At 70.3% G+C, this 82,922-nt stretch carries 77 protein-coding genes, 1 tRNA gene and 1 pseudogene (1 of these 79 running past the window's edge); 33 read left to right on the top strand and 46 right to left on the bottom strand.

Annotated features, from left to right (window positions below):
* Positions 1-1,268: pseudogene (locus tag ACILR4_RS02820) on the bottom strand (class I tRNA ligase family protein); the annotation flags it as partial.
* Positions 1,269-1,457: 189 nt separating this feature from the next.
* Here ACILR4_RS02820 and ACILR4_RS02815 point away from each other — a divergent pair.
* A complete protein-coding gene (locus ACILR4_RS02815; protein ID WP_395699299.1) occupies positions 1,458-2,336 on the top strand; it encodes a MipA/OmpV family protein in 879 nt (292 codons plus the stop codon).
* 10 nt (positions 2,337-2,346) lie between these two features.
* Here ACILR4_RS02815 and ACILR4_RS02810 read toward each other — a convergent pair whose 3' ends face one another.
* The 4 genes from ACILR4_RS02810 to ACILR4_RS02795 are packed head-to-tail and all read right to left on the bottom strand — an operon-like array spanning position 2,347 to position 6,442.
* On the bottom strand, positions 2,347-3,306 hold the full coding sequence (locus tag ACILR4_RS02810) for a bifunctional riboflavin kinase/FAD synthetase (RefSeq protein ID WP_395699298.1): 960 nt from the start codon (positions 3,304-3,306) through the stop codon (positions 2,347-2,349).
* An 18-nt stretch (positions 3,307-3,324) separates the two neighbouring features.
* Entirely contained in the window at positions 3,325-4,047 is a 723-nt protein-coding gene (locus ACILR4_RS02805; protein ID WP_395699297.1) for a pseudouridine synthase, read from the bottom strand.
* On the bottom strand, positions 4,044-5,453 hold the full coding sequence (locus tag ACILR4_RS02800) for an alpha/beta fold hydrolase (RefSeq protein ID WP_395699296.1): 1,410 nt from the start codon (positions 5,451-5,453) through the stop codon (positions 4,044-4,046). The genes ACILR4_RS02805 and ACILR4_RS02800 overlap by 4 nt, the downstream gene beginning before the upstream one ends.
* The gene (locus tag ACILR4_RS02795; protein WP_395699295.1) at positions 5,453-6,442 is read right to left on the bottom strand and encodes a P1 family peptidase; all 990 of its coding nucleotides are present in this window, start codon (positions 6,440-6,442) and stop codon (positions 5,453-5,455) included. Before ACILR4_RS02795 ends, ACILR4_RS02800 begins: the two co-directional genes overlap by 1 nt.
* 148 nt (positions 6,443-6,590) lie before the next feature.
* On the opposite strand from ACILR4_RS02795, the gene ACILR4_RS02790 reads away from it, so the two are divergent.
* A complete protein-coding gene (locus ACILR4_RS02790) occupies positions 6,591-7,253 on the top strand; it encodes a hemerythrin domain-containing protein (protein ID WP_395699294.1) in 663 nt (220 codons plus the stop codon).
* 63 nt (positions 7,254-7,316) lie between these two features.
* On the opposite strand, the gene ACILR4_RS02785 is transcribed toward ACILR4_RS02790, so the two are convergent.
* From ACILR4_RS02785 to ACILR4_RS02770, 4 genes are read right to left on the bottom strand one after another with little or no spacing between them, the layout of a single operon-like run.
* On the bottom strand, positions 7,317-8,690 hold the full coding sequence (locus tag ACILR4_RS02785; RefSeq protein WP_395699293.1) for a GAF domain-containing protein: 1,374 nt from the start codon (positions 8,688-8,690) through the stop codon (positions 7,317-7,319).
* Positions 8,687-9,202: a hypothetical protein gene (locus ACILR4_RS02780; protein WP_395699292.1), complete on the bottom strand. Its 516-nt coding sequence runs from the start codon at positions 9,200-9,202 to the stop codon at positions 8,687-8,689. Before ACILR4_RS02780 ends, ACILR4_RS02785 begins: the two co-directional genes overlap by 4 nt.
* A gap of 9 nt (positions 9,203-9,211) precedes the next feature.
* Positions 9,212-9,640: a 4-oxalocrotonate tautomerase family protein gene (locus ACILR4_RS02775; protein ID WP_395699291.1), complete on the bottom strand. Its 429-nt coding sequence runs from the start codon at positions 9,638-9,640 to the stop codon at positions 9,212-9,214.
* A 3-nt stretch (positions 9,641-9,643) separates the two neighbouring features.
* Positions 9,644-9,847, bottom strand: a complete 204-nt coding sequence (locus ACILR4_RS02770) for a hypothetical protein (RefSeq protein ID WP_395699290.1) — start codon at positions 9,845-9,847, stop codon at positions 9,644-9,646.
* A gap of 141 nt (positions 9,848-9,988) precedes the next feature.
* Between ACILR4_RS02770 and ACILR4_RS02765 the strand changes: the two genes are divergently transcribed.
* Positions 9,989-10,894 (top strand): LysR substrate-binding domain-containing protein, encoded by a 906-nt coding sequence (locus tag ACILR4_RS02765; protein WP_395699289.1) that lies wholly within the window; start codon positions 9,989-9,991, stop codon positions 10,892-10,894.
* Position 10,895: 1 nt separating this feature from the next.
* Here ACILR4_RS02765 and ACILR4_RS02760 read toward each other — a convergent pair whose 3' ends face one another.
* Both ACILR4_RS02760 and ACILR4_RS02755 read right to left on the bottom strand, forming a co-directional pair.
* The gene (locus ACILR4_RS02760; protein ID WP_395699303.1) at positions 10,896-12,011 is read right to left on the bottom strand and encodes an acyl-CoA dehydrogenase family protein; all 1,116 of its coding nucleotides are present in this window, start codon (positions 12,009-12,011) and stop codon (positions 10,896-10,898) included.
* A 5-nt stretch (positions 12,012-12,016) separates the two neighbouring features.
* Complete coding sequence (locus tag ACILR4_RS02755) at positions 12,017-13,198, bottom strand: acyl-CoA dehydrogenase family protein (protein ID WP_395699288.1); 1,182 nt, start codon at positions 13,196-13,198, stop codon at positions 12,017-12,019.
* A gap of 105 nt (positions 13,199-13,303) precedes the next feature.
* Here ACILR4_RS02755 and ACILR4_RS02750 point away from each other — a divergent pair, with 105 nt between their 5' ends.
* A complete protein-coding gene (locus tag ACILR4_RS02750; protein WP_395699287.1) occupies positions 13,304-14,512 on the top strand; it encodes an MFS transporter in 1,209 nt (402 codons plus the stop codon).
* 4 nt (positions 14,513-14,516) lie between these two features.
* On the opposite strand, the gene ACILR4_RS02745 is transcribed toward ACILR4_RS02750, so the two are convergent.
* Both ACILR4_RS02745 and ACILR4_RS02740 read right to left on the bottom strand, forming a co-directional pair.
* A complete protein-coding gene (locus ACILR4_RS02745; RefSeq protein ID WP_395699286.1) occupies positions 14,517-15,158 on the bottom strand; it encodes a TIGR02281 family clan AA aspartic protease in 642 nt (213 codons plus the stop codon).
* Positions 15,159-15,168: 10 nt separating this feature from the next.
* Entirely contained in the window at positions 15,169-15,669 is a 501-nt protein-coding gene (locus ACILR4_RS02740) for a YajQ family cyclic di-GMP-binding protein (RefSeq protein WP_395699285.1), read from the bottom strand.
* 171 nt (positions 15,670-15,840) lie between these two features.
* Between ACILR4_RS02740 and murB the strand changes: the two genes are divergently transcribed.
* Positions 15,841-16,869 (top strand): UDP-N-acetylmuramate dehydrogenase, encoded by a 1,029-nt coding sequence (murB, locus tag ACILR4_RS02735; RefSeq protein ID WP_395699302.1) that lies wholly within the window; start codon positions 15,841-15,843, stop codon positions 16,867-16,869.
* 31 nt (positions 16,870-16,900) lie between these two features.
* On the opposite strand, the gene ACILR4_RS02730 is transcribed toward murB, so the two are convergent.
* Positions 16,901-19,135: an ATP-binding protein gene (locus tag ACILR4_RS02730; protein WP_395699284.1), complete on the bottom strand. Its 2,235-nt coding sequence runs from the start codon at positions 19,133-19,135 to the stop codon at positions 16,901-16,903.
* 31 nt (positions 19,136-19,166) lie between these two features.
* The gene (locus ACILR4_RS02725) at positions 19,167-19,679 is read right to left on the bottom strand and encodes a hypothetical protein (RefSeq protein ID WP_395699283.1); all 513 of its coding nucleotides are present in this window, start codon (positions 19,677-19,679) and stop codon (positions 19,167-19,169) included.
* 134 nt (positions 19,680-19,813) lie between these two features.
* Here ACILR4_RS02725 and ACILR4_RS02720 point away from each other — a divergent pair, with 134 nt between their 5' ends.
* From ACILR4_RS02720 to ACILR4_RS02710, 3 genes are all read left to right on the top strand, one after another.
* Positions 19,814-21,781: a protein kinase domain-containing protein gene (locus tag ACILR4_RS02720; RefSeq protein ID WP_395699282.1), complete on the top strand. Its 1,968-nt coding sequence runs from the start codon at positions 19,814-19,816 to the stop codon at positions 21,779-21,781.
* A gap of 117 nt (positions 21,782-21,898) precedes the next feature.
* Positions 21,899-23,599 carry a long-chain fatty acid--CoA ligase gene (locus tag ACILR4_RS02715; protein ID WP_395699281.1) on the top strand — a complete coding sequence of 567 codons (1,701 nt, stop codon included), beginning with the start codon at positions 21,899-21,901 and terminating at the stop codon, positions 23,597-23,599.
* Between the two features lie 98 nt (positions 23,600-23,697).
* Positions 23,698-23,949: a cysteine rich repeat-containing protein gene (locus ACILR4_RS02710; RefSeq protein ID WP_395699280.1), complete on the top strand. Its 252-nt coding sequence runs from the start codon at positions 23,698-23,700 to the stop codon at positions 23,947-23,949.
* A gap of 29 nt (positions 23,950-23,978) precedes the next feature.
* Here the strand turns inward: ACILR4_RS02710 and ACILR4_RS02705 are convergent, their stop codons facing one another.
* The 3 genes from ACILR4_RS02705 to ACILR4_RS02695 form a co-directional block, all read right to left on the bottom strand.
* Positions 23,979-24,446 (bottom strand): VOC family protein, encoded by a 468-nt coding sequence (locus tag ACILR4_RS02705; RefSeq protein WP_395699279.1) that lies wholly within the window; start codon positions 24,444-24,446, stop codon positions 23,979-23,981.
* Positions 24,447-24,518: 72 nt separating this feature from the next.
* Positions 24,519-25,355, bottom strand: a complete 837-nt coding sequence (locus ACILR4_RS02700) for a DUF6597 domain-containing transcriptional factor (RefSeq protein WP_395699278.1) — start codon at positions 25,353-25,355, stop codon at positions 24,519-24,521.
* A 16-nt stretch (positions 25,356-25,371) separates the two neighbouring features.
* A complete protein-coding gene (locus tag ACILR4_RS02695) occupies positions 25,372-25,962 on the bottom strand; it encodes a DUF924 family protein (protein WP_395699277.1) in 591 nt (196 codons plus the stop codon).
* A gap of 135 nt (positions 25,963-26,097) precedes the next feature.
* Between ACILR4_RS02695 and ACILR4_RS02690 the strand changes: the two genes are divergently transcribed.
* Complete coding sequence (locus tag ACILR4_RS02690; RefSeq protein ID WP_395699276.1) at positions 26,098-26,667, top strand: hypothetical protein; 570 nt, start codon at positions 26,098-26,100, stop codon at positions 26,665-26,667.
* Between the two features lie 18 nt (positions 26,668-26,685).
* Positions 26,686-27,279: a hypothetical protein gene (locus tag ACILR4_RS02685; RefSeq protein ID WP_395699275.1), complete on the top strand. Its 594-nt coding sequence runs from the start codon at positions 26,686-26,688 to the stop codon at positions 27,277-27,279.
* Here the strand turns inward: ACILR4_RS02685 and ACILR4_RS02680 are convergent.
* The 5 genes from ACILR4_RS02680 to ACILR4_RS02660 form a co-directional block, all read right to left on the bottom strand.
* On the bottom strand, positions 27,242-29,425 hold the full coding sequence (locus ACILR4_RS02680; protein ID WP_395699274.1) for a prolyl oligopeptidase family protein: 2,184 nt from the start codon (positions 29,423-29,425) through the stop codon (positions 27,242-27,244). The genes ACILR4_RS02685 and ACILR4_RS02680 overlap by 38 nt on opposite strands.
* A complete protein-coding gene (locus ACILR4_RS02675; RefSeq protein ID WP_395699273.1) occupies positions 29,422-31,542 on the bottom strand; it encodes a prolyl oligopeptidase family protein in 2,121 nt (706 codons plus the stop codon). Before ACILR4_RS02675 ends, ACILR4_RS02680 begins: the two co-directional genes overlap by 4 nt.
* A gap of 103 nt (positions 31,543-31,645) precedes the next feature.
* Positions 31,646-32,203, bottom strand: a complete 558-nt coding sequence (locus tag ACILR4_RS02670) for a YaeQ family protein (protein ID WP_395699272.1) — start codon at positions 32,201-32,203, stop codon at positions 31,646-31,648.
* Between the two features lie 18 nt (positions 32,204-32,221).
* Positions 32,222-33,034, bottom strand: coding sequence for a 2-oxo-tetronate isomerase (otnI, locus tag ACILR4_RS02665; RefSeq protein ID WP_395699271.1), 813 nt, complete (start codon positions 33,032-33,034; stop codon positions 32,222-32,224).
* A 19-nt stretch (positions 33,035-33,053) separates the two neighbouring features.
* The gene (locus tag ACILR4_RS02660; protein ID WP_395699270.1) at positions 33,054-33,950 is read right to left on the bottom strand and encodes a neutral zinc metallopeptidase; all 897 of its coding nucleotides are present in this window, start codon (positions 33,948-33,950) and stop codon (positions 33,054-33,056) included.
* Positions 33,951-34,104: 154 nt separating this feature from the next.
* Here ACILR4_RS02660 and ACILR4_RS02655 point away from each other — a divergent pair, with 154 nt between their 5' ends.
* On the top strand, positions 34,105-36,159 hold the full coding sequence (locus ACILR4_RS02655) for a M3 family metallopeptidase (RefSeq protein ID WP_395699269.1): 2,055 nt from the start codon (positions 34,105-34,107) through the stop codon (positions 36,157-36,159).
* Positions 36,160-36,207: 48 nt separating this feature from the next.
* Here the strand turns inward: ACILR4_RS02655 and ACILR4_RS02650 are convergent, their stop codons facing one another.
* Positions 36,208-39,222, bottom strand: coding sequence for a PAS domain-containing protein (locus ACILR4_RS02650; protein ID WP_395699268.1), 3,015 nt, complete (start codon positions 39,220-39,222; stop codon positions 36,208-36,210).
* 159 nt (positions 39,223-39,381) lie between these two features.
* The gene (locus ACILR4_RS02645; RefSeq protein ID WP_395699267.1) at positions 39,382-39,594 is read right to left on the bottom strand and encodes a hypothetical protein; all 213 of its coding nucleotides are present in this window, start codon (positions 39,592-39,594) and stop codon (positions 39,382-39,384) included.
* Positions 39,595-39,663: 69 nt separating this feature from the next.
* Between ACILR4_RS02645 and ACILR4_RS02640 the strand changes: the two genes are divergently transcribed.
* On the top strand, positions 39,664-40,422 hold the full coding sequence (locus tag ACILR4_RS02640) for a 2OG-Fe dioxygenase family protein (RefSeq protein WP_395699266.1): 759 nt from the start codon (positions 39,664-39,666) through the stop codon (positions 40,420-40,422).
* Positions 40,423-40,467: 45 nt separating this feature from the next.
* Positions 40,468-41,991 (top strand): S10 family peptidase, encoded by a 1,524-nt coding sequence (locus ACILR4_RS02635; RefSeq protein WP_395699265.1) that lies wholly within the window; start codon positions 40,468-40,470, stop codon positions 41,989-41,991.
* A 226-nt stretch (positions 41,992-42,217) separates the two neighbouring features.
* Here ACILR4_RS02635 and ACILR4_RS02630 read toward each other — a convergent pair whose 3' ends face one another.
* From ACILR4_RS02630 to ACILR4_RS02600, 7 genes are read right to left on the bottom strand one after another with little or no spacing between them, the layout of a single operon-like run.
* Positions 42,218-43,012: an enoyl-CoA hydratase gene (locus tag ACILR4_RS02630; protein WP_395699264.1), complete on the bottom strand. Its 795-nt coding sequence runs from the start codon at positions 43,010-43,012 to the stop codon at positions 42,218-42,220.
* Positions 43,009-44,100: a diguanylate cyclase domain-containing protein gene (locus ACILR4_RS02625; RefSeq protein WP_395699263.1), complete on the bottom strand. Its 1,092-nt coding sequence runs from the start codon at positions 44,098-44,100 to the stop codon at positions 43,009-43,011. Before ACILR4_RS02625 ends, ACILR4_RS02630 begins: the two co-directional genes overlap by 4 nt.
* Positions 44,101-44,128: 28 nt before the next feature.
* Positions 44,129-45,397: an MFS transporter gene (locus ACILR4_RS02620; protein ID WP_395699262.1), complete on the bottom strand. Its 1,269-nt coding sequence runs from the start codon at positions 45,395-45,397 to the stop codon at positions 44,129-44,131.
* Positions 45,394-47,247 carry an ABC transporter ATP-binding protein gene (locus ACILR4_RS02615; protein WP_395699261.1) on the bottom strand — a complete coding sequence of 618 codons (1,854 nt, stop codon included), beginning with the start codon at positions 47,245-47,247 and terminating at the stop codon, positions 45,394-45,396. The genes ACILR4_RS02620 and ACILR4_RS02615 overlap by 4 nt, the downstream gene beginning before the upstream one ends.
* 2 nt (positions 47,248-47,249) lie before the next feature.
* Complete coding sequence (locus tag ACILR4_RS02610; protein ID WP_395699260.1) at positions 47,250-48,992, bottom strand: ABC transporter ATP-binding protein; 1,743 nt, start codon at positions 48,990-48,992, stop codon at positions 47,250-47,252.
* A 32-nt stretch (positions 48,993-49,024) separates the two neighbouring features.
* Complete coding sequence (locus ACILR4_RS02605) at positions 49,025-49,783, bottom strand: SDR family NAD(P)-dependent oxidoreductase (protein ID WP_395699259.1); 759 nt, start codon at positions 49,781-49,783, stop codon at positions 49,025-49,027.
* 39 nt (positions 49,784-49,822) lie between these two features.
* The gene (locus ACILR4_RS02600) at positions 49,823-50,455 is read right to left on the bottom strand and encodes an RluA family pseudouridine synthase (RefSeq protein WP_395699258.1); all 633 of its coding nucleotides are present in this window, start codon (positions 50,453-50,455) and stop codon (positions 49,823-49,825) included.
* 121 nt (positions 50,456-50,576) lie between these two features.
* On the opposite strand from ACILR4_RS02600, the gene ACILR4_RS02595 reads away from it, so the two are divergent.
* From ACILR4_RS02595 to ACILR4_RS02585, 3 genes are all read left to right on the top strand, one after another.
* Complete coding sequence (locus ACILR4_RS02595) at positions 50,577-51,062, top strand: Spy/CpxP family protein refolding chaperone (protein WP_395699257.1); 486 nt, start codon at positions 50,577-50,579, stop codon at positions 51,060-51,062.
* A gap of 96 nt (positions 51,063-51,158) precedes the next feature.
* A complete protein-coding gene (locus tag ACILR4_RS02590; protein WP_395699256.1) occupies positions 51,159-51,848 on the top strand; it encodes a response regulator transcription factor in 690 nt (229 codons plus the stop codon).
* The gene (locus ACILR4_RS02585) at positions 51,841-53,118 is read left to right on the top strand and encodes an ATP-binding protein (protein WP_395699255.1); all 1,278 of its coding nucleotides are present in this window, start codon (positions 51,841-51,843) and stop codon (positions 53,116-53,118) included. Before ACILR4_RS02590 ends, ACILR4_RS02585 begins: the two co-directional genes overlap by 8 nt.
* Here ACILR4_RS02585 and ACILR4_RS02580 read toward each other — a convergent pair.
* On the bottom strand, positions 53,099-53,911 hold the full coding sequence (locus tag ACILR4_RS02580; protein ID WP_395699254.1) for a DUF3047 domain-containing protein: 813 nt from the start codon (positions 53,909-53,911) through the stop codon (positions 53,099-53,101). The two genes, ACILR4_RS02585 and ACILR4_RS02580, sit on opposite strands and share 20 nt — an antisense overlap.
* 160 nt (positions 53,912-54,071) lie before the next feature.
* Complete coding sequence (locus tag ACILR4_RS02575) at positions 54,072-54,323, bottom strand: hypothetical protein (protein WP_395699253.1); 252 nt, start codon at positions 54,321-54,323, stop codon at positions 54,072-54,074.
* A 496-nt stretch (positions 54,324-54,819) separates the two neighbouring features.
* Here ACILR4_RS02575 and rsgA point away from each other — a divergent pair, with 496 nt between their 5' ends.
* Together rsgA and ACILR4_RS02565 are read left to right on the top strand one after the other, a co-directional pair.
* A complete protein-coding gene (gene rsgA / locus ACILR4_RS02570) occupies positions 54,820-55,911 on the top strand; it encodes a ribosome small subunit-dependent GTPase A (RefSeq protein ID WP_395699252.1) in 1,092 nt (363 codons plus the stop codon).
* A 54-nt stretch (positions 55,912-55,965) separates the two neighbouring features.
* Positions 55,966-57,165, top strand: a complete 1,200-nt coding sequence (locus tag ACILR4_RS02565; protein WP_395699251.1) for a diguanylate cyclase — start codon at positions 55,966-55,968, stop codon at positions 57,163-57,165.
* On the opposite strand, the gene ACILR4_RS02560 is transcribed toward ACILR4_RS02565, so the two are convergent.
* Positions 57,159-58,352, bottom strand: coding sequence for a tryptophan--tRNA ligase (locus ACILR4_RS02560; protein ID WP_395699250.1), 1,194 nt, complete (start codon positions 58,350-58,352; stop codon positions 57,159-57,161). The genes ACILR4_RS02565 and ACILR4_RS02560 overlap by 7 nt on opposite strands.
* Before the next feature lie 71 nt (positions 58,353-58,423).
* Here ACILR4_RS02560 and purN point away from each other — a divergent pair, with 71 nt between their 5' ends.
* From purN to ACILR4_RS02545, 3 genes are all read left to right on the top strand, one after another.
* On the top strand, positions 58,424-59,053 hold the full coding sequence (gene purN, locus ACILR4_RS02555; protein WP_395699249.1) for a phosphoribosylglycinamide formyltransferase: 630 nt from the start codon (positions 58,424-58,426) through the stop codon (positions 59,051-59,053).
* A 45-nt stretch (positions 59,054-59,098) separates the two neighbouring features.
* On the top strand, positions 59,099-60,361 hold the full coding sequence (locus tag ACILR4_RS02550) for an RsmB/NOP family class I SAM-dependent RNA methyltransferase (protein WP_395699248.1): 1,263 nt from the start codon (positions 59,099-59,101) through the stop codon (positions 60,359-60,361).
* 158 nt (positions 60,362-60,519) lie between these two features.
* Entirely contained in the window at positions 60,520-61,749 is a 1,230-nt protein-coding gene (locus ACILR4_RS02545) for a fatty acid desaturase (protein ID WP_395699247.1), read from the top strand.
* A 125-nt stretch (positions 61,750-61,874) separates the two neighbouring features.
* Here ACILR4_RS02545 and rpmG read toward each other — a convergent pair whose 3' ends face one another.
* The 3 genes from rpmG to trxB form a co-directional block, all read right to left on the bottom strand.
* Positions 61,875-62,045 carry a 50S ribosomal protein L33 gene (gene rpmG, locus ACILR4_RS02540; RefSeq protein ID WP_374256390.1) on the bottom strand — a complete coding sequence of 57 codons (171 nt, stop codon included), beginning with the start codon at positions 62,043-62,045 and terminating at the stop codon, positions 61,875-61,877.
* Positions 62,046-62,072: 27 nt separating this feature from the next.
* Positions 62,073-62,306, bottom strand: coding sequence for a 50S ribosomal protein L28 (rpmB, locus tag ACILR4_RS02535; RefSeq protein ID WP_395699246.1), 234 nt, complete (start codon positions 62,304-62,306; stop codon positions 62,073-62,075).
* A gap of 177 nt (positions 62,307-62,483) precedes the next feature.
* Complete coding sequence (gene trxB / locus ACILR4_RS02530) at positions 62,484-63,440, bottom strand: thioredoxin-disulfide reductase (protein ID WP_395699245.1); 957 nt, start codon at positions 63,438-63,440, stop codon at positions 62,484-62,486.
* Between the two features lie 201 nt (positions 63,441-63,641).
* Between trxB and ACILR4_RS02525 the strand changes: the two genes are divergently transcribed.
* The 3 genes from ACILR4_RS02525 (at position 63,642) to lolA (ending at position 67,329) form a co-directional block, all read left to right on the top strand.
* Positions 63,642-64,310, top strand: coding sequence for a Crp/Fnr family transcriptional regulator (locus ACILR4_RS02525; RefSeq protein WP_395699244.1), 669 nt, complete (start codon positions 63,642-63,644; stop codon positions 64,308-64,310).
* Positions 64,311-64,375: 65 nt separating this feature from the next.
* Positions 64,376-66,712 (top strand): DNA translocase FtsK, encoded by a 2,337-nt coding sequence (locus ACILR4_RS02520; RefSeq protein ID WP_395699243.1) that lies wholly within the window; start codon positions 64,376-64,378, stop codon positions 66,710-66,712.
* Positions 66,709-67,329 (top strand): outer membrane lipoprotein chaperone LolA, encoded by a 621-nt coding sequence (gene lolA / locus ACILR4_RS02515; RefSeq protein ID WP_395699242.1) that lies wholly within the window; start codon positions 66,709-66,711, stop codon positions 67,327-67,329. The genes ACILR4_RS02520 and lolA overlap by 4 nt, the downstream gene beginning before the upstream one ends.
* 2 nt (positions 67,330-67,331) lie before the next feature.
* Here the strand turns inward: lolA and ACILR4_RS02510 are convergent, their stop codons facing one another.
* Entirely contained in the window at positions 67,332-67,868 is a 537-nt protein-coding gene (locus ACILR4_RS02510; protein WP_395699241.1) for a chemotaxis protein CheW, read from the bottom strand.
* Positions 67,869-68,017: 149 nt separating this feature from the next.
* On the opposite strand from ACILR4_RS02510, the gene ACILR4_RS02505 reads away from it, so the two are divergent.
* From ACILR4_RS02505 to ACILR4_RS02480, 6 genes are all read left to right on the top strand, one after another.
* Positions 68,018-69,367: a replication-associated recombination protein A gene (locus ACILR4_RS02505; protein ID WP_395699240.1), complete on the top strand. Its 1,350-nt coding sequence runs from the start codon at positions 68,018-68,020 to the stop codon at positions 69,365-69,367.
* A gap of 144 nt (positions 69,368-69,511) precedes the next feature.
* Positions 69,512-70,435: a branched-chain amino acid ABC transporter permease gene (locus tag ACILR4_RS02500; protein WP_395699239.1), complete on the top strand. Its 924-nt coding sequence runs from the start codon at positions 69,512-69,514 to the stop codon at positions 70,433-70,435.
* 18 nt (positions 70,436-70,453) lie between these two features.
* Positions 70,454-71,548 carry a branched-chain amino acid ABC transporter permease gene (locus tag ACILR4_RS02495; protein ID WP_395699238.1) on the top strand — a complete coding sequence of 365 codons (1,095 nt, stop codon included), beginning with the start codon at positions 70,454-70,456 and terminating at the stop codon, positions 71,546-71,548.
* 16 nt (positions 71,549-71,564) lie between these two features.
* Complete coding sequence (locus ACILR4_RS02490; protein ID WP_395699237.1) at positions 71,565-72,341, top strand: ABC transporter ATP-binding protein; 777 nt, start codon at positions 71,565-71,567, stop codon at positions 72,339-72,341.
* A gap of 2 nt (positions 72,342-72,343) precedes the next feature.
* Positions 72,344-73,060, top strand: a complete 717-nt coding sequence (locus ACILR4_RS02485; RefSeq protein WP_395699236.1) for an ABC transporter ATP-binding protein — start codon at positions 72,344-72,346, stop codon at positions 73,058-73,060.
* 173 nt (positions 73,061-73,233) lie between these two features.
* Positions 73,234-74,481, top strand: coding sequence for an ABC transporter substrate-binding protein (locus tag ACILR4_RS02480; protein ID WP_395699235.1), 1,248 nt, complete (start codon positions 73,234-73,236; stop codon positions 74,479-74,481).
* Here ACILR4_RS02480 and ACILR4_RS02475 read toward each other — a convergent pair.
* The 4 genes from ACILR4_RS02475 to ACILR4_RS02460 form a co-directional block, all read right to left on the bottom strand.
* Positions 74,456-75,661, bottom strand: a complete 1,206-nt coding sequence (locus ACILR4_RS02475; protein ID WP_395699301.1) for an acetylornithine transaminase — start codon at positions 75,659-75,661, stop codon at positions 74,456-74,458. The two genes, ACILR4_RS02480 and ACILR4_RS02475, sit on opposite strands and share 26 nt — an antisense overlap.
* Positions 75,662-75,929: 268 nt before the next feature.
* Entirely contained in the window at positions 75,930-76,934 is a 1,005-nt protein-coding gene (locus ACILR4_RS02470; RefSeq protein ID WP_395699234.1) for a Bug family tripartite tricarboxylate transporter substrate binding protein, read from the bottom strand.
* A gap of 51 nt (positions 76,935-76,985) precedes the next feature.
* Positions 76,986-77,702 carry a hypothetical protein gene (locus tag ACILR4_RS02465; protein WP_395699233.1) on the bottom strand — a complete coding sequence of 239 codons (717 nt, stop codon included), beginning with the start codon at positions 77,700-77,702 and terminating at the stop codon, positions 76,986-76,988.
* Between the two features lie 143 nt (positions 77,703-77,845).
* Positions 77,846-78,883 (bottom strand): CDP-6-deoxy-delta-3,4-glucoseen reductase, encoded by a 1,038-nt coding sequence (locus tag ACILR4_RS02460; protein ID WP_395699232.1) that lies wholly within the window; start codon positions 78,881-78,883, stop codon positions 77,846-77,848.
* Positions 78,884-78,947: 64 nt separating this feature from the next.
* Here ACILR4_RS02460 and ACILR4_RS02455 point away from each other — a divergent pair, with 64 nt between their 5' ends.
* Positions 78,948-79,862 (top strand): SDR family oxidoreductase, encoded by a 915-nt coding sequence (locus ACILR4_RS02455; RefSeq protein ID WP_395699231.1) that lies wholly within the window; start codon positions 78,948-78,950, stop codon positions 79,860-79,862.
* Here the strand turns inward: ACILR4_RS02455 and ACILR4_RS02450 are convergent.
* The 3 genes from ACILR4_RS02450 to ACILR4_RS02440 form a co-directional block, all read right to left on the bottom strand.
* Positions 79,840-80,871 carry a S1C family serine protease gene (locus tag ACILR4_RS02450; RefSeq protein WP_395699230.1) on the bottom strand — a complete coding sequence of 344 codons (1,032 nt, stop codon included), beginning with the start codon at positions 80,869-80,871 and terminating at the stop codon, positions 79,840-79,842. The two genes, ACILR4_RS02455 and ACILR4_RS02450, sit on opposite strands and share 23 nt — an antisense overlap.
* 108 nt (positions 80,872-80,979) lie before the next feature.
* On the bottom strand, positions 80,980-81,600 hold the full coding sequence (locus tag ACILR4_RS02445; RefSeq protein WP_395699229.1) for a rhomboid family intramembrane serine protease: 621 nt from the start codon (positions 81,598-81,600) through the stop codon (positions 80,980-80,982).
* A gap of 19 nt (positions 81,601-81,619) precedes the next feature.
* A tRNA-Leu gene (locus tag ACILR4_RS02440) sits at positions 81,620-81,704 on the bottom strand.
* A 104-nt stretch (positions 81,705-81,808) separates the two neighbouring features.
* Between ACILR4_RS02440 and cysM the strand changes: the two genes are divergently transcribed.
* Together cysM and ACILR4_RS02430 are read left to right on the top strand one after the other, a co-directional pair.
* The gene (gene cysM, locus ACILR4_RS02435) at positions 81,809-82,714 is read left to right on the top strand and encodes a cysteine synthase CysM (protein WP_395699228.1); all 906 of its coding nucleotides are present in this window, start codon (positions 81,809-81,811) and stop codon (positions 82,712-82,714) included.
* Between the two features lie 14 nt (positions 82,715-82,728).
* Positions 82,729-82,922 carry the 5' portion of an NUDIX domain-containing protein gene (locus tag ACILR4_RS02430; RefSeq protein ID WP_395699227.1) on the top strand. Its footprint extends 349 nt past the window's final position, so 194 of the gene's 543 nt are visible here — the first part of the coding sequence; its start codon is at positions 82,729-82,731; its stop codon lies beyond the right edge, outside the window.

Raw genomic sequence — 82,922 nt, 5'->3', positions numbered from 1 at the left:
CCATGCGCACGAACCACTGCGCCGCGGCGCGGTAGATCACCGGCGTCTTGTGGCGCCAGCAGTGCGGGTAGCTGTGCGTGATGGTCTGCGTGGCGAACAGGCGGCCGGCGTTCTTCAGCGCGTCGATGATCGCCGGCACCGCCTTCCAGATGTTCTGGCCGCCGAACAGCGGGAAGTCCGGCGCGTAGCTGCCATTGCCCTGCACCGGGTTCAGGATCTGGTCGTACTGCATGCCGTGCGCGACGCAGGAATTGAAGTCGTCCAGGCCGTAGGCCGGCGAGGAGTGCACGATGCCGGTGCCGTCATCGGCGGTGGCGTAGTCGGCCAGGTACACCGGGCTCAGCCGGTCGTAGCCAGCGTCGACATGCGCCAGCGGATGGCGGAAGTTCAGGCCACCGAGCTTCTCGCCCGGCGCGGTGGCGACGATGCTGCCCTGCAGGCCATAACGCTCCAGGCACGCGGCCACCAGGCTCTCGGCCAGCACCAGCAGGCCGCGCTCGGTGTCGACCAGTGCGTAGGTGAGCGCCGGGTTCAGGTTCAGCGCCTGGTTGGCCGGGATGGTCCACGCGGTGGTGGTCCAGATCACGACAAAGGCGTCCTTCGTGAACGGCGTGACGTCGAAGGCCGCGGCCAGCTTGTCCGGCTCGGCGCAGAGGAAGCCGACGTCCAGCGTCTGGCTCTTCTTGTCGGCATACTCGATCTCGAACTCGGCCAGCGAGCTGCCGCAGTCGAAGCACCAGTACACCGGCTTCAGGCCGCGGTAGACGAAGCCGCGCTCGATCACCCGCTTGAAGGCGCGGATCTCGCCGGCCTCGTTGGCGAAGTCCATCGTGCGGTAGGGCCGCGCCCAGTCGCCCAGCACGCCCAGGCGCTTGAAGTCCTCGCGCTGCTGGTCGATCTGCTCGGTGGCGTAGGCGCGGCTCTTGGCCTGCATGTCGTCGCGGCTCAAGTTGCGGCCGTGCTTCTTCTCGATCGCGTTCTCGATCGGCAGGCCATGGCAGTCCCAGCCGGGCACGTACTGCGCGTCGAAGCCGGCGAGTTGCCGGGCCTTGACGATCATGTCCTTCAGCACCTTGTTGACGGCATGACCCATGTGGATCTGGCCGTTCGCATACGGCGGGCCGTCGTGCAGGATGAACTTCGGCGCGTTGCAGCGCGCGTCGCGCAGTTGCTTGTACAGCGCGCATCGGGAACGGGGTGTCGGGCAGGTTCAGCGTGCTGCGGTAATCGGTGCCGGAGGAGGTGTGGGTGGTGCTCGAATCGGTCATGGCCTGTCGCGCCGCATGTGGCTCGGCGCGCTCGTCTAGGGAGGAGAAGTCAAGCCGCCGAGCCGTCAGGGCGCGGCGGCGGCTGGCAGATCAGACGATCGAGCGCTGAATTCGGTCGCGCGTGGTCTGGCGTCGCGTGGCGGCATGCCCACGCTGGCTGTCAAACTTGAACCCGCACAATGCCATGCCATGAATTCTACTGAAGCACGCTGTTCGTCCCGTGTCGTGTGGCGCGCCTGGGGCTCGGCGCTGGCGGCGCTGGCCCTGGCCGGGGCTGTCCGGGCGGCCGAATCCGAGACGCCGGAGGCAGGTGCTGGCGATTCGTCGCCCCCCGCCGCGCCGACGCGCTGGGAGGGGGCCGTCGGCCTGCTGATGCACTACAACCCCTCCTACCTGGGCAGCAACGACAGCAAGCTGCACGCGCGGCCCGGGCTGTTCCTGCGCTACGGCCGCTTCTCGGTCACCACCGCCGGCGGCTTCGTCACCCGGCGCAACAACGATGAAGTGCAGCGCGGCCTGGCGGCCGAGCTGGTCTCGCGCGACCGGCTGCGGGTGAGCCTGTCGGCGCGCCTCGACGGCGGGCGCGACGAGGGCGACGATCCCATCCTGCATGGCTTGGGCGATGTACGGGCCACGGTGCGCGGCCGGCTCTCGGCGGTGCGCGAGTTTGGCGAGGGCTGGAAGCTCAGTGCCGGCTTCAGCCCCGATCTGCTGGGTCGCGGCGGCGGCATCGTCGGCGACATGGGCCTGAGCTACGACTGGCCGCTGACGCCGACGCTGAAGGCCAGCGTCTCGGCAGGCTTCACCGCGGCCGACCACCGCTACATGCAAAGCTACTTCGGCATCACGCCGGCACAGAGCCTGGCCTCGGGCCATCCGGTGTACGAGCCCGGTGCCGGGCTGCGCGATGTCGGCGTCGGCTTCGGCCTGCGCGCCGACCTGGGGCCGCACTGGATCGGCTTCGCCAACGCCAACACCACGCGCCTGATGGGCCCGACGCTGGACAGCCCGCTGACCCGCAGCCGCAGCGCCTGGGGCATTGGCGGCGGCCTGGCCTGGCGGTTTTGACGGCCCCGGCTCAGCTGCGCGCAAACCACGCGCGCGCGTCGGCCTCGTCCTGTGCGATGCCGGCGCGCAGTGCCTCCAGGGACTCGTAGCGCCGCTCGTCGTGCAGCTTGTGCAGCAGCTCGACCTTCAGCACCCGGCCGTAGCCGGCCTCGGGGCCGAGCGAGGCGGGCCATTCGAGGCAGTGGGTTTCCAGCAGCACGCGACCGGCGTCTTCCACCGTCGGCCGCACGCCCAGGCTGGCCACGCCGGGCAGCGGTGTCTCGGCGAGCCCGTGCACGCGCACGACGAAGATGCCCATCGCCGCCGGCCGGCGGTGCGCGAAGCGCAGGTTCAGCGTGCGAAAGCCCAGCTCGCGGCCGAGCTTGCGGCCATGCACCACATGGCCGCTGATGCTGTAGGGCCGGCCCAGCAGTGCGGCCGTGCGGGCCATGTCACCGGCGGCCAGCGCCTCGCGCACCGCCGAGCTGGAGACGCGTAGCCCGTGCACCTCATAACTCATCATGCGAGCGACATCGAAGCCCTGGCGCTGGCCGGCGGCATCGAGCATCGCGTAGTCGCCGGCGCGCCGGGCGCCGAAGCGGAAGTCGTCGCCGACCAGCACGTAGCGGGCCTGCAAGCCCTGCAGCAGCACGTCGTCGATGAAGGCCTGCGGCGTCTGCGCGGCGAACGCGGTGTCGAAGCGCAGCACCACGACCTGGTCGACGCCGCAGCGTTCCAGCTCCGACAGCTTGTCACGCAGCGTCGCGATGCGCGCAGGGGCCTGATCGGGCTGGCCGCTGCGGGCCGCGAAGTAGTCGCGCGGGTGCGGCTCGAAGGTCATCACGCAGCTCGCCAGCCGGCGGTGGCGCGCCTCGTTGATCAGCAGCGCCAGCATCGCCTGGTGGCCGCGGTGCACGCCGTCGAAGTTGCCGATGGTCAGCGCGCAGGCGGGCGCCAGGCCGGGATGGTGGAAACCGCGAAAGACCTGCATGCCCCGAATTATCCCGGCTCAGCCGGTGATGGCCGCGAGCCCTTCGACCCAGGCCCACTGGCCCGGCGCCAGCGTGGCCGGCAGCAGCAGCTGGCCGAAGCTGCTGCGGTGCAGGCCGCTGACATGGTTGCCCACCGCCGCGACCATGCGCTTGACCTGGTGGTACTTGCCCTGCACCAGGGTCAGCCGCAGCGCCTGCGGGCCGGTCATCTCGCAGCCTTCGGCGCGCACCGGCTTCGGGTCGTCGTCCAGCACCACGCCGGCCAGCAGGCGCTGCACCTGCTGCGGCTCGACCGGCCGTGCGGTCTGCACCTCGTAGACCTTGGGCACCTGCTTCTTCGGCGAGGTGAGGCGGTGGATCAGCGCGCCGTCGTCGGTCAGCAGCAGCAGGCCGGTGGTGTCCTGGTCCAGCCGGCCCACCGGCTGCACGCCGCGCCGGCGCAGCGGTGGCGGCAGCAGCATCATCACGCTGGGCCAGGCCGAGGGCTTCTGCGAGCACTCGTAGCCGGCAGGCTTGTGCAGCATCACCAGCGCCTGTTCGTGGCAGACCCAGGGCCGGCCCTCGACCTCCAGTGCCAGGCCCTGCGCGACGAAGCCGGCGGCCGGGTCGGTGACGACCTCGCCGCCCACGCGCACCAGGCCGATCTCGATCAGGCCCGCGCATTCGCGCCGCGTGCCGAAGCCCTGCGCGAACAGGATCTGGTCGATGCGCTGCGGGCGCGGGCTCGGCCGCGCGGTCATTGGTGCAGTTCGAGCATGACGAGGTGGTTGTCCGCGGCTGGCCAGACGCGGCCGACCACCCGCTCGGCCAGCTCGCCGCTGCGGAATTCGCCGGCGATCGGCCGGTCGGCCGCGCTGGTGAGCTTGAGCTTGCTGCTGGACACGCCGGCCACGCCGGGCGGGATGCCGGGGGGCAGCTGGCCGTCGAAGCTGAGCGTGTCGCGCGGCAGGCCGAAGTAGCCGCGCGGCCGGGTGAAGGTGACGATCGCGGCCGCGCCCTTGTCGGCCTCGGCGATGCGCTCGGCGCGCAAGTGCACGATGTTCGACGACCGCGGGAACGGCGAGCGGTAGACATGCATCACCGCGTAGCCGGGCGCGCTGACGACGAACTCCAGCGCCGTGCGCGCGTCGGTGGTCAGCGGGCCCCACAGCCCGTCGGCGCCGACGGCCTGGTCCACCAGCGCGGCGCCGCGGCGGGCGCCGGTGTCGGCATCCACCGCATACACCGCCACGTGGGCGCCGGCCAGCGGCAGGTTGGTCGGCCCGCCCGGCCCGTAGCCCGAGACCTTGCCGCTCAGGGTGACGCGCTCTTCGGGCGTTATGGCCGTGCTGGCCGGTGCCCGGCCGGTGATGAACTCGTAGGCCGCCGCGAAGGCCTGCGGGTGGTAGCTGGTCTCGCGGTGGTCGCGCCCGGGCAGCACGATGTTGCGCGCACCCTTCAGCGCCGGGCCTTCGGCGGTGACGTTCGTCGGCGTGCCCTTGGCGCCGATCCACACGCCGTCGGGCTGCGCGAACTTGTCGTTGTTGTCCGAGCGCACGGTGGCCCATTGCACGCCGGGCGTCACCTCGTTGCCTTCGGCGCCTTTGGGCGCATTCAGCGCCTGCAGGAAGGGACCGGCGCCGTTGAACTCGTTGTTGGGCCGGAACTGCGGATTGGCCCACACGCCGTGGTTGGGCGTGCCGCCGAGGATGGCATGCGACACGGTCTTGTCGCCGCCGCCGTTCTGGATGTAGTTGCGGATGGCATTGCCGCCGCGCGAGTTGCCGATCAGCACCACCTTGGCGGCACCGGTGGCGGCCAGCACGCGCTGCACCTCGGCGGCGAGGACCTCGCGCTGCTCGGTGCTGCTGCTGCGGCCGGGCTGGGCCACGGTGTCATCGTCGCGCGCCAGCGGGTTCGGGAAGTCGACGGCGTGCAGCCGCTCGCGCGGCCAGCCCTGGCTTTCGTAGCGCCACTGCATCGTGGTCCACAGCGCGGCGGTGTCGCCGTTGCCGTGCACGAAGACGATGGGCGGCCGCTGGGTGGTGTCGGGTGGCGGGCTGGCGCAGCCGGCGAGCAGCGCGCCGGCGAGCAGCGCGAGGCCGGCCAGCAGGCCGCGGCGGGGCAGGAAGTAACCCATGGGCAATGTCTCCTTGGTGTTGTTCATCAGGACCAGCCGAGTTCGCGCGCCGAGGGCAGCTCGGGCAGGCCGGTGGTGTGCAGGCCCTCGGCCGCGGTGATGGCGTTGAGCACCGCGCGCGCCGTCACCTCGGCCGCCAGCGCGCCCAGCACCGTCAGGTTGCCGGGCCTGGCCGCGCCGCCGGTGGCCAGCGCGAACAGCGTGTCGCCATCGGTCTGTGTGTGGACGGGGTTGATGCTGCGCGCCAGCCCGTCATGCGCCATCGAGGCCAGCTTGTTGGCCTGCGCCTTGGTCAGCTGAGCGTCGGTGGCGACGATGCCGATCGTCGTGGCCATGCCCTGCATCAGCCGCTCGGGCAACTCGCCGCGCAGCAGGCAGGCCAGGCTGTCGCGCGGCGTGCGGCCATCGGCGGCGCGTGCGCCGGCCAGCACGCGGCCGCTGCGCGGATCGACCACGTCGCCGATCGCGTTCACCGCGATCAGCGAGGCCACGGTGATCGCGCCGACGCGCACCGACGCCGTGCCGATGCCGCCCTTCATCGCGTGGCCGATGCCGAACAGCTTGCCCACCGTGGCCCCGGCGCCGGCGCCCACGCTGCCCTGCGCCGGTGGCGCGCTGCTGGCGGCCTCGCAGGCCGCGAAGCCGGCCGCCGCATCGGGGCGGATGCGCGCATCGCCCACCCACAGGTCGAACAGCACCGCGGCCGGCACGATGGGCACGCGCGCCGGGCCCACCGGCACGCCATGGCCGCGCGCTTCCAGCCACTGCATGACGCCATCGGCCGCGGCCAGGCCGAAGGCGCTGCCGCCGCACAGCAGCAGCGCGTGCACCTGCTCGATGACGTTCTGCGGGTCGAGCAGGTCTGTCTCGCGCGTGCCGGGCGCTGCGCCGCGCACGTCGACGCCGCACACCGCGCCCTGCTCGCACAGCAGCACGGTGCAGCCGGTCGGGCGACGCGTGTCGGTGTGGTGGCCGATCTTCAGGCCGGCGATGTCGGTGATGCTTCCGGGATGCATGGGGATGGCAGCCTACCACCGGGCTCGCGTGCCCCGGGGCGCGCGGCCTTTACGAGATTCTTAAGGTGGACCGACGGGGATTCTTACGAACGCGCGGAGGCGCGAGTTCCTAAGCTGTCGGCACATCGTCAACACATCGGAACCGACCATGAGCAACGCCCCCCGTCACGACATCTACGCCTTCATCCACAAGGGCCTGCGCGCCTTCATGGCCCACACGCTGGTGCGCGTGGGCCGGCTCGATGCGCACGACCCGGCCGAGGTGGCCGAGGTCGGCGCCGAGCTGAAGGCGCTGCTGGCGATCTGCCGCGGCCACCTGGAACACGAGAACCACGTGATCCACAGTGCGATGCAGGCGCGCGCACCGGGCAGCGCCACCGCCCTGGGCATCGAGCACGAAGGCCACATCGTCGCGATCGACCAGCTGGCCCAGCTGCTCGAGCAGGTGCCCGGCAACGCCGAGGCCGCCAAGACGCTGTACCGCACGCTGAGCCACTTCGTCGCCGAGAACTTCGAGCACATGCAGCGCGAGGAGACCGAGCACAACGCGGTGCTGTGGGCCACGCACACCGACGACGAGATCCGCGCGCTGGAGCACCGCATCGTCAGCAGCCTGAAGCCCGAGCAGTCAGCGCTGTCGATGCGCTGGATGCTGCCGCACATGACGCCGGCCGAACGCGCCGCGATGCTGGGCGGCATGCGCCGCACCGCGCCGGCCGAGGTGTTCGACACCGTGCTGAGCCAGGTGCGCCCGCTGCTCGGCGGCCGCGACTGGCGCAAGCTCAGCGTCGCGCTGGACCTGGGGCTGTGATGTCGCTGGCGGGCTATCTCTGGCGGCTGGGGGGCTGCAGCACGCCGCCGCCGCGGGCCCCGGTCAGCCGTCGATGTCCATCAGCCGCACCGGCTGGCGCAGGCACAGCCGGAACAGGCCGCGCCCGGTCTTCTCGATCGCCAGCGCCGGGCAGCGCTCGGCCAGCCGGCGCTGCAGCAGCACCAGCCGCGCCTCGAGGTTGTCGCTGACCTCGGGCAGCCCCAGGTCGGTGGCGGCGCGCAGCTCGCGGTTGCTGAAGTCGCAGCGGCCGCTTTCTTCGTGTGTTAGCAACAGCTTCCACAGGATGGCGCCGGCCACGCCCTTGATCAGGTAGTCGTGGCCGACGAAGATGCTGTGGTTCTGCCGGTAGTGGCGGACCTCCAGCAGCGGCGCGGCGTCCACCGGCGGCGCCTCGATCGCCGGTGCCAGGTTCGGGTGCACGGCGGCCAGGTCGGCCGCCTGCTGCTGCTGCGCCAGCAGCGCCCCGGCCAGCACCGCGCCCAGCGCGACCAGCGCGTCCTCGTCGTCGTAGCTGAAGCGCAGGTCCTGCGGGCTCTCGACGCACAGCACGCCCAGCAGCCGGCCGGCGGCCAGCAGCGGCACGGCCAGCTGGCTGTGCGGCTCGGCCAGGCCGGGGAAGGGGATCTCGGTCTCCAGCGCGAGCCCGCGCGAGGCGGCACCGGCGCGCGCCGCCTGGCCGTAGGCGTACTCCATCGTCATGTGGTTGATGCGGATCGGCACGCGGTGCTCGGCGGCCACGCCGATCACCCCGTCGCCGAACGCGATCTCGGAGCCGACACCGGTGCTGCTGTAGCCGCGGCTGGCCACGGTGTACAGGCGCTGGCCGGGCTCGTCGGCCATCAGCAGCAGCGCGTGCGTGATGCCGAACTCCTGCGCCAGCAGGCTCAGGCTCAGGTCGAACAGCGCGCCCATGTCGCCGCAGTTCGCGAGCTGCAGGCTGGCGCTGCGCAGCGAGTTCAGCAGCAGCCGCGGGCCGGTGGGTCGCGGCCGCGACTGCACGCCCGGCACGCGGTGCACCGACTGCACGCGGTACACGTCGGCCCCCTGCAGCTTGAACACCCCGCTCATGCCGGTGTGCGAGGCAATGCCGGCCAGCTTGGCCTTCATCGACTGGAACAGCGGCCCCAGCGTCTCGGTGCGCAGGTACAGCAGCGAGAGGTGGTAGCTATCGCTGGTGATGGGGTCGATCACCAGCGCGGTGGCCTGCGGGTTGGCGAGGATGTTCTCGCGCGTCTTGTTGAAGAACTGGAACGACAGCGCCACATGCTGCGGGTCGACGTACTGCATCTGCGACACGTAGGTGGCATTGGGCGTGCCGTCGATCGCGCAGGTCGCCAGCACTGCGGGAATCACGCCTTCGAGGCTGGCGCGCACTTCGTCGAGCGTGGCGGGCTTGCCGCCGGGCAGCGTCGTCATGGTGCGGGCCGCGCCTGCAGGCACATCGCCGCGCCGGCGCCGGGGCCGGGTGTCTGCGAGAACGCGCCATCGGGCGTGAAGCGCACCGCCAGCAGCTGCGCGGGGTCGTGCCAGAACACCGCGTGCACGTATTCGTCCTGCCAGCCGAGCTGGCGCAGTTCGTTGGCAAACAGCGCCACGTGGCGCCGCGCCAGCGCCACGTCGGCGGCATTGGCCGGCACCAGGCGCGCATCTCGGCCCTTGAGCTGCACCGTGCGGTTGCTGCTGGGCAGGCTGAACACCACCGCGATCAGGCCGTTGTGCGCGATGTCGCGCAGCACCGCCTCGCCGGCTTCGGCGAACACCAGCACCGTGACCTGGCTTCCGTCGGCGCCGACGCGGCAGCCGACGCCCTTGGCGATCGAGGGCACCAGGCGGTCGTCGCGGCCGGCGACGGTGATCGACAGGCCGCTCTGGATGAAGGTGGCCAGCTCGGTTGGCAGTTGCTGCGGGGCGGGGGTGTCGTCGCTCACCCGCAAATGCTAGCCGAGCGATTCGGCCGGCTGCGGCGGTGTTTGCCGCAGGGCGGCTGCGCGCGCCGCCTGCGTCTGGCCGTCGTAGCCCCAGTCGCCGGTCGGCAGCTCGCGCACGATCACGTAGCTGGCCTCTTCCAGCCTTCCGCCGGGGGCCAGCTGGCGCTGCAGCTCGGCCTGCGCCGCGGCGATGAAGGCGGCCTTCTGCGCCGGCGTGTTGCTGCCGGCGCTGATGCTGATCTCCAGCCACGCGGTGGGCCGGCGCAAGGCCGCGCCGCCGATGAACCAGGCCGCATCGGGCAGGTCCTCGATCACCACCGCGGTGACCTCGCGGCGCTTGCCCAGCGTGTCCACCGTGATGTCGGTCAGCGCGCGGGCCAGCGCCGGGTACAGCGCCGGGTTGTGCAGCGGGGCGATCTTCAGGTTCAGTGTCGGCATGGTTCAGGCTCCGTGGACGCAGGGCGCACGACGGGCCGCGCGGGCATGGCGCGGGCGGCTCAGCAGCCGGCGCAGCGCGCGGCCGAGCGCGGACCAGAAGGCCTGCTCGGCCTCGGCGCGCAGTTCGGCGGCGCGGCGGCGGGCAGCGTCGAATATCGCGGCATGCTCGGTGGGGGACAGTCGGGGCGCTGGGCCGGCGAGGGACATGGTGGTCTCCAGTGAAGCGGGTTGCGGGAGTGGCTTCACTGTAGGAATCCGCGTCGCGCCGCGAAACGGCGTCGCGCCCAAAGTGGTGTTGCGCGCGCTGCAAAGCCCGTTTGGCGCGCGCCGCGATTAGCATGCAGCGCGATGGACGAGCTGGCCTTCGACGACCTGAAGCTGTTTGCACGCGTGGCGGCGCTGGGCACGCTGTCGGCCGTCGCCCGCGAACGCGACGTGCCGGTGAGCCAGGTCTCGCGTGCCCTGCAGCGCATCGAGCGCAGCTGTGGCGCACGCCTGATCCACCGCTCGACCCACGGCCTGGCCCTCACCGCCGAGGGCGAGACCTTCCTCGGCTATTGCCACCGCATCGGCGGCACGATGGAGGCGCTGGAGGGCGAGTTCGCCGCCCACTCGCGCGAGCCGGCCGGCCTGGTGCGGGTGGCGGCCAGCACGGTCATCGCGCAGTACCTGCTGGTGCCGAGCCTGGCGTCGCTGGGTCAGCAGCACCCCCGGCTGCATGTCGAGATCGAGGTCAGCGACCGGCTCGCCGACATGGCGCGCGATGGCATCGACATCGCGATCCGCACCGCCAGCGCGTTGCCCGAGACGATGATCGCGCGGCAGATCGGCCACCTGGGCCGGGCGCTGTATGCCGCGCCCGCGTACGTGGCGCTGCACGGCTTGCCAGCGCATCCGGACGCGCTGGCGCGGCACCGGCTGGTGACCAACACCGCGGCGCCGCAGTTGAACCACTGGCCCTTCCTCATCGACGGCAAGCCGATTAAGCTGGCGGTGGAGGGCGACTGGCGCACCAACGACACCGGGCTGGCCGCCAACATGATCCTGCAGGGCCTGGGCATCGGCCGCCTCGCGACGGTGGCCGCGATCCCGCTGGTGCAGCAGGGGCAGCTGGTGCCGGTGCTGGCCGACTACGTCGACCTGCAACAGGTGCCGATCTACGCCGTGACGGCCAGCAATCGCCAGCGCCTGCCGAAGATCCGCGCCTGCATCGACCACTGGAGTGCCTGGATCGGCAGGCACTCCGCGGTCTGAGTCAGGCGAAGACGCCGGCGGTGTCCTGCATCCGGGTCGACACCTCGCCCAGGTGGTACTGCGTGTCGCCCAGGCTCAGCTCCAGCATCGTCAGGCGCTTGAAGTAATGACTCGCGATGTACTCGTCCGTGACGCCGATGCCGCCGTGCAGCTGGATGCACTGCTGGCCGACGAAGCGCATCGAGTTGCCCAGCTGCACCTTGGCCTGCGACAGCGCGCGGCGGCGCGCGGCCGGCGCCTCGCCGAGCTTCAGCGTGGCGTAGTAGCTCATCGAGCGGCCGAGCTCGAGCTGCATCTTCACGTCGGCGATGCGGTGGCGCAGCGCCTGGAAGGTGGCCAGCGTGACGCCGAACTGCTTGCGCGTGTTCATGTATTCCACCGTCACCGCGACCAGCTTGTCCATCGCGCCGACGGCCTCGGCGCACAGCGCGGCGATGCCGACATCGGTGGCGTACTCCAGCGTCGCCAGGCCATCGGTGGTGACCAGCGCGGCCGGCGCGTTGGCCAGCTTCACTTCGCCCGCGCGGCCGCCGTCCTGCGTCGGATAGCCGCTGACCGTGACGCCGGCCGCGCCCTTCTCGACCAGGAACAGCGCGATGCCCTGCGGCCCGCGCGCCGAGACGATGAAGGCATCGGCCTCGTCGGCCGCGGCCACCACGCTCTTCTGGCCGCTGAGCGTCCAGCCGCTGCCGGCCTGCGTCGCGGTGGTGGTCACCGCATCGAGCCTGTAGCGCGCGCCGCGCTCGACGAAGGCCGGCACCACCAGCGCTTCGGCCGCGGCCACCTTCGGCAGCCAGGCGGCCTGCAGCGCGGCGGGCGCGGCCTGCAGCAGCGCGGGCGTCATCAGCGCGCCGGCGGCCAGCGGGGCGTTCACCAGGCCGCGGCCCAGCTCTTCCATCACCACCATGGCCTCGACGGCGCCGAAGCCCATGCCGCCATGTTCTTCCGGCACCGCCAGGCCGGTCAGGCCCAGCTCGGCGAGTTCGCCGTACACGTCGCGCGTCTTGCCGCCGGCCTTGGCAATGCCGTGGCGGCGCTCGAACGAGAAGCCTTTTTCGACCCAGCGGGCCACCGCGTCGCGCAGCGAGACCTGATCGTCGGAGAAGTCGAAGTCCATGATGCTCAAGCCCCCAGCACGGTTTGCGAGACGATGTTGCGCTGAACTTCGTTCGAGCCGCCGTAGATCGTCGTCTTGCGCATGTTGAAGTAGGTGCCGGCCAGCGGCGCCACCGCGGCCGCACCGGCGAACTCGCCCTGCCAGCCTGCTTCCATCGCCTCGTGCACGAAGGGCTGCGCGAAGGGACCGGCGGCCAGCATCATCAGCTCGGTGTAACGCTGCTGGATCTCGCTGCCGCGGATCTTCAGCAGGCCCGCGATGTCCAGGCTCTGCTTGCCGCTCTTTTCGGCCGATAGCACGCGCAGCACCAGCATCTCCAGCGCGACGATGTCCACCTCCAGCAGCGCGATCTGGTCGCGGAAGCGCAGGTCGTCGTACACGCCCTCGGCCTTGGCAAGGCGCTTCAGGCGCTCGAGCTCGCGCTTGGCGCGGTTGACGTCGGCGATGTTGGTGCGCTCATGCGCCAGCAGGTGCTTGGCGTAGGTCCAGCCCTTGTTCTCCTCGCCGATCAGGTTCTCGGCCGGCACCTCGACGTTGTCGAAGAACACCTCGTTGACCTCGTGCTCGCCGTCCATCGTGATGATCGGCCGCACGGTGATGCCGGGCGACTTCATGTCCACCAGGATGAACGAGATGCCGGTCTGCGGCTTGCCCTCGGTGCTGGTGCGCACCAGGCAGAAGATCCAGTCGCCGTACTGGCCGAGCGTGGTCCAGGTCTTCTGGCCGTTCAGGATGTACTTGTCGCCCTTGCGTTCGGCGCGGGTCTTCAGCGAAGCCAGGTCCGAGCCCGAGCCGGGTTCGCTGTAACCCTGGCTCCACCACACCTCGCCCGAGGCGATGCCGGGCAGGAAGCGCTTGTGCTGCTCGGGTGTGCCGAAGGCCATGATCACCGGCGCCACCATCACCGGGCCGAAGGGCACGATGCGGGGCGAGCCGGCCAGTGCGCACTCTTCCTCGAAGATGTGCTTCTGCACCGCGTTCCAGCCCGGGCCGCCGAACTGCCGGGGCCAGCCGTAGCCCAGCCAGCCCTTGGCGCCGAGGATCCTGGCCCAGCGCTGCATGTCCTCGCGCGACAGGCGCAGCGAGTTCAGCACCTTGTGGCTGATGTCCTTGGGCAGGTTTTCCGCCACCCACTGGCGGATTTCGGAGCGGAAGGCCAGTTCTTCCGCGGTGAAGTTCAGGTCCATGGCAGCTTGTCTCCAGGCAAAGCGGCAGCAGCGCCGAGTTTTAGCACGATCGTTCGAATTTGACTTGTCCCTGCCGTGACAGCGGGTCTGCCCATAATCAGTCGGATGTCCGAGGAATCCGGGCCGGGCCATCCCGGCTATCGCGCCACGGTGTCGGCGCTGGCGCTGGGCCAGCTGCTGTGCTGGGCAGCGCTGTACTACACCTTCTCCACCTTCGTGCTGCCGATGCAGCAGGCGCTGGGCTGGGACAAGCCCACGCTGATGGGCGCCTTCACGCTCGGGTTGGCGATGTGGGGCGCCGGCAGCTATGCCGCGGGTGCGGCCATCGACGCCGGCCGCGGCCGCGCGCTGATGACCGCCGGCGCGGCGCTGGCCGGCTTGGGGCTGCTGCTGTGGTCGCAGGTAAGTGCGCCCTGGATGCTGTACGCGGTGTGGGCGCTGCTCGGCGCGGCGATGGCGATGACCTTGTACGAGCCGGCCTTCAACGTGCTGACCAAGCGCTACCCGCTGCGCTACCGCGAGGGCATCACGACGCTGACGCTGGTGGGCGGCTTCGCGTCCACGCTGTGCTTCCCGGCCGTCGCCGCGCTGCAGGCGGCCTTCGGCTGGCGCGGCGCGCTGGCGGTGATCGGCGCGGTGCTGCTGCTGGCGATTGCGCCGCTGCACTGGTGGGCGCTGGGCGGCCCGGCCATCGTGGCCGCCCCGGCCTCGCACGACGAAGCCGACGACGCCACCTTGCACGAGGCGCTGCACGAGCCGGCGTTCTGGCTGCTGGCGATCTGCTTCACCTTGCACTCCTTCGTGCAGGCGGCGCTGTGGGCGCATGTGATGCCGGCCTTCGCGGCCAAGGGCGTGCCCGAAGGCCAGGCGCTGCAGGTGCTGGTCACCGTCGGCCCGGCCCAGGTGGCCGGGCGGCTGCTGTACGTGTGGCTGGGCCGCGGCTGGTCGCTGCGGGTGATCGGCGCGGTGGTGATGGCCTGCCTGCCGGCGGCGATGACCCTGTTCGCGCTGAGCCGCTCGCTGTACGCGCTGCTGGCGTTTGCCGTGCTGTTCGGCATGGCCAACGGGCTGGTCACCATCGTGCGCGGCGGCCTGGTGCCCGAATACTTCGGCCGCACGCATGTGGGCCGCATCGGCGGCGCGATGTCGGGCATCGGCCTGCTGGCGCGCGCGGCGGCGCCGCTGTCGATGGCCTGGCTGTTGCTGGTCGTGCCCGGCTACCGCGAGGCCCTGCTCGGGCTGGCGCTGATGGGCGTGCTGGCCACGCTGGCCTTCTGGCGTGCCCGGCCCCCGGTGGCCTCGGCGCCGCGCTGAAGGTTCAGCGGCGCTCCAGGCGCATCGTGTCGCTGTCGCGCCGCATCGTGAAGCGCGATAGGAAGCTGTTGCCCAGCAGCACCATCGGCATGTCGGCCTGGAGCACCACCGCGTCGACGTTCGACACCTCGACATCGCCGACCCGCACCGAGCTGAGGTTGACGCCGTAGACCGGCACCACGCCGCCAGCGGTCTGGGTCAGGTTGCGGCGGCCGCGCTTCCAGTCGATGCCGATGCGGTCGGCGTCGGCCTGGCTCATCGCGATCGAGGTGGCGCCGGTGTCGACCATGAACTGCACCGACTTGCCGTTGATGCTGCCAGTGGCCATGAAATGCCCGCCGGGGCCGACCGGCAGCACGATCTCGCGCCCACTGCCGGCGTTGCCGGCGCCGCCGACGCTGGCGGGCGCCGCGCCCAGCCGCACCAGCTGCGTCCTGCCGGCGATCTCGACCTCGGCCTCGCCATCGCCCACGCGCTTGAGCGTGACGCCCTTGACCGTGCTGCCCACCGCCACCGTGTGCGGCTGGCCGTCGATCAGCAGCAGCGCCTTGCTGCTGCCCAGGCTGCCCGACAGGGCCACCGATTGCGCCAGTGCCGCAGCACTGGCGGCCGCCAGCAGCAGGCCGGCGAGGCAGCGCTTCGTCATCGGCCGGCGCCTAGTCGCGGAAGTTGTTGAAGGCCAGCGGCACGTCGGTCACTTCCTTGCGCAGCAGCGCAATGGCCGCCTGCAGGTCGTCGCGCTTGCCACCGGTCACGCGCACGGTGTCGCCCTGGATCGCGGCCTGCACCTTCAGCTTGCTCTGCTTGATCAGCTGCTGGATCTTCTTCGCGGTGTCGCTGTCGATGCCCTGCTTGACCGGCACGCTCTGGCGCACCTTGTCGCCCCCGAGCTTTTCGAGCTTGGCGCTGAAGTCGAGGAAGCGCACGTCGACGCCGCGCTTGCTCAGCTTGGCCAGCAGGATGTCCTTGACCTGGCCGACCTGGAAATCGCTGTCGGCCAGCAACTGCAGCGTGCGGTCCTTGCCCGATTCGACGCTCTCGATGTGCGCCGACGAACCCTTGAAATCGAAGCGCGTGCCGATCTCCTTGTTGGACTGCTCGACGGCATTGCGCAGCTCCACCAGGTTGGGTTCTAGGACGGTGTCGAAGCTCGGCATGAGGGGCAGTTCGGGGCGTGGGCGAAGGGCAAAAATTCTGCCACGCCCATACTGCCTGCGGCACGTTGCCAGATCAAGTCCGGGCCATGTGCCGAGCAGGGCGGCCATCGGCGAAAATCACGCATGGACCGCGATCCCGATTCCGCCGCCTCGCCTGCCGCTGCGCCCGCACTGGCCATCGAACGCGGCGTGAACCTGCGCGGGTTCAACACCTTCGGCCTGCCGGCCACCGCGCACACGCTGGTGCGCATCCGCGCCGATGCCGACGTGCGCCGCGTGCTCGACCATCCCGAGCTCGGGCGTGCGCCCAAGCTGGTGCTGGGCGGCGGCAGCAACCTGATCCTGACCCGCGACCCCGAGGCCGTGGTGCTGAAGGTCGAGGTGATGGGCAAGCGCCTCGTCGAGGAACGGCCCGACGCCTGGATCATCGAGGCCGGCGGCGGCGAGCGCTGGCACGACGTGGTGGCCTGGTCGCTGGACCAGGGCCTGCCCGGCCTGGAGAACCTGGCGCTCATTCCCGGCACCGTGGGGGCCGCGCCGGTGCAGAACATCGGCGCCTACGGCATCGAGCTGCAGGATCGCTTCGAATCGCTGGACGCGATGAGCCTGGTCACCGGCCGCAGCGTGACGCTGGATGCGCCGGCCTGTGCCTTCGGCTACCGCGACAGCGTGTTCAAGCGCCAGGGCTTCGGCGGGCTGGCGGGCAAGTCCCTGATCACCCGGGTGCGGCTGAAGCTGCCCAAGCCCTGGCGGCCGATGCTGGGCTACCTCGACCTCGAGCGCCGCATGGCCGAGACCGGCAACCACAGCCCCGATGCCCGCACCATCTTCGACTGGGTCTGCGCGATCCGCCGTGCCAAGCTGCCCGACCCGGCGGCCATCGGCAATGCCGGCAGCTTCTTCAAGAACCCGGTGGTCAGCCCCGAGCAGTGCCGCGACATCATCGCGCGCGACCCGCACATCGTGCACTACCCGCTGGCCGATGGCAGCTTCAAGCTCGCCGCCGGCTGGCTGATCGACGCCTGCGGCTGGAAAGGCAAGAGCGTGGGCCGTGCCGGCGTCTACGAGAAGCAGGCGCTGGTGCTGGTGAACCGCGGCGGCGCGATCGGCGCCGAGGTGGTCACGCTGGCCAAGGCCATCGAGGAAAGCGTCTACGGCCGCTTCGGCATCCGGCTGGAGCCGGAGCCGGTGGTGGTGTAGCCGCGGCGCCGGGCGCTGCGGCCTGGCCGCGTCATTCGCGCGTCAGCCCCTCGGCGGCGCACAGGCTGCGCGTGGCCGTCACCAGCTCTTCGTAGCGCTGCACGGCCAGCGCCAGCTGCGCGGCGCTGAGCGTGCCGCCTTCGCGGCTCAGCGTGGCGGCGGCATCGGCCAGCGCCGGCAGGCCGAGGTTCAGCGCGGCGCCTTTCACCGCGTGGGCGGCGCGCTTGAGGGTTTCGGTGTCGGCCTCGCGCATGGCCTCGCGCATGCGCTGGGCGGTGTCGGCGGCCTGTTCGAAGAAGCCGCCGTACAGCGCCAGCGAGCGGCCGCTGCCCATCAGCTCGGCCACCTCGGCCAGCGCGGCGTGGTCGATCAGCGCATGTTCGCGTGGCGCGGGCGGCGGTGCGCCGGCCTCGGCGGCCGCCGTGCCGGGCAGCGCGGGCACCGGTGGCGCGGTGCTGGGGGTGCCGAACTGCCGCGCCAGCAGGGAGGTAAGCGCCTGCAGGCTCACCGGCTTGGTGATGACCTCGTCGATGCCGGCGCGCAGGCAGCGCTCGCGCGTGTCGGCGAACACGTCGGCGGTGAGGGCGATGATGCGCACCTGCGAGGCCGGCGGCGGCAGCTGGCGGATCGCTTCGGTCGCAGCCACGCCGTCCATCACCGGCATGTGCACGTCCATCAGCACCAGGTCGAAGGGCCGCTCGCGCATCGCCTGCACCGCTTCGAGCCCGTTGGTCACATGGTGGCCCTGGTGGCCCAGGCGCTCGAGCAGTGCAGCCAGGTACATGCGGTTCACTGGGTGGTCCTCGGCCACCAGCACGCGCAGCACATGGGGCGCGGCGCCGGCGTCGGCGGGGGCCGCCGGCCCGCCGCTCGCCGGCTCGGCGGCGGGCACCAGCGCGCAGCGGAAGCTGAACACGCTGCCGGCGCCCGGCGTCGAGCGCACGACGATCTCGCCGCCCATCAGTCGCGCCAGGTTGCGCGAGATCGCCAGCCCCAGCCCGGTGCCGCCCTGGCGCCGCGCGCGCGGGTCGTCGGCGCGGGCAAAGCGCTGGAACAGCCGCGACACGGTCTGCGGGTCCATGCCGATGCCGGTGTCGCTGACATCGAACTCCAGCTGGGCATGGCCGTCCAGGCCCGCGACGCGGCTGCAACGCAGGATCACGCTGCCGGCCTCGGAGAACTTGATGGCGTTGTTCAGCAGGTTGTAGAGCACCTGCCGCGTGCGGGTGGGATCCAGCCGCACATGGGCGGGCAGGCTGTCGTCGTAGCGGGTCTCGAGGGTCAGGCCCTTGGCGCTGGCCTGCGGCTGCATCAGCGCCTGCACCTCGTTGACCAGCGCGCGCAGCGCGACGGTCTGCGGCTCGAGCACCAGCGCGCCCGATTCGAGCTTCGACAGGTCGAGGATGTCGTCAAGCAGGCTCAGCAGGTGGGTCGCCGATTCGTCGGCGGTGCGCAGCCATTCGCCGGCCTGTGCGTCGCGCGGGGCTTCCTTCAGCAGCGAGAGCATGCCGAGCAGGCCGTGCAGCGGCGTGCGCAGCTCGTGGCTCATGTCGGCCAGGAACTCGCTCTTGGCATTGCTGGCCGATTCGGCCTCGATGCGCGCGTCGCGCAGCTGGTCGGCCAGCGTCTCCAGATGGCGGCGGCGCTGCTCGAGCTTGCGCATCTGGCGCAGCGCGATCAGCGCGAACACCAGCACCATCGCCGACAGAAAGCCGGTCAGGCCGAGCCCGATCTCGTTGTGCTGGCGCACCTGGTCCTGCCGCTCGGTGAGCTGCGAGGCCACCTGGTGCGAGGCGTCGAGCAGCAGCTGGTGGATCGGCTCGCCCAGGGCCACCAGCTCGGCCAGCAGCGCGCGCGCGGCCTGCGGGCTCAAGGGGCCGCGCGGCTCGGCGCTCAGGTACAGGTCGCCGCGGCTGCTGAAGCTGTCGATCTGCCGCAGCACCTGCTGCGCGTTGGGCACCTGCTGCAGCAGGCGCTGCGCGCGCTCGGTGCGCAGCAGCGCCACGCGGCTCAGGAAGATGTCATAGCGCAGCTGCAGGTCGGCGGGCCGGGACGCGGCGGTGTCCAGGTCCTGCCGCCATTGCTCGCGCAGCCGCAGGTACTCGGTCTCCAGCTGGTACAGGCTGAGCACCAGGTAGTCGTTCTGGCCCTGCACCGTCATGTTCAGCAGGGCGTACTGGCGCACCTGCACGAAGGCCGCCGCCAGCAGGGTGGCCACCAGCAGCAGCCCGGTGACGCCGAACCACGGCGACACCCGCTGGTTCATGCACAGGCCCCCAGGGGGTTGAGGCGGCGGCTCATTGGATTTCTATCGCCTTGAGTTGCCACGCGCAGCGGGTGTAGTACAGCGCGCGGCGCAGCGCGCTGTTGCTCTCGAAGGGGTAGATGATGAACAGCGGCCCCTTGTCGCGCACCGACATCGGCTTGTCGTCGAGCAGGCGGGCCAGCAGCACGTCGTAGCGCTGCACGTCGTCGAACGGGATGTCGACGCGGTAGTCGTTCAGCGCGGTGGCCTTCAGCGACTGGCCTTGCGCCATCGCGGCCGAGAGCACGTCCCGCAGCAGCGGGCCGGTGAACTTGCGCGGCTGGCTGTACCAGGGCGTGCGCGTGGTGAAGCTCTGCTGCGGCAGGCGCTCGAGCATGCCCATGTCGAACAGCGCCTGGGGCTCGCCCTGCGCCTGATGGTTGGGCGAGCGGATGCGGCCGGTCAATGTGAGCACCACCGCGCCTTCGGGGGCATCCAGTGCCCGCGCGGGCCTGGCGACCATCGCGCCCAGGGCGGCCAGGCACAGCAGGTGGCGACGTTGCATCGTGGCGCTAGGGCCTGTTCCGGCGGAAAGTGACTATGGTAACCGGCCCTTCGCGTGCTACCCGTGCGCCAGTTCACCAGATTGAGGTGAGCCCCGCTGGGACGGCGCGATGCCGTGGGTTAAGCTTTTGAATTATGTCCAGCGCCGGCACCTTTACCACCGAAGGGCACTCGAACGCCCTGCCGCCGGGCACGCGGCTGGGCGAGTTCGAGATCCGCCGGGTCATCGGCGTCGGCGGTTTCGGCATCGTCTACCTGGCCTTCGACCATGGGCTCGAACGCGAGGTGGCCATCAAGGAGTACATGCCCTCGTCGCTGGCCGCGCGCACGGCCACGCTGCATGTCTCGCTGACCTCGCCGAACAACGAGGAGACCTTCAAGCTCGGCCTGCGCAGCTTCGTGAACGAGGCCAAGCTGCTGGCGCGCTTCGACCATCGCTCGCTGATCAAGGTGCACCGCTTCTGGGAAGAGCGCGGCACCGCCTACATGGTGATGCCGCTGCTGCGCGGGCGCACGCTGCGCGAGGCCCGGCGCGTGCTGGGGCCGCCGGACGAAGCCTGGCTGCGCGGCGTGCTCGACCCGGTGCTCGGTGCGCTGGAGGTGCTGCACCGCGAGGACGTGTTCCACCGCGACATCGCGCCGGACAACATCCTGATCGGCGAAGACAGCGTGCCGATGCTGCTGGACTTCGGCGCGGCCCGCCACGTCATCCAGGGCCGCAGCCAGACGCTGACCGCGATCCTGAAGCCCAGCTACGCGCCGATCGAGCAGTACGGCGAAGCGACCAACCTGCGCCAGGGCGCCTGGACCGACCTGTATGCGCTGGGGGCGACCTTCCATTTCCTGATCACCGAATCGCCTCCGCTGCCGGCGACGGTGCGCACCGTCAGTGACGATGCGGCGCCGCTGGCCAGCGTGGCGCGGCCCGGCATCTCCGAACGCTTCCTGCGCACGGTCGACTGGATGCTCGCGCCGCGGCCGGCCGATCGGCCGCAGTCGGTGCAGGACCTGCGCGAGGTGCTCAGCGGTCGCATCGAGGTGCCGGTGCGCGTGGTGCTGCCGCCGTCGCCCACGGCCTGGCAGCGCACCGAAGTGCAGCCGGAGCGGGGCGCCGACATTCCGCTGGGCCTGGACGAGCTGCCGCAGAACGCCGTGCCGGTGTCGGTGCCGCCCTCCGTGCCGCCCTCGGTGCTGCCTGCGCCGCCGGTCCCGGTGCGCGCTGCGCCGCCGGTGACCCCGGCGCCGTTGCCGATGGAGACCGAAGAGTGGTCGGCCACCGCCGACCGCGTGTTGCCGCCGCAGCCCGGTGGCCTGCCCAAGCGGCCGATGTTGCCGATGCTGGCGGTGGGCGGCGGCGTGGTGCTGGCCGGCGCGGCGCTGCTGTGGGTGTTGCAGCGCCCGGCGCCTGCGCCCGCACCGGTGCCGGTGGCGCACGAGCCGGCCGCTTCGGCGCCGCTGGCCGCCTCGGCGGCCGCGCCGGTGGTGCTGGCCGCGTCGGCGGCCACCGTCGACACCAGCGCGGCCTCGGCCGCCGCCAGTGCGGTGGCGCAATCGCCCGTCGCCGCACCCGCTGCTTCCGTCGCCGTGGCGCCCACCCCGGTCGCGCCCTCCGCGCCGGTGCGCGTGGCCGCGCCTGTGCGCACGGCACCGGCCCCCGCGCCCGCGGCGATGACCGTGGACAACGCCGCGCTGCGACCCTTGCCGTCCTCTGCGACGGAGGCGGGCGGGGGCCAACGCCGTGCGGCCACTGCCGCCAACAGCCGCAATGCCACGGCGGCGGCCGGACCGGCCGTGACGAATCCGCCGCCCGAGCGCCGTCCACCGGTGCTGCCGGGCCCGGGCACCGATGGCGCACCGTACCCGCGCCAGAACGTCCCGGTCGAGACACCGGCGGCCGCGCGCGCCGGCAACGATGGTGCGCTGACCCCGATGCCCGCGAGCCGCAACGCCGACCCGCGCGAGAACTGCGGCGGCCGCATGCTGCTGGCCCTGCACAAGTGCCTGGTGCGCGAGTGCGCCAAGCCGCAGTACTACGACCATGCCGAGTGCGTGCAGGTGCGCGCGATCGAGGAGCGCGCCCGCGCCCGTGTCGGCGGCGGGTAGCCTGCCGCCCGGATGCGTCCCGCACGGGACATTCCGCGGGTTCGCCGGGTTGCCGCGCCGGCCCGGCATGGGCTACACCCGGGGGCTGGTTCCAACCCCCTGCCACAGACCCGCGCCATGCCCCTGCCCATCACCCGCCCGCACCATGCCATCTGGCCCGCGCGCCTGCCGCGCGCGCTGGTGCTGCCCGAGACCAGCCTGTGGTTCAACCTGGTGGTCTCGGCCACGCGCTTCCCCGATCGCGCGGCCTACCGGTTCTTCGGCCGCCCGATGACCTATGCCGAACTGCGGCGCCAGGCCGAGAGCCTGGCCGGCTGGCTGCAGGCGCAGGGCGTGAAGAAGGGCGACCGGGTCATCGTCTTCATGCAGAACTGCCCGCAATACGTGGTGGCAGTGCAGGGCGTGCTGCGCGCCGACGCGGTGGTGGTGCCGGTGAACCCGATGAACAAGGCCGACGAGTTCGGCCACTACATCAGCGACTCGGGCGCGCGCATCGTGCTGACCACGGCCGACCTGGCCGGTATCGTGGCCGAGGCCGATGCCGCATTGCCGGCCGCGCAGCGCCTGCAGCGGATCGTCGCCACGCGCTTCGCCGAGGCGATGCCCGAGGGCCCGCTGGACCCCGCCGAAACGCCGAACGAGGCGATCCTGAAATGGCTGCTGGCCGACCCGCCGCTGCCACCGGGCACCCTGCGCTGGGCCGAGGTGCTGGCCTCCGGCCATGCGCCGGCGCCGCACACCGCCGGCCCCGACGACATGGCGCTGCTGCCCTACACCTCGGGCACCACCGGCAAGCCCAAGGGCTGCATCCACACGCACCGCACGCTGATGCACAACGCCATCGGCGGCGGCCAGTGGGGCCATGCCGGGCCCGAGACCGTGAGCCTGGGCGTGGTGCCGATGTTCCACATCACCGGCTTCATCTACGGCGTGCTGGGCTCGGTGGCCGGCGGCGGCACCACGGTGATCCTGCCGCGCTGGGACCGCGAGCTCGCCGGGCGGCTGATCGCGCGGCACCAGGTCTCGCACTGGACCTGCATCCCGACGATGATCATCGACCTGTTCGGCAGCCCCCACTACGCCAGCTTCGACCTCTCCAGCCTGCGCTACCTGTCGGGCGGCGGCGCGGCCATGCCGCAGGCGGTGGCCGAACGGCTGCAGCGCGAGTTCGGCATCACCTTCGCCGAAGGCTACGGCCTCACCGAGACCGCGGCGCCCACGCATGCCAACCTGCCCGAGCGGGCCAAGCTGCAGTGCCTGGGCATCCCGATCTTCGGCACCGATTCGCGCATCATCGACCCCGACACGCTGAAGGAACTGCCGCCCGGCCAGACCGGCGAGATCGTCTCCAGCGGGCCGCAGATCTTCAAGGGCTACTGGGGCCACCCCGAGGCCACGCGCGAGGCCTTCATCGAACTCGACGGCAAGCCCTTCTTCCGCACCGGCGACCTCGGCCACATGGACGAGGAAGGCTACTTCTTCATCACCGACCGCCTGAAGCGCATGATCAACGCCAGCGGCTTCAAGGTCTGGCCCAGCGAGGTGGAGCTGCTGCTGTTCAAGTGCCCGGCGGTGCAGGAGGCCTGCGTCATCAGCAGCCGCGACGCCTACCGCGGCGAGACCGTGAAAGCGGTGGTCGTGCTGCGCGCCGAGGCGCGCGGCAAGACCAGCGAGCAGGACATCATCGACTGGGCCCGCGAGCACATGGCGGCCTACAAGGTGCCGCGCCTGGTGGAGTTCGTCGAGGCGCTGCCCAAGTCCGGCTCGGGCAAGGTGATGTGGCGCTTGCTGCAGGAAAAGGAAGCCGCTACCCAGTGAGCGGCGGCTTCACACGCCTTTACCTGCCGTGGCGTCGGCGACATTGCGGCGATGGCCGTTGCTGGGCATCCTTGGCTTTTCTCTCACTGGAGTCGCCCATGCTCACGAAGATCTCCGCTCCACTGCTGCTGGCCCTGGCGGCCGCGGCGCTTGCGCCGTCCACCTTCGCCGCGGAACGCGGCCGCGTCACCGAGGCCTGCAAGGCCGACATCAAGAAGCTGTGTCCCGGCGTCAAGCCCGGCGGTGGCCGCATCGCCGAATGCCTGAAGGACAAGAAGGACCAGATGTCCGACGAGTGCAAGGCCGACCTGGCCAAGAACGCGGCGGCGAAGAAGGGCGGCTCGTCCTGATCCTGCGCGCCGGCCGCTGATTTTCTGGGTTAGCTTTCCGGCGCCTGGAACAGCGCCGTGTAGCGGCGCTGCATTTCCTCCGGCGTGAGCTTCTCGATCTCGTGCCCCAGCAGCCACTGGTGGCCGAAGGGGTCGCGCACGCGGCAACTGCGCTCGCCGTAGAACTGGTCGGTGGGCGCCATCTCCATCGTCGCGCCGGCGGCCACGGCGCGGGCGGCGCAGGCATCGCAATCGTCCACATGCAGGTGGATCGAGGCGCCGAGCAGCTGCCCTGGCGACGGCGCCAGCAATCCGTACTCGGGGTATTCCTCGCTGACCATCAGCACGATCGGCCCCAACTGCAGCTGGGCATGCCCGATGCGGCCATCCGGCTCGACCAGCCGGAACTGCTCGATGGCGCCGAAGGCATGCACGTAGAACGCGATCGCGCTGGCCGCGCCCTTGACGCGCAGGTAGGGGAACACCTCGTGGATCACCGGGGCAGGGGGCAGCGTCATCGTCGGCTCCTGGGTTGCATGCCTGCAGCGAAGCTTACGGGCGACGGGCCCGCGCCGGCTTGAAGAATTTTTCTACGGGCAGGCCACGTGCGTCGCGAAGCCCGTGGCGTTGCGCAGGTAGTCGGTCGGGCTGAAGCCCGCGAAGCGCCGGAACTCGCGCGCCAGGTGGGCCTGGTCGGCATAACCTGCATCCGCAGCGGCCAGGGCCCAGGCGCCGGCACGCGGCGCGCGTGACAGCAGCGTGTGAAAGCGCATCAGCTCCGCATGCCGCTTCGGTGCCACGCCGCAGGCCGCGCGGTAGCGGGCGATGAAGCGCGCCGGCGAGCAGCCGCTGGCACGCTGCACGTCGCCGATGCGCTGCTCGCCGCCGGCCAGCCGGCCGATGGCCCACTGCACCAGCGGGTCTTGCAGGGTGGACGGCGCGGCCGTGCGACGCAGCCGGGCCCGCAGCGCGGTCTCCAGCGCCTGCAGCCGCGTTTCCGGCGCGGCGAGGCCCCGCGGGCCCGTCAGGCGCTCGCGCAGCGCGGGGCCGAAGCCGGGCCACAGGTCGGCCAGCGCGATCGTCTGGTCGGTGAAGCGGTCGGCCGGTGCGTCGAAGAATGCTGCCAGTCCGCCGGGCCGGAAATGCACGCCGACGACGCACAGCGCGCCCGCGGTGTCGCGCAGGGTCGGCCCTTGCTGCAGGCCCTGCAGCACGCCTTCGGCCAGAAGCCGGCCGCAGCGGTCGGCCACACCGTCGTAGCGGTGCACATGGTCCTGCGTCAGCGGCACCACCAGGTCGGCACAGCCGTTGGGCAGCCCCCATTCGCGGCCATGCGGCAGCGGCCCGGCGCGCTGGCTGGTCCACAGCGTGTCGATGAACAGGTCCAGCGGGGGTGCCGGACGGCGGCTGAGCCAGGGTGCGTGCATCGCCCGTGCCCGATGGTCAGAAGCCCGAACCGGGCGTCTTCAGGAACGCCAGTTCCTCGGGCGTGCTGGCCCGGCCCAGCGCCGCATTGCGGTGCGGGAAGCGGCCGAATCGCGCAACGATGTCGTGGTGCCGCTGCGCCCATGGCAGCAGCCCGGCCAGCGCCGGCTCGTCGCGCTCGAGCTGGCCGAACAGCGCGAGTGCGCGTTGCTGCTGCGCCAGGTCCTCGGCATGTTCGAAGGGCAGGTAGACGAACTGGCGCTGCACGCCGGTGAGGCCACGGTCCCGGCCGCTGTCCACCAGGGCCTGGGCCGCCGCCAGCGCCCGCGCGTCGCCGGCGAACGCGCGGGCGGTGTCGCGGAAGGCATTGCGCGTGAACTGGTCCAGCACGATCACCTCGGCCAGCGCGCCGTGCGCGTCGGCCGCCCAGGCCTGCAAGGCGCCGGCCAGGCCGGCCTCGATCAGATCGCCGAAGCGCGTGCGGATGCCTTCATCGAAGGCCGCGTCCTTGCGGAACCAGGCGGGCCGCTGCGCCGCATGCTGCGGATCATCGGGTGGGCCGAACCAGAAGTCCAGTACGGACTGGGCGCGCGGGTTGATTGAAGCCATGGCCCGAGACTCGATTCCTCAAACACGTGGATCGAAGACCGTCGCATCATAGCGACGGAGGACGTCGCGGGCGAGGTGCGCCTTTATGATTCGCGCCCAATAACCCGCATTGCCAACGTCATGGGAGGGAAGGGCATGGTTCACTTGTCCACGGTACGTGCGGCCGCATGTGCGCTGCTGGTCCTGCTGAGCAGTGGATGTGCGCTGCAGGCGCCGCGCTATCAACCGTCGATCGACAACGTCGAGGTGATCAAGCGCTCGCAGGCCAGGCCGGTGATGATCGGCAACTTCTCGGTGCAGGCGGGTGCGGTCGGCGGCAGTGCGATCGGATTGCGCGGCAGCAGCATGGCGTCGCCGGTGGGCAGCGACTATGCGGCTTACCTGGCCGACGCGCTGCGCCAGGAACTTGCGCTGGCCGGCAAGCTGGACTCGAAGTCCGACATCGAACTCAGCGGCCTGCTGACCAAGAACGACATCGCGGCCGGTGGGTTCAGCACCAACAGCGGCGAGATCGAAGCGCGCTTCATCGTGAAGTCCGGTGGCCAGGTGCGCTACGACGCCGTCAAGCGCGCCGAGCTCAGCTGGGAATCCTCGTTCGTCGGCGCCATTGCGATTCCCAAGGCCCAGCAGCAATACCCGGTGGTGGTGCAGCAATTGCTGAAGGCATTGCTCGAGGACGCGCAGTTCAAGTCGGCACTTCGGTGAACCAAAGGGAGAGAGACCATGACGATCATTCATCGCTTCACGCTCTGGGCCAGCCTGCTGCTGGTGGCGCTGCTCACGGCCTGCGCGCACCCGATCACGCTGGGCGGCGATGCTGGCAAGCTGACTGGCACAGGCGGTCCGAGGATCGATCGCAAGGTCGGCCTGTTGATCACCGACGCGCAGCGCCAGCAGCAGGTGACCACGCCGGGCGGGGGCGGTGACAAGGTGACCTACCAGCCCTACCGCGACCTCGAGACCGGTCTGTATGTCGCGTTGTCCGAATCGTTCGCCGGTGTCAGCAAGATCAGTTCGGTCGCCGATCCCAAGGTGGCGGCCGATGGCCTGAACTTCATCGTCACGCCGAGCATCGCGACCACCTCTCATTCGCCCAGCATGCTGACTTGGCCTCCGACGGTGTTCACGATCGAGCTCGCCGCCCGCTTCGCCGATCCGCGGGATCAGTTGGTGACCGAGCTCAAGGTGAAGGGCGAAGGCAGAGCCGAGTTCGAAGAATTCAAGGCGGACCACTCACTGTCGGCCCGCCGGGCTACCGACGATGCGCTGAAGAAATTGATCACGGCGATTTCGGAAGCTGCGGCGAAACTGCGCTGAGTTGTTGCCACAGGAAGGCGTAGCCCAACGCCAGCAGGTCCGCGCGCTGCGTGCTGTCGGCCGCGCCGGCATGGCCGCCTTCGATGTTCTCGTAGTACAGCGGCGCGTAGCCTTGTTCGATCATGCGGGCGGCCATCTTGCGCGCATGGCCGGGGTGCACGCGGTCGTCGCGGGTGGAGGTGGTGAACAGCACCGGCGGCAGCTTCTGTCCGGGCTTCACGTTCTGGTACGGGCTGTAGGCCGAGATCCAGGCCCATTCCTCGGGCTTGTCGGGGTTGCCGTACTCGCTCATCCACGAGGCACCGGCCAGCAGCCGGTGGTAGCGCTTCATGTCCAGCAGCGGCACGCGGCAGACCACCGCGTTGAACAGCTCGGGCCGCTGCAGCATCACCGCGCCAACCAGCAGGCCGCCGTTGCTGCCGCCTTCGATGCCCAGGTGCTTCGGCGAGGTGATCTTCGCGGCGATCAGGTCCTCGGCCACCGCGGCGAAGTCGTCGTAGCTCTTCTGCTTGTTCGCCTTGATGGCCGCCTGGTGCCAGGCCGGGCCGAATTCGCCGCCGCCGCGGATGTTGGCGATGACGAACACGCCGCCGCGCGCGAGCCAGGCACTGCCATAGGCGGGCAGGTAGCGCGGCAGCTGCGAGATCTCGAAACCGCCGTAGCCGTACAGCAGCGTGGGGTTGGTGCCGTCGACCTGCGTGCCCTTCGGCCAGACCACGAAGTAGGGCACGCGCGTGCCGTCCTTCGAGCGGGCGAAGCGCTGCTCCACGCGCATGCCGCCGGCATCGAAGAAGGCCGGCAGCGACTTCACCGGCGCCAGCGTGTCCTTCGCCGCATCGGCCAGGTACAGCGTGTCCGGCGTCAGGAAGCCGCTGTGGGTGAGCCAGGCACTTTCTGCCAACGGGTCGTCCTGCTGCAGCGGGTCGTGCAGGGTCTCCAGCGCCAGGGTGCCGGGGGTTGGCGTCTCGACCGCGCGGCGCTGCCAGCGGCCATCGACCTGGCGCCAGGCCTCGAGCCGGCTGCTCACGTCGTCCAGCACGTTCAGCAGCACCTGGCTGCCGGTGAGGTGGTAGCGCGCCAGCGAGCGGGTGGCGTCGGGCTCGAACAGGCGCTCGAAGCGACGCTCGCCTTTCATGAACGCGTCGAAGTCGGTCAGCAGCAGGGCGCCGCGCGGCTGCCGCTGCTCGGGCGCCACCTGCCAGTCGCTCTTGAGCTGGAGCAGCAGGCGCGGGCCCCAGAAACGGATCTGCGCATCGGGTGGCACCGGCATCGGCAGCAGCCGGCCGTCGGGCTGCAGCAGCGAGCGGCGGATGTCGGTGCGGTTCACATAACGCGTCAGCAGCACGTGCGCGAAACCGGGCGTGCGCACGACCTCAGCATCGGCGCTGACGTCGGTCTTCTCGCCTTCGAAGATCGTCGGCGCCTGGGCCAGCGGCTGGCCGCGTGACCAGCGTTTCAAGGTGCGCGGGTAGCCCGAGTCGGTCATCGTGCCGGGGCCGAAGTCGGAGCCGACGATCAGCGTGTCCGCATCCAGCCAGCTGATGTCCGACTTGGCCTCGGGCAGCATGAAGCCCCGGCCGTCAGCCGGGACGAAGCGCCGCTCGACGGTGTCGAACTCGCGCCAGACCTTGGCATCGGCACCGCCGCGCGAGAGGCTGATCATGCAGCGGCGGTAGCGCGGGCCCAGGCACTGCGCGTCGCCCCAGACCCAGTTCTCGTGCTCGTCCTTCGCCAGCGCGTCGAGGTCGAGCACGGTCTCCCACGCGGGCTGCGGCTTGCGGTATTCGTCCAGCGTCGCGCGTCGCCACACACCGCGCGGGTGGGCGGCATCACGCCACAGGTTGTAGAACCAGGCCCCGTGCCGGCTGACCGCGGGAATGCGGGCCTGCGAATCGAGCACCGCCTTCAGCCCGTCGCGCAGCGCGGTGTAGCCCGGCCAGGCCTGCAATTGCGCGCGCGCGGCGGCATTGCGCTCGCGCACCCAGGCCAGGGCCTTGTCGCCCTGCACGTCTTCCAGCCACAGGTAGGGGTCTTCGGTCGCAGGGGGACCCGCCGGCGCGGCCGGTACGGCCGGCTGGGCGGCCGCGCCCAGGCAGGCCGCCAGCGCGGCCAGCGCCACCGCCGCGCGCCGCAGCAGGCCCGTCACTTGCGGCCCAGCTGTTGCCAGAGGAACGAGAACTCCAGCGCCATCATGTCGGCCTTCTGCACGTTGTCGGCCGCGGCGCCATGGCCGCCTTCGATGTTCTCGTAGTACAGCGGCGCGTAGCCCAGCTCGGTCATGCGCGCGGTCATCTTGCGGGCATGGCCGGGGTGCACGCGGTCGTCGCGCGTCGAGGTGATGAACAGCACCTTGGGCAGCTTCTGGCCCGGCTTGACGTTCTGGTACGGGCTGTACTTCGAGATCCAGGCCCATTCCTCGGGCTTGTCGGGGTCGCCGTACTCGGCCATCCACGAGGCGCCGGCCAGCAGCCGGTGGTAGCGCTTCATGTCCAGCAGCGGCACCTGGCAGACCACGGCCTTGAACAGCTCGGGCCGCTGCAGCATCACCGCGCCGACCAGCAGGCCGCCGTTGCTGCCGCCTTCGATGCCCAGCTGCGCCGGCGTGCTGATCTTGCTGGCGATGATGTCCTCGGCCACCGCGGCGAAGTCGTCGTAGCTCTTCTGCTTGTGGGCCTTGACGGCGGCCTGGTGCCAGGCGGGGCCGAACTCGCCGCCGCCGCGGATGTTGGCCACCACCAGCACGCCGCCGTGGGCGTACCACGCGGTGCCGAAGCCGGCCGAGTACCAGGGCTGCTGCGAGACCTCGAAGCCGCCGTAGCCGTACAGCAGCGTGGGGTTCTTGCCATCGGCCTTGGCGCCGGCCGGCCAGACCACGAAGTAGGGCACCTTGGTGCCGTCCTTCGAGGTGGCGAAGCGCTGCTCGACGCGGATGCCGGCGGCATCGAAGAAGGCCGGCCGCGCCTTCAGCAGTTCACGCTCGTCGCTGCCGGTCCGGCCCAGCATCAGCGAATCGGGCGTCAGGAAGTCCGTGTACGTCACGAGGTAGGCCTCGGCCAGCGGGTCGTCCTTCAGCAACGGGTCGTGCAACGCACTGGCGCCCAGCGTGCCGGGGAAGGGCGCCTTCACCTCGCGCCGCTGCCATTGGCCGTTGGCAAGGTGCCACTCTTCGAGCTTGCCGGCCACGTTGTCGAGCACGTTCAGCAGCACCTGGCTGCGCGTGATGCTGACGCCGGCCAGCGAGCGCGTGGCCGTCGGCGTGAACAGGGCCGTGAACTCGCGCTTGCCAGCCAGGTAGGCCTTGGCATCCGTGACCAGCAGCGAACCCGCGGGCCAGGTCTTGCCGCCCACGTTCCAGTCGCTGCGCAGCTGCACCAGCAGCCTGTCGCGCCAGAAGGTGAAGTCGCTGTCGCTCGGGCGGTCCAGCACCTGCAGCTTGCCGTCGGCCTGCAGCAGCGAGAGTTCGCTGTTGTAGAAGTCGCTGGCGCGGCCGAACAGCGTGCGCTCGAAGCCGGGCGTGCGGTCCACCGTGGCGAAGGCGTACACGTCCTTGGGCTTGCCTTCGAACACCGTGACGGCCTGGGCCAGCGGCTGGCCGCGCTGCCAGCGCTTGACGATGCGCGGGTAGCCCGAATCGGTCATCGAGCCGGGGCCGAAATCGGTGCCGACGTAGACCGTGTTCTCGTCGATCCAGTCGACCTGGCTCTTGGCCTCGGGCAGCTTGAAGCCGTCGTCGACGAAGCGCTTGGCCTGCACGTCGAACTCGCGCACCACCACCGCGTCGGCACCGCCGCGCGACAGGCGCAGCAGGCAGCGGCGATAGTCCGGGCCCAGGCAGCTGGCGCCGGACCAGACCCAGTTCTCCTTCTCGGCCTTGGCCAGCGCGTCGAGGTCGACCACCGTTTCCCAGTTCGGCTGGGCCTTGCGGTACTCGGCCAGCGTGGTGCGGCGCCACAGGCCGCGCTGGTGGTCGGCGTCGCGCCAGAAGTTGTAGAGCCGGTCGCCCTGGCGGCTGAAGTAGGGGATCTTCTCGCGCGAATCGAGGATGCTGCGGAAGGTGTCGCGCATCTTCGCGAAATCGGGGTAGGCCTGCAGTTGCGTGCGGGTGGCGGCATTTCGCTCGCGCACCCAGGCCAGGGCCTTCTCGCCCTGCACGTCTTCGAGCCAGAGGTAGGGGTCGTCGGGGGTGGGGGTGGCGGCCATGGGCAGGGCGGAGGCGGTGGCCAGCAGCAGGGCCGGCACCAGGGTGTGCAGCAGACGGGGCATGAGAACAGGGCGCCGGGCCTTCGTGGGGCCGCGGCGGATCAAATGGGGTGGCCGCGATGATAGTTTCGGCGGGCGGCTCGCCGACCCTGCCGGGGGGCAGGGTTTACGCGGCGGGCCACAGCCTCTGCGGTACCAGTTCCACCGAATGCTGGTCGCCATTGACCCAGACATGGCCGTCCTGCACGGTCACCTGCCATTGCATCGAGCGCTGCGCCAGCGCCGCCAGCGCCTGGCTCTGCTCGGCCGGCAGGCGCCAGACCTCGAGGTTGCGCAGCCGGGTGACCCGGGTCTCGATGCCGGACCACCAGATGCCCGCGGCGGCGCTGTAGCAGTAGATCGTCACCCGCTCGGCCTTGGCGCAGGCCTTGGCCAGGCGGCGTTCGTCGGGCTGGCCGACCTCGATCCACTGCACGAGCTGCTCGGTCAGGTCCTTCTGCCAGAGGTCGGGCTCGTCGGCGTCCGAGAGGCCGCGGGCGAATTGCAGCGTGCCGTGCAGGTCGTCGGCCGGCACCTTCAGCGCGAAGGCCAGCAGCCGCACCAGCAGGCGCTCCTCGGTCTCGGAGGGGTGCAGCGCCAACGTGAGGGCATGGTCGCCGTAGACCTGGCGGTCCATGTCGGCAATCTGCAGGTTGGCCTTGTAGATGGTGGATTTCAGCGCCATGGACGCATCTTTTCAGTGTTAGGCGCGAAGGGCGCGGGAAGATCGGTAAGGCGCGAACCAGGCCAGCCCGGCCGAGGTGGCGCCGCGCGGGCGGTACTCGGCGCCGATGGGTTCGGCGTAGCCCAGCGTGTCGAGCAGCGCGAACAGGTGCGGGTGGTGCAACTCGCCCTCGTCGGGCTCGTGGCGGTCGGGCACGCCGGCGATCTGCAGGTGGCCCAGCCGCGCGCGGGCGGCGGGGTCGGCGAACAGCGTGCGCAGCTTCACCGTCAGGTCGCCTTCGGTGATCTGGCAGTGGTAGAGGTCCATCTGCACCTGCAGGTTTGGCACGCCGACTTCGGCGACGATGGCATGCGCTTCGGCCTGGCGGCTGAGGAAGTAGCCCGGCATGTCGCGCGGGTTCAGCGGCTCGATCAGCACCGCGATGCCGGCCGTCGCGGCCTGCGCCGCGGCCCAGGCCAGGTTGGCCAGGTAGGTGGCACGGTGGCGTTCCCGATCGGCCCCCAGCGGCAGCCGGCCGGCCATCACGTGGATGCGCGGGCTGCCCAGGGCCTGGGCATAGGGCAGCGCCTGCTCGGCGAAGCTGCGGCGCAATTCCTCCTCGCGGCCCGGCAGGCTGGCCAGCCCGGCTTCGCCCGGCGCGCCCGGCGGCGCATTGATCAGCACCTGCTGCAGCCCGGCGTCGTGCAGGCGCTGTTGCAGCGCTGCGGCCGGCTGGGCATAGGGAAACTGCATCTCCACCGCATCGAAGCCATCGCGCGCGGCCGCGTCGAAGCGTTCGAGCAGCGGGTGCTCGGTGTACATCAGGCTCAGGTTGGCAGCGAAGCGCGGCATGGGCAGGCGGTCGAACGGATCAGGGCGTGCTGCCCTGGCGGAAGGTGTCGCACTGCGCGACGCTGCCGGAGTCCATGCCGCGCTTGAACCAGGCCACGCGCTGCTGGCTGCTGCCGTGGGTGAAGCTTTCGGGCACCACGCGGCCCTGGGCATGGCGCTGCAGGGTGTCGTCGCCGATCTGCGCGGCGGCGTTCAGCGCTTCCTCGACATCGCCCTGGTCCAGGATCTGCCGCGCCTGCTGCGCATGGTGGCCCCACACGCCGGCCAGGCAGTCGGCCTGCAACTCCAGTCGCACGCTCAGCGCATTGCTGGCGGCCTGCGAGCCGCGCCGGCGCGCCTGCTCGACCTTGGCCGAGATGCCCATCAGGTTCTGCACATGGTGGCCGACCTCGTGCGCGATGACATAGGCCTGCGCGAAGTCGCCCGGTGCGCCCAGCCGGTCGCGCAGCGTCGCGTAGAAATTGAGGTCGATGTAGACCTTCTCGTCGCCCGGGCAGTAGAACGGGCCCATCGCCGCCTCGCCGGTGCCGCAGGCGGTGGGATAGCGGTTGCGGAACAGCACCAGCTTTGGCTCGCGGTAGGTGTTGCCGCTGGCGCGGAAGAGCTCGCGCCAGACATCCTCGGTGTCGGCCAGCACCATCGAGACGAACTTGGCCTGCGCGTCCTCGGCCGGTGGCTTGTGGGCGGGTGCATGCGGTGCCTGCTGCTGCACCACCGGCGCGCCGCCACCGCTCAGCAGCCCGAGGATGGTGAGCGGGTTGATGCCGAACAGCCAGCCGCCGACCAGCGCGACGACGATGGTGCCGATGCCGATGCTGCGGCCGCCCAGGAAGCTGCCGCCGCCGCCGACGCTGGCGCCGTTGTCGTCGCGCGCGTCCTCGACGTTGTCGCTCTCGCGGTGGCCATCCAGGCGCATGGTGCAGGCTCCTTCGGGTTCAGGGCTTTTCGGCCAGGGGTCTTGCCGCCGGTGGCAGTGTGCCGCAGACGCGCGATGGCATCATCGTCGATCCGATTTTTTCAGTGTGACAGTCGGCCGACAGCCGGCCCGTCAACCGATCGCCGAGAGACCCATGGACGCCCAGACCAACACCCTGCTGATCGATTGGGAGCAGCCTTTCGGCCTGCCGCCCTTCGCGCAGATCCGTGCCGAGGATTTTCCGGCCGCCTTCGAGCGCGCCATGCGCGTGCACCAGCAGGAGCTGGCGGCCATCGGGCAGCAGCTGGGGGCGCCGGACTTCGACAACACCGTGGCGGCCTTCGACCGTGCCGGCCGGCTGCTGTCGCGCATTCAGGCGGTGTTCTCGAACCTCGCGGCGTCGGCCACCTCGCCTGCGCTGCAGGCGGTGCAGCGGGAGATGGCCGGGCCGCTGGCCGCGCACTGGAGCGCGGTGTACCAGGACGAGGCCCTGTTCGCCCGCCTGGACGCGGTGCACCGCCAGCGCGAAGGCGCGGGCCTGACGCCCGAGCAGCAGCGCCTGGTGGAACGCACGCACCTCGGCTTCGTGCGGGCCGGGGCGCGGCTGCCGGCCGCGCAACGTGCGCGTTATGCGGCGGTGATGCAGCGCCTGGCCACGCTGACCACCAGCTTTGCGCAGAACGTGCTGCACGACGAGGCCAGCTACACCCTTCCGCTGCCCGATGCGGCGGCGATGACCGGGCTGCCGGACTTCCTGCGTGCCGCGGCGCGTCAGGCGGCGGCCGAGCGTGGACTGCATGGCGCGGTGATCACGCTGTCGCGCTCGCTGATCGTGCCCTTCCTCACCTTCTCGGAACGCCGCGACCTGCGCGAGCAGGCCTGGCGCGCCTGGGTCGGCCGCGGCGAGCAGCCGGGCGAGCACGACAACCGGCCGATCGCGCGCGAGATCCTGGCGCTGCGCCGCGAGCAGGCGCAGCTGCTGGGCTACGCCAGCTATGCCGACTACGCGCTGGCCGACACGATGGCGCGCACGCCCGAGCGCGTGTGGGCCCTGCTGGACGAGGTGTGGCAGCGCGCGCTGGCAGCCCTGTCGCGCGAGCGCGCGATGCTGGAGGAGGTTCAGGCCGCGGCCGGCGTGCCGGGCCCGATCGAGGGCTGGGACTGGCGCTACTGGGCCGAGAAGGTGCGCGTGGCGCGCTTCGCGCTCGACGAGGCCGAGCTCAAGCCCTACTTCGCGCTCGACAACATGGTGGCCGCGGTGTTCGACTGCGCGCAGCGCCTGTTCGGCCTGCGCTTCGCACGCCGCGCCGACCTGGCGGCGTATCACGAAGATGTCATGACCTATGAAGTGAGCGACAACGAAGGCCGCGTGCTCGGCCTGTTCCTGCACGACAACTTCTCGCGCCCGACCAAGCGCAGTGGCGCCTGGATGAGTGCGCTGCGCTGGCAGCACCGCAACACCGGCACGGCCGGCGAGGCCGCGCGGCCGGTCATCCTGAACAACAACAACTTCGCGAAGGCCGCGCCGGGCGCGCCGACGCTGCTGTCGCTGGACGACGTGCGCACGCTGTTCCACGAATTCGGCCACGGCCTGCACGGCCTGCTGTCGGACGTCGGCTACGAGCGCCTGTCCGGCACCCAGGTGCTGCGCGACTTCGTCGAGCTGCCCTCGCAGCTGTTCGAGCACTGGGCGCAGGAGCGCGAGGTGCTGAAGCGCCACGCCCGCCACGCCGTCACCGGCGAGCCGATTCCCGATGCGCTGATCGCGCGCATCGAGGCTGCGCGCAAGTTCGGCCAGGCCTACGAGACCCTGCGCTACACCGCCAGCGCGATCGTCGACATGGCCGCGCACGAAAGTGCCGAGCCGATCGAGGACATCGTCGCGTTCGAGGCGCGCGTGCTGGCCGAGCGCGGCCTGCCGCCCGGCGTGGGCATGAACCACCGGCTGCCGCATTTCCAGCACCTGTTCTCGGGTTCCAGCTACGCGGCCGGCTACTACGTGTACCTGTGGGCCGAGGTGCTGGACGCCGATGCGCACGACGCCTTCGTGGAGGCGGGCGACGCCTTCGATCCGGCGGTGGCCGCGCGCTTGAGGCGTTATGTCTACGCCGCCGGCGACAGCCTGGAGCCGGGCGCCGCGTACCGTGCCTTCCGCGGCCGCGACGCCCGCATCGAGCCGATGCTGCGCGACCGCGGGCTGATGGACTGAGGCTGCCGGCGCGTCAGGGCGCCGGGCCGAACATTTCGTCCAGCGCCGTCATGAAGCGGCGGAAGTCCAGCGGCTTGGTCCAGTAGTCGTCGAAGCCGTTGGCCAGTGCGTGGCGGATGTCCTCCGGCATCGCGTTGGCCGACACCGCGATGCAGCGGATCGCCGGCGCAGCACCTCGTGGCCGTCGAAGTCGGGCAGCTGCATGTCGATCAGGATCAGCTCGGGCGCGGTGTCGCAGGCCATCGCGATGCCGCTGCGGCCGTCGGCCGCGGCATCGAGCTGCAGGTCGCGCCGGCGGCTGACCAGTTCGCTGACGATCATCACGTTGACCGGGTTGTCCTCGATGTAGAGCAGGCGCCGCAGCGGCCGTTCGGCGGCCGGGGCCAGCGGGGCGTGGGCGCTTGGCGGGCCTTCCTCGACCGCGAGCTCGGCCGCGGCCAGCTGCACCTCGAAGCAGCTGCCGATGCCGGCCTCGCTGCGCACCGCCACGCTGCCGCCCATGCGTTGCACCGTGGCCTGCACGATGGCCAGGCCGATGCCGGTGCCGTCGATGCCTTCGCGCTCGGCGCCCAGGCGGTTGAAGGGCTGGAACACCTGCTGCAGCTGCTGCGCGGTCATGCCGCGGCCGTTGTCGTGCACGCACAGGCGTACCCGGTCGCCTTCGCGCGTGGCGTCGATCAGCACATGGCCGCCGGACCGGTTGTACTTGATCGCGTTGACCACCAGGTTGATCAGCACCTGGCGCAGCCGCATCGCGTCGGCCATCACCGCGTGGCCCAGGCAGCCGGTGCGGATTTCCACCTGCTGCTGCCCGGCCAGGTTCTCCACCAGCGGCAGCACCGACTGCACCACCGCCGGCAGCGCCACCGGCGCCAGCTGCAGCGGCCGTTCGCCGGACTCGAGGCTGGAGAGGTCGAGCACGTCGTTGATCAGCGACAGCAGGTGTTCGCCGGCGGCATGGATGTGCTCTGCGCGGCGCCGGCGCAGCGCCTCGTCCTGCGCGCTGCCGTCGGCCAGCAGCAGCTGCGCGAAGCCGAGGATCGCGTTCAGCGGCGTGCGCAGCTCATGGCTCATGCGCGCCAGGAACTGCGACTTGGCGCGGCTCTCGCGCTGCGCCAGCAACTGCGCCTGCTGCGCCTCGGCCGCGGCATGGGCGTCGGTCACGTCCCAGTTGATGCCGATGCGGCGCACGGTGCGGCCCTGCTCGTCCTTCACCGGCACCGAGCGCGACGCCAGCCAGTGCACGCTGCCGTCGGGCCAGACGACGCGGAACACCGCGTTCGATGCGCGGTCCTCGGCGATGGCCTGGCGCAGTTCGGCGCGCGCAGCGGCCATGTCCTCGGCGTGCACCCAGGCCGCGCGGTCGGCCAGGTCGGTGGGCTGGTCGCTCGGCTGGCGGCCGCGCAGCAGGAACATCTGCGCGTCCCACTGCGAATGGCTCATGCCGGGGGCCAGGTCCCAGGTGCCGATGCCGGCGCTGCGCGTCACCAGCGCCATGCGCTCGGCCGCCTCGCGCAGGCGGTGCTCGACGGCGTGGCGTTCGGTGACGTCGAGCATCACGCCGTACAGCGTGCTGCCGCGCGGACCGGTCTCGATCGAGGTGCGCGAGGCGACGCGGCGCATCGTGCCGTCGGCGCGCACGATGCGCAGGTCCAGGTCCACCAGGCCGCTCTTGCGCGTCAGCAGGGTGCGGATGGCCTCGCTGGCGGCTTCGCGGTCGTCGGGGTGCAGGTAGCGCTGGCGGTAGTCGTCGATGCCGGTGGCCACCACCGCGTCGGCGCCGCCGTGCAGCCGTCGCATCTGCTCGTCCCAGTGCATCTCGCCGCTGTCGACGTGCTGGGTCCAGATGCCGATGCCCGCGGCGCTGGTGGCCATCTCGAGGCGGCGCGCGAGCTCCTTCTCGCGCTGGGTCTGCGCAAAGCGCTCGCTCAGGTCCAGCGTCACGCCCAGGTAGCCCAGCAGCTCGCCCTGCTCGTCGCGCTGCGCGACGCAGCGCGCCAGCAGGTAGCGCCATTCGCCGTCACCGCGCTGGAAGCGCAGGCCCAGCTCCAGCGGGCCGTCGTCGGGCCGGTCCTGCTGCAGGCGCGCCTGCAGCTCGGGCCGGTCCTGCGGATGCACGCGCTCGCTCAGTGCCGCGAGGGGCATGCCCTCGGGCTGCGCCGGCAGTCGCAGCAGGGTCCAGCCGCGCGGGTCGCTGAACAGGCGCTCGCGCCGCTGCTCGTAGCGCCAGACCATGATGTCGGCCAGCTCCACCGCCAGCCGCAGCTGGGCATGCGTTTCACCGTAGGACTGGGCGAGGCGGAAGGTCTCGGTGTCGTCGCACAGGATGCCTAATGTGCGTTGTGGGCGGCCATCCGGGCCGGGATGGGTGTGCCACTGCGAGCGCAGGTGGTGCACCTGGCCGTCCCCGCTGAGCACGCGGAAGCGCACCGAGTGCGTGCCGCCTTCTCGCGCGGACGCAGCGAAGGCCTCGCGCAGCCGCGCCTGGTCGTCGGCCAGCACGCTGCGGATGGCCTGCTCGAACGGCGGCGCCTCCGGCTGCGGCGGCAGGCCCCAGATGCGCCAGACATGCGGGTCCCATTGGCCGGTGCCGCTGTGCAGGTCGCGTTCCCATACGCCGATGCGGCCGAACTGCTGCGCCAGGTCCATCAGCTCGCGCAGGCGGCCGGAGTCCTGCGCCGCATCCTGGGTCGGGTGCTCGGGCTCGGGCTGCAGGCTCAGCACGCTGCCGCACACCGGCGTGCCGACCGTGCGCTGGGACAGGCGGGCCCGCAGCGGCCGGCCCCGGGCGTCCTGGCCAGTGAAGGCCAGCGGCGCGAAGGCCTGCGGGGTCGCCAGGTGCCGGGCCAGCCACTGTTGCAGGGCGGGATCGGTGTCCGACCCGCACAGCAGCTCGTCGAGCCGGCGGCCCTGGCACGCCGCGAGTTCGTGGCCGGTCCAGGACTTGAACGCGGCGTTGGTCGCCACCAGCCGCCCCTGCGCATCGGCCAGCGCCACCGGCAGGTCGAGCAACTCGTAGGCGTCGATCGCCGGCAGGGCCGGCGGCGCGGGCGGCTGGGTCATCGTGGTGGGGGTGGACTGCAGGCGGTCTTGCGGCGGGGCGGGCCGATCCGACCGGGGGAGTCGCAGTCTAACGGCGCAATCGCCCTCGCTGGCGCACGGCCGGGGCCGGTCCCCAAGTTGAGGGGCCGGACAGCCATGCGCGCGCCGAGGTGTGCGCCGTCAGGCGCTGGCGCACTGGCGCTGCAGCTTCAGCGCCAGGCGCCGCAGCAGCCCGCTGGGCGAGGCCAGTGCCAGCGCCACGCAGCGTTCGGCATAGCCGCGGTCGCATTGCAGGCGCTCGACGTCGACGCGGCAACCCTGCGTGGCCATCAGCCACTTGAAGTCCACCCAGTCGAGCAGGCTGGGGGTGCGGGCGGCTTCGTGGCTGTTCATGTGCGGTGAGAATCGGCCCTCCCACAACGCCGGCCGCCGCGGCTGGGCTGACACACGAGGATTTCGCCGATGAGCCTGCCGCCGCCCCTGACCGCCCTGGCCGACCTGGACGCGCAGCTCGCGGCCAGCGGCTACGCGGTACTCGATGCCGCTTCGCTGGCGCGGTTGGCCGGCGTGGCGCCCGAGGCCCTGGCCGCCTGGCAGCCCTGCTGGGACGCGCTGCCACCCGACGGCTACCTGCGCGACGGCGGGCGCTACCGCCGCCGGCGGCACGGCTGCTTCGTGGTGGACCCGGGCCCCGACGCCACCGCGCGCCTGCGGCTGCAGCCCCGGCGTGCGCACTGGCAGCCGGTGGACTACAACGCGCTGCACGGCGGCATCGAGCGCTGGTTCGAGCCGATCGCACCGTCGATGACGGACGACCCCGCCTGGGCCCGGCTGTTGGCCGCGCTGGCCGACGTGGCCGGCCGCCTGCGCGGCGTGGGCGCGGTGCCGTGGTACGTCGAGGCGCATCCGTTCCGCATCGACACCACCGACGGCATCGGCCGGCCCACGCCCGAGGGGGCGCACCGCGACGGCGTCGACATGGTGGCCGTGATCTTCGTCGGCCGCCGCGGCGTGAAGGGCGGGGAGACCCGCGTCTTCGACGCCCGCGGACCGCAGGGCATGCGCTTCACGCTGAGCCAGCCCTGGAGCGTGCTGCTGCTGGACGACGAGCGGGTGATCCACGAGACCACGCCGATCCAGCCCCTGGACCCGGCGCTGGGCGGCCAGCGCGACACGCTGGTGCTCACCTTCCGCCGGCAGGGCTTCCAAGGGCCGGGCTGAACCCGCGTGCGCCGCTATGCTGCGGCGACTTGACCTGGAGACAAGATGAGCGACAGCCCGAGCAACAGCACCAAGTCCGAATCCGAGACCGACAAGCGCCAGCGCGAGAAGGCCGAGCAGCTGGTCGCCCGCCCCGCGGCGCAGAGCAGCGCCGGGGTGACCCTGGCCAATGGCCGGCGGCTGGACTACACCGCGAAGGCTTCCTTCGTGCCGGTGGCCGCTGGCGGCATCGACGCCCAGCGCGGTGAACTGCAGGCGGCGATCTTCACCCTCTCGTACAGCGTGGCCACGCCGGCAGGGCAGCCGCAGCGGCCGGTGTGCTTCGCGTTCAACGGCGGGCCGGGCTCTTCGTCGGTCTGGCTGCACCTGGGCGCCTTGGGGCCGAAGCGCGTGCCGATCAACGACGACGGCAGCAAGCCGGCGGCGCCTTGGGGGCTGGTCGACAACCCGCTGACCTGGCTCGAGCACTTCGACCTGGTGTTCTTCGACCCGCCGCACACCGGCTACTCGCTGTCGGCCAGCGATGCGGCGCGCAAGACCCTGCTGTCGGTGGATGGCGATGTCGATGCGCTCGCCGAGGCGATGCGCGCCTGGCTGGCCGCCAACGGCCGCTTCGGCGCGCCGCTGTACCTGGCCGGCGAAAGCTACGGCACCACGCGCGGCGCCGCGCTGGCCGACAAGATGCAGAGCCTGGGCCTGGCCTTGAGCGGCGTGATCCTGGTGTCCTGCGCGATGGACCTGCAGAGCCTGGTCTTCGCGCCCCGCAACGACCTGCCGTATGCGCTGTTCCTGCCGGCCTACGCCAATGTCGCGCAGTTCCACGGCCGGCTGAAGGGCCCGCTCGACGCCTCTCCCGAGGCCGCGCGGGCGGCGGCAGAAGCCTTCGTGGCCGAGGACTACCTGGCGGCGCTGCACGCCGGCGCACGGCTGGACGGCGCGGCGCGCACGCGCATCGAGAAGCGCATCGCCGAGCTCACCGGACTGCCCGAGGCCCTGGTGCACGAGAAGAACCTGCGCATCGACGACCAGTGCTTCTTCTTCGAGGCACTGCGCGAGCAGGGCCGCATCGTCGGCCGGCTGGAAGCCCGCGTCACAGGTCCGATGGCGGCCAGCCGCACGCGCGACTGGGAGTTCGATCCCGGCATCGAAGCCCTGAGTGCGCCGTACACCACCGCGGCGCTGGCCTACTACGCGACGCTGGGCATCCCCACCGAGCCGCGCTACGAGGTGCTGTCGCTGGAGGTGAACAAGGGCTGGCAGTGGGGCCGGGGCAGCGCCGAAGGCATGCGCGAGGCGAACGGTTTCACCTCCACCAGCGCCGACCTGGCGCGCGCGATGCGGCGCAACCCGCACCTGAAGGTGTTCGTCGCCAGCGGGCGCTACGACCTGGGCACGCCGTATTCGGCGTCGGACTGGTCGCTGGCGCAGCTGGACGCGCCGGCCGAAGTGCTGGCGCGGCTGACGCACCGCTACTACGACGCCGGCCACATGTTCTACACCCGCATGGCCGACCTGCAGCAGCTCAAGGCCGACCTGGCGGACTGGCTGGGCGACGCGTCGGCGCGATGAGCGTGGAATGTTGCATGCGCCGGAAAGTTCCTGTGGTTTTCTACGGATGCCAGACCGCGCCGACCGGCGTAAGGTGAAGCGGTCGCTGTTCCCGGACCCGATTCTTTCGGCCCAGGCAGCGGCGAAAGCGATGAGGAGCATTTCCCCTGGTGTCCCGTAGCACCAGGGGATCTTTTTTTGACCGCCGGCCGCCTGGCGGCCACCCCCTTGAGCAGGGCGCGTTGTGCTACTGGCTGCGGTTGCGTTCGCGCACGGCTTCGCGGCGCTGCTCGATGGCGCTGGCCTCGATCTCGCTGTTGAAGGCCTTGGCGCGCTGGCGTTCGAGCAGCAGGCCTTCGCCGTAGGCCAGCGCGTAGCCGTCTTCGATGATGGCCTTGTAGTGGCGCAGCATGTGCGGCAGGGTGCCCAGCATGTCGGCGGCGAGTGCGCGGGCCTGCGGCAACAGCGCGTCGGCCGGCACCACGCGGTTCACCAGGCCCCAGGCGGCGGCCTGCTCGGCGCTGATCCAGTTGCCGGTGAACGAGTATTCGCGGGCACGGTAGGGGCCGATCACGCGCGAGAGCTTCTGCGACAGGCCCCAGCCCGGCGCCACGCCGATGCGCGCATGCGTGTCGGCAAAGCGCGCCTGCGGGCTGGCCAGCAGCACGTCGCAGGCCAGCGCCAGCTCGAAGCCGCCGGTCACCGCGGCGCCGTTGATCGCGCCGATGATCGGGCCGTCGAAACGCATCAGCGCCTGCACCGGGTCGCGCGGGCGCTCGGCGCTGCGGGTGCCGAGGCTGCCGTCGCCGGCGCCGATCTCCTTCAGGTCCAGCCCGGCGCAGAACGCGCGGCCGGCGCCGGTGAGGATGATCACGCGCACCGCCGGATCGGCGGCCAGCGCATCCAGCGCGTCCGACAGCGCCGTCATCAGCCCGCGCGACAGTGCGTTCATCGCCTGCGGCCGGTTCAGGGTGAGCACCGCATAGCCGGAGGGGTCGCGCTCGGTCAGCACCAGCGCTTCAGGGGACAGCTCATCGCTCATTGCAGGATCTCGACTCGGTTGCGGCCATTGCGCTTGGCCTGGTACAGCGCGGCATCGGCGTTGTGCACCAGCGCGGCGGCGCCGGCGCCGGCCAGCGGCACGCTGGCGGCCACGCCGATGCTCACGCTCAAGGGGTAGCCGCCTTCGACGACGGCGGAAAAATCGGCCGCGGCCACCGCGCGGCGGATGTGCTCGGCCATCTCCAGCGCGCCGGAGGCACCGGTGCCGGGCAGCACCACCGCGAATTCCTCCCCGCCATAGCGAGCGGCCATGTCGCCGGCGCGGCGCACGTTGTCGCGGATGATGCGGCCCACGCGGGCCAGGAAACCGTCGCCGGTCTGGTGGCCGAACAGGTCGTTCAGCTGCTTGAAGCGGTCGACGTCGATCATCATCAGCCCGAGCGGCGCGCCGTCACGCAGTGCGCGGTACCACTCCTTCTGCAGGGTGGCGTCGAACTGGCGCCGGTTCGGCAGGCTGGTGAGCGCGTCGGTGGAAGCCAGCGCCGAGAGCTCGGCATTGGCCTGGCCCAGCGCTTCCTCGGCGCGCTTGCGCTGGTCGGCGTCGCGCAGGGTCACCAGGTAGTCGCCCAGGCCGTTGCCCGGCGGCAGCGAGGCCACGCGCGCTTCCACCCACATCGTGCTGCCGTCGTGCCGCAGCACGCGGAACAGGTCGGGTCCCTGGCCACGCTGGGCCGACTTCGTGAAATGGCGTGCGATGAACGCGGCGCGGTCCTCCGGCACGAACAGCTCGGCCAGCGTGTGGCCGTTGAGCTCGCGCGGCGCGCAGCCCAGCAGGCGCTCGGTGGCAGGGGAGGCGTAGCACACCGCCAGGTCGGCATCCACCGCGACGATGAGGTCCAGCGAGTGCTCCGCCAGCAGCTTGAAGCGCGTGTCGCTCTCGGCGCCGGAGCGCTGGCTCAGCACGATGCGCCGGCCGTCGCTGAGCGTCAGCTGGCTGGCGCGGGGTGCTGCGGCGGGGCGGTGGTGGCGGTTGCTCACCATGGCGCGGCCCTTCGCGTCGGCCAGGCTGAAGCCCAGGCCGCAGCCCTCCAGCAGCAGCGCCAGCGCTTGGAAATCAGCTTCGTTCAAGCCCCGATCCCCCCGGAATGCGACTGTCTCAGGCGGGCCGGACGAGACGATCGCGCTGCGCGAGGGCAGGGAACAGCCGCATCCACATCAGCACCACCAGCAGGGTGCCGACGCCTCCCGAAACCGTGGATGCTACCGGGCCCAGCCACGCGGCGATAGCACCCGACTCGAATTCGCCCAGCTGGTTGCTCGCGCCGATGAACACCGAGTTCACCGCGCTGACGCGGCCGCGCATCTCGTCCGGCGTTTCCAGCTGCACCAGGGTCTGCCGGATCACGACGCTGACCATGTCGGCGGCGCCCGACAGCGCCAGCGCCGCCAGCGACAGCGGGAACCAGCGCGAGAGACCGAAGGCCACCATCGTCAGGCCGTAGACGCCCACGGCGCCCAGCAACCACGCGCCGGTGCGGCGCTGCACCGGCCAGCGCGCCAGCGCCAGCGACATCGCCAGCGCGCCCACCGCCGGCGCGCCGCGCAGCAGGCCCAGGCCCCAGGGGCCGACCGCGAGGATGTCCTTCGCGAAGATCGGCAGCAGCGCGGTGGCGCCGCCCAGCAGCACCGCGAACAGGTCGAGCGACACCGCGCCCAGCATCACCTGGCGGCGCCAGATGAAGCCCAGGCCCGCGAACAGCGAAGCCAGCGAGGGCGGCTCGCCGCTGCGCTGCGACGGCCGCGGCTTCAGGCCCAGAACCGCTGCCAGCGCCGCAACGAAGCCCAGTGCCGCGATGCCATAGACCATCGGCGCGCCGGCTGCACGCCACTGCACGGCCAGCGCCGGCCGCAGCGCGTACAGCACGCCGCCCAGCGCCGGCCCGCCGATGATGGCGCCCTGCAGTGCGGTGGACGACAGCGCCAGCGCGCGTGGCAGCCGGTCCAGCCCCACCAGCTGCGGCAGCAGCGCCTGCGCCGCCGGCATCTGGAACGCGCGCACGGCGCCCAGCACCATCGACAGCAGCAGCACCCCGTTGCGTCCCAGCACCTGCTGCTGCGACGCGCCCGCCAGCACCAGCGCGACGGCGGCCTGCACCGCCAGCGCCATGGCCAGCACACGCTGGCGGTCGCGGCTGTCGATGGTGTGGCCGGCGGGCAGGGCCAGCAGCAGCGCGGGCAGGAACTGCGCCAGGCCCACCAGGCCCAGGTCCCAGGCGCGGCCGGTCAGCTCGTACATCTGCCAGCCCAGCGCCACCATCGTCATCTGGCCGGACGCGGTGGCCAGCAGGCGCATGCACCAGAAGCGGAAGAAGTCCGGCTGGCGCAGCAGCGCCGCCGGCCGCGCGGTGTCCGGCGCCGCGCTCACGCCTGTTCGCGGCCGCGCGCCGCAGCGTCGGGTTGGTCCGCTGGGTCCGTCTCGTCCGGCTCGTCGGCGTCAAGCGCCTCCAGCTGCTGCAGCTGCACCAGGCGCTGATACAGGCCGCCGGCGATCGCCATCAACGCCGCGTGGTCGCCGCGCTCGGCGATGCGGCCGTGGTTCAGCACGACGATCTCGTCGGCCTCGCGGATCGTCGACAGCCGGTGCGCGATGGCCACCACGGTGACCCGGCCGCGCAGCGCGGCCAGCGCCTGCTGCACCACACCTTCGGTCTCGCTGTCGATGTGCGAGGTGGCTTCGTCGAGGAACAGGATGCGCGGCCGGCCGGCCAGCGCGCGGGCGATCGCGATCAGCTGCTTCTCGCCCACCGACAGCCGTGCGCCGCCTTCGCCCAGTGGCGTGTCGTAGCCCCGCTCGAGCCGGCGGATGAAGCCATCGGCGCGCGCGGCTTGCGCGGCGGCGACGATCTCGTCTTCGCCCAGCCCGCGGCCCATGTCGATGTTCTCGCGCGCACTGGCGGCCAGCAGGAAGGGCTCCTGCGGCACCAGGCCGACGGCGCGGCGGAAGGCTTCGTCGCCGATGCTCGCGATCGGCTGCCCGTCGATCACCAGCGTGCCGGGCGCGGCTTCGTAGAAGCGCAGCAGCAGCGACAGCAGCGTGCTCTTGCCGCTGCCGGTGTGGCCGACGATGCCGACGAAGCTGCCTGCCGCGATCTCCAGGTTCAGCCCGTGCAGCACGGTGCGGCCCGGCAGGTAGCCGAAGTCCAGCCCGCGCACGCTGATCGCGCCTTCGCGTACCGTGCCGGCGCTGGCGGGCTGCGGCGCCTCGGCTTCGTCGAGCAGTGTGTTGACGCGCGCCGCCGCCACCATCGCCTGCTGCAGCTGCGAGAACTGCATCGTGATCTGGATCAGCGGCTCCACCACCCGCGCGATGTAGCTGACGAAGGCATAGAGCACGCCGACTTCCACCGCGCTGATGCTGGCGCCGCCTTCGAGCCGCTGGCCGTAGACCGCGATCACCGCGCCCAGCATCGCGACGTTCAGGAAGTCGAGCGCCGGCCGCAGCAGCCAGGCGTTGGCGCGCAGTTCCTGCCGGCGCGACTGGTAGTGCGCGGCATTGGTGGCATCGAAGCGCGCATTGAACGCCGCCGCCGCGCCGGCGGCCTGGATCACCGGCATGCCGGCAATCGACTCGGCGGCCTGTGCATTGATGTCGCTGCGCAGCGCGCGGCTGCGGGTGACCGCCGGTGCGGAGAGCCGCTGGTACAGCCACACGATGCCGAACACCGCCGGCACCAGCGTCGCGACGATCAGCATCAGCCGCCAGTCCAGCAGCGCCATCGTCAGCAGCATGCCGGCCAGCATGATCACGCTGTCGAGCATCACGAACAGCACCTGCACGTACAGCTGCTTCACGGCCTCGGTGTCGTTGGTGACGCGGCTGACCAGCTGGCCGGTGATGGCGCGGTCGAAGAAGCTCATCGGCAGCCGCAGCACATGGCCGTACACCGCTTCGCGGATGCGCTGCACCGAGCGCATCGCCAGCCCCGCCAGCCGCACCAGCTGGCCGTAGCGCAGCCAGCTCGCCACGCAGCCGGCCAGCAGCGCGCCACCGAGCAGGCCGACGATGGCCGGCAGGTCGGCGTTGCGCGGCAGCAGGTAGCGGTCGATGAAGGCCTTGCCCAGCACCGGGCCGATGGCTTCCAGCCCCGCGGCGGCCGTCAGCCACAGCAGCGCGGTCCACAGCAGGCGCTTCTCGGGCAGCGCGGCGCGCAGCAGCAAGGCCAGCGCGGCGCGGCGCTCGCCGCTCACTTTGGGGGTTTGGGACTCGGGTTGCATCGTCATTCGGCTTCGAGCGAAGCCTCCAGCTGCTGCACCCGCCACTGCGTCGCGTACCAGCCGCCTTGCTCGACCAGCGCGCGGTGCGTGCCCTGCTCGGTGACCTGGCCATGGCGCAGCACCAGCGTCTGGTCGGCATCCACCAGCGTCGACAGCCGGTGGCTGACGATGATCACCGAGCGGCCCTGGCGCGCCTCGCGCAGCGACGCCAGGATGCGCGCCTCGGTCTGCGTGTCCACGGCCGACAGCGCATCGTCCAGCAGCAGCAGCGGTGCGTCGGCCAGCAGCGCGCGGGCAATGGCCACGCGCTGGCGCTGCCCGCCCGAGAGCGTGACGCCGCGCTCGCCCACCGGCGTGTCGTAGCCCTGGGGCAGCTGCAGGATGTCCTCGTGCACGCTGGCCTGCATGGCGGCGCGTTCGACCATCTCGCGCGTGGCGTCCGGCCGCGCCAGTTTGATGTTGTCGGCCACGCTGGCCGAGAACAGGAAGGCCTCCTGCGGTACCCACGCGATGCCGGCGCGCAGCGCGGCCAGCGTGTAGTCGGCCAGCGCCACGTCGCCCCAGCGCAGGCTGCCGCGCTGCGCGGTCCATTGGCGCAGCAGCAGCTTGATCACCGTGCTCTTGCCCGAGCCGGTGGGACCCACCAGCCCCAGCGTGCGGCCGGCCGGCAGGGTGAAAGAAACATCCTTCAGCGCCGGCTGCGCCTGGCCGGGGTAGCTGAAGTGCAGGCCGCGCGCCTCGACCGCACCGGGCAGCACGGTGCCCACGCTGCCGTGGTCGTCGACCACCAGCGGTGCCTCCAGCACCGGCGCCAGCCGGCCCCAGGCGGCGCGGCCGCGCTCGATCAGGGCCAGCACCCAGCCCGCGGCAAACATCGGCCAGATCAGCTGGCCCAGGTACATGCCGAAGCTGGTGAGCTGGCCCACCGTCATCTCGTTGCGCCACACCAGCCAGCCGCCGAAGCCGAGCGAGAGCACGATGGCCGTGGTGAGCGTGAAGCCCACCGCCGGCTCGTAGGTGGCCTCCCAGCGCTGGGCCTGCAGGCTGCTGGCCGCGGCCTCGCCAGCCAGTGCAGCGAAGCGCTGGCTGCTGCGCGCTTCCAGCCCCAGCGCGCGCAAGGTGCGCACGCCGGCCAGGGTTTCCTGCACCTGGTCGTTGAGCCGGCCGAAGGCGGCCAGCGCCTCGCGCGAGGCATCGTGCACATGGCGCGAGATCCACCAGAACGACAGCGCCATCGCCGGGAAGGGCAGCAGCACCACCAGCGCCAGCCGCCAGTCCACGCCCAGCGTCATCGTCGCGACCACCAGCACCAGCGTCAGCGTGCCGTCGAAGCCGGCGAGCATGGCCTCGCCAGCGGCCATCTCCACCGCATCGACATCGTTGGTGGCCAGCGCCATCAGGTCGCCGGTGCGGCGCGTCTGGTAGAAGCGTGGGCCCTGCAGCGCCAGGCGCTGGTACAGCTGGGTGCGCAGCTCCACGCCCATGCGGTAGGCGGCCGAGTACAGCTGCAGCCGCCAGGCCACGCGCAGGCCGTAGATCGCCAGGCCCGCGGCGAGCAGCCAGCCGATCTGCTGCCACAGCGCCGGGCCCTGCAACTGCCGGCCGAGCAGCCCATCGACCAGGTGGCCCACCTGGCGCGGCAGCCACACCGTGAGCAGCGCGATGGCGGCCAGCATCACGCCCGACGCGGCATAGGCGCGCCAGTGGCGAAGCACGAAGCCACCGATCAGGCGGGACAGGCTCATCTACGGACGAAGACGCGGGGTCCGCAGCGAGGTCAGCCGCGCAGGTCGCCCACCGGCTCGTCGCCGAAGCTGGCGGCCTGCAGGCGGGCGAGCAGCTGCTGGGCGCAGGCCTGCGGCGACATCAGCAGGCCCTCGGACTTCAGCTGCATGAAGCGGCCATGGTCCGGGAACTTGGCCGGGTCCATCGCGCGCAGCTCGACCTGCATGTCGGTGTCGATCACGCCGGGCGCCATCGAGACGATGCGGGCGGGGTTCGGCTGCGTGGCCTGCTCCAGCGCGATGGCGCGGCTCAGGTGGTCCATGCCGGCCTTGGCCGCGCAGTAGGCGGTGCTGCCGGCCATCGCCCGCCGGCCCAGCCCGGACGAGATGTTCAGGATGCGGCGACGGCCCGGCCAGTCGGCGGTGCGTTCCAGGAACGCGGCACTCAACAGCAGCGTGGCTTCGAGGCCGACGCGCAGCGCGTTGGACAGCAGCTCGAGCGCGATCTGCTCGACCGGCGCGCCGCCGCCGATCACGCCGGCGTTGTTGATCAGGTTCACGCTGCCGAAGACGGCGGGGTCGAAGGCCGACAGCCATTGCTGCAGGTCGCGCGCCACCGGCAGCGGATCGCCCAGGTCGCGCGGCCATTGCTCGAGTTGCAGGCCGGCCTCGTCGGCCATCGATTGCAGCGCCTCGTTGTGCTGGCGTGCGATGCCGAGCACGACATGGCCGGGCTTCAGCAGCTGCTGCACCAGGGCCGCGCCCACGCCCCGCGACGAGCCGGTGACGATGTACAGGTGTTGGGAAGTCATGCGCCGCAGCATACGTCACACCCAAGCGGCGCGACCCGTTCAGAACGGCGCGGGGCTGTGCAGCAGAAGGGGCATTCCGGTCGCGGGATGGGTGAGTGAGAGACGGCTCGCATGCAGCAGCAGCCGCGGTGCCGCGCCGGCCACCGGATCGGGCGCGTACAGGTTGTCGCCGACGATCGGGTGGCCGATCGCCATCAGGTGCACACGCAGCTGGTGCGAGCGCCCGGTCACGGGTTGCAGGGCCACGTGGGTGCGGTGGCCGCGTACATCGCGTGCCAGCACCTGCCAGCGAGTGAGCGAGGGCTTGCCGATCGCATGATCGACCTTCTGCCGCGGGCGATTCGGCCAGTCGGCGATCAACGGCAGGTCGATCTCGCCGGCCTCGTCGGCGAGCAGGCCCTGCACCACCGCGATGTACTGCTTCTCGACGCGGCGCTCGGCGAATGCGATGCTCAGCGCGCGCTGCATCGCGGCACCGCGCGCCATCAGCAGCAGGCCGGAGGTGGCCATGTCCAGGCGGTGGACGATCAAGGCCTCGGGGTAGTGCGCCTGGACGCGGCTGGCCACGCAGTCGGCATTCGCCGGGCCGCGGCCGGGCACGGCCAGCAGGTCCGCCGGCTTGTCGACGGCGAGCAAGGCGTCGTCGAGGTGGACCAGCGGCGGCAGTGTCACGCGCCGAGGATAGCGGCGAAAAGAAACGATACACGCCGATACCCCGGCGAGACGACGCCCGCGCAGCACCGCGCGACGATGAACGCCATCTTCACTTCCTTCGATGCAAGAGGACTTCATCATGAAACGCTGGATTCGACGTTCGCTGATCGGGCTGCTGGGCGTGGGTGTGCTGTTCGGCGGCCTGGCCGCCTGTGGCCACCAGCGCTACGGCCACGGCGGCTGGAGCAACATGAGCGAGGCCGACGCTGCCAAGCTGCGCGAGCGCCTGATCGACAAGGCCAGCCGCGAACTGCAGCTCGACGAGGCGCAACGCGTGCGGCTGGGCCAGCTGGCCGACACACTGAAGGCGCAGCGCGCCACGCTGATGGCCGGTGGCAACCCGCGCGCCGAAGTGCAGTCGCTGGTGGCCGGCGCGCAGTTCGACCGCGCCAAGGCGCAGGCACTGGTCGACGGGAAGACCGCGGCACTGCGCGACGGCGCGCCGGCGGTGATCACCGCCTTCGGCGACTTCTACGACAGCCTGCGCCCCGAGCAGCAGCAGAAGCTGCGCGACTTCATGGCCCGCGGTCGTGAAGGGCATCACCACGGCTTCTGGCGCGGGTGAGCGCGATGGCCGCCGCCCGCTGGGTGAACCTGCACCCGCTGCGGTTGGTACAGTGACGACGCGGCCAGCGTCCGCCGCTGGCTGTGAGTCTTCCGCATGCACCGCATCCTGCTGATCGACGACGACGAGCACCTGGCGCCGCCGCTGGCCGCTTACTTGCGGCGTTTTGACATCGAGCTCGAATCGGCACTGCGACCCAGCCTCGGGCTGCAGCGCCTGGCCGCGGGCGGCATCGATGCGGTGATCCTCGACGTGATGCTGCCGGAGATGGATGGCTTCGAGGTCTGTCGCCGCATCCGCCGCGACAGCGCGATCCCGGTGCTGATGTTGACGGCGCGTGGCGATGTCACCGACCGCATCGTCGGGCTCGAGCTCGGTGCCGACGACTACCTGCCCAAGCCCTTCGAGCCGCGCGAGCTGGCGGTGCGGCTGCAGACCATCCTGCGTCGCATGCGGCCGGGGCCCGAGGCGGCCCCGACCCACGCGACGCAGCTGCGTTTCGAGGGCTTGCTGATCGACACCGAACGCCGCGAGGTGCGCCGCCAGGGCGTTCCGGTCGAGCTGACCGGCACCGAGTTCGAACTGCTGCTGCTGCTGGCGCGCGAGCCGCACAAGGTGTGGAGCCGCGACGAGATCCTGAACCGGCTGCGTGGCCGCGATGCCGATCTCTACACCCGCGCGGTCGACATCCTGGTCAGCCGGCTGCGCCGCAAGCTGGAGCCGGTGGCCTGCATCAAGACGCTGCGCAATGCGGGCTACACCTTCGCGCTGGGCCGCGATGTCTGAGCCGCACAGCCGGCCGCGGCGCTGGCACAGGCGCTTTCGCCATTCGTTGCGCGGGCGGCTGGTGGCGATGTTCCTGCTGCTCGCGCTGGCCACGACGCTGGTCTTCGTCGGCGGCACGCGAGTGGTGTTCAGCAGCGGCTGGCGCGAGCTGGTCCAACCGCTGTTCCGCGACTATGTCGACCGGCTCGCCGCCGAGATCGGCAGCCCGCCCGACATCGCCCGCGCCCAGGCCCTGACGCAACGCCTGCCGATCGCCGTGCGCATCGAGGGGCCGGTGGTCAACTGGTCTTCGCATGCCCGGCTGGGGGGCGGCCAGGAGGGCTTCATGCAGGCGATGCTCAGCCGCAGCACCGCCGATGGCCATGTGATCCGCTTCGGCCTCGGCGACTGGCATGCGGACCGGCGGCCGCAGGGCGTGGTCTGGCTGATCCTGGTGGCGATGCTGCTGCTGCTGGCGCTGGCCTTTGCTTACGTGCGCCACCTGTTCCGGCCGCTCGACGACATCCGTGCCGGTGCGCAGCGCTATGGCCGCGGCGATTTCTCGCGGCCCATTCCGCTGCGGCGGCACGACGAGCTAGGCGACCTCGCGCTGCAGGTCAACAGCATGGCCAGCGGGCTGCAGCACCTGCTGGAGGGCCAGCGGGCGCTGCTGCTGGCCATCAGCCACGAACTGCGCTCGCCGCTGACGCGCGCGCGCCTGAATGCCGAGCTGGTGGCCGAAGGCGCGTCGCGCGACGCCTTGCTGCGTGACCTCGCGCTGATGCGCGACCTGATCAGCGACCTGCTGGAAAGCGAGCGCCTGGCCGGTGGCCATGCGGTGCTGCAGCGCGAGGACAGCGACCTGCATGGCTTGCTGCGCGAGGTGATCGCGCAGCATTTCGCGGGCCAGCCGATCGCGCTGGCGCTGGACCCGGCGATGCCGAGGCTGGCGCTGGACCGCAGCCGGATGCAGATGCTGGTGCGAAACCTGCTCGACAACGCGCTGCGGCATAACGCTCATCAGGAGCGGCCGGTGGAAATGAGCACGGCTGTCGAAGGCGAGCGCCTGTGCCTGCGCGTGCGCGACTGCGGACCGGGCGTGAGCGAGTCCGACCTGGCCAAGCTCGCGCAGCCCTTCTTCCGCCCTGATGCGGCCCGCACACGGTCCAGCGGCGGCGTGGGACTGGGGCTGTACCTGTGCCGGCTGGTGGCGCAGTCGCACGGCGGCGAACTGCTGTTCCGCAATGCGCAGCCGGGGCTGGAGGTGACGCTCAGCTTGCCGCGAGGCTGATGTCGCCGTACCAGGCGTTGAAGACCTGCTTCGTCGCGTCGCTGTCGGTCAGCACGCCGACGCTGATCAAGGGCCCCGGCGTCTCGCCGAAGGCGCGGCGGAAGTCGGCGACGACATCGCGCTCGTAGTGCAGCCAGTGCCCGCAGCGGTGCGCGCCGCTTTCCGCGGCCAGGTAGCGCACGCGGCTGCTGCGGTGGTTGTGCACCACGGATTCGGCCGCCAGCGCGCCGTCCCAGACGTACATCAGCGTCGCGTAGGGCATGCGGTGGCCGGTGAAGAGCTCGACCTGGTCGGCAATCAGGCGCTCACGCAGCGAGAGCCTGGCCATGTCGCCGTCGAAGGCCAGGATGATGCGGGCCGGCGAGTCGTCGCTCTCGGCCGTTTCGACGCTGATCGGTCCGATCAGACTCCGCGTGCGCCAGCTGAAGCGCAGTCGCGGCTGTGCCAGCGGGTCGATCTGAACCGGGCAGCGCAGACCGCTGGCGGCGCCGGCGGCGTGCGCATGCAGCACGTGGCGCTGCTCGTCTGCGACCACAGAGTACTGGGTGGTGGGCTTGTCGCGCCGCCAGACATAGGGCTCCCAGCCGGCCGGGAGGGCACTGCCGGCCGCGGCGGCCGAGAACGGCGCGACCCGGACAGCCGGTGCAATGACGCCACCCGGCGCATCGTGCGGCCGCGAGGCGCAGCCCGCCAAGCCCAGCGCGCCAAGCCCGAGCAATTGCTGCAGGCCGCGGCGACGGGCGGGGGCCTCGAGCGAACCGGCACCCAGCCGGTCAAGAAACCACGGGGTCATGGGACATCCTTGCCGCAGGCGGCTGACCACCAGCCGGCGCGGAATGGCCGGTCTTGGCGCACAGGATGTTATCGGCCCCGGCGGGCCACGCCTTCAGGGCAATGCCCGAGGCTGCGGCCGATGCGCCACCACCTGGTCGGCGGCAGCGCCGGTCACAGGCTTACGACTGCTGCGAGCGGTAGACCGCGGCGCGCAGGTCGGCGGCAAAGCCAGGATCGGTGGCTTCGATGCTGCGGGCCCAGCTCAGCACTTCCTCGGCCGTCTGCGGGCCACTCTGGGCCTTCTTCAGTTGCCAGGTGTCCATCTTGCGCAGCAGGCCGATCAGCACGGCGGCGCCGTTGGCGAAAAAGCGGGAACCACGCGGAATGGTCGTGCGGGTAGCGCGACCGAAGGTCATGGAAGCGGCAGTCATGGTGTGCTCCGTTCGAAAGAGTTCGAACCCGGTTTGAGTTCGTTGTGCAATGCAGTATAGGGTTATCACCTATACCCGACAAGCTAGCAGTGTCGGGTTAACCCTAGGATCGAGCAGTCCTGCACGCTGGCGGCGGCCGTTCGACGGCGGGTTGACGTCGCTCGACGCGCCGGTCACACTCCCGCCCCTCAACCGACACCGAGCGAAGGAGGCTGCCATGACGGACCTTGTGACCCCCCTCTTCGTCGGCCCGCGCGCGCTGATTGCTGCGTAGCGCTGCGGCCGCCGGGCTTGTTCGCCTGGCGGGCCGCCTCGGGTTCCGGATCCTGCCGGACCTCGGACCCCGGACCCTTTCGGATCTTTCGCTGCGCCGCCGCGGCTGCGCGCATGTCGCCGACCCTGCTGCCTTGTTGCGCCTGCCGCTCGCAGGCGCCTTTCGGGCCTTGCCGTCCTTCCTCGGCGGGCCCTTGCAGACACGGAACGGATCGATCCGAACATGTTGGATTCCCTCGACTTCGAGGCGCTGCACCGCATTGGCCTGGCGGCGCCCTTGCTTCAACAACTGGCATCCCTGGCACCGGATGCCGACACCCGACTGCTGCGGGTGGTGGAGGTGCAGCGCGAGCACCTGCTGCTGCATGACGGGCATGCCGAGCAGCGCGCCCGCAGCGGTCCGGCACTGCTGGACGCCTTGCAGGCCGAGGACGACGGCCTGGCGGTGGGCGATTGGGTGCTGGCCCGGCCCGACGGCCAGGGCGGCTGGTGGATCGTCGAGCGCCTCGCGCCGCTGACCCAGCTGGCCCGTCGCGTCAACGACGGGCGTGGCAGCCCGCGCCGGCAGGTGCTGGTCAGCAATGTCGGCACGGCCGTGCTGGTGATGGGCCTGGACCACGACTTCAACCTGCGGCGGCTGGAGCGCTACCTGGCGCTGGTCCGGCTGGCCGGCGTCGATGCGGTGCTGGTGCTGACCAAGGCCGACACCGTCGACGCCGCCACGCTGGCGCGGCGCAGCGCACAGGCGCGCGAGATCCTGCCGCCCGCGACCTGCCTGCTGGCGCTGGATGGTCGCGCTGCGGCCACGGCGCAGGCGCTGTCGCCCTGGGCACGTGCGGGTCAGACCCTGGTGCTATTGGGCTCCAGCGGCGCCGGCAAGAGCACCCTGACCAACACGCTGACCGGCCTGGCGACCCAGTCCACCGGCGATGTCCGGGCCGACGACAGCCGCGGCCGCCACACCACCACCGTGCGAACGTTGCGCTGCACCGCTGCGGGCGCCTGCGTCATCGACACGCCGGGACTGCGTGCGCTGCGGTTGGACGTCGGCGGGGAAGGCGAGCTCGATGCGGTGTTTGGCGACGTGGCGCACTGGGCGGGCCAGTGCCGATTCCGAGACTGCCGCCACCAGGCCGAGCCCGGCTGCGCGGTGCGCGAGGCCGTGGCGCCGGAGCGTCTGCGCAACTTCCACAAGCTGCAGCGAGAAGCCCGGCGCGACACGATGACCGCGCTGGAGCGACGTGAGCAGGTGGCGGTGTGGAAGGCGCGCGGGCGCAACGCCGCCGTGCGCATGCGGGCCAAGCGCGAGGGATGACGCCGATGGCAGGTCCGCCGGCAACGGCATACTGGCTGGACTACCGCGCCTGCCATGACGCTGCACATCCCCACCCTGATGCTGGCCCTGCTGCTCGGCTTCCTGCTGCTGGCGCTGGAACTCGGCGTCGCGCAGCGGCGCACGACACGCCGGCCCGAACTGCGCATCTGGACCCTGGGCTGCTGGGCACTGCTGGGCGGCTTCATGATGCTCGCTGCCCGGCTGGTGCTACCGCTGTGGCTGTCGGTGCTGGTGGGCAACGCGCTGCTGTGCCTGGGCCTGGCGCTGTATGCCCGCGCGCTGTACCGGATGCTGCTGGAGGCGCCGCCGCCAGCGTGGCTGAACAGTGCGCTGGCCGTGTCGGTCCTGGGCACCGCGCTGATGCTGTCCTGGCCGTTGCACCAGCGCACCGCGGTGCTGTCGCTCTTCAATGTGGTGCTGATCCTGCCGGGCGTCTGGGTGATCGTGCGCCATGGGTGGCGCGCCGAGCGCTCGCTGCGCACCGTGGCGGTGACGCTGGGGCTGGCGGCGCTGGCCTTGACGATTCGCGCGGCCCATGCGTGGACCCACCCCGACGACTACACCGACCTGCTGCAGGCCAGCCTGGGCCAGGGGCTGACCTTCCTGATGGCCTTCATGTGCATGCTCGGTGCGGGGTTCGGCTTCGTGCTGGCCGTGTTCGAGCGCGTGGCGGTGCAGATGGAGCGGTTGGCCACGCACGATGGGCTGACCGGATGCCTCAACCGCAGCACCACCGACACGATGCTGCAGCATGCGCTGGAGCGGGGCCGGCGCGAGCAGCAACCGGTGGCCTTTGTGCTGCTGGACCTTGACCACTTCAAGCAGATCAACGACCTGCACGGCCACCGTGCGGGCGACGAAGTGCTGCGCTGCTTCGCCCGCACGGTGCGCGAGCGGCTGCGTGCGTCAGACGTGTTCGGGCGCACCGGCGGCGAGGAGTTCGGCCTGGTGCTGCCACGCACCGACCTGGCCGGCGCGCGGCGCCTGATGGAGCAGGTGCGGCGCGCGGTCGAGAGCATGCAGGCGCACGATGCGCATGGCCATGCGCTGCGGGTGACCGTGTCGGCGGGCATCGCGGTGGCGGCGCCGGACGCACCGATCGACGGCGACCGCCTCTACGGCCGCGCCGATCGGGCCTTGTACGAAGCCAAGCATGCCGGGCGCAACCGCGTCGAGCACTACGTGCCCGGCGCCGAGTCGGGCTTCTTCACGCTGGAGCGGCAGCCTCAGTAGTTCAGGCCCATCGCCTCGCGCACGTCCTTCATGGTCTGGCGGGCCACGGTGCGGGCGCGCTCGGTGCCCATCTCGACGATCCAGTGCACCTGCTTCGGGTTCGCGAGGTAGGCCTCGGCGCGATCGCGCCAGGGCTGCTGCTCCTTCAGCACGCCGTCGATCACCGGCTGCTTGCAGTCGAGGCAGCCGATGCCGGCGCTGGTGCAGCCCCTGACGACCCAGTCGCGCGTGCTCTCGTCGGAGTACACCTTGTGGAACTGCCACACCGGGCACTTCTCCGGGTTGCCTGGGTCGGTTCGGCGCACCCGTGCCGGATCGGTGGGCATGCGTTCGATCTTCTGGCGCACCTGGGCCGGGTCTTCGCGCATGCCGATGGCATTGCCGTAGCTCTTGCTCATCTTGCTGCCGTCCAGGCCCGGCAGCTTGGTGACCTCGGTGTGCAGGGCCTGCGGCTCGGTCAGGATGCTGCGGCCGGAGCCCTTCAGGTGGCCGAGCAGCAGCTCGGCGTCCTGCTCGGACAGCGCGGCGCGGCGCACCACCGCTTCGCCCTTGGCTTGTGCTTCGGGCGATCCGGTTTCGCCGAAGGCCTTGCGCTGCTTCTCGAAGTAGCGCGCGTCATCCTTGCTCAGCAGGGCCAGCGCGGCGGCCACGCGGGCCTCGAAATCGGCGCTGCGGCCATACAGGTGGTTGAAGCGCCGCGCCACCTCGCGCGTGAGTTCGACGTGCGAGGCCTGGTCTTCGCCGACCGGCACGTAGCTGGCCTTGTAGATCAGGATGTCGGCCGCCTGCAGCAGCGGGTAGCCGAGAAAGCCGTAGGTCGCGAGGTCGCGGTCCTTGAGTTTCTCGATCTGGTCCTTGTAGGTCGGCACGCGCTCCAGCCAGCCCAGCGGCGTGCCCATCGCCAGCAGCGTGAACAGCTCGGCATGCTCCGGCAGGCGGCTCTGGATGAAGATGGTCGACTTCTCGGGGTCCAGGCCGGCGGCGATCCAGTCGATCACCATGTCGTAGACGTAGCGCTCCATCACGTCGCGCTCTTCGTAGTGCGTGGTCAGCGCATGCCAGTCGGCGACGAAGTAGAAGCAGTCGTAGTCCTGCTGCAGCTTGACCCAGTTCTTCAAGGCGCCGTGGTAGTGGCCAAGGTGCAGCGCGCCGGTGGGGCGCATGCCGGAAAGTACGCGGGGTCGCATGGCGTGAGGCTTCGACTCGAGGAAAGACGCGATTCTCGCAGACCGTACACTCGTCGACCTTTGCCCAGACCATGAAGCGCATCGTCATCCTGATCTCTGGACGCGGCTCCAACATGGAAGCCATCGTGCAGCGCTGTGCGGCCGAGGGTTGGGCGGCTCGGGTGGCGGCGGTCATCGCCAACCGGCCTGACGCCAAGGGCTTGGCCTACGCAGCGGCCCAGGGCATCGCGACCGCCGTGGTCGACCATCGGGCGCATCCGTCGCGCGAGGCCTTCGATGCCGCGCTGGCGCAGGCGATCGACGGCTTCGCGCCCGACCTGGTGCTGCTGGCCGGATTCATGCGCATCCTGGGCGAGCCTTTCGTGCGGCACTACGAAGCGCGGCTGCTGAACATCCACCCCTCGCTGCTGCCGGCCTTTCCGGGCCTGCACACCCACCGCCAGGCGATCGAGGCGGGCTGCAAGCTGGCGGGCGCGACGGTTCATTTCGTGACACCGCAGCTCGATCATGGGCCGATCGTGATGCAGGCGGCGGTGCCGGTGCTGCCGCAGGACGATGAACACGCGCTGGCGGCGCGCGTGCTGGCCGCCGAGCATGTGATCTATCCGCAATCGGTGCGCTGGTTTGTCGAGGGTGCGCTGCGCGTGACGCAGGGCCGCGTGATCCAGCGCGATGGCCTGTCGCAGCTGCTGATCGGTTGAGCAGCGATCCCCACGGCCCGGCCGGGCGACGCGGATAATCCGCCGATGCACCCCTCCGCCCTGCTGGACCTGTGCACCGAGCTGCTGAAGTCGGTGCTGAAACTCGACATGCCGGCCGACGCGCTTGTCTCGGCCTTCTTTCGCAAGCACCGGGCCCTGGGCGCCCGCGAGCGCCACACGCTGGCCGAGACCACCTACCAGGTGCTGCGCCGGCGCAGCCTGCTGCAGCATCTGGCGCAAAGCGGCAGCGGTGCGCTGGAGCGCCGGCTCGCGATCCTGGCCTGGCAGGGCAACGACGCGGCACTGCGCGGCGCGCTGGGCCCGCACGAGTTGCAGTGGCGCAGCCAGGTGCAATCGGTCGATCCGGCAAGCTTCTCCGACAAGCTGCGGCACAACCTGCCGGATTGGCTGGCCGGCCCGCTGCGTACCGAATTGGGCGAGGCCGAGTTCTGGGCCTTGATCTCGGCGCTGGAGCAGCCGGCACCGCTGGACCTGCGCGTCAACACGATGAAGGGCCGGCGCGAGGACCTGCAGCGGATGCTGAACGAAGCCGGCATCGAGGCCGCGCCGACGCCGTACTCGCCTTGGGGCCTGCGCGTGCACGGCAAGCCGGCGCTGAACAAGCTGGAGGCCTACCTGCATGGCGCGATCGAGGTGCAGGACGAAGGCAGCCAGTTGCTGGCCTTGCTGACCGATGCCAAGCGTGGCGAGATGGTGGTCGACTTCTGCGCCGGCGCCGGCGGCAAGACGCTGGCGCTGGGCGCGTCCATGCGCAGCACCGGGCGGCTTTATGCCTTCGACGTGTCCGGCCACCGCCTGGAGGCATTGAAGCCGCGGCTCCGCCGCAGCGGGCTCTCCAACGTGCACCCGGCGCAGATCGCCCATGAACGCGATGATCGCGTCAAGCGCCTGGCCGGCAAGATCGATCGGGTACTGGTCGACGCGCCCTGCTCGGGCCTGGGCACCCTGCGCCGGAACCCGGACCTGAAGTGGCGGCAGTCGCCGCAGGCGGTGACCGAGTTGCAGGCCAAACAGCGGGCCATCCTGGCGAGTGCGGCGCGGCTGGTGAAGCCGGGTGGCCGTCTGGTGTACGCCACCTGCAGCCTGCTGCGCGCGGAGAACGAGGACGTCGCAGCCGAATTCGGCGCGGCGCACCCGGACTTCGTGCCGCTACCGGCGGCGGAGCTGTTGGCGCAGGCGCACGTCGATCGCGCCGAAACGCTGGTGAACGCCCAGGGCCAGCTGCGCCTTTGGCCGCATCGCCATGCCACCGATGGCTTCTTTGCCGCGGCCTGGCAACGGCGCTGAGTGCGTCCGTCGGCTTGCGAAAGTGCAAGTCAGACCCACATGACCGGTGGAATCGCGGTTTGGGCGGCATTCGGTAGGCAGTTTCCACAGCTGCCGGGCGGAGGCTCGCCCCTACAATGCCGCATCCGCCAGTCCGGCTGCGGTATGAAAGAGGCAAGATGAGTGTGATGACGACGTTGTGGGATGCACTGACGACCTGGTTGGCCAGTGGGCTGTGGTCGAGTGCGCATTGGTGGCAGATCGTGCTGTTCACCTTGGCAACGACCCACATCACGATCGCGGCGGTGACGATCTTCCTGCACCGCGCGCAGGCGCATCGGGCGCTGGACCTGCACGCGATTCCCTCGCACTTCTTCCGGCTCTGGCTGTGGCTGACCACCGGCATGGTCACGAAGGAGTGGGTCGCCATCCATCGCAAGCACCACGCGAAGTGCGAGACGGTCGACGACCCGCACAGCCCGGTCACCAAGGGCATCAAGACCGTGTTGCTGACCGGCAGCGAGCTGTACCGCAGCGAGGCCAAGAACCAGGAAACCCTGCGCAAGTTCGGCCACAACACGCCGGACGACTGGCTCGAGCGCAACCTGTATTCGCGCTACAGCTGGCAAGGCGTGGGGCTGTTGCTGATCCTGGATCTGGCACTCTTCGGCGCCATCGGTGCCACCGTGTGGGCGGTTCAGATGCTGTGGATTCCGATCACGGCCGCGGGCATCATCAATGGCATCGGCCACTACTGGGGCTACCGCAACTTCGAGGCGGCGGATGCCTCCACCAATGTGCTGCCCTGGGGCATCATCATCGGCGGGGAAGAGCTGCACAACAACCACCACACCTATCCGACCTCGGCCAAGCTGTCGGTCAAGCCCTTCGAGTTCGACATTGCCTGGGGCTATATCCGCGCGCTGGAGTTGATGGGTCTGGCCAAGGTGCGCAAGACCGCGCCACAGCTGCAACTGGGGCCCATCAAGCCCCAGGCCGATGCCAAGACGCTGGAGGCGATCATCGCCAATCGCTACGAGGTGATGGCCAAGTACGCCCAGGACCTGCGTGCGGCTTGCGGCAGCGAACTGCGGCATCTGAAGGAGCAGGGCGCCAAGAACTCCGCCCGCTGGGCCGATCTGCGTCTGGCCAAGCGCTGGCTGCACCGCGATGACGAGAAGATCCCGAGCGACGTGCGGGCCCAGCTTGTCAGCGCGCTGAATGACAGCCCGAAGCTGGCGAAGCTGGTGGCCATGCGCGAAGAGCTGCGCCAGCTGTGGACGCGCACGAATGTTTCGGCTGAACAGCTGGTGGCCGATCTGCAGGCCTGGTGCAAGAAGGCGGAGGCCAGCGGCATCGCCTCGCTGGAAGAGTTCTCGATGAAGCTGCGGGCCGTGCGGCCGCGCTGACGCGCGAGCTGATGCCTGGTCTGCGTTCAGGCAGCAAGAAAGCCAGGCAGCAAAAAGCCCGCATCAAGCGGGCTCTTTGCATTCTGGGGTGAAACCCTGTCCGGGCCGAAACCCGGGGCGAGGCATCACTTCAGCTTGATTTCCTTGTACAGCACGTGCTTGCGCGCCTTCGGATCGAACTTCATGAATTCGAGCTTTTCGGGCGTGGTCTTCTTGTTCTTGGCCGTGGTGTAGAAGTGGCCGGTCCCCGCGGTGGATTCCAGCTTGATCTTTTCGCGTCCGCCTTTGGCTGCCATGGTCTGCTCCTGATGGTCTGCGGGGGATTACAGCGCGTTCTTCGCGCGCAGGTCAGCGACCACCTGGTCGATGCCCACCTTGTCGATCAGGCGCAGCGCAGCGCTGGTGACGCGCAGGCGGACCCAGCGATTTTCGCTCTCGACCCAGAACCGGCGGTACTGCAGGTTGGGCAACCAGCGGCGCTTGGTCTTGTTGTTGGCGTGGGAGACATTGTTTCCCACCATCGGGCGCTTACCCGTGACTTGACAGACGCGTGCCATGACGCTTCTCCAGACTCTTGACTGTTGCAGGCACGGCAGCCAGAGCAGGGGGCTGGTTCGGATGATCCGCCGCCTGATGGCTGCCCTTCGAAGTTTCAACAGGCCCGGCTGTAAGAGCCGGTGCCAGCTTTCGGCAAAGACCGCGATTATAGCCAGAACTTTTTCCGAGCCGGGGGTTTACGCCTGCTGCTCGAGGAAGCGCTGTGCGTCCAGTGCGGCCATGCAGCCGGTGCCGGCCGAGGTGATGGCCTGCCGGTAGACATGATCCTGCACGTCACCAGCAGCGAAGACACCGGGCACGCTGGTCATCGTCGCAAAGCCGTTGAGGCCCGAACGCGTGACGATGTAGCCGTCCTTCATTTCCAGCTGACCCTTGAAGATCTCGGTGTTCGGCTGGTGGCCGATGGCGATGAAGCAGCCCTTGACGCTCAGGTCGCGCGTGGCGCCTGTCTGTGCATGCTTGAGTCGGATGCCCGTGACGCCACTGGCGTCGCCCAGCACCTCGTCCAGCGTCTCGAACAGCTCGAGCACCATCTTGCCGGCCGCCACCTTCTCGTGCAGCTTGTCGATGAGGATCGCCTCGGCGCGGAACTTGTCGCGCCGATGCACCAGATGCACCTTGGCGGCGATATTCGACAGGTACAGCGCTTCCTCGACCGCGGTGTTGCCGCCGCCGACCACCGCCACGGTCTCGTTGCGGTAGAAGAAACCGTCGCAGGTGGCGCAGCCACTGACGCCGCGGCCCATGAACGACTGCTCGGACGGCAGGCCCAGGTACTTGGCACTGGCGCCGGTGGCAATGACCAGTGCATCGCAGGTGTATTCGCCACTGTCGCCCTTGAGCCGGAACGGCCGCTTCGACAGATCGACCTCGTTGATGTGGTCGAACACCATCTGTGTCTGGAAGCGCTCGGCATGCTGCTGGAAGCGCTGCATCAACTCCGGTCCCTGGACGCCCATCACATCGGCTGGCCAGTTGTCGACTTCCGTCGTGGTCATCAGCTGGCCACCCTGGGCGATGCCGGTCACCAGCACCGGCTTCAGGTTGGCGCGGGCAGCGTAGATGGCAGCGGTGTAGCCGGCAGGGCCGGAACCGAGGATCAGGACCTGGGCATGCAGGGGCGTGGTGCTCATGGTGGGGTGCAGGTGGGCGCGGCACGCAATGTCGCGCCGCAGTGACGGGAGATTGTCACATGGGGGTCGTTGGGTATACCGGCAACCCTGTCAATCGGCACAATAGAGAAATTGATCAGAAATGCGGCATCTTGCCCGCAGGGCGCCAGGCGGGCCGGCTGGTGCCAGACATAAACAGGCTGAAGTAAAGGGGATCCCACGATGTCGATGCTGACGAATCTCGACCTGATTCGCCGTGTACCGCTGTTCTCGATGCTCACCAACGAGCAGGCCCAGTCGATTGCCGACAGCGTGGTCAAGCGCCGCTTCCGCCGTGGCGAGCTGGTGGTGGAGCAGGGGCGCAAGAGCAATGCGCTGTTCATCCTGCTCAATGGCCGCGCCCGCGTGCTGACGTCTGATTCACGCGGCCGCGAGGTCATCCTGGCGGTGCTGGAATCGGGCGACTACGTTGGCGAGATGAGCCTGATCGACAACGAGGCGCATTCGGCCACCGTGCGCTGCGAGATCCAGACCGACATGCTGATCCTGGGTCGCGCCGAATTTGCGCGCTGCCTGCCCGAGAACTCCACGCTGTCCTATGCCATCCTGCGCGGCCTGGTGCGTCGGCTGCGCCATGCCGACCGGCAGATCGAGTCGCTGGCGCTGCTCGACGTCTACGGCCGCGTCGCGCGCACGCTGCTCGAGATGGCCGAGGACGTCAACGGCGTCAAGCTGATCCGCGGCAAGGTCTCGCGGCAGGACATGGCCAAGGTCGTCGGCGCCTCGCGCGAGATGGTCAGCCGGGTGATGAAGGACCTCGAAGAGCGGGGCGTCATCGAGACGCAGGAAAACGGCTCGGTGATCATCAAGGAGCGCAGTCAGCCCGAATGAGCGGGCCCTGAGCGACTCCCGGGCATGACGCCGCAGCGCAGCGGCCATGCCCCACAATCGTCGGCATGACGTTTCCCCTCGGATCTCTCGGTGCGGACGGCGCGGCCGGCATGGCTGCCCGGCGCCGCGCTGGCGTGGCCGCCGGCGGCGGCTGGCGCTGGCCGCGTCAGGTGGTGCTGGCGGCGGCCGCAGTGCTTTGGCTGCTGGCCTTGCTGGCGCTGGCGACCCACAACGCCGCAGACCCTGGCTTCTCCACATCGGGCACGGGTGCGCCGCTGGCCAATCGCGCCGGGCTGCTGGGCGCGTGGGGATCCGACCTGTTGCTGTTCGCTTTCGGCTACTCGACCTGGTGGCTGATGCTGGTGGCATTGCGGGCCTGGCTGTCGTCCCTGGCGCACGCGCTGCGCGGCACCCCGCCCGACGCCGACCTGCCGCCGCGCTGGGTGTTCTGGCTGGGCCTCATGCTGCTGATGGCGGCCAGTTGCACGCTGGAATGGACGCGGCTGTACCGCTTCGACGCCGGCTTGCCGGGCGGCGAGGCGGGCGGTGTGCTGGGCCATGTGCTCGGCACCTTGTCGATGAAGTGGCTGGGTTTCGCCGGGTCTGGCGTGCTGTGGATCGCGGGCCTGGTGCTGGGCCTGTCGCTTTCGCTGCGTTTCTCGTGGGCACGCTCGGCCGAGGCGCTGGGCGCCTGGATCGAAGGCTTCGGTCAGCGTCGCAGTGCGGCGCGCGAGCGGCTGGAGGACGAGCGCATCGGTGAACGCGCCATGCGCGAGCGCGAGCAGGTGGTCGAGGTCGAGCGCGAGGTGGTCGAGGACCATGCGCCCATCGTGATCGAGCCGCCGGTGATGGAGGTGCCCAAGTCCACCCGCGTCGCGAAGGAGCGGCAGAAGCCGCTGTTCGTCGAGTTGAGCGACACCAAGCTGCCCCAGGTGGATCTGCTCGATGCCGCGCCAGGCCGCATCGAGACCGTGACGCCCGAGTCGCTGGAGATGACCTCGCGGCTGATCGAGAAGAAGCTCAAGGACTTCGGCGTCGAGGTGCGCGTGGTCGCGGCCTCGCCCGGCCCGGTGATCACGCGCTACGAGATCGAGCCGGCCACGGGCGTGAAGGGCGCGCAGGTGGTGAACCTGGCCAAGGACCTGGCACGCTCGCTGTCGCTGGTGTCGATCCGCGTCGTCGAGACGATTCCGGGCAAGACGACGATGGCGCTGGAACTGCCGAACGCCAAGCGGCAGATGATCCGGCTGGCCGAGATCCTCGGCTCGCAGGTGTATGCCGATGCCGCGTCGCAGCTGACGATGGGCCTGGGCAAGGACATCATCGGCGCACCGGTGGTGGCCGATCTCGCGAAGATGCCGCATTGCCTGGTGGCCGGTACCACGGGTTCGGGCAAGTCGGTGGGCATCAACGCGATGATCCTGAGCCTGCTCTACAAGGCCGAGGCGCGCGACGTGCGCCTGATCCTGATCGATCCGAAGATGCTCGAGATGAGCGTCTACGAAGGCATTCCGCACCTGCTGTGCCCCGTCGTCACCGACATGAAGCAGGCCGCCAACGCGCTGAACTGGTGTGTCGGCGAGATGGAGCGCCGCTACAAGCTGATGAGCAAGCTGGGCGTGCGCAACCTGGCGGGCTACAACAAGAAGATTGCCGATGCGGCCGAGAAGGGCGAGAAACTGCCGAACCCGTTCAGCCTGACGCCCGAGGCACCCGAACCGCTCGACCGGCTTCCGTTCATCGTCGTCGTGATCGACGAACTGGCCGATCTGATGATGGTGGTGGGCAAGAAGATCGAGGAGCTGATCGCACGGCTGGCGCAGAAGGCGCGTGCCGCCGGCATCCACCTGGTGCTGGCCACGCAGCGGCCCAGCGTCGACGTGATCACCGGCCTGATCAAGGCCAACATCCCGACGCGCCTGAGCTTCCAGGTCTCGAGCAAGATCGACAGCCGCACGATCCTCGACCAGATGGGCGCCGAGGCGCTGCTGGGCCAGGGCGACATGCTCTACCTCACGCCCGGGGGCGGCATCCCGGTGCGGGTGCACGGTGCCTTCGTGTCGGACGACGAGGTGCACCGCGTCGTCGAGTACCTGAAGTCGCAGGGCGAGCCGAACTACATCGAGGGCATCCTCGAGGGCGGCACGCTGGATGGCGATGCGGAAGGGGGCGCGCCGGGGGGCGGCGGCAGCGGCGATGGCGAGGCCGACCCGATGTACGACCAGGCCGTGGCCATCGTGCTGCAGCACAAGAAAGCCTCGATCTCGCTGGTGCAGCGGCACCTGCGCATTGGTTACAACCGCGCGGCGCGATTGCTGGAACAAATGGAGAAGTCCGGCCTCGTATCGGCCATGGCCGCCAACGGCAATCGCGACCTGCTGGTGCCGCGACGCGACGAATGAAGCGACTCCCGATCGCCGCCCTGCTGATGGCGGCAACCCTCTCGGCGCGGGCCGATGCGGTGGACACGCTGCGCGAGTTCGCGCGCGAGGTGAAGACCGGCCGCGCTGGCTTCACGCAGACCGTTACCTCGCCCGACGGCGCGAAGAAGAAGGTGTCGAACGGCAGCTTCGAGTTCGCGCGGCCCGAGCGTTTCCGCTTCAGCTACGCCAAACCCTTCGAGCAGACCATCGTGTCCGATGGCCGCAAGGTCTGGCTGCACGACGTGGACCTGAATCAGGTGTCCGTGCGCTCGGCGACCCAGGCCTTGGGCGCGACGCCGGCGGCATTGCTGGCGGGCAGCGAGATCGACAAGGATTTCGAGTTGAGCGCGCAGCCCGCGCGCGACGGGCTCGACTGGGTGCAGGCCACGCCCCGCAAGCAGCAGGCAGCGGGCGACAGCACCGTCAAGCAGGTGCTGATCGGCTTTCGCGGCAAGACGCTCGCCGCGCTGGAGATCGTCGATGCCTTCGGCACCCGCTCGGTGCTGCAGTTCAAGGACGTGGTCGTCAACCCGAAGCTTGCCGACGACGCGTTCAAGTTCACGCCGCCCAAGGGGGCGGACGTGATCGAGCAGTAGCGTCAGTGCACGGCGACGTCCATCAGGCCCATCTCTTCGCTGCTCATCATCTGCTCGATGTCCATCAGGATCAGCATGCGCTCGTCATCGCCGGACTTCACCGTGCCCAGGCCGGTGATGTAGGCAGAGTCGATCTGGCCGTTGAATTCGGGCGCGGGCTTGATCTGGTCACCGCGCAGTTCGAGCACGTCGCTGACCGAGTCGACCACGATGCCGACCGTGCGGCCCGCCACGTTCAGGATGATCACGACCGTGAAGGCGTCGTACCTCACGTCCTCGAGGGCGAAGCGCACGCGCATGTCGACGATCGGCACGATCACGCCGCGCAGGTTCACCACGCCCTTCATGAAGCCGGGCGCGTTGGCGATGCGGGTCGGCTGCTCGTAGCCGCGGATCTCCTGCACCTTCAGGATGTCGATGCCGTATTCCTCGGCACCGAGCTTGAAGGACAGCACCTCGCGCGGCGTGCCGTGCACGGCACCCGCGACGGCGGGGCTCAGGACCGATGCGTTGTCGTTCGTCGTGGGCGTGAGGTTCATGGCGGGTCTCGCTGGTCGGGTGAGCAAAGGGCTGTCGACCGTGACAGCGCGGCCAGTGTGGGCCGGACAACGGGCGTCCGATCGCGCGAATAGCGGTCCGGCAGAGTCGCAATTCGGGCCGGCACGGGCGGCACTGAGACAATCGCCCGATGCCCGCACAGGATTCGCTGTTCGACGCTGGCGACGAGCCGGCAGCCGATGCGCCACAGCCCGACACGGTCGCGCCCGATGCACCGCTGGCCGAACGCCTGCGGCCGCGCACGCTCGACGAGGTGATCGGCCAGGCTCACCTGCTCGGGCCCGGCAAGCCGCTGCGCGTGGCCTTCGAAAGCGGCCGGCTGCATTCAATGATCCTGTGGGGTCCGCCGGGGGTCGGCAAGACCACCTTGGCACGCCTGGTCGCCGGGGCGGTGAAGTCGCGCTTCATCGTGTTGTCCGCGGTGCTGGCGGGGGTCAAGGACATCCGCGAGGCAGTCGACCAGGCCAAGGCCGAGCGGCGCGCGGGTCGCGGCACCGTGGTGTTCGTCGACGAGGTGCATCGCTTCAACAAGGCGCAGCAGGACGCCTTCCTGCCGCACGTCGAGTCGGGGCTCTTCACCTTCATCGGTGCGACCACCGAGAACCCTTCGTTCGAGGTCAACTCGGCCCTGCTGTCGCGTGCCGCGGTGCATGTGCTCAAGCCGCTGGCGCCCGATGAGCTGGTGCAGCTGATCGCGCGGGCGCAGGCGGTGCTGCAGGCTCCCGCATTGACCGACGCCGCGCGCGATCGACTGATCGGCTATGCCGACGGCGACGCACGGCGGCTGCTCAATGCCTACGAGACCCTGGCCGAACTGGCCGGCCCCACGCGCGGCGAGCCAATGGACGAGGCGCTGCTGGAGCAGGCGCTGGGCGAAATGCTGCGCCGCTACGACAAGGGTGGCGAGCAGTTCTACGACGCGATCTCGGCACTGCACAAGTCGGTGCGCGGCTCGGACCCTGATGCTGCGCTGTACTGGCTGGCCCGCATGCTCGATGGGGGCGTGGACCCGCGTTACGTCGCGCGCCGGGTGATCCGCATGGCCAGCGAGGACATCGGCCTGGCAGACCCGCGCGGCCAGCAGTTGGCGCTGCAGGCGGCCGAGGTGTACGAGCGCCTGGGCTCGCCCGAGGGCGAGCTGGCACTGGCCCAGGCCGTCGTGTACCTGTCCGTGGCACCGAAGTCGAATGCGGTCTACAAGGCCTGGGGTGCGGTGCGCGAGTTCGTCAAGGCCGACGGCACACGGCCGGTACCGCTGCACCTGCGCAATGCGCCTACGAGGCTGATGAAGAACCTGGGTTACGGCGCCGGCTATCGCTACGCGCATGACGAGGCCGGGGGTTTCGCGGCGGGCGAATCGTACTGGCCCGAGGGCATGGCCGCTCAGCGCTTCTACCAGCCCGCAGGGCGCGGGCTCGAGCAGCGCATTGCCGATCGCCTGGCAGAGCTGCGACGTCTCAACGACGAGGCTGGCCGCTGATCGCGGCACGCGCCAGCGGGAATCTCCCCCCCTCGCGGTGATCGGACCGCCTCCTACAATCCCGCGTAGCGCGGAACGGCCGGGTTCTTGCTACCCGCATTCAGAAGCGCTGCCCGCAGGGCGGCGACGGATGGAGATCGATTGATGGATACTTTTCTGCAGCAGATCATCAACGGTCTGGTGCTGGGCAGCATGTACGCGCTCGTGGCACTGGGCTACACGATGGTCTACGGGATCATCAACCTCATCAACTTCGCGCACGGCGAGGTGCTGATGGTGGGGGCCCTGACCAGCTGGACGGTGGTCACCGCGCTGCAAGGCGCCGGGCTGCCGGGCTGGCTGTTGTTGGTGCTGTCGCTCGCGGCGGCCATCGTGGTCTGCGCGCTCCTGAATTTCACGATCGAGAAGATCGCCTACCGCCCGCTGCGCAATGCGCCGAGACTGGCGCCGCTGATCACCGCCATGGGCATGAGCCTGCTGCTGCAGACCCTGGCGATGATGATCTGGAAGCCCAGCACCAAGCCGTACCCGATCCTGCTGCCCTCGGAACCCTTCTTCCTCGGCGGCGCGGTGATCAACGTGACGCAGATCCTGATCCTGGTGATCACGGCGGTCACGCTGTTCGGGCTGATGTACCTGGTCAACCGCACCAAGCTCGGCCGGGCGATGCGCGCCACCGCCGAGAACCCGCGCGTCGCGGCACTGATGGGCGTGCGGCCCGACATGGTGATCTCGGCCACCTTCGTGATCGGCGCGGCGCTGGCCGCACTCGCCGGCGTGATGTACGCGGCCAACTACGGTTCGGTGCAGCACACCATGGGCTTCCTGCCCGGCCTGAAGGCCTTCACCGCCGCGGTGTTCGGCGGCATCGGCAATCTGGCCGGCGCAGTGGTGGGCGGCGTGCTGCTGGGGCTGATCGAGGCACTGGGCTCGGGCTACATCGGTGCGCTCACCGGTGGCGTGCTCGGCAGCCAGTACCAGGACATCTTCGCCTTCATCGTGCTGATCCTCGTGCTCACGGTGCGGCCGCAAGGCCTGCTTGGCGAGCGGGTGGCCGATCGCGCCTGACACGGGAGCCCAGACCTCATGAAGAACAAACTCGCCGTTTTCCTGTTCGCCGCCCTGGCCCTGGTGGTGCTGCCGTTCATGGCCCAGTACGCCGGCAACTTCTGGGTGCGCATGCTCGACTTCGCGCTGCTGTACGTGCTGCTGTCGCTGGGCCTGAACATCGTGGTCGGCTATGCCGGCCTGCTGGACCTGGGCTACGTCGCGTTCTATGCGGTCGGCGCCTACATCTTCGGCCTGCTCGCCTCGCCGCAGCTGGCCGATGCCTTCCCGGGCATCGCGGCGATGTTCCCCAAGGGCATCCACCTCTCGGTGTGGCTGGTGATCCCGCTCGGTGCTGCGGTCGCCGGCCTGGCCGGCATGCTGCTGGGCGCGCCAACACTCAAGTTACGCGGCGACTACCTGGCCATCGTCACGCTCGGCTTCGGCGAGATCATCCGCGTCTTCGTCAACAACCTCGACCGGCCGGTCAACATCACCAATGGGCCGAAGGGCATCCAGCAGATCGATTCGGCCCGCCTCTTCAGCATCGATTTCGGCCGCCCGGGCGAGCTGTTCGGCTTCGACATCTCGTCGGTCACCAAGTACTACTATCTGCTGCTGGGGCTGGTGATCGTCAGCGTGCTGATCTGCTACCGGCTCGAACGCTCGCGTGTCGGCCGCGCCTGGATGGCCATCCGCGAGGACGAGATCGCCGCCAAGGCGATGGGCATCAACACCCGCAACCTGAAGCTGCTGGCCTTCGGCATGGGCGCCACGTTCGGCGGCGTGTCGGGCGTGATGTTCGCGACCTTCCAGAACTTCGTGTCGCCCGAGTCCTTCTCGCTGCAGGAGTCGGTGATGATCGTCGCGATGGTGGTGCTCGGCGGCATCGGCCACATCCCCGGCGTCGTGCTGGGTGCGATGCTGCTGGCGGCCCTGCCCGAGGCGTTGCGCTGGGTGGCCGGCGAACTCGATCTGCAGCGCCTGACCGACGGCCGGCTCGACGCCGCGATCCTGCGCCAGCTGCTGATCGCGCTGGCGATGATCGCGATCATGCTGGCGCGGCCGCGCGGGCTCTGGCCATCACCCGAGCATGGCAAGGCCGCGGCATCGCCGACCAACAACAAGAACTGAGGCGGGGGCGCATTCCATGGCAAACGAGGTCCTCAAGGTCGGCAACGTCTCCAAGCGCTTCGGCGGCCTGCAGGCGTTGTCCGACGTCGGCATCACGATCCAGGCCGGGCAGGTGTACGGGCTGATCGGACCCAATGGCGCGGGCAAGACGACGTTCTTCAATGTGATCACCGGGCTCTACACCCCGGACTCGGGCAGCTTCGAGCTCGGCGGTGCGCCCTACAAGCCCAGCGCGGTGCACGAGGTCGCCAAGGCCGGCATTGCGCGCACCTTCCAGAACATCCGCCTGTTCGCCGAGATGACGGCACTGGAGAACGTGATGGTCGGCCGCCACGTGCGCAGCCGCTCGGGCCTGCTGGGGGCGGTGTTTCGCACCGGCGCCTTCAAGGCCGAGGAAGCGGAGATCGCCCAGCGCGCGCAGGAACTGCTCGACTACGTGGGCATCGGACGTTACGCCGAGTACAAGGCGCGCACGCTGAGCTACGGCGACCAGCGCCGGCTCGAGATCGCCCGCGCCCTGGCCACCGACCCCAAGCTGATCGCGCTGGACGAGCCGGCCGCCGGCATGAACGCCACCGAGAAGGTGGTGCTGCGCGAGCTGATCGACCGCATCCGAAACGACGGCCGCACGATCCTGCTGATCGAGCATGACGTGAAGCTGGTGATGGGCCTGTGCGACCGCGTGACCGTGCTGGACTACGGCAAGCAGATCGCCGAGGGCACGCCGGCCGACGTGCAGAAGAACGAGAAGGTGATCGAGGCCTACCTCGGCGCCGGCCACAAGGCGCATTGATCATGAGCGACAACATCCTGCTGAAGGTCAATGGCCTGAAGGTGGCCTATGGTGGCATCCAGGCCGTCAAGGGCGTGAGTTTCGAGGTGCGCCAGGGCGAGCTGGTCAGCCTGATCGGCGCCAACGGCGCGGGCAAGACCACCACGCTCAAGGCCATCACCGCCACGCTGTCGCCGGCGGGCGGCACGATCGAGTTCATGGGCAAGAACATCGCCGGCCAGGGCGCCTGGGACCTGGTGAAACAGGGCCTGGTGATGGTGCCCGAAGGGCGCGGCACGTTTGCCCGCATGACGATCGTCGAGAACCTGCAGATGGGCGCCTACGTGCGCAACGACGGCGAGATCGAGGCCGACATCGACAAGGTCTTCGCGCTGTTCCCGCGCCTGAAGGAGCGCGCCGCGCAGCTGGCGGGCACGATGAGCGGTGGCGAGCAGCAGATGCTGGCGATGGGCCGCGCGCTGATGGCCAGGCCCAAGGTGCTGCTGCTGGACGAGCCCTCGATGGGCCTGTCGCCGATCATGGTCGACAAGATCTTCGAGGTGGTCAACGACATCCACAGCCGCGGCACCACGGTGCTGCTGGTCGAGCAGAACGCCAGCCGGGCGCTGCAGCTGGCCAACCGCGGCTACGTGATGGAGTCCGGCGAGCTGACGATGAGCGGTGACGCCAAGATGCTGCTGAACGACCCCAAGGTGCGCGCGGCCTATCTCGGCGAGTGAGCGGGCGCGCGGTTCCGCCGGGCGGGCGCCACGTCGGAGGCTGCGCAACTCCGCACACTTGGGGCATGCGACGGCCTGGGGCTTTCCCTGGCCCTGCGGGAATTGCAAGCCTGCTTTAAGGTACGGACGGTTACCGTCGCGGCCACGCGCCAGGGTGGCGCCGGAGCTGGACCATGCTGTACCGATGCCGCGACCTGCGAACCCTGGGCCTGACATTGCACCGCCAGGCTGCAGGATGCCTGGTTGCCCTGCTGATGGTGGGCGGCGCTGCGCAGGCGCAGGAGGTCGCTGCACCGCTGCGTGTGGGATTCATCTGCCCATTCACCGGTGGTTCGGCTGACTTCGGCAACAGTGCCCGCCTGGGCGCCGAGCTGGCGGTGCACGAGATCAACGAGGTCGGCGGATTCCTGGGCCGCAAGGTCGAACTGGTCGAGCGTGACGACCAGGCCAGTCCCGACCGCGGACGGCAGCTGGCCGAGGACCTGGTGCTCAAGGAGAAGGTGGCCTTCACGATCGGCTACTGCAACACCGGCGTCGCGCTGAAGTCGATCGACGTCTTCCAGGAACACAAGCACCTGCTGATGGTGCCGGTGTCCACAGGCTCGGCGGTGACGGCCCAGTACCCGGCGGCGCAGAGCTTCATCTTCCGCATGTCGCCGCGCGATACGCTGCAGGCCGGCTTTCTGGTGGACGACATCGTCGGCAAGCGCGGCCTGACCAAGGTGGCGGTGTTCGCCGACAAGACCGGCTATGGCGAAGGCGGCCTGAAGGACGTGATCAAGTTCCTGGCCGACCGCGGCATCGAGCCGGTGCAGGTCACGCGCTTCGACCTCGGTGTGCAAAACCTCAGCGCCGAGGTGCACCAGGCGAAGGCCGCCGGCGCGCAGGCGATCGTCGGCTATACCGTCGGCCCGGAGCTCGCGGTGCTGGCCCGGGCCCGCGCCGAGGCCAGGTTCGAAGGCCTGCTGTACGGCCCCTGGCCAATGTCGTTCCGCACCGTGTGGGAGCGGTCGAACGGTGGCGCCGAGGGCGCGATGATGGTGCAGTCCATCATCCCGAACTTGGCCAATGAACGGCGCAGCTCGTTCATCGCGCGCTTGAAGCGCCAGGCGGGCAAGGAGCATGTGGCCTCGCTGATGGCCGCGGCGCAGACCTACGATGCAGTGCACCTGATGCTGCGCGCGGTCTTCCAGACCCGCGGCGACACGCGGGCCGAGAAGCTCAAGGCCGCGCTGGAGCAGCTGGACAAGCCCTACGTGGGCGTCATCACCACCTACGACCAGCCCTTCAGCGCCAGCGACCACGACGCCTTCTCGATCAACATGATCTGGCTCGGTGTCTGGCGCAAGGGCGAGATCCGCTTCCAGTACGCCGAGGACGAGAAGCGCGCCAGCTTCATCCGCCGCAAGCAAGGGCCCTGAGCTTCGCTTCCAGCAGCTCCAACGCGAGGTCGACCTCGCCCGCGCTGATGTTCAGCGCCGGCATCCAGCGCAGCCGCTGCGGCCGCACCGGGTTCACTAGCAAGCCGGGCAGGTCGCCACGCGGCTGATCGCGCAGCGCCTCGACCAGCGCGTTCGACATCGGCTGCGCCAGGTCCAGCGCCAGCAGCAGGCCGCGGCCGTGCACGGCGCCCTGGCCCTGCCGGCGCGACACGTCGACCAGGCCGGCGCGCAGTTGCCGTCCGCGCGCGGCCGCCTGCTCGATGAAGCCGGGCGCGGTCACGGCCTGCAGCACCGCCAGCGCCGCGGCACAGACCAGTGCGTTGCCGTTGTAGGTGCCGCCCTGGTCGCCCGGCTCGAAGCAGCAGACCTCCTCGCGCGCCATCAGCGCGCCGATGGGCACGCCGCCGCCCAGGCCCTTGCCCAGCGTCATGATGTCGGGTGTGATGCCGTACTGCGTGTGCGCGAACAGCGTGCCGCAGCGCGCGATGCCCGTCTGCACCTCGTCGACGATCAGCAGCAGCCCGTTCCTATCGCACAAAGTACGCAGCTGCGAGACGAAGACCGGGTCGGCCTCGATCACGCCGGCCTCGCCCTGCACCAGCTCCAGCATCACCGCCACGGTGTCCGGGCCGATGGCCTCGGCCACGGCCGCCAGGTCGTTGTACGGCACCTTCACGAAGCCGGGCACGGCCGGCGCGAACAGTGCGTCGAAGCCGGGCTTGCCGCTGGCGGCCATCGTCGCCAGCGTGCGGCCATGAAAACTGTTGCCGAAGCTGATGATGGTGCTGGCGCCGCCGCGGTGGCGCTGGCCGTACTTGCGCGCCAGCTTGATCGCGCCCTCGTTGGCCTCGGCGCCGCTGTTGGTGAAGAACACGCGGTCGAGGCCACTCAGTCGCACCAGTTGCTGCGCCAGCAGCATGGCCTGGTCGTTGTAGAAGCCGGGGCCGACGTGCAGCAAGGTGCCAGCCTGCTGCTGCAGCGCCGCGCTGATCTCGGGCGCCGCATGGCCCAGCGTGTTGACGGCCCAGCCCTGCACGCAGTCGAGGTAGCGGCGGCCTGCGGAGTCCCACAGCCAGCTGCCCTGGCCGCGCACGAAGACCTGGGCAGGTCGGTGGGTCACCTGCATCAGGGCATCGGTGGGATAGTGATCGAAGGACAGCAGGGCGGACATTGGGATTCCTTGTCGTGGGGTGGGAGGGGAATGAACCACCCGCCGCGGCTGTCTCTCGAACCATGCTTCCGGGCCATCCGGGCCCCAGAAGCAACAAGGCCACGACGGGTGTCGTGGCCTTGGATGGCGGCCCGCTTCGGGCCCTTGGCAACAACGATCCCGCTCAACGATGTCGTCGAGCGCGGCGTCGCAGCGAAAGGGTGAAGGTCAGGGTGCGCATGGCGAGGCGAAGACTAAGGGCAAACCGTCTCGCGCGTCAATCGACTTTCGCGCCCGAGGCCTTGACGACCTTCTCGTACTTCGCGAGCTCGGCCCTCACGAAGGCAGCGAACTGTTCGGGCGTGGTGGGCGAGGGCTCGGCCATCAGGCTGGCCATGCGCGCCTTGACGTCCGGCGTGTGCAGCGCCTCGACAAAGGCCTTGTTCAGCCGCGCCAGTACTTCGGGCGGCAGGCGGGCCGGCCCGAACAGGCCGAACCAGGTGCTGACGTCGAACTGGCCCAGGCCATCGGCCTTGCCACTCTCGGCAATCGTCGGAACTTCCGGCATCGCGCTGGCGCGGCGCGCCGAGGTCACCGCGATCGCACGCAGCTTGCCGGCCTTGATGTTGACCGAGGCGGAGGCCAGGTTGTCGAAGTTCAGGTCCACCTGGCCCGACAGCAGCGCCAGTTGCGCCGGGTTGCCGCCGGCATACGGGATGTGCACCATGAACACGCCGGCCTGGGCCTTGAACATTTCGCCAGCCAGATGCCCCGCACTGCCAGTGCCGCCGGAGCCATAGTTCAGCTGCGCGGGGTGCCGCCTGGCGTACTGCACCAGGTCGTGCACGCTGCCGATGCCCAGGCGCTGCGCGGTCTCGCTGTTCATCACCAGCACGTTTGGCACCTCGGCCACGCGGGTGATCGGCGTGAAATCGCGAATCGGGTCGTAGGGCATCTTGGCGAACAACCAGGGGTTGATCGCATGCGTGGCCACCGCACCCATCACGAGGGTGCTGCCGTCCGGTGCTGCCTTGGCCGCCAGGTCTGCGCCGAGGTTGCCGCCGGCACCCGGCTTGTTCTCGACGATCACGGTACCGAGCGAATCCTTGACCGCCGCAGCCAGGGCGCGCGCGACCAGGTCCAGCGGCCCGCCGGGGGCATAAGGCACGATCAGCCGGATGGGCCGGGCCGCGGGCGTCTGGGCCCGCGCCGGCGCCCAGGCAGTGGGGACGAGCAGTGTGGCTGCCGCGGCAGCCAGGATCAGCAGAGGGCGGCGTGTCATGCCGCCGAGGATAGTGCAGAAGCGGGTCGGTACCTGTCCGGCCCGACCCTTTCACGCGGCCGGCGCCCGCCGACCGCGGCTGCGGGACGCGCCCAAGGCCGCCAGCGCGGCCAGCACCAGCACCAGCGACTGCGGCTCGGGCGCGGCGCCGGCCGAACCGAAGCTGAGGTTGTCGACGACGATCTTGCCGTTCGTCAAGGCGAAGCCCCAGATGTCCGGATTGTCGACCGCGAAGCCGAAGAACTGGCCCAGGCCCGTGGCCGCCGGGTCGTTGAAGCTGAAGTCGAGCGAGTAGGACTGGAATCCCTCGCCGGCAACCAGCAGCACGTCGCCGTTCTGGTCCAGCGCGGCAATGGTCGTCGAACTGTCGATGATGTTCGGATCGAAATTCAGGAAGCCGCCGACGAACTGCACGCCGTGGTCGAACATGAAGGTCATCGTGCCGGCCGCGGTATTCAAGCCCGCGAAGCCGCCGCTCGTGGGCCAGTTGCCGTTGACACCCAGCGAGGTGTTCACCGCGCCGAGGATGCGCTCGTCAGTCGTGCCCGGGAAAGTGAGCGTCACCGCTTCGCCGATTTCTGCCGTGCCGACGTCCACCGGCGCATTGAAGCTGCTCGTCGTGGTGACGCCGTCGTAGCTGGAGAAGGTGATGGTCTTGGCGGCAATGCCCGCGGGCACGGCGCTGACGAGCACGGCCTGGGCGGCAGCGGTGGCCCCCAGCATGGCCAGCAGGCCCAGCAACTGGATCAGCGGTCGACGGATCAACATGGTGGTGCTCCCCGGGGGCTCATTGGACTTGGCATCGCGAAGCTTTGACACTAACCCGCCGGCCGCCATTGCATGCGGTCGGATGTGTGACAAGCGGTGGCCGGGGCGTGAAATCCTCACGCGGTCCGCTGATCGGGTGGTCATCAGCTGCCGTGCTTGTCGGCTTCGGAGGTGAAAGCGTCGGCGTGGAACTCGTCCGCGGGCAGGCCGCAGCGGGCCACGAAGTCGCGCTGCGCGGCTTCGACCATCACCGGCGCGCCGCAGGCATAGACCTGGTGGCCCGAGAGGTCCGGCAGGTCGGCCATCACCACTTCGTGCACGAATCCGACGCGGCCGCGCCAGTCGTCCTCGGCCCGGGCCTCGGACAGCACCGGCACATAGCGCAGGTTCGGCATCGTGGCGGCGGCTTCGCGTGCCCAGTCGTCGCGGTAGAGATCGGCCCTGCGGCGGCAGCCCCAGTACAGCACCGCGGGCCGCGTGCTGCCACTGTCCTGCAGGCGTTCGATGATGGCCTTGATGGGCGCGAAGCCGGTGCCCGAGGCCAGCAGCACGATCGGCTTGTTCGAATCCTCGCGCAGGTAGAAGCTGCCGAACGGCCCTTCCATGCGCAGGATCTCCTTTTCCTTCATCGCACCGAACACGTGGTCGGTGAACTGCCCGCCGGGCATGTGGCGCAGGTGCAATTCGATGGCCGGCGGATCCATCAGCCGGCCCGGTGCATTGGCCATCGAGTAGCTGCGCCGCGCACCATTGCGCAGGATGAACTCGATGTACTGGCCCGCGTGGTACTGGAAGCGCTGGTTCGCGGGCAATTGCAGCGTCAGCACCATCACGTCCGGTGCCGCGCGTTCGAGTGCCAGCACGCGGGTGGGCATCTTCAGGATCGGATGGTCGCCGGCACCGGGGACGGTGCGCGCCTCGACCACGCAATCGGTCTGCGGCGTGGCGCAGCAGGGCAGGATGAAGCCGGCTTCCTCTTCGGCGGCGGACAGCGCCTTCAGCTGATGCGCACCGTGCAGCACGCGGCCTTCGATCAGCCGGCTCTTGCAGGAGCCGCAGGCGCCATCGCGGCAGCCATAGGGCATGCCGATGCCCTGGCGAATGGCGGCGGCCAGGATGGGCTCGTCACGGGCCACGTCGAACACGCGCTCGGCGGGCTGCAGGGTCACACGGAAGGTCATGGTGGCGCCACTAAACTTGCGCCTCATTGTGCCTGCCGGGCCTTGCCCGGTCGCTGACCGAGAGATGCCTGTCCCCCCTTCGGCCCTGCGCCGCCCCACGCTGCTCATCGTCGGCTGTGGCGATGTCGGCCTGCGCGTGCTGCACCTGCTCAAGGGGCGCTGGCGCCTGCTGGCACTGAGTTCCTCGCCGGCGCGCCTGCCGGCCTTGCGCGCCGCGGGCGCGGTGCCGCTGCTGGGCAACCTCGACCAGCCGGCCACGCTGGCACGGCTGGCAGGGCTGGCCGATGCGGTGCTGCACCTGGCCCCGCCGGCGTCCGCCGGCCAGGACGACCTGCGCACGGCCGCTCTGCTGCAGGCCTTGGCACGCTGCCCGCGCGTGCGGCGACTGGTGTATGCCAGCACCACCGGTGTTTACGGCGATGCGGGCGGCGAGCGCTTCGACGAGACCCGTCCGCCGCGTCCGGCCACCGACCGCGCGCAGCGTCGCGTCGCCGCCGAGGCGCGCGTGCGCTGCTTCGGCCGCCAGCACGGCGTGGCGGTGAGCCTGCTGCGCATTCCCGGCATCTATGCGCCGGACCGCGCCGGCGGCGACCCGCGCGAGCGCCTGCGCCGCGGCACCCCGGTGCTCGAACCGGAGGACGATGTGTTCACCAACCACATCCATGCCGACGACCTGGCCCGCGCCTGCGTTGCCGCGCTGCACCGCGGCTTGCCGCAGCGCGTGCTGCATGTCTGCGACGACAGCGAGCTGACGATGGGCGACTATTTCGACCTGGTGGCTGCATTGAGCGGCCTGCCGCGGCCGCCGCGCATCAGCCGCGCCAAGGCGCGCGAGCAGATGAGCCCGCTGCAGCTGAGCTTCTGGAGCGAGTCGCGACGGCTCGACAACCGGCGGCTGAAGCAGGAGCTGCGCCTGCGGCTGCGCTACCCCACCGTGCGCGAGGGGTTGGCGGCGCTCAAATCCCCTGCGGGCGCTTGATCGTCGCGCTGCGGTCGACGCTGAACACCTTCACCGTCTGCGCGGCGCCGTCGCGCTGGATGTCCAGCACCACCTCGCGCTCGGCGGCGCCGAGCCACAGCGCTTTCCACAGCGCTTCCAGCGCGTGCACCTCGCTGCCGTCGACCCGCAGGATGCTGTCGCCCGGCTGCAGGCCGGCCACGTCGGCGGGGCTGTCATCGGTGACGCGCACGACGCGCAGCGTGCCGTTCTGTTCGATGCAATTGATGCCCAGCCAGGCGCGCCGGTGGGCAGCGATGCTGCCGGTGCGGCGCAGCTCGGGCAGGATCGGCGCGAGCAGGTCCACCGGCACGAACATGTTGCCGGGCCATCGATCGGTGTCGTCCGCCGCGCCTGCATCGGCCAGGTACAGCGAGCCGATGCCGACCAGTTCGCCGCGCCCGTTGAAGAGCCCGGCGCCGCTGTGGTCGCGCCGTGGCGGTGTGGTGAACAGCGCCCCGTTGATGTGGTATTCCCAGTACCCCGAGAACGCCCGGCGCGACATCAGCCAGGCCGGGCTGACTGCAGCTTCCTCGCCGCCGCTGGCGATCATCAAGGCCTCACGCAGCGCCAGCGCACCCGAGCGACCCAGGGGTGCAGGCTCGATCTGCAGCGGCGCCAGCGCCTGCACCAGGCCGATGCCGGTGGCGCTGTCGTACCCGACCACGCGGGCCGGCAGCGTGCGGTCATGGTCGGTGAGGATCTGCACCTGCTCGGCTTCTAGCACCAGGTAGCCGATCGTGAGCACCAGCCCGTCGGCGCCGATCACGACGCCCGAGCCGGCGCGCTGCGAACCCAGGGTCGCAGAGGAGCGTGCCCCCTCGACGGCGATCACCTGCAGCCCGACCACCGCAGTGGCGGCGCGCTGCAGCGCGCGCGACCGCTCGGCCAGATCGGAGGGCTCGGCGCTGCCGGTGCCCGCGGCGAAGGCACGGCAGGACATCGACAGCAGCAGAAGCAGCCAGGCGAACGAGGGCAGACGCAGCTTCATGACGGCGCTCCCGACAATGACGGGACAGGCGCAGCATGAACCATTCCCGCCACCAAGGCGAGGTCGGGGTCGATCAGGGGATCGCGAGCCGGGGCGAGGGGCGCCGATTCAACGGCGGCGCCGCGCGCCACCACCGCCGCCACCACCGCCAAAAGGCAGGCGGCCGCGCCAGTACAGGATCATCAGCCAGCCGCCCAGCATGCCGCCGGCCAGGTGCGCGAAGGAGGCGAAACCACCGCCGCCCAGCAGGCTCAGCAGCAGGGCCAGGCCCGCAAAGACCATCACCGCGATCTTCGCCTTCACCGGGATCGGCGGTATCAGCAGCATGATCTGCCGATCCGGAAACAGCATGGCGTAGGCCAGCAGCAGGCCGAACATCGCGCCGGACAGGCCTATCTCGGGCAAGCCGCTGCCCAGCAACCACCCCGCCAGCAGGCCGACGATGGCCGCCGACAGGCCGCAGACCACCAGCATCTGGATGTAGCGGCGTTGGCCCCACAGCTGCTCCAGCGAACTGCCGAACAGCCACAGGCCGAGCAGCGTGAAGATCAGGCCGGTCAGGTCCGCGCTGAGGAACACGTAGGTCAGGACCTGCCACGGGGCGAAGTTGCCGCTGGCCAGTGGCCACAAGGCCAGCCAGACGACGGCGCTGCTCCACAGCCATTGCACGCAGAAGACTGCCGTGCAGATCAACATCAGGGCTTGGGTGACCGGTGGCAGTGGTGGCATGGGGACGGGGGCGAGAGCCTGGTGCCCCCGGCCAGACTCGAACTGGCACGCCTTGCGGCGGCGGATTTTGAATCCGCTACGTCTACCGATTTCGTCACGAGGGCGCGTGGACGCACGCCGGGTGTTGGCGTGGGCGCGGATTATGGCATGCGGGTTCTGCGGGCTTCCCGCGCGGCTGACACAATGGGTCGTGGAGGTGCTGCTTTCCATGCCCAGCTACAAGACCATCGAGGACGTGATCGGCCAGACGCCGCTGGTTCGCCTGCAGCGCCTGCCCGGCGCCGCGATCGACGCCCGCGGCAACGTGATCCTCGGCAAGCTCGAGGGCAACAATCCGGCTGGCTCGGTGAAGGACCGGCCGGCGATGAGCATGATCCGCCGCGCCGAGGAGCGCGGTGACATCCGGCCCGGCGACACGCTGATCGAGGCCACTTCCGGCAACACCGGCATCGCACTGGCCATGGCCGCTGCGATCCGGGGTTATCGCATGGTGCTGATCATGCCGGAAGACCTTTCGGTGGAACGTGCGCAGACGATGAAGGCCTATGGCGCCGAGCTGATCCTGACGCCGCGCTCGGGCGGCATGGAATACGCCCGCGATCTGGCCGAGCAGATGCAGCGCGACGGCAAGGGCCACGTGCTCGACCAGTTCGCCAATGCCGACAATCCGCGCGTCCATTTCGAGACCACCGGCCCCGAGATCTGGCAGGAGACCGAGGGCCGCATCACGCACTTCGTCAGCGCGATGGGCACCACCGGCACCATCACCGGCGTCGGCCGCTACCTGAAGGCGCAGAACCCGGCGGTGCGCATCGTCGGTGCGCAGCCCTCCGAGGGGTCGCGCATCCCCGGCATTCGCAAGTGGCCCGAGGCCTACCTGCCGAAGATCTATGACCCGGCTCAAGTCGACGAGCTGGTGCTGGTGGAACAGTCGGCGGCCGAAGACATGGCCCGCCGGCTGGCGCGCGAGGAGGGCTTGTTCGCCGGCATCTCGGCCGCCGGCGCGGCGTGGGTGGCGCTGCAGGTGGCGCAGACGGTGAGCAATGCGACGATCGTCTTCGTCGTCTGCGACCGCGGTGAGCGCTACCTCTCCACCGGCGTGTTCCCGGCCTGAAGGCGCGCGACGCCATGACGCACCAATACCGCTTCTGCCCGAACTGCGCCACGCCCCTGGCCGAGACCGAGTCGCTGGAAGACGGCGGCCTCAAGCTGCGGCTGCGCTGCCCGGCCTGCCAGTGGACCCACTGGAACAATCCGACGCCGGTGCTGGCCGCGGTGATCGAATGTGCCGACCGTGACGGTCAACTGCTGCTGGCCCGCAA

The organism is Aquabacterium sp., from assembly GCF_044226965.1.
GTDB lineage: Bacteria > Pseudomonadota > Gammaproteobacteria > Burkholderiales > Burkholderiaceae_C > Pseudaquabacterium.
Note: the sequence above shows the minus strand (reverse complement) of the source record. Positions and strands in the feature narration are given on the sequence as shown.

Coding starts and splice junctions, on each gene's coding strand:
- lolA (WP_395699242.1), top strand. CDS start 66,709: ATGAAGCGACTCCCGATCGCCGCCCTGCTGATGGCGGCAACCCTCTCG.
- ACILR4_RS02495 (WP_395699238.1), top strand. CDS start 70,454: ATGAAGAACAAACTCGCCGTTTTCCTGTTCGCCGCCCTGGCCCTGGTG.
- ACILR4_RS02670 (WP_395699272.1), bottom strand. CDS start 32,203: ATGGCGCTGAAATCCACCATCTACAAGGCCAACCTGCAGATTGCCGAC.
- ACILR4_RS02630 (WP_395699264.1), bottom strand. CDS start 43,012: ATGAGCGATGAGCTGTCCCCTGAAGCGCTGGTGCTGACCGAGCGCGAC.
- ACILR4_RS02710 (WP_395699280.1), top strand. CDS start 23,698: ATGCTCACGAAGATCTCCGCTCCACTGCTGCTGGCCCTGGCGGCCGCG.
- ACILR4_RS02445 (WP_395699229.1), bottom strand. CDS start 81,600: ATGCCACCACTGCCACCGGTCACCCAAGCCCTGATGTTGATCTGCACG.
- ACILR4_RS02795 (WP_395699295.1), bottom strand. CDS start 6,442: ATGCATCCCGGAAGCATCACCGACATCGCCGGCCTGAAGATCGGCCAC.
- ACILR4_RS02635 (WP_395699265.1), top strand. CDS start 40,468: ATGAGCGACAGCCCGAGCAACAGCACCAAGTCCGAATCCGAGACCGAC.
- ACILR4_RS02730 (WP_395699284.1), bottom strand. CDS start 19,135: ATGAACCAGCGGGTGTCGCCGTGGTTCGGCGTCACCGGGCTGCTGCTG.
- ACILR4_RS02695 (WP_395699277.1), bottom strand. CDS start 25,962: ATGGCTTCAATCAACCCGCGCGCCCAGTCCGTACTGGACTTCTGGTTC.
- ACILR4_RS02815 (WP_395699299.1), top strand. CDS start 1,458: ATGAATTCTACTGAAGCACGCTGTTCGTCCCGTGTCGTGTGGCGCGCC.
- ACILR4_RS02760 (WP_395699303.1), bottom strand. CDS start 12,011: ATGGACTTCGACTTCTCCGACGATCAGGTCTCGCTGCGCGACGCGGTG.
- ACILR4_RS02650 (WP_395699268.1), bottom strand. CDS start 39,222: ATGACCCAGCCGCCCGCGCCGCCGGCCCTGCCGGCGATCGACGCCTAC.
- ACILR4_RS02640 (WP_395699266.1), top strand. CDS start 39,664: ATGAGCCTGCCGCCGCCCCTGACCGCCCTGGCCGACCTGGACGCGCAG.
- rpmG (WP_374256390.1), bottom strand. CDS start 62,045: ATGGCAGCCAAAGGCGGACGCGAAAAGATCAAGCTGGAATCCACCGCG.
- ACILR4_RS02790 (WP_395699294.1), top strand. CDS start 6,591: ATGAGCAACGCCCCCCGTCACGACATCTACGCCTTCATCCACAAGGGC.
- cysM (WP_395699228.1), top strand. CDS start 81,809: ATGCCCAGCTACAAGACCATCGAGGACGTGATCGGCCAGACGCCGCTG.
- ACILR4_RS02660 (WP_395699270.1), bottom strand. CDS start 33,950: ATGCGCCTGGATGGCCACCGCGAGAGCGACAACGTCGAGGACGCGCGC.
- ACILR4_RS02685 (WP_395699275.1), top strand. CDS start 26,686: ATGACGATCATTCATCGCTTCACGCTCTGGGCCAGCCTGCTGCTGGTG.
- ACILR4_RS02545 (WP_395699247.1), top strand. CDS start 60,520: ATGAGTGTGATGACGACGTTGTGGGATGCACTGACGACCTGGTTGGCC.
- ACILR4_RS02705 (WP_395699279.1), bottom strand. CDS start 24,446: ATGACGCTGCCCCCTGCCCCGGTGATCCACGAGGTGTTCCCCTACCTG.
- ACILR4_RS02450 (WP_395699230.1), bottom strand. CDS start 80,871: ATGAAGCTGCGTCTGCCCTCGTTCGCCTGGCTGCTTCTGCTGCTGTCG.
- ACILR4_RS02690 (WP_395699276.1), top strand. CDS start 26,098: ATGGTTCACTTGTCCACGGTACGTGCGGCCGCATGTGCGCTGCTGGTC.
- ACILR4_RS02740 (WP_395699285.1), bottom strand. CDS start 15,669: ATGCCGAGCTTCGACACCGTCCTAGAACCCAACCTGGTGGAGCTGCGC.
- ACILR4_RS02510 (WP_395699241.1), bottom strand. CDS start 67,868: ATGAACCTCACGCCCACGACGAACGACAACGCATCGGTCCTGAGCCCC.
- ACILR4_RS02580 (WP_395699254.1), bottom strand. CDS start 53,911: ATGACCCCGTGGTTTCTTGACCGGCTGGGTGCCGGTTCGCTCGAGGCC.
- purN (WP_395699249.1), top strand. CDS start 58,424: ATGAAGCGCATCGTCATCCTGATCTCTGGACGCGGCTCCAACATGGAA.
- ACILR4_RS02505 (WP_395699240.1), top strand. CDS start 68,018: ATGCCCGCACAGGATTCGCTGTTCGACGCTGGCGACGAGCCGGCAGCC.
- otnI (WP_395699271.1), bottom strand. CDS start 33,034: ATGCCGCGCTTCGCTGCCAACCTGAGCCTGATGTACACCGAGCACCCG.
- ACILR4_RS02800 (WP_395699296.1), bottom strand. CDS start 5,453: ATGAACAACACCAAGGAGACATTGCCCATGGGTTACTTCCTGCCCCGC.
- ACILR4_RS02550 (WP_395699248.1), top strand. CDS start 59,099: ATGCACCCCTCCGCCCTGCTGGACCTGTGCACCGAGCTGCTGAAGTCG.
- ACILR4_RS02585 (WP_395699255.1), top strand. CDS start 51,841: ATGTCTGAGCCGCACAGCCGGCCGCGGCGCTGGCACAGGCGCTTTCGC.
- ACILR4_RS02805 (WP_395699297.1), bottom strand. CDS start 4,047: ATGACCGCGCGGCCGAGCCCGCGCCCGCAGCGCATCGACCAGATCCTG.
- ACILR4_RS02490 (WP_395699237.1), top strand. CDS start 71,565: ATGGCAAACGAGGTCCTCAAGGTCGGCAACGTCTCCAAGCGCTTCGGC.
- ACILR4_RS02470 (WP_395699234.1), bottom strand. CDS start 76,934: ATGACACGCCGCCCTCTGCTGATCCTGGCTGCCGCGGCAGCCACACTG.
- ACILR4_RS02700 (WP_395699278.1), bottom strand. CDS start 25,355: ATGCACGCACCCTGGCTCAGCCGCCGTCCGGCACCCCCGCTGGACCTG.
- ACILR4_RS02590 (WP_395699256.1), top strand. CDS start 51,159: ATGCACCGCATCCTGCTGATCGACGACGACGAGCACCTGGCGCCGCCG.
- ACILR4_RS02485 (WP_395699236.1), top strand. CDS start 72,344: ATGAGCGACAACATCCTGCTGAAGGTCAATGGCCTGAAGGTGGCCTAT.
- ACILR4_RS02460 (WP_395699232.1), bottom strand. CDS start 78,883: ATGACCTTCCGTGTGACCCTGCAGCCCGCCGAGCGCGTGTTCGACGTG.
- ACILR4_RS02765 (WP_395699289.1), top strand. CDS start 9,989: ATGGACGAGCTGGCCTTCGACGACCTGAAGCTGTTTGCACGCGTGGCG.
- ACILR4_RS02715 (WP_395699281.1), top strand. CDS start 21,899: ATGCCCCTGCCCATCACCCGCCCGCACCATGCCATCTGGCCCGCGCGC.
- ACILR4_RS02595 (WP_395699257.1), top strand. CDS start 50,577: ATGAAACGCTGGATTCGACGTTCGCTGATCGGGCTGCTGGGCGTGGGT.
- ACILR4_RS02725 (WP_395699283.1), bottom strand. CDS start 19,679: ATGCAACGTCGCCACCTGCTGTGCCTGGCCGCCCTGGGCGCGATGGTC.
- ACILR4_RS02810 (WP_395699298.1), bottom strand. CDS start 3,306: ATGCAGGTCTTTCGCGGTTTCCACCATCCCGGCCTGGCGCCCGCCTGC.
- ACILR4_RS02480 (WP_395699235.1), top strand. CDS start 73,234: ATGCTGTACCGATGCCGCGACCTGCGAACCCTGGGCCTGACATTGCAC.
- ACILR4_RS02520 (WP_395699243.1), top strand. CDS start 64,376: ATGACGTTTCCCCTCGGATCTCTCGGTGCGGACGGCGCGGCCGGCATG.
- ACILR4_RS02610 (WP_395699260.1), bottom strand. CDS start 48,992: ATGAGCCTGTCCCGCCTGATCGGTGGCTTCGTGCTTCGCCACTGGCGC.
- ACILR4_RS02675 (WP_395699273.1), bottom strand. CDS start 31,542: ATGCCCCGTCTGCTGCACACCCTGGTGCCGGCCCTGCTGCTGGCCACC.
- ACILR4_RS02465 (WP_395699233.1), bottom strand. CDS start 77,702: ATGTTGATCCGTCGACCGCTGATCCAGTTGCTGGGCCTGCTGGCCATG.
- ACILR4_RS02770 (WP_395699290.1), bottom strand. CDS start 9,847: ATGTCCCTCGCCGGCCCAGCGCCCCGACTGTCCCCCACCGAGCATGCC.
- ACILR4_RS02750 (WP_395699287.1), top strand. CDS start 13,304: ATGTCCGAGGAATCCGGGCCGGGCCATCCCGGCTATCGCGCCACGGTG.
- ACILR4_RS02575 (WP_395699253.1), bottom strand. CDS start 54,323: ATGACTGCCGCTTCCATGACCTTCGGTCGCGCTACCCGCACGACCATT.
- ACILR4_RS02615 (WP_395699261.1), bottom strand. CDS start 47,247: ATGCAACCCGAGTCCCAAACCCCCAAAGTGAGCGGCGAGCGCCGCGCC.
- ACILR4_RS02500 (WP_395699239.1), top strand. CDS start 69,512: ATGGATACTTTTCTGCAGCAGATCATCAACGGTCTGGTGCTGGGCAGC.
- ACILR4_RS02645 (WP_395699267.1), bottom strand. CDS start 39,594: ATGAACAGCCACGAAGCCGCCCGCACCCCCAGCCTGCTCGACTGGGTG.
- ACILR4_RS02745 (WP_395699286.1), bottom strand. CDS start 15,158: ATGACGAAGCGCTGCCTCGCCGGCCTGCTGCTGGCGGCCGCCAGTGCT.
- ACILR4_RS02655 (WP_395699269.1), top strand. CDS start 34,105: ATGGACGCCCAGACCAACACCCTGCTGATCGATTGGGAGCAGCCTTTC.
- ACILR4_RS02525 (WP_395699244.1), top strand. CDS start 63,642: ATGTCGATGCTGACGAATCTCGACCTGATTCGCCGTGTACCGCTGTTC.
- ACILR4_RS02720 (WP_395699282.1), top strand. CDS start 19,814: ATGTCCAGCGCCGGCACCTTTACCACCGAAGGGCACTCGAACGCCCTG.
- ACILR4_RS02560 (WP_395699250.1), bottom strand. CDS start 58,352: ATGCGACCCCGCGTACTTTCCGGCATGCGCCCCACCGGCGCGCTGCAC.
- ACILR4_RS02565 (WP_395699251.1), top strand. CDS start 55,966: ATGACGCTGCACATCCCCACCCTGATGCTGGCCCTGCTGCTCGGCTTC.
- ACILR4_RS02455 (WP_395699231.1), top strand. CDS start 78,948: ATGCCTGTCCCCCCTTCGGCCCTGCGCCGCCCCACGCTGCTCATCGTC.
- ACILR4_RS02785 (WP_395699293.1), bottom strand. CDS start 8,690: ATGACGACGCTGCCCGGCGGCAAGCCCGCCACGCTCGACGAAGTGCGC.
- rsgA (WP_395699252.1), top strand. CDS start 54,820: ATGTTGGATTCCCTCGACTTCGAGGCGCTGCACCGCATTGGCCTGGCG.
- ACILR4_RS02605 (WP_395699259.1), bottom strand. CDS start 49,783: ATGACTTCCCAACACCTGTACATCGTCACCGGCTCGTCGCGGGGCGTG.
- ACILR4_RS02775 (WP_395699291.1), bottom strand. CDS start 9,640: ATGCCGACACTGAACCTGAAGATCGCCCCGCTGCACAACCCGGCGCTG.
- trxB (WP_395699245.1), bottom strand. CDS start 63,440: ATGAGCACCACGCCCCTGCATGCCCAGGTCCTGATCCTCGGTTCCGGC.
- ACILR4_RS02755 (WP_395699288.1), bottom strand. CDS start 13,198: ATGGACCTGAACTTCACCGCGGAAGAACTGGCCTTCCGCTCCGAAATC.
- rpmB (WP_395699246.1), bottom strand. CDS start 62,306: ATGGCACGCGTCTGTCAAGTCACGGGTAAGCGCCCGATGGTGGGAAAC.